We start from the raw sequence: 115343 nt of genomic DNA, 5'->3' as shown, positions 1-115343 counted from the left end.
GCGCCGCAATAGGCCATTCCTATCGCACCCATAGCGACGGCGCAACGCGTGCATGTCCGCGTAAACCATTGAAATATTTCCGCTATGGGGCCCGGAAAGCATTTTGTGCGCCGGTTGGCGCGTGCTAACGAGGCCCCTCCACTCCCGCCACCCGCGAAGAGTTCGGCGCATGAATCGCAAAGGTATCATTCTGGCAGGCGGCCGCGGCACGCGGCTTTATCCGCTAACGCTAGCGACCTCGAAGCAGCTATTGCCGGTCTACGACAAGCCGCTGATCTATTATTCGCTCACAACGCTGATGATGGCGGGCTTGCGCGAGTTCCTGATCATCACCACGCCGGAGGAGATCGACCAGTTCAGGCGCCTGCTCGGTGATGGACGGCAATGGGGCATCGAGCTTTCCTTTGCCGTCCAGGATCATCCCGGCGGTATCGCGGAAGCTTTCCTGATCGGGCGGGATTTTCTGGCCGGCGGATCCTGCGCGCTGATCCTCGGCGATAACATCTTCTACGGCGACAATCTGCGGGCGCTGTTGCGCACCTCCGCGCAGCAGAGCCGCGGCGCGACGGTGTTCGCGTGCTGGGTCGACGATCCCGAGCGCTATGGCGTCATCGAGTTCGATTCCTCTCATCGGCCGTTGCGGATCGTGGAGAAGCCGAAGGCGCCGAAATCCAACTACGCCGTGACGGGGCTTTACTTCTATGACGAACGCGTCGTCGACGTCGTGCGCGAGATGAAGCCGTCGCCGCGTGGGGAACTCGAGATCACCGACGTCAACCAGTGGTATCTGGAACGCGGCGACCTTAACGCCGAACGTTTCGGCCGCGGCTACGCCTGGCTCGACGCCGGCACGCATGAATCGCTGCTCGAAGCCTCGCAGTTCATCCACATCGTGGAGAAGCGTCAGGGCCTGAAGATCGCCTGCCCGGAGGAAATCGCGTTCAGCCAGGGCTTCATCGACACCGAACAACTGCTGCGCCTTGCCGAGCCGATGAAGAATACCGGCTACGGCCAATACCTCATTCGCCAGGCGACGATTCCTCGCTAGCGGGGTATAGCTGCAGTCAGTCTGCTGCGGACCCTCTCGATCGCCAGCGGACTGGCTGCAACTGCGACGACAACCAGCCATAGCCCGCATTCGACGAAGAACCGCAACGGTTCTGCCAGCGGGACGGCAAGCCGGATCGCCGTTCCCAGCGCCCATCCGGCAAGCGTCACGGTGACCATCACCGTGGCCAGGAACAACAAATGCCGCAGCGGATGCTGCAGCGTTTGCCCGATGATGATGCGTCCGAGCACACCGAACTGGATCAGGAGCTCGCTGGCGACGACGGCAATGGCCGCTCCAAGCAGCCCGATCGAAGGAATCAGGATCGCCGACAGAACGAGGAACAGGACCAGTTGCAGCGCCTTGGTCCGCAGCAAAAGCGGCCCCCGATCGCTGTAATTCGCGTAGCCCAGCGCGAGGATCGAGGGGGCCACCGCAGCCGTACCGATCAGCAGCACAAATGTCAGCGGGCCATCGTAAGGGATGGCGCCGTGCGTCCAAAGCGCGAAAAAATCCGGCCAGAACGGCAACAGGCCCGAAACCACGACGCTCGCCAGCAGCGCCACCAGCACGGAGCCGCGCGCGTACAGGCCCTGCAACCGTTCCCGGTGGCCGACGGCATAATCGTGACCGAGCTCGGCGGCCAGCGGAAGGGTCGTCTGGACGCAAAGCACCCGTATCAGCCCGGCAACGACGCGGGTCAGGCCCCATTGTGCCACCGCGACCCGGTCGGACACGAGCGCGCTGACCAGCAGCACCGGCAGATTGAGCAATGCCAGATCGGCGGCGCTTGCGACCGCGAATGGAGCTGCCTTGCGAAACTGGCCGGCGATCCAGCCCAACGAACGCGTTGCACGTACCCCGCGCAGAAACGGAAACAGCCGCGGCGCATCCGACATCAGAAGATAGGCCGCAACCAGCATTTGCGCCGCGACATAGACGATGGTGACGTAAAACAGGCTTTGGGTCAGCGTGACGGCCACAAGTTGCCCGAGCAAGGCTCCAAGCATCCCGAGATTCATGAGCTTGACCGCTCGCCCGTAGAGGCCGCGCGCGCGGTAAAGTGCCGCCGCAATATTGACCGGCAGCGTGAGGAGTGTGCCAACGATCATCGCGCCGAACGCCAGGTCAAATTGCGCGATCGCGCCAAAGCCAAGCATCGCGGAAGGCGGAAGCACATGAATGAGGATCAGCGTGGCGACAGCGAGCGTCCCCGCGAGCCCAAGATAGATCCGCCGCAGTTCGGCATAGAATTGTCCGGTACGACGATCGCTGTCGACGCTGGACTTGAACGCAAAAAAACGGTTGATCGCGCGAAATTGCAGGCCGGCATCAACGATCAGAACGAGATTTCCGGCGGCATAGATCGCCAGCCACGCGGCGAGCACATCGTTCGACCAGTAGTGCAGGAAGATGGGGACCAGCGCGACTTGCTGCGCTGTTCCCAACGCCATTTGCAGGAGATTTGCCGACCAGCCTTGCGAGAGACGGCGCGCGCGGCTTGGGGAACCGGTCATCGACGCCCTCTCCGGAACGGTGCGCTCCAATGGCATGCGGTCAAGACGGCAACGGCCTAGCCATACATTTCGACCGGGGTCTGGGACGCCACAAAATACAGATTGTGCCGGGTAGGATAGATCGTTTCCCACACGCGCACGAACTTGAAGTGCGGCAAGAAGAAGCGCCGCAGATCTTCCTTGTCCTTGAATTCGTACTCGTGCAGGGCATTGCTCTTCTTGCCGGTCTTGTCTTCGGTCAGCGTATAACCGCTGAGGATGCCGTCAGCACCGAGGCGCTCGACGATCGCGCCCATGATGGAATCGATTTCCTTTTCGGTAAAATGCTCGATCGCCGCATCCCACACGATGTTGTCGAACGGCCCGTCCGGAAGCCCGGCGCGGATGTCCTGCTTGATGAATGTGATATTTGGCGCGGAATTGTACCGCTTGGCGTGCGGGATTGCATCCTCGTCGAAATCGAGAGCAATGACCGACCGGGCCCTCGTCGAGTAGAAGTGCCTTGCATTGAACCCGTCGCCGCAGCAGATCTCGAGCATCCTCGAATTCTCTTTGAGGACGAGCCGGGAAAACACGCCGCGCTCGACAAACAGACTGTTGTTCGTTGCGCCCCATTGCCAGTACTGATCGAGAAAATGATCGAACCATTCGGGCCTCGGCTTGATGCCCCATTGCACGGCAAACTGCGCAAAGTGGGTCCAGCCGACCAACAGGCGCATGAACCAGTTGATACCCTTCAGGACGGATACCAGAAGCCGCTTCAAGGAAAATCTCCCATCTTGATCGAAAAGTCCGGGGATTCCGGGGCCGCCACGGCGCGACGAAGCGCTTTTCCGGCCGTCACTAACGTATGCAACAATAATCAGCAAGCCTGCCGGGCGCGGCAGTTTCGGCGTCCCCCGCGCTTTGGCGTCCGCGGCCCGCCAAGGCATCGGCGTCGTTACGACCAGGCAGAGATCGGCCGTTGATTCCCGCGGCGGAAACCGCCAATTTGCGCACTCTCGAACCAGGGGCAAATGCCCCGACAAGCATCAAAGTGAAACCGTGACAGCAGATTACATTCCGTTCAACCGACCCCATGCCACCGGCAATGAGATGGTCTATGCAGCCGAGGCGCAGCGCAACCACCATCTCTCCGGCGACGGGGCCTTCACGAAGCGCTGCCATCAATGGATCGAGGAACGAACCGGCTGCGCCAGGGCGCTGCTGACCCACTCCTGCACCTCGGCGCTGGACATGGCGGCGCTGCTGCTCGACATCAAGAGCGGCGACGAGGTCATCGTGCCCTCCTACACCTTCGTGTCGACCGCCAACGCGTTTGTGTTGCGAGGCGCGGTGCCGGTGTTCGTCGATATCAGGGAGGACACGCTCAATCTGGATGAAAAGCTGATCGAGGACGCGATCACGACGCGGACGCGCGCGATCGTTCCTGTGCATTACGCCGGTGTCTCCTGCGAGATGGATTCTATGATGGCGATCGCCGGGCGCCACGATCTCAAGGTCGTGGAAGATGCCGCGCAGGGAATCATGGCTGGTTACAAGAACCGGGCGCTCGGGGCGATTGGCGACCTCGGCAGCTTCAGCTTTCACGAAACCAAGAACATCATCTCGGGCGAAGGCGGCAGTCTTCTGGTGCGGGACGCGGAGCTCGTGCAACGCGCCGAAATCATGCGCGAGAAGGGAACCGATCGCGGCCGATTCTTCCGCGGCGAGGTCGACAAATACACCTGGCAGGATGTCGGCTCGTCATTTCTGCCTAACGAAATCACCGCCGCCTTCCTGTGGGCACAACTCGAAGAGGCGCAGCAGATCACCAGCGAACGGATGGCGATCTGGCGCCGCTATCATCAAATGCTCGAACCGCTCGAACGACAGGGCTTGCTTCGCCGACCGATCGTGCCGGCGGATTGTCAGCACAACGGGCACATGTACTACGTTCTGCTGGCGCCCGAAATCGATCGCCAGCAGGTACTTAACGGACTGAAACAGAACGGGATCGGCGCGGTATTCCACTATGTCCCGCTGCATTCGTCGCCGGGCGGCCGACGCTATGGACGTGCGCATGGCGAGTTGGCGCTGACAACCTCGCTATCGCAGCGTCTGGTCAGGCTGCCGATGTGGTTTGGCTTGAGCGAGAGCCAGCAGGCGCGAGTGTGCGAGGTGTTGACCGCGCTCCTGAAGAAATAATCCGGAACGATACGCTCCCCGCAAAGATCAAAGTGCGTCCGATTCGTCGGGCGCGGAACGACGCATAGGACGTGTCGAAACCGCATGAGGCGACGACGGCCCCGCTGACGAGATAGGTATCAGCCCGGCACAGATTTGACGGGGTTCCTGTTCGGCCGGGCGATCGGCTTGAAAGTGCCGATATCGACGTACCCAGCATCTCTGCTCGTCGTTCAACAAGATGTCCGCGGTGGACGAAGTCGCAGCCACGCGCTATGTCGGAAAAGGCGCCGCCACCCATAGCTGGTGGCCCTGATTGGATCATCCTGATACGGAAAGCCTTTGATGCGCCTCGCCATTATTCAATCCTGCTATATTCCGTGGAAGGGGTTCTTCGATCTGATTGGCCGCACCGATCTCTATGTCGTGCTCGACGGCGCACAGTATGTGAAGCGGCACTGGCACAACCGCAACCGGATCATGACGCCGAGCGGGCCGATCTGGCTGACAATTCCGGTCGCTACCAAATCGCGGTTCGAGCAATCGATCGACGAAGTTGGTTTCGCGGAGCCATGGGCCGACAAGCACTGGCGATCGATCGAACTGGCCTATCGCAAATCGCCCTACTTCGCGGAGGAAGCGCCGGCGCTGAAAGCCGTCTACGAGACCGCCGAACGCCTCGACCGGCTCACCGACGTCAATACGCTATTTCTGAAAGCGCTGATGAAGCGGCTCGATATCCCGACCGCCATGGTGCGTGACAGCGAATTCTCTCCGCAAGGCGCGCGAACCGGACGCCTGCTCGACATCTGCATGAAGACAGGCGCCACGAAGTATATCTCTGGGCCTTCGGCGCGCGAATATTTCGACGAGCCCTCGTTTGCCGCGGCCGGCATCGCAGTCGAATGGATGAGCTACGGACCGTACCAGCCCTATCCGCAGCGCGGACCTGCGTTTGATCACGCGGTCTCCGTGATCGATCTGCTGTTCTCGACGGGGCCTGCGGCCGCATCCCATTGCCGTCCGATGACGGTCGAGTCGTCCGTGGGGAGCGGCTGATGCAAAACGTCTGGCGGCCGCTCGGAAGGGTGTTCTCACCGATCGCCGGAGAGCCCTGGTCCGTCAGCCATGCCGCGTACCCGACGGCGCTGACGCTTGCCGACGGCAATGTCCGGATCTTCTATTCGACGCGCGACGCGTCCAACCGGTCGTCGGCCGCTTCCGTGGACGTCGCCATCGTTGGTAACCGGTTCGAGGTGCTCGGCGACCCGCGGGGACCGCTGTTGACGCCGGGCGCGCGCGGCTCGTTCGACGCCGATGGCGTAACGGTTTCCTCCGTTATCGCGCATGACGGAAAACTCTATGCCTTCTATCTCGGATGGACTGTGCTGGTGCACGTGCCCTTTACCAACTTTATCGGCGTTGCCGTGAGCGACGACGACGGACAAATCTTTCGCCGCTGCTTGAGTGTGCCGGTGGTCGGCCGCAGCCCGGAAAATCCGTTTACCGTCGGATACCCTTTTGTGCTTCGCGACGGGCCGGGCTGGCGCATGTGGTTCGGCTCTCATCTGCATTGGGGGCAGCAAGGCATGAAAATGCTGCACGTGATCAAGGAAGCGCACTCCGCCGATCTGGTCCGGTGGACGCCATCCGATGCCGTCGTGGTCGATGTCGCAGCAGCCGACCCCCTGGAGTTTGCGATTTCGCGGCCCGTGGTATTGCGCGAGCCGGATAACAGCCTCTCGATGTGGTATGCGCGGCGACGCCCGCATTACGAACTCGGCTTCGCGCGCTCCGCCGATGGCAAGCATTGGGAACGGCGCGATCAGGATCTGCGCTTTGTCGGCACGGCGGAGACCTGGGAAGACAAGGAAAGAACCTATCCGTTCGTTTTCGACCACAGCGGCCGCCGCTACATGCTCTACAACGGCAATGGTTACGGCCGCGAGGGTTTTGGACTAGCCGTTCTCGAGCAATGAACCGTCACTTCGGAAGCTTTGCGCGGCGCATCGCAAAATACTCGGCGTCCGATCTCGGCGTCGTCACCTCGTATCCGAGCAGACGGCGCAGGGTGGGATCGTCGGTGAAATCATCGCCGAGGAACGCCGGCAGATCGATTTGCTGGCGGAGGATCGGCGAGGTGTAGACCTGGTTGACCGCCCGGCGCTCGGTCCCTGAGCGGTTCGGCGCGCCGCTGTGATAGAGCATGCAATCCAGCACGATGTAGCTGCCCGCAGGCGCGCAGACCTGCACGGCCGACGCGTCGACAAAGCGATCGGACGGAAATTCCTCCTGCTTGTGGGTCGCCGGCAGCACCAGCGTTGCGCCGTTCTCGGTCGTAAAGGCGTCCAGGCAGAACAGCGCATTGATCGCCATCGGCCGCGAGAACACGACGTGCTGATACGGCAGATCGCGATGCCACGCGCCCTGATTATAGGTCTTGGCCGGCGGATTGATGACCCCGTTCTGCTGCGACAGGACCTGATAGCCTCTGATCAACCGCTTGCACATTTCCAGGATCGCCGGATTGCGCGCGAGCGCCAGCAGGCTTCTATCGTAGGCGAATGGCGTACGGACGGTATTGTGCTCGTCGATTTGCGCCAGCGCTTCGGTTCCGCCAGCAGCCGCGTGTGCAGCACGGCGCGCAGTGTCGAAACCTTGCGAAAATCCACTGAGGTCTCCGGCAGAGTAGCCACCGTCCACGACCGCATAGCCGAGCGTGCGCAAGCTTTCCACCGCGGCGTCGATGTCGCTATCGGCCGCCGCACGTTCGTTGATGCCGTAAGATCTGGTCATGGCCTCATCTTGGGTTAGTTTTTGATGGCGGCAGGAAGCGTAACGGCGAACCCGCCATCGCCCCGGATCCGCGCCGCGACGGCGTTCTGCGCCGAAGGATGAACTGCCACAAGGGTTGTCCAGCCGTCCAGCGTCATGAACCCATCATAGCGGACCGCGGGACCGAGCGGCCATGCTTCTTCTGGACGATCCAACAAGAATCGCTTGAGCATTGCAAATGTTCGCGGCGCATAGGCGCGCAACAAGGCCGCCATTTGCCCCGCGCCGAACGCCTGCGCCGGATTGCCTGCCGCCGCCAACTGCTGTTCGAGCGAAGCGTCCAGTTCCGTCCAGGCGTCGAGGTAAGCGACCGCATCCGGCGAGACGTCAGCAACGGCAGCTTCCGGTTCGCCGGATGCTGAATGTGCAAACCTGAACAGTTGAAATCCGGCGAGCGGAGCCGCCAACCCCCTGCGGCCGACCATCCGCAACCCGGACCTAGCCGCGAACGAAATCATCGCCGCCGGGCTGATGCTCCAGAAATGGTCGAAGAACAGCAGTTCGTCGTTGGCAAATTCCGTTGTCGGACAAACGACAATCGTCTGTCCGTCCGGGGTCATCAGCGACGCGAGGGTCGCAAGAAATTGCGCGGGATCCGGCGTATGCTCGATCGTGTTGATCGATATCACGGCATCGAACGGACCATGCCCGGCCAGGTCGCGATCGGGAAAACCACGCATCAATGTCAGCCGCTCATTGGCCTGCGCGAGCGCAGGTGGTAGCGCCGGATCGATACCAGTCAACTCATAGGTCGCCGCTTCGTCGCAATCGCCGAGCGCACGCAGCATCGCTCCCGACCCGCAACCAACGTCGATCAACCGCAAGCCGGGTTTGCGCCCGCCGATCGCATCGACGATTGCCGCAGCATAGGCCCTGCCCCGGGCCTCTTCTCCGGTACCGGTCAAGGCCGGCAGTCCATAGGCGCCGGAATAGATCGCGGAGATTTCGGCGGCGGTGGGCGGATGGCGATGGCGAACCAGGCCGCAGCTCGGGCACCATAGCTTGTCGAGCGGCCGCGCGATAACGCGCCCGTCACTCAGCATGGAACGGCCGGCTGCGGGAATCGGCAGACTCACGCCCTCTTGGCGTCCGCAGCTTGGGCATATTTCGGCAGCCTGTCCCAGATCATCTGCGCCGCGGTTGCCGCCGGTCGGGGTAGCCGTCATCGATTTCCTTCATTGCCAAGCACGATCATGGTCCGTCCCGCGCCGCTTTCCTGGGTCGCGTTGGTCTGCGGAACCAACGCACCGATCTGATCGACGAACAGGAATGGCATACCAACCTCAAGGTCGTATAGCAGTTTTTGCAGCGCCGACTGTTCCCATCTCGACTTGTTCGATGGCCTGGCAAAAGGTTAGCATGGCTGCTCTTTTGATCGGCGCTGGGACCGGAGCAACATCAGATGAAAACCCGACGAATCGTGATTTTTGGCTCCGGCCAAATCGCCGAACTCGCCGACTTTTACTTTACCAACGACTCCGCATACGAAGTCGCGGCCTTCACGGTCGATCAGGCTTTTTTTTCGCAGGATCAGTTTCGCGGACGCCCGGTGATCCCCTTCGAGCGTGTCACGGAAGAATTTCCTCCACAGGATTTCGATTTCTTTGTCGCGATCGGCTACACCAATCTCAACCGGCTTCGCCCGGAGAAGGTGTCCGCTGCCCGCGCCAAGGGGTACAGGCTGGTGTCGTATCTGAGCAGCCGCGCAACGGTCTTTGCCGGCTTCGAGCTACAGGAAAACTGTTTTATCCTCGAGGACAACACCATCCAGCCGTTTGCCCGGGTCGGCAGTAACGTCACGCTCTGGAGCGGCAACCACATCGGCCACCATTCGACTGTAGAGGACGACGTGTTCATATCGTCGCACGTCGTTGTTTCCGGAGGGGTCAGGATCGGCCAAGGCAGTTTCATCGGCGTCAACGCCACGTTTCGGGATCACGTCACGATCGGCAAGAATTGCGTGATCGGCGTCGGTGCGCTGGTGCTCGAGGATCAGCCCGACCACGCGGTGGTGGCGCCGCGCGGAACCGAACGCTCGAAGGTACCGAGCAATCGGCTTCGGAGCTTGTGACGCCGGGCGCTTGTTACCCGGCCGCGGTATTATGCCGTACGACGACGGTGAATTCGTAAAGTCCGTAGTCCTGCAGCAGCGCAACCGATCGGCCATAGCGACGCAGGCAATAGGACAGCATCTCGGCTGCATCGGCGTAGTATAATGTTCCGCTCCGCCTTTCCGGATCGCTCGACAGGCTCAAGACATTGAAAGCGAAGCCGCGCCGGCCAGCGCGTGAAAGAATATCGATGATCTGGCGGACGTAGCGCGCCCAAGTCTCGGTCGACACCTCTCCCTTGACGTTGAAGATTCCGCTGGCAACCGCGAAGTCCGCGATTTCCGTCGGCTCGGCTCCGACTCGCCATCGGCAATCCGCGCTCTCGCCGTGCAGCCGCGTCGCCTCCTTGATCATGTCCGGCGCGACGTCGTAGCCGATGAACGGTCCTCGGTGCCCCGCCTCGCGCAAGAAACGCATGAAATCACCGTAGCCGCAGCCGATATCGAGAATCGACGCGTCCGGGGAACCTTCGAGCAGACGAAGAAACTGCCGATGCCGAAGTTCGTGCGATGCGTTCCCGTTCCAGTCGACGCCTTGCGGGATCGGTCCGTGCAGAGCGAGCTTCGAACTGTAGTAAGCAGCAACGGCGCTCACGATCGATGGGTCCGGACCGGCGCTCATCTCAACTTGCTCCGGAGCGACGGGCCTAGAATCATTATGGCGGGTGATATAGCTGCGGTCATCGCTTGCGATCGAGCGCTGCCGTCGAGACGCCGGCACCAGGTGGAACGCGAATCACATTCGATCCTTCCGCCGCTGCGAGCTCCCTGCGATGCACGCGCTGCACAACGGTATAAGGACGCCGCTTGGTTTCAGATACGATATTGGCGACATAGATGCCGATCACGCCGAGAATGCATGTCGTTAGCCCGCCAAAGAACCAGATCGAGACGATCAGCGACGTAAAGCCATCGACGCCGATGCCGGAAGCGAGATAACGGGAGACGTAGAACAGGATGGTCGCCACCGACAGCGCGAAGATCGCGATGCCCGCGTATAGAATGAAATAGAGAAGTTTCGTCGACGTCGTGGTCAGATACTTGACCGCCATCTCGGTGCGCATGCGAAGCGAGTATGTCGTCGGCGAGCCCAATGATTTCCGGAACGGGACCGCCACCTGGCGGAAGCCCGTCAGTTGCCACAATTGCGAAATTACGAACTCGCGGTCGCGATGCCGGACCAGAGCGCGGACGTAATCGCGCGTCATCAGGCGGACGGTCGCCAGGTTCCGCGGAATCCGGTGATCGCTCAATGCATCGACCAGCGAAAAAAACACTGCACCGCTGATGCGTTCGACGAGGCCGCCTCGCCGCGTCTGCTGGATGCCATAGACGACGTCGCAGTCGCCCTTCATGAACCGCTCGTGGAAGCTGGCAAGAAGTTCGGGATCCTCGTCAAGATCGCTGTCGATCAGAAACACCAGATCGCCCGTCGCATGGCCAAGCCCCGTCATCATAGCCTTGTGGTGGCCGAAGTTGCGCGCGAGGTCGACCACAACGACCCGCGGGTCGGCCTGGTGCAGGGCAAGGGCAAGATCGAGGCTGTCGTCGGGGGAGCCATCGTTGACCATCAGCACTTCGATATCATGCGTGATTTGTTCCGCCGCCGCGATGACGCGCCGATAGAATTCGCCGATCGTCGGAGCTGACCGGTAAAGGGTCGTCACAACAGACAATTTCACGCGATAGTCCCCGTCAAATCTCGCCTCGCCTGTGGATCAGATCGAGCCGCGCGGATTGTGTACAACTGGATTCCATTGGCGGCAAGGATTCGGCCAGAAGGCTGCGATTTGGCCAAGCCTTTGGCGCATCTGAGAGTTTAGGCGAACCGGTCGCGGCGAATCAAGTATCGAATCCAGACCCCGGCATATACCGCCAGACACGAGCTATCCACTTAATTTGCCTGCTTGGCAGCAGCCTCGACGCAGGTCGCTCTGAGTATGGTCGTCAACATTGTCGTCTTCATGAAATCCACCAATTTAAGCTGTCCCCCAAAGTGCTCGGCGCAATAGGGGCCTAGCAGTTCCTTCTGTTGCGCATCGGCAACGAGAAGGATGCCTTCATCGGATCGCAATCGCGAGACCAGTCCCCTGCCCGCATTTTCTTCGGCTACGGCCACCGAAAAGGGCGCCCATGTAAAAACGCCCAGGCCAAACATTTTCAGGTTTCGGGAATTGGATTGTCCTGGAAAGAGCGGGAATGAAATTTCAAAAGGAAATGCACCGCCCCAAACAACAACCGGCTCTGTTGGGACTGGGCCGAGGACCGTTGCCACGGCAATATCCCTGCTGTTAGCCCGCGATTCTGCGATCAAGGCTTTAGCGTTGACCAGGCACGCGATCACGAGCACCACCAGCATTGCCGCCTTCCGGACCCCCGACGTCAGACGGCCGGATAGAAAGGGAATGAAAAGCAAGAGCATGAACATCGGTACATAGACGCGCAAAATGCCATGCCGGCCCGCCATCCCCAACGCGAATATCACCGCCATAGAGATCATCCACGACACGATCGCTCGTCGCTCGAATGCCAGCAGCAGGAGCACCATCGCCGCTACCAAAGGGGCAAGAATGCTTGAGTCGAAAATTGAACGAAGCGAGATAATCCCCGATTCAAAACTGTAGGATTTGACCGCTACCGGCGCGAGGTCGGCGAGAACGGCTCTCAGCCGCGCGGGGTCTGCGAGTTGCCTGTCAGCAAAGAAATAATGCTTTACCAATTCGACGTCGTTTTTCGACATGCCATGGCGAGCCATGACTTCCGGCGCCTCAAGCAGCCGGTCGGCCACGCCGAAGTCGGTAAAGGGAGCTCGCGCGAGGTTTAGCTCCCAAAAATAATTCCATTCAGGACCAGAGTATGCGAATTGATCGATCCATGTGGCCGCGACCACGCCTGACACCAGCACCGCAGCAGCGACTTGAAGTTTTCGGTCTTTCCGCAGCATGCCCCAGGGCAGGATCGGAAGCGCAACCAGAGCAACTAGTGCGAACTCCAGATTTCGCACGAGAAATCCCAGAAGCGCCAGGACGGTGCCGGCGACAAGGCTGAACGTAGAACCGGTCCGCTGATAGACGCAAACGCCGAGCACCGCGGCCGCAGTAAGAAGTCCCGCCGTAACAGTGAATTGCGCCTGCAGGACGGGTCGAAGCAGAATAAGGGCAACGACCAATAGACCCACGACATAGCCGGCACCCAGTCGCACCAGAAAATACAGTATCGCGGACGCCGCCAGGGTAATGGCTCCGAGCATCGCAAGCGAATAGCCGAACACTCCCCCGATGCCAGGAACAGTTCTGACAATGACGCCCCAAATGACGTTGGAGAAAATTATGTGAGGGGATCCATAGGCCGCGAGCCCATAACCGTGGGCCACCATCGACATCGCCACGTCGTCGTTGGTTTCCCATCTCGGATCGAAAAGAATGCAAAGCAGGACAACAAACGCGCTGCATGCCGCAAGGCTGATGATTAGCGTTTGGGCCTTTGGATGACGAACATCAGAAGCCCCCAAATTCATCCAACGACCTGTGAGGCAAATAGTGTGAATGCGCTTCGTCGAACTGCCGAGATCGAGGCTGCCTGAGGCGGCCCCGTCTATTAGCTCTTGCTTCCGTCCGCAGATTGGGCACAGATACCGAACCGCTAGCGCTGAATCAAGTATCCGATATGTCGATCGGATACTTGAGAAAAACGCCGACTTTCGGCATGGCGGTGCCCCGCAACGCGGTCAATCGGGCCGGAGTTTTTGAATGGATTATCCGGCGCGCTTCGCAGGCCCGGTCTCGCTCTACCTGCTCCGGGCCGACTTGAGTGCGGCAGCTGGCGGACTGGGGTGCCAATTTCATCAAGATCGATGCGCTCCTCGAGGTGTTCAAGCGGCTCGCGGAAAAGGTCGGCGTGATCGTCGAAAATTTTCGACCCGGCATGAAGACAAAACTCGAGATAAGCAACTTGGCAGCGCTTTTAAGCCGCGGGCGCTGTGTTAGCTCCTCCGCTCATGGACCCAGCACGATCAGAGCGCCTGCATTTTCTGGACGGCCTACGAGGTTGGGCTGCCGTGGCCGTTCTGTTCTGCCACACGTTCATCGAGGTATTTCCATACGATATCGATGTCGCAAAGAGGCTCGCGTTTCTGCTCCCGTTCTCTGGAGCATCCGCCGTCTATGCGTTTTTCGTAATCTCTGGGTTTTCGCTTTCGATAGGCTATGTGCGCACGCAAGATGGACGGGATCTCGCACGAACCGCAGTGAGCCGGTATCCGCGGCTAGCTCTGCCGATTTTGGCAGCCACCACTCTCGTGTACCTTATGATGATCTCTGGAGCCATTCCCGATGCGGCCAAAAGAGTTGCGCCGCTACATCTTGCTCTTCAATTCGAGCCGAGTGTGACGCACGTCCTGCAGTTCTCGCTTTTCGACGTATTCTTCCGTTTCTCGTTCGAGACCGCATACATTTTGCCGCTGTGGTCAATGGAGTTCGAGCTATTAGGCTCTGCCTTGATCATTGGCCTTCTTGTGATCGTTGGTCGCCGAAAGATGCGGGTTTTGGTCTATGGAGTCCTCTATCTCATCTTGGCCGGATTTTCCGTCTTCTATCCGACGGCTGGCCTTTACTCTCTGTTCGTGGCCGGAATGGTGCTCGCGGAATTGTACGTTCGCTGGAGGCCACGTCGTCCGCTCCATTATTTGCTATTGGCCGGCTTGTTTTGTTTTGGATGCTTAGCTCCATACTTGGCGTCTCACCGTCCCGGAATTATTTATCACGCCGGCATCATTGCATTCTGCGCCGCCTCGTTCTGGCTTCCCTGGCTCCGCTCGCTGTTGGAGGTTCGGCTAAGTCGTTACCTAGGTCGGATCAGCTTCCCACTCTACCTTGTGCATGGCCCGATACTCTTCTCCTTCTCCCTCTGGGCGCTTAAGGTCTTGCAGCCACTAGGGTTCGATTCAAGCACGACCAACACGATTGTAGCGCTTTGCACGATCCCGATCGCGATAGGGTGTGCGGCGGCCTTTGAACCCGTCAACAACGTGGCTATTCGCACTTCGCGGCGCTTCGGAGCGGTCCTGGTTGCCCAGGCTGCGAAGTATTTGCGTCGGCGTGAGCCCGCGCTAGGCGCGGTGGTAGATGCGGCCTAAAGCGATCGCACCCATGGAGGGAGAGGGTTCAAGGCTCCTGATAACTCGTGCACACGTCACGGATGCTGTCGGCATTGTTTGCACCTCGGCTGTGTTCGCCCTCGTATTCTGGCGTCGCATTGCGATCAATTCGGTGAGCGATTTGCACGCGCACATCGACTACGCTAGGCGTATTTCGAGTGTGCAAGACATCGAGTCACCGCACTTTCTGTTTCAGCTGATACTTAACGCTGTCGTCGCTGCGTTCCCGGTAAGTTACGAGGGCGGCACTGCGGCTATTCTGGGCGTTTGCTACGGCGCAATGGGACTGCTTATTGTTCGCGAGTTGCGTAAACTCAGGGTCACATCTGGAGAGAGCTGGGGATGGAGCCTGGCGATACTGTTTGCTTCCCACGTGTTCCTTCCGACTCTGGCTGTCCCAAATCTATATTACGGGTACCTGGTTCCAACGGCGTACCACAACCCTACGCAGCAACTGAACAAGCTGTTTGCGCTGGCAATCTGGCTGCTGTGGTCACGACGGTTGGTCGAGGCGCAAGATAGGCGGCCGCGGGTAGTGGCCGGCTTGGCCGCACTGTGTATCGGATCGGCGCTGGCCAAGCCATCGTTCCTCATAGCCTTTCTGCCTGTTAGTGGCCTAGTTGCTTTGCGCGACCTGTTGCGGAGACATTTCGCAGCTGTCATTGCCTGCGCGCTCGCGATCGCTGTTCCGACAGTGCTGGTGCTGCTGGTGCAGGCTGCGGCAACGTACGGAGCGACAGCCAAGTCGGGCGTAATCTTATCGCCATTCGCGGTGTTCACGCGGCCTGGTGAATTCGTTCTCAAGCTGCCTTTGACACTCGCCTTCCCGCTGGTCGTCACCGTCGCTTATGGATTCTCGTTTCGCCTGCGGATGGCTTGGCTCTATGCAGCCTGCGCGATCGCCTATGCGGTCTTGCTCGCGGAAAGCGGCTCGCGTTTGAACCAGGGCAATTTTGCCTGGACCGCCCAGACGGGGATTTTCTTGCTGTACGCCGAGGCGGGGCTGTTGATCGCGTCGCACAGAGACGCTTCAATTCGCTGGAAGATATGCGCAGGCGCATTCGCGGTCCACATCGTGAGTGGGCTGATCTACGCGGGCGCGAACGCAATGTTTCCAGGACCGACCTTTCTCTAGCTAAAGGAAATCTGAAGGCTGCCTGCGGCGGTCGCCGCGATGGCTTAGAGCACGTTCAATCAACGCGCGAACGCCCTAGCGCTATTGCCGATTATCTAGTAGCTGCACCAAAAAATCCTGAACCGGATGCTTGAAGCGTCGGTCCCAGCTCAGGCGATATGCCAGCCACCAGAGACGCTGCCAGGCCCGGAAACCCAATGGGCGCCACTGATTTGCCCATTATCCCAAACCGATACGGTCCCATTGTCATTCTGCCAAAGAATATCGTCATGGGAATTGTTGTCGAAGTCGCCGATGCCAACAATGTGCCAGCTACTCGCCACCACGCCGGCACCAGCAATAATGTGGGCAGCCGCAATCTGGCCGTTGTCCCAGATGGACACCGCGCCATTGTCGTTGCGCCAAAGAATATCGTCACGGCCGTTGCCGTCGAAATCACCCGCGCCGATGATGTGCCAGCTGCTTGCGACCACATTCGGATTAGAAATCCAATGGGCGCCGGTGATCTGGCCGTTATCCCAGACCGATACCGTGCCATTGTCGTTCTGCCATAGGATGTCGGAACGCCCGTTGGCATCAAAGTCGCCGACAGCCGCAATATGCCAGCTGGCGGGGACTACGCCGGCGTTCGAAACGGTGTGGGTGTTGCTGGCTTGGCCATTGTCCCAGATGAACACCGCACCATTGTCATCGCGCCACAGAATATCGTCGCGGCCATTTCCATCGAAATCGCCGGTACCTGCAATGGACGAAGTTGCTGGAACACCAGCCGGGGCGGACACCGTGCGTGCCGTGCTGGAGTTGCCATCGTCCCAGACGAAGACCGCGCCGCCATCGTCGCGCCACACTATGTCGCCTTTGCCATTGCCATCGAAGTCTGCCGCGCCCGCTATATGTGAGCTGTTGGGGACGGCGCCCGAACCGGATATCGAATGGGCGCCGCTGGGCTGGCCGCTGTCCCACACCGACACTGTACCATCATTGTTTTGCAAGAGAACGTCGCTTCGGCCGTCGCCGTTGAAATCGGCAACTGAACCCATTTTCGAAAACGCCAGCCCAAGGAAGTCGTCAGCCGCGAGCACAAGGTTTCCCGAAATATCGATCGCGAAATTGGCGACCCCGTCCCCGTTGGTATCGCCCTGCAGGGTCGTGACGCCGAGAGAACTGTTATAGAAATAGTTGAGTTCGCCGGCCGTGCCGTGGAAGGCGGCGGTGGCGATGAACTTGAACTGATCGTAGCTGCCGGTGCTGCTGATCGCGTCGTATCCGCTGAGATCGATGTCGTCCAGGCCGGAAACGAAATCCGTAATCCGGTCGTGCTGGCCGCTCGCGGCCGAGCTCTCGCCGAGCAGGAACACGAATATGTCGCCGCTGCTGCCGCCGGTCAAATTATCGACGCCGGCGCCGCCGATGAGCTTGTCGTTTCCGGCGCCGCCGATCAGCGTGTCGTTGCCGCCGGCACCCGACAGCGTACCGCCCGTGTCGCTTGCGGTCAGCCTGTCATTGCCGCTGCCGCCAATGGCTTTCTCGATGGTCGCGTTGAGTGCGATTCCGATATTGTTCACGAGGCCGCCGACCGAGGAAAAGGCGCCCGAGTGCAGGTCGATGGTCTGCGCCGCCGAATAGCTGGAGCAATCAAGCGTGTCGGTGCCGCCGCTGTCGTAGATCGTCAGCGCCGGCGCCGAGGTGTAGTTGCCGAAATTGAAGACCGCGCCGGCATTGCTGTTGAAGCCATAGACGGTGTCGCCGGTTCGCGTCGAGGTCGCCGCGCCGTACATCGAAGCCACGGCGTAGATGTCCGCCATCTGCGGCGTCACGACGTAGCGGTATGAGCTCCCGGAATAATTGTGCTCGCCGAAATACGACATGACCGAATACTGCCAGGTGTCGTTGGCGTAGAGCGCGTTAGTCGAATACGACGCGCTGCCATTATACGGCCCCTGGTGGCCCAGGCCGAGCGCATGTCCGATTTCGTGGATGTAGGTCTGGTAGGCGTAGCTATCGATGCCGGTCTTGCCGTCGTTCGCGCCGCCGTCGGTGGTGACCCAATCGGTGCTGATGTTGACGGTCGCATATGCGAACGAGCCCCCAGGCCAGTAGGCGCTGGAATAGGCCTGCATCGTGCCGTTGTGGGTGAACGTGATGTTCGCTGCGCCGGAGGTCTGGACGAAGGCGATGTTGGCGACCTCGGACCACGCCTGCATCGCCGACAGCGCGAGGAACTGCTCCGCCGAATTCAGCCCGGTGATGTTGTAGGTGATGGTGTTGGAAGCCCAGCGATGGGCGATGCTGTTGTTGTATTGCCAAAAGCCGTTGACGAGATAGTCGGCAAGCGTCGCGATCGACGCCACCGGCTTCGCGGCATAGACGTCGAGGCTTGCCACGCTGGCGGCGGCAGCATCCGCCAATTGGAAAGGATCGCCATCATCCCGAAACATCGGGTCGTGCATGCTTTCGGGCTGAAGCGCGGCCGGGCTCGTCCCAAGCTCGAACGGCCGAAAGGTCCAGAACTCATCGGATTGCAGACCGTTCTTCTTCATCGATCAGGCCCGTCAGCAGGTCGTTCGGTTGCAGAGAATCGCACTCGGGAGGCTAGAATCGCCTCATTAACGCTTGTTTACCAGCCGGACTTGTCGCGCTCCTGCTTGACGGTGAATTACAGCGAAAAGCGGAATCCCCTGCAATAGCCCGTAGTCTTGCGGGGCCGGATTTCGGCCGTCCCGCACAGCCGCTTCCGATGCAAAAATGGCGCCCCGCCCTGCCCGCATGGCCGGCCGCCCCTCGCCGGGCGCCGAACAAGGAGTTGGAAATCGGCGCCAGATTGGTTAAGCCAGACGGGTCTGCCCTCCCACGCGAAAATCCAGAAAAACAAAGGTTTCTCAATGCCTTTCCCACGCGCTTCGCAGGCCCTTTCCCGCTTCACCGTACTCGATCTGACCCGCGTTCGCTCCGGGCCCACCTGTGTGCGGCAGCTGGCGGATTGGGGCGCCAACGTCATCAAGATCGACGCACTGCTGGAGGACGGTGGCGGCGAGCAGCCCGGCGGCCCGCGCCAGGGCTCAGATTTCCAGAATTTGCACCGCAACAAGCGGGCCATGACACTGAACCTGAAGGATCCCAAGGGCCTCGACGTGTTCAAGCGCCTCGTCGAGCAGGCAGATGTCGTGGTCGAAAATTTTCGTCCCGACGTGAAAGCAAAACTCGGTATCGACTATGAGAGCTTGCGGAAGATCAATCCCCGCCTCGTCTATGGCAGCATCTCCGGTTTCGGACAGGACGGCCCCTACCACAAGCGGCCGGGCTTCGATCAGATCGCGCAGGGCATGGGCGGGCTGATGTCGATCACCGGCGCGCCCGGTGAGGGTCCGATGCGGGTCGGCATCCCCGTCGCCGACCTCACCGCCGGGCTGTTCTGCGCGCTTGGCATTCTCACCGCGCTGCTGGAGCGCGACGTTTCCGGCGAGGGTCAGTGGGTGCAGACCTCGCTGCTGCAGGCGCAGATCTTCATGCTGGATTTCCAGGCCTCGCGCTGGCTGATGGAAAATGATGTGGCCAAGCAGGCCGGCAACAACCATCCGACCTCGATCCCGACCGGCGTGTTCAAGACCTCCGACGGCTACATCAACATCGCCACGACAGGCGGGCGGATCTGGGAGCGCTGCGCGCAGGCGATCGGTGCGCCCGAACTCGTCACCAACCCCGATTATGCAACCGCGCCTGCGCGCTCGAAGAACCGCGACGCGCTGAACGAAGCAATCGGCAAGCTCACCGAGAAGAAATCCACGGAAACCTGGGTCAAGGAATTGAACGAGGCCGGCGTGCCCTGCGGCCCGATCTATTCGATCGACCAGATGTTCGACGACGCCCAGGTCAAGCACCTCGGCATCGCCCAGCACGTGCCGAACGACGAGAACCGCCACATCCAGCTCGTCGGCCAGCCGGTGACGCTGTCACGCACGCCAAGCAGCATGGCCGCGCGCCCGCCGGAGTTCGGCGAACAGACCGAAGAAGTGCTGGTTGAGTTCGGCTTCGGCAAGGACGAGATCGCAGAGCTGCGCCAGCGCAAGGTGGTGTGAACTACTCTGCCCTACTTCAGCGCCGCCGTTGCGAGCGCGTGCTCCACGCAATTGTTCACATGCGCGCGCAGCGTTTCAGCCGCCGTCGCGGCGTCGCGCTTCAGCGCGGCCTCGAGCAGCGCCCTGTGCTGGGTGGCGGGCTCGTTGCCGCGGTAGCTGAATGCGACCATCTGGTAGCGGAAATATTTGTCGAACACCAAGGCATGCGTCGCCATCAGCATGCTTGAACCGCAATTGGAGATCAGCGCCTGATGGAATTCGCCGTCATAGCGTTTCCACTGCTCGAGCTCGCCGAGGCCGGTTTCCATCAGCCGCTCGGTTGACGCCAGCTTGTGATGGGCGGAAACGACGCGCCCTTCCCACTCGACGTCGGCATTGGCGAACGACACGCCCATCGCATGCTGCTCCAGCAGCAGCCGAAGCTCCGCAAGCTCCCGCAAATTCCCGGCCGAGATCGGCGCCACCTCGAAGCCGCGCCTGCCCTCGGCCAGCACGAAGCCTTCCGCGGCCAGCCGGTTGAGGATTTCGCGCAGCGTAGAGACGCTGACGCCGTAGTCCTCCTTGAGGCCTTCCAGCCGGAGCTTGTGCCCTGGCCGGAGCCGGCCGAACACGATGTCGGTGCGGATGCGGCGATAGCCGTCATCGCCGACCGCTTCCTGCTCTTCCGTTCGCTCGACCAGTGTCATTGCCAAATCCATGCGCAAGGCAGCCAACCGGCAAGTGCCAAGTGCCACCTGCCATGTCAGCCGATTCCGCTCAAGCGTCACTATTCATCCTATATAGCAAGTTTCATATGATAAACTAGAAATTATATTTTGACATTGCTTTCCTCATATGAATACTCCCCCCACCGCGACATCCAGAAGATCGCGAACCAACGGGGAGAAACCGCCATGCGGATCGGATTGCTGTGCGCTGCTGTCAGCCTTTGCGCACTTGTGGGGACATCGGCTTCCGCCCAGGTGCAGGAGCGCACCATTCGCTGGGGTCATCTCAACAACACCGATCACCCGATCAGCTTTGGCGTGAAGAAGTTCGCCGAGGTGCTGGCGGCCAAGAGCGGCGGCAAGCTGAAAATCCGTGAGTTTCCTGCTTCGCAACTCGGCAACGAGCTGCAGCAACAGTCGGCAGTGCGCGGCGGCACGCAGGAAATCCTCTCGGCGTCGACGACATCGCTCGCCGGCGTCGTCAAGGATCTCGGCCTGTTCGACTTCCCCTTCACCGTCAGCACGTTCGAGCAGGCGGAGGCGCTGGCCCAGGGCGCGTTCGGAAAGGCGATGCTTGAGACGCTGCCAGAGAAGGAGCTGATCGGGCTCGGTTACTGGGGACTAGGCTTCCGCAACGCCACCAACAGCAGCCGCCCGATCGCAAAGGTCGAGGATTTCTCCGGGCTGAAGCTGCGCGTGATCCCGAACCCGGTCTATCTCGAAACCTTCAAGGCCTTGAAGGCGAACCCGGTGCCGATGGCGTTCGGCGAATTGTACACCGCGCTGGAAAATAAAACCGTCGACGGCCAGGAAAATCCCTACAGCGTCATCCTGTCAAACAAGTTCTACGAAGTGCAGAAATACGTCTCGGCCACCAACCACACCTTCACGCAGAACGTCATCATCGTCAGCAAGAAGTTCTGGGACGGCCTGTCGCCGGAAGAGCAGAAGATGCTGCGCGACAGCTTTACCGAGACGCGCGAGTACCAGCGCGACCAGACCAAGCTGGCGGCGGAGAAGGCGCTCGGCGAACTGACGGCAAAAGGCATGCAGTTCAACGAGATCGCGCCGGCCGAATACGCCCGCATGCAGGACGCCACCAAATCTGTCGTCGAAAAATTCTCGGCCGAATATGACCCGGCGCGCGTAAAACTCTTCACCGGCGAGCTGGCGCGCATCCGCGGCGCCAAGTAGGCCGCCATGGCCGCCGTCGAACGGCTGATCGATCTCTACTGCCGGCTGCTCAGGGTCGCGATCGCGATCTGCCTCGCGGCGATGGTGGTGCTGGTCTTTACCAACGTGGTGCTGCGCTATCTCTTCAATTCGGGGATAGCGACCTCGGAGGAACTGTCGCGCTGGCTGCTGGTCTGGCTGACGTTCCTCGGCGCCATCGTGGCGTTGCGCCAGCATGCTCATCTCGGCGTCGATACGCTCGTCCGCGCCCTGCCACCGCGCGGCAAGCTCGCCTGCTTGCTTCTGAGCTATGTCCTGATGCTCTACGTCGATGCGCTGCTGACGCTAGGAAGCTGGAAACAGGCGGTGCTGACCTTCGGCGACACCGCACCCGCGTCAGGAATTTCGGTCGGGCTGTTCTTCTATTCCTCCGGGCTCGTCTTCGGCGTTTCGGCCGCCGTGATCCTGCTCGTCGATCTCGTGCGGGTGTTGAGCGGCTCGGCCTCCGAGGAAGACCTGATCCTGGTGAAGGAAAGCGATGAGCACACCTGATCATCTCTTGATGGCGCGGAGCCGGGCGTGACGCTCGCGGTCTTCACCTTCTCGCTGCTCGGCGCGATGGCGCTCGGCATGCCGATTGCCTTCGCGCTGATTGTCTGCGGCGTCGCGCTGATGCACTCGCTCGACATTTTCGACTCGCAGATCGTCGCCCAGAACATCATCAACGGCGCCGACAGTTTTCCCCTGATGGCCGTGCCGTTCTTCATGCTGGCCGGCGAAATCATGAACCGCGGCGGCCTCGCCAAGCGGATCGTCAACGTGGCGCTTGCGCTGGTCGGCCACATCAGGGGCGGCCTCGGCTACGTCACCATCCTCGCCTCCTGCGTGCTGGCGTCGCTGTCGGGCTCTGCGGCGGCGGACGCCGCGGCGCTGGCAGCGCTCCTCGTGCCCATGATGGTCGCGGCCGGTCACCGGAGGATGTATGCGGCGGGCCTGGTTGCCGCCGGCGGCATCATCGCGCCCGTGATTCCGCCGAGCATCGGCTTCGTGCTGTTCGGCGTGGCTGGCGGCGTCTCGATCTCAAAGCTGTTCCTCGCCGGCATCTTCCCCGGCCTGATGCTCGGCGTCGGGCTCTGCTTCGCCTGGTGGTGGGTCGCGCGGCAGGAGAATGTCGAAAGCCCGCCGCGCAAATCGCTGCGCGAGATCGTCTGGGCCTTCGTCGATGGGTTCTGGGCCCTGATGCTGCCCGCGATCATTATCGTGGGCCTGCGGTTCGGCGTGTTCACGCCGACGGAAGCCGCCGTTGTCGTCGCCGTCTACGCGCTGTTTGTCGCGACCTGCATCTACCGCGAGCTGAAGATCGGCGATCTCTACCAGGTCTTCGTTTCGGCCGCCCTCAGCACCAGCGTCGTCATGTTCCTGGTCGCGGCGGCGCTGGTGTCATCCTGGCTCATCACGGTGTCGGAAATCGCCACCCAGATCGTCGACCTCGTTCGCCCCTTCATGGGCAACCAGACGCTGCTGATGCTGGCAATCATGCTGCTGGTCGTCGTCGTCGGCACCGCACTGGACATGGCACCGACCATCTTGATCCTCACGCCGATCCTGATGCCGATCGTCAAGCAGGCCGGCATCGACCCGGTCTATTTCGGCGTGCTCTTCATCATCAACTGCGCGATCGGCCTGATCACCCCGCCCGTCGGCGTCGTCCTCAACGTCGTCTGCGGTGTGTCGCGCATCAGCATGGAGGAGATCATCAAGGGCGTCTGGCCCTTCATGATCGCCCAGTTGGTCGTACTGTTCCTGATGGTGCTGTTTCCGTCCATTGTCACCGTACCGGCGAAATGGTTCGGCGGCTGACATGTTGCCGCGATCGGCTACACTGCAGCATCATTATCCCGTGAAAGGCATGCCATGCGCATCATGATCCTCAATGGCCCGAACCTCAACATGCTCGGCATCCGCGAGCCGCACATCTACGGATCGACCACGCTCGACGCCATCAAGGCCTCCTGCGAGGAGTTTGCCGCCTTTACCGGCACGCAACTGGCGTTTCACCAGTCGAACCACGAGGGCGAGCTGGTCGACCTGATCCAGTCCGCGCGCACGTCGGCGGACGCCCTCATCATCAATCCGGCCGCCTACTCCTTCACCTCGATTGCGATGTTCGATGCCATGAAGATTTTTGACGGCCCGATCTACGAAGTGCATATCTCCAACATCAACGCCCGCGACGAGCTGCACCGGCACTCGAAGCTTTCGGCTGCCGTGAAAGGCGTGATCGCCGGCCTCGGCCCCTACGGCTACATCGTCGCCATGCAGGCCGCGCTGCAGGGAGCCGGCGAGTTACCGGCGTCGCTGCCCGCCGCGGTGCGCGTCGGTCCCAAATGACGGATGGAGCCTGACATGCAGGGAGCTGGTTACCTCGCCATCTGGAGCGATCTGACGCCGCAGGACGAAACCGACTGGGCGCACTGGATCACGCGCGAACATGCCGCCGAGCGCGTCGGCGTCAACGGATTTCTGGCTTGCCGCATCTTCCGTGCGCTGGGCGTCTCGGTGAACCGCTACTTCATCCCCTACGAACTCGAGGACGAACGCGTCGTCGGCGGTGCGGATTATCTGGCGCGGCTGAACGCGCCGACGCCATGGTCGCAGCGCATCATGCCCCGGCTCGGCAATTTCGCACGCGGCGGCGGCCGTATTGCAGCTTCAGCCGGCACCGGCCAAGGCGGCATCGTCGCTCCCCTGCGCCTCGATGCCGCGCCGCCCTGGGACGCCGCCACGGTTGTTGCCGAGCTGGCGCGCCTGGACAGGATCATCGCCGCGCGGGTCCTGCTCACCGACATCGCGCAGACCTCGATCAAGACCCGCGAGAAGGGCATGCGAAGCAATGACGGCTCCTTTGCCGCCCTGCTGCTGATCGAGGGACTGGACGAAGCCGCGGTCCGCGATGCGCTCCATCATCTGCGCAAGACGCTTCCTGCCGAGGATCACGGCGCCATCGACACCCTGCCGCTCTACCGGCTGGCGTTCAGCCTGCCGAAGCGACTTCTGCCGGGCTGACGAGAAGACCGTAGGATGGGTAGAGCGAAGCGATACCCATCAATGCCGCTTTCGAAGATGATGGGTTTCGCTTCGCTCTACCCATCCTACATCTCTACCCACGTCGCGACGGCAGTCGCGTAGGGTGGGCAAAGGAGCGTAGCGACGTGCCCACCATCTATCACCGATCGCGCTTCGAAATGGTGGGCACGCTGTCGCTTTGCCCACCCTACGGCCTGCGGACTGATTTGCCTTGCCGGCAAGCGTAATCTCGATGCTCGGCTGCGACCAATTGGCACGACGGGCAAATCACCAAGAACCTGTCCAGTCCCCTTTGCAAAAATATTCCGCTTAACTTCCAGAGCAAATCATCGGCATAACTCCGCCCGTCTCACGGCAGATGAGGGGCGCTCGCGCGGTGAGATGCGATGGACGCAAATGGCGCGCTGGACGTGCGCGCCTGATGCGTACGGCGAAGTCGTGTGGTCCTGACGCCGCGGTGCTGGCGCTAAGTTCGTGAAAGCAAGCTTTCACGGGCGACGGTGGCAAAAGAGCCGTTCACCGGGGAGAGCTCGAAGTAAGCCGTAAAGCCATTGCGCAGGGAAGGCCGGAATGCTCCGCCTGTACCTGTATGCTCGTGTGCGCGTTCCTTGTGCGCAATTGCACACGAGACCGCGGGTGCAGCAAGCACCCGGTCTTCCCTGCGCCCTCTATTTCTTGGGAGGGCAAACTAAGATGCAAACCTCGGGCGATCAGCGCCGCGAGAATGAGAAGTCATGTGCGTCATTGCGAGGGGCGAAGCGGCGAAGTTCGTAGGGTGGGCAAAGCGCAGCGTGCCCACCATTCAGGATCGCGCTCTTCGAGAAATGGTGGGCACGGCGCAAACGCGCCTTTGCCCACCCTACGAAACTCGCGACGTACGGAGCTACGCCTTCGCCGGTCGCAACATGCGCGTGACGCTGCCGAACGCCCAGTCGATGACGGGCCAGAACAGCAGCACGATCGCAAGCGTCGTGATCGAACCGACGAGACCGTTCGACCAGAACACCTTCAGGTCGCCGCCGGCGCCGATCATCGACAGCCGGAACGCATCCTCGGCGCGGTTGCCGAGCACGAGCGCCAGCGTAAACGGTGCGAGCGGGATGCCGATTTTTTTGAAAACGTAACCGACCACACCGAACCCGAGCATCAGCCAGATGTCGAACATCGCGTTCTGGATCGCATAGGCGCCGATCGCGCAGGACACCACGATCATCGGCGCGACAGCCGCGAACGGCACGCGCAGGATGGATGCAAAGATCGGCACCGTCGTCAGCACCAGCACGAGGCCGACGACATTGCCGAGATACATCGACGCGATCAGGCCCCAGACGAAATCCTTGTGCTCGACGAACAGCAGCGGCCCGGGGTTGAGGCCCCACACCATCAAGCCGCCGAGCAGGATCGCCGCGGTGCCGGAGCCGGGAATGCCGAGCGCGAGCATCGGCAGCAGCGCCGCGGTGCCCGAGGCGTGCGCCGCGGTTTCCGGCGCGAACACGCCTTCGATGCGGCCCTTGCCAAAGCTATCCTGGTCCTTGGAGAAGCGCTTGGCGAGGTTGTAGCCCATGAAGGAGGCCGCGATCGCGCCGCCCGGGGTGATGCCGAGCCAGCAGCCGATGAACGAAGAACGAAACAGCGTCACCCAGTATTTCGGCAGGTCCTTCCAGACCGACAGCACCACGCGCAGGGAGATGCCGGCGGCATGGCCGCGCAGCGCCAGCCGCTCTTCCATGGTCAGCAGGATTTCGCTGATGCCGAACAGGCCGATGACGGCGACCAGGAAGTTGACGCCGCGCAGCAGCTCCGCCGAACCGAAGGTCATGCGCAGTTGGCCGGACACGGTGTCCATGCCAATGCCGGCGAGCAACAAGCCGAGCGACATCGAGATAACCGTCTTATGCTTGGCCTCGCGGCCGAGCCCGACGAAAGAGCAGAAGGTCAAAAGATACACCGCGAAGAATTCCGGCGGCCCGAATTTCAGCGCGAAAGAGGAGATCATCGGCGCCAAGAAGGTGATCAGCATCACCGCGACCAGCGAACCGATGAACGACGAGGTGAAGGCCGCGGTCAGCGCTTCCGCCGCCCTGCCCTGCTGCGCCATCGGATAGCCGTCGAAGGTGGTCGCCACCGACCAGGCCTCACCGGGGATGTTGAACAGGATCGAGGTGATGGCGCCGCCGAACAGCGCGCCCCAATAGATGCAGGACAGCATCACGATTGCCGAAGTCGGATCCATCGTAAACGTCAGCGGCAACAGGATCGCCACGCCGTTCGGACCGCCAAGGCCCGGCAGCACGCCGACGAAAATGCCGAGCACCAGCCCGAGCATCATCAGCAGCAGCGTTTTCCACGTCAGCAGCACGGCGAAGCCGTGCATCAAGAGGCCCAAAGCTTCCATTTACGGGGCTTCCATCAGATCAATCCCACCGGCAGGTTAGCGGCCGAGCGCCGCTTCGAGCGGGCCCTTTGGCATGATGACGTCGAAGGCGATGTCGAAGGTCACGAACATCACGGCGGTAAACACGAAGGCGGTCAGCAAGGACTTCCACAGCGCAATCTTGCCGACCATGCGCATGAAACCGGCGATCAACAGGAAGCTCGCGACGTAGATCCCGAGGAACTGGATGGCGAGGCAGAACAGCACCGTCGGCACGAACACTGCCAGCACGCGGCGAAGCTGCGCCCGCGTCACGAAGGTTTCAGCAGCCTCCCTGCGCGAGAGGAACGCGGCGACCAGGCCATAGAGGCTGGCGCCGGCGAGGATCACCGAGAGATAGAACGGAAAGTACCCCGACTGCGGGCCGGTCGATTCCCAGCCGGCTCCCGTACGCCAATTGTCGTAGCCGAGCGTCAGCGCGAGCGCGAGCAGCAGGAGGCAGACGACGACGTCGGCCGCGCGAACGCTCGTCACCGCAGGCGAATCGGCCTCCGGTGCGGTCGGATCCTCGACGACGATTTCGATGTCGGTATTGGACATGGAGACGGTGACCCCCGATACGACAGACCTCAACGGGGATACGTGCCGACGTTGCCGGCGTCAATGTCCGGCGCTGCGCTCCGGGAATGCGCTCGCAAGTGCAGCACGCTCGGGCCGAAGCAGGCCGCGCTCGGTGATCAATCCCGTCACCAACCGCGCCGGCGTGACGTCGAAGGCGTAGTTGGCTACAGGCGAGCCTTCGGGAACCACGCGCACGGTCTCGACGCGGCCGTCGGCAGTGCGGCCGGTCATGTTCGCCACTTCGTCGGCGCTGCGCTGCTCGATCGGAATCTGCTTGATACCGTCGTCGATACTAAAGTCGATGGTGGGCGACGGCAGTGCAACATAGAACGGCACGCCATTGTCATGGGCGGCGAGCGCCTTCAGGTAAGTCCCGATCTTGTTGCAGACATCGCCATTGGCGGCCACCCGGTCGGTGCCGACGATCGCGAGATCGACCATGCGGTGCTGCATCAAATGGCCGCCGGTGTTATCGGGGATCACCGTGTGCGGCACGCCGTGATGGCCAAGTTCCCAGGCGGTGAGCGAGGCGCCCTGATTGCGCGGCCGGGTCTCGTCGACCCAGACATGAACCTTCAGGCCGCGATCATGCGCCAGATAGATCGGCGCCGTCGCCGTGCCCCAGTCGACCGTCGCAAGCCAGCCGGCATTGCAATGGGTCAGGACGTTGACCGGTTCGCCGGGCCCCTTCCTCGCCGCGATTTGTTCGATCAGCGCCAAGCCATGCCGACCGATCCCCTGGTTGATCGCAACGTCCTCTTCGGCGATTTCGACCGAGCGCCTGTAGGCCGCCGCAGCGCGCTCGGAGGCCGGCAACGGTTGAAGCAATCGCTGCATCTCGTCGAGCGCCCATTTCAAATTGATCGCCGTCGGCCGGGCTGCCAACAGCATGGCATAGGCGCGGTCGAGCGAAGCATCGGAAGCGTCTACCCGCATGGCGAGCGCCATGCCGTAAGCAGCAGTGGCGCCGATCAGCGGCGCGCCGCGCACCAGCATGGAACGGATGGCCTCCGTCGCGTCCTCGGCGTTTGCGATGCGGGCCACCACGAATTCATGCGGCAACCGCCGCTGGTCGATCGCGCCGACCGTCCAGCCGTCGTCCTCGAGCCAGATGCTGCGAAAATGCCGGCCATCGACCTTCATGCGTTCAACACCCTGCCCGCCACCGCATCGAGCTTGGCGAGCAACTTGAGATCGCGCGCTTCGGGCGCGGTGATCAGGGCCGTATCCAGCGCCTTGTCCGATCCAACAGGACACGGCTCATGCTCGCGCGGGAAATCCCTGGCGAGGCGTGCAACGAGCGCCTTGGCCTTGCCGGCATTCGAGTTCAGCACGCGAATGATGTCCTGCACGGTGACGGCGTCGTGATCGGAATGCCAGCAATCGAAATCGGTGACCATCGCCACGCTGGCGTAACAGATCTCGGCCTCGCGGGCGAGCTTTGCCTCGGGCATGTTGGTCATGCCGATCACCGAATAGCCCTGCGCCTTGTAGGTCAGGCTCTCGGCGAGGCTGGAGAATTGCGGACCTTCCATGCAGACATAGGTGCCGCCCTGCACCGCGGCGATGCCTTCGGCCTTGGCGGCGGCGGCGAGATGCACGTGCAGCCGCGGCGAAACCGGATGCGCCATGGATACATGGGCAACGCAGCCCTTGCCGAAGAACGAACTCTCGCGCTTGTAGGTTCGGTCCACGAACTGATCGACCAGCACGAACGTGCCGGGCGGCAGTTCCTCCCTGAACGAACCGCAGGCCGACAGCGAAACCAGGTCGGTAACCCCGGCCCGCTTCAGCACGTCGATATTGGCGCGGTAGTTGATGTCGGAGGGCGACAGTACATGCCCCTTGCCGTGCCGCGGCAGGAACGCGATCGGCAAGCCTCCGATGACGCCGCGCGTCAGCGCTGCGGACGGTTCGCCCCAGGGGCTCTTCATGGTCTCCTCGCGGACGTCCTCCAGCCCCGGCAGGTCGTAGATGCCGGATCCGCCGATGATGCCAAGCACGGCACGCGTCATGACTTCTCCCAGTCAGGATTTCACGCAAGATGTTCGACTATACTGCGGCGCAATAATCAAGCATTGTCGCGCGGTTGCAAGAGGTCTCAAAATGCCGACCACGAAGGACCGGGAAAAGCGTCAGTCGATCATCGATGCCTGCCTGCGCATGAATGTGCTCGGCATCAACCAGGGCACATCGGGGAATATCAGCCTGCGCCATGGCGACGGCATGCTGATCACGCCGACCAGCACGCCCTACGAGGCGATGAAGCCCGAGCAGATCGTCTATATGCATCTCGACGGCAACCACGATCCCGCCCAGCGCCCATCGAGCGAGTGGAGGTTTCACCGCGACATCCTCAAGGCCCGGCCGGAGGTGCAGGCGATTGTCCATACCCATCCACCCTACTGCACCATGCTGGCGATCATGGGCATGGAGATTCCGCCTGTTCATTACATGGTCGCCGTCGCTGGCGGCGATACCATCCGCTGCGCGCCGTATGCGACCTTCGGCACCCAGGAGCTTTCCGAACATGCCGTACGCGCGCTGGAGGGACGGATGGCCTGCCTGCTGGAACACCATGGCATGATCGCGGTCGGGCCGTCGCTGCCGAAGGCGATGTGGCTGGCGGTCGAGGTCGAGACGCTGGCGCGCCAATATCACGGCTGCCTGCAGATCGGCACGCCGCCATTGCTGCCAAAGGAAGAGATCGAAAAAGTCCGCGTCCGCATGGCCGGATACGGCCACGCGGACGAGTGACGGTTGCGGTAGCGTTTTCGAGCGAAGCGGACACAACTTCAGATCAAGAAAACACGTTAAAACAAGAATCTAGAGCTTCAGTCTTAAACCGAAGCTCTAACGCACTACTTCGCGACGAAACCAGCTTCGTTCATCAGCGAGGCGTTGAGCTTGTCGTCCTCCTCGAGGAATTTCAGCATGTCCTTGCCAGTGAGGAAGATCGGCTTGAGCGCCTGCTTCTCCATGTACTCCTTGTACTCCGCCGTCTGCGTCACCTTCTGGAACAGGTCGACATAGAACGCCTGCTGCTCCGGAGTGACCTTGCCGGGCAGGAACATCGCGCGCAGCATCAGATACTGCACGTCGAGCCCCTCCTCCTTGCAGGTCGGGATGTCGTTCCAGGATTGCGTCTCGGTGACCTTGGTCTTGTAGGCGATGCGCTCCTTGTCGAACACGCAGAGCGCGCGGACCTGGCCGGCGCGCCAGACCTCGAGATTTTCGGATGGATTGTTGACGTTGGCTTCGGTGTGCTTGCCGACGAGTTGCGTCGCCGCTTCACCGCCAGACTTGTAGGGCAGATAGGAGAATTTCGCGCCGGTCTTCTGCTCCATGAACACGGTGAGCACGTGGTCTTCGCGCTTGGAGCCGGTGCCGCCCATCTTGAACGGCGAGCCTGCCGCCTTGGCGGCCGCGATGAAGTCCTTCACCGTCTTGGGGCCCTCGGCGTTATCCCACAGCACGAATTGATCCATCGCAACGACCGATACCGGCGTCAGGTCACGCCAGTTGAAGGGGATCTTCGCCGACAGCGGCAGCATGTAGATCAGCGAATAGGCGATCAGCACCTTGTTGGCATCGCCGTCGCTCGACTTCATGTACATCAGCGCCTCGGCGCCCGACGCCCCGCCCTTGAGCGACACAACCATCGGCTGCTTCATCAGATTGTTCTTCTGAATGGCCGCCTGCATCATCCTCGCCATCTGGTCGGACGCACCGCCCGCGCCGGCTGCCACCACGATTTCAACCGGTTTGGTCGGCTCCCAGGCGGCAAGCGCCGGAGTGCTTGCGATCATGGCCGTCAAGGCGGCCGCGGCTTTCAGTATCTGTCCCACGAGTTTCATCCCTATGTATTTGCAAGACTTTGTAAAAATCAGCCTTGGCTGTTGCTTGCCACATCTTGCGAGCGAACCGACGAGAGTTCAAGCTGCAGCGCAATTTGCCGCCTATGACTTTCGCATGAGGCGCAAATCTTTCCCGCAGGAGGCTCGTAGCTACACAGCCGATTCAAGCTCGCCGCTTTTCGGTTGCACGGCTGTGAAAGGACTCATTTAATGCACGCTACAAGGAAAAGCAGGGGGAGAAGCTGAATGAGAAGGATTTTGATGACTGTCCTCATGGGTGCGGCGCTGGCCCTCGCGGGGTGCGGGCGGGATCCTGGACCGAAAGGGGATGCCGGCCCGCAAGGACCAGCCGGGCCGCAGGGCGCGCAGGGATTGCAAGGCGTGCCCGGCCCGCAAGGGCAACAGGGCGCTCAAGGGCCACAGGGTCCCCAAGGGCCACAGGGACCGCAGGGTGCGCCCGGCGCAAAGGGCGATCCCGGACCGGCAGCCGCTTCCATCAGGTCGGTTCAGGCCAACAGCGACGTCAGCTGCGATGCAAATGAAAACCTGGTGTCGGTGTTCTGTCCGTCTGGCGGTGCACCCGACGGCGCCAAGTGCGGCAGCGGTCCGGCCATTGGTCTTTGTCTCAAAAAGTAGCCGTCCTACTGCGCTACGATCCAACGAATGAGGGTCGACGAAAAAGCATGAAGGCGTTCGCGATTGGTTTGCTCCTGGCCTGTCTTGCCACCGCCGCGGACGCCGGTTCCTCAATCATCGGTGCGGGCTCTCAAACCTGCACGGCTTGGACCAACCGCAAAAAGAATGCGGTCGTCAAAGGAAGCTTTGAATCCTGGCTGGTTGGATTCATCAGCGGCCTGAACATCAGCGGCGAACGGGACATGGTTGGTGGTGGCGACTTCGACGCGATCATCGCGTGGATGGATCGCCGCTGCCTCACCACGCCGTCAGACAGAATAGGTATTGCAGCGCTCGATCTGGGCATGGAGCTGGCGAGGAGGGCTGCCAAACCATAGTGGGCGGTAGAGGCCGGCGCGCTGCTTGTGACCCTACTTGCCCTTCCAGTTCGGTGTGCGCTTGTTGAGGAACGCGTCCATGCCCTCGCGGAAATCCTCGCTCATATAGGCGCGCAGGATCAGGTCCTCGCCCTCGTCGCGCGTCAGCGTCCGCCGGATGCGGCGCACCGCTTCCTTGGTGACTTCGAGCGTGATCGGCGCATGGCCGGCAACGAGCTTCGCAGTTTCGTCGGCGCGGCGCTGCAGCGTCGCGACATCAGGCACGACCTCATTGAGCAGCCCGAGCGCCAGTGCTTCCGGCGCCTCGACCAGTCGTGCCTTGAAGATCAGATCCTTGGTTCGCGCCGGGCCGACCAGCGAAACGAGCCTGGAGATATTGGACATCGACAGGCAATTGCCGAGCGTGCGCGCGATCGGAAAGCCCATCCGCGTCGTCTCGGTGCCGATACGGATGTCGCAGCACGCCGCGATCCCCGCGCCGCCGCCGGTGCAGGCGCCGGCAATCGCCGCGATCGTCGGCACCCGGCACGCCTCCAGCGCGCCGAGCACGCGATCGATCCGCGCTTCATAATCGAGCGCATCCTGTGCGGTCTTGAAGGCCCGGAACTGCGAGATGTCGGTGCCCGACGCGAACGCCTTGTCGCCGGCGCCGGTCAGGATCATCGCCTTGATGGAGCGATCATTGTTGATGGTCTCGCAGATAACAGCCATTTGCTCGTACATGGCAAAGGTCAGCGCATTGCGCGCCTGCGGACGGTTGAACGTCAGCCGGGCGATGCCGTCCTCGACGGAATAGATCAGGTCTTCGGTCGCAGCTACCGGAGCGTTCATCGCAGCTCTCTGTTTTTGTTTCGGTCAAACGATCTCAGGCAACGGCAGCCTTCGGCATCGCGACGACGTCGCGTCCCTTGAGCACTTCCATCGCCGCCAGCACGCCGCCGCCGCGATGCGGCACCTTGGCGAGATCGAGACCCATCTCGACGCCCGACAGCGTGCCCATCAGCATCAGGTCGTTGAAGTGTCCGATATGACCGATCCGGAACACCTTGCCCTTGATCTTGTTCAGGCCGGTGCCGAGCGACATATCGAAATTTTCCAGCACGACCTTGCGGAAATGGTCCGCGTCATGGCCTTCCGGCACGACGACGCCGGTCAGCGCGGGCGAGTGCGCGCCCTGCTCCTGGCATTGCGTTTCCAGGCCCCACACCTTGATCGCCGCGCGCGTCGCGGCGCTGTGGCGCTTGTGGCGGGCGAAAACGTTCTCCAGTCCCTCTTCCTCGAGCATCTTGACCGCTTCGCGCAAGCCGAACAGCAAATTGGTCGCGGGTGTGTAGGGCCAGGTGCCTGCCTTGTTAATGGCGATGACTTCCTGCCAATCCCAATAGGAGCGCATCGCGGGGTTCGCCTTCGCCACCGCAAGCGCCTTTTCCGAGACGGCGTTGAAGCCAAGACCCGGCGGCAGCATCAGGCCCTTCTGCGATCCGGCCACCGACACGTCGATGCCCCAGGCATCGTGCTCATATTCCAGCGATCCCAAACCCGAGATGGTGTCGACCATCAGCAGCGCGGGATGGTTGACGCGGTCGAGAATTTTGCGGACTTCCTGCGGATGAGTGACGCAGCCGGTCGAGGTCTCGTTGTGAACCACGCACACGGCCTTGATCTTGTGCGCCTTGTCGGCCGACAGCCGCGCCTCGATCTGCTCGAGATCGGCGCCGTGACGCCAGTCACCGGGCAGGAAATCAACCTCGAGCTTGAACTTTTCGGCGATGCCGCGCCACAGCACGGCGAACTGCCCGGTTTCCCCCATCAGAACCTTGTCGCCGGGCTGCAGCGTATTGACGAGGGCTGCCTCCCAGGCGCCGGTGCCGGACGACGGGTAGATGATCACCGGCTGCTTGGTGCGAAACACCCGCTGCATGGCCGCCAGCGCGGCGTATCCGATCTCGGCAAATTCCGGACCCCGGTGGTCCATGGTCGGCATGTCCATCGCGCGCAGCACCCGGTCCGGCACGTTGGTCGGTCCCGGAATCTGCAGAAAATGCCGTCCAGTATGCACAGTCATGGGCGTCCTTCCCGGTCTGGGCGTTTCGAGCCGCCCGAATATCACCATTTGGCGGGCTTGTCGCCCGCCGGACGCGGCACGTCAATGCATATGGAGGCGGGCTGGAGCGGTGCCCGCGGGCAGGCGCGAGCTGCCGGCTAGCTGCCGACGACCTTGAGATGCGCCGGGGAATTGCCTTGCGGGCGCTGCTCCAGATACTTCATCGCGGCATCGACGCCGCCGGCCCGGTACGGAATCCCGGCGACCGACAATCCCATCTCCACGCCCGTCAGCGCAGCGAGCAAGGTCAGCTCGTTGCATTCGCCGAGATGACCGATGCGGAACACCTTGCCGGCCACCTTCGACAATCCGGACCCGAGCGACATGTTGTAGTTGTCGAGCACTACCTTGCGGAACTGGTCGGCGTCATGCCCCGGCGGCATCAGCACGGCGGTGAGAACAGGGGAAAAGTCCTTTGGCTCCTGGCAGAGCACCTCGAGACCCCAGTGATTGACGGCGGCGCGCGTCGCGGCAGCGAGCCGCTGATGGCGCACGAAGACGTTGTCGAGCCCCTCCTCAAGCAGCATCGCGATGGCCTCGCGCAGGCCGTAAAGCAAATTGGTCGCCGGGGTGTACGGGAAGAAGCCGTTCACATTCGGCTTTAGCATTTCCTCCCAATCCCAATACGACCGCGGCATTCTGTTGGTCTTCGCAGCAGCACGGGCCTTGTCCGAGATCGCGTTGAAGCCCAGACCGGGCGGCAGCATGAATCCCTTCTGTGAGCAGCTGACGCTGACGTCGACCTTCCATTCGTCATGCCGGTAGTCGACCGACCCGAGCGAGGAGATGGTGTCGACCATCAGCAAGGCCGGATGACCGACCCGGTCCATCGCCGCGCGGATTTCGCCGATCCGGCTGGTGGCGCCGGTTGAGGTTTCGTTGTGAACGACCATCACCGCCTTGAGCGCATGCGATGTGTCACGCGCCAGCCTTTCTTCGATGCCCGCCGGGTCTGCGCCACGTCGCCAGTCGCCGGGCAAGAAGTCGACGTCAATTCCCCAGCGCGCGGCCATCTGGCGCCACAGGGTGGCGAAGTGACCGGTCTCCACCATCAACACCTTGTCGCCCGGCGACAGGGTGTTGACGATCGCGGCCTCCCAGGCGCCTGTCCCTGACGACGGGAAGATCATCACCGGTCCAGCAGTCTGGAAAATCCTCTGGCTCCCCTCCAGGACCGCCCGGCCAAGTTCGGCGAACTGGGCGCTGCGGTGATCGATCACCGGCATGTCCATGGCGCGGAGAACCCGGTCCGGGACCGGGCTGGGCCCTGGAATCTGCAGAAAATGCCGTCCTTGCCGCATGATAACCTCCCAAAGCGCCTCGAGACCCATTTTGCATTCATTTTTTGTCTTTTCAACCTATTTTTGGTATTCTATTTAGATCATCGACGCCGCAGATTCCGCAAACTACCCTTATGCAAATGAAATCCACGATTCCCGAAAACGGGATGCCGATCACCCAGTCCGACCGCCAGGAGGCCTCGCTGCACGGCGAAATCCTGCTGCGGCTTCGCGATTACGTGGTCGAAGGCAACATTCCAGAGGGCGCACGCGTTCCCGAACGGCAACTCTGCGAGATGCTTGGAATCTCCAGGACGCCGCTGCGCGAGGCGCTCAAGGTTTTGGCTGCTGAAGGCTTGATCGAACTCCTGCCCAACCGCGGCGCACGCGTACGCCAGCTTAGCGAGCGGGATCTGGAAGAGCTTTTCGACGTCATGGCCGGCCTGGAAAGCCTCGCCGGACGTCTTGCCTGCGAGGCCATCACGGACGAGGAAGTCGCCGCGGTCGAGCGGCTGCATTATGAGATGTACGGCTATTACCTCAATAGCGACATGCACGGTTATTTTCAGGCCAACCAGCGCATCCACGAGAGCATCGTTGCTGCCGCGCGCAACGAGACCCTGCGCGCGGCCTACGCCAATTTTGCCGGCCGGATCCGCCGCGTCCGCTATTCCGCCAATTTCGCGCGCAAGCGGCAGCGCTGGGGCGAAGCCATGCGCGAGCACGAAGCGATCCTGGATGCGCTTCGCCGTCGCGCCGCAAGCGAGCTGAGCGACATCCTGTTCCAGCACTTGCGCAACAAGCGAACCGCCGCCATTGAACATCTGGCCGCGGCTCGTGGTGCCACCGCAGCAACGAGCGCAGGTGGCTAACTTGCCGATTATGAATTCATAATGTAATTCGCCCTATGAAAAGTGCATAATTGAGGGGTTACCACGGCCCTCTTGGATCGCTTTGGATTTGGGATGAAGAACGCCTCAACACTCGAGCGACGCCTGCGGTCAAACATGACCGGCGACGTCCTTTTCGGCGCCTTCGACCGCGGCCGCTACGCCACCGACGCGTCGTTCTACCAGATCATGCCGCTCGGGGTCGTGATCCCGCGTACCATCGATGAGGCGCTAAACGCGCTTGCGATCGCCCGCGACGAGGGCCTGGTCGTCACCCCGCGCGGCGGTGGCACTTCGCAATGCGGCCAGACCGTCAATGAGGGAATCGTCGTCGACTTCTCCAAGCACCTGAACCGCGTCCTCTCGCTCGACGTCGAAAACCGCACTTGCGTGGTCGAACCCGGCATCGTGCTCGACGATCTCAACCGCCAGCTCAAAAAGCACGGACTGTGGTTTCCGGTCGACGTCTCCACCGCCTCGCGCGCCACCATCGGCGGCATGGCCGGCAACAATTCCTGCGGCGGGCGTTCGCTGCGCTACGGCACCATGCGCGACAACACGCTGTCGATGGATGCGGCGCTGGCCGACGGCATGCGCTTGCATTTCGGCGAGGTGCCGCGGGATCTGGCGCGGGTGAACTCGCCCCAGACCGGCCTCGAACTGTTCCGGGACATGCTCGATCTCGGCGAGCGCGAGGCCGCGGAAATATCGGAGCGATTTCCAAAGGTGCAGCGTCGCGTCGGCGGCTACAATCTCGATGCGCTGGTGCCGCGCAATGCGCCGAACAACATGGCGCATCTGCTGGTCGGCTCCGAAGGCACGCTGGCGTTCACCACGCGGGTCGAACTCAAACTGTGGCCTGTGATTCGCAACAAGGTGCTGGGCGTCTGCCATTTCGGCAGTTTTTACGAGGCGATGGATGCGGCGCAGCATCTGGTGAAACTGCGGCCGATCGCGGTGGAATTGGTCGACCGCACCATGATTGCGCTCGGCCGCGACATCGCAATGTTCCAGCCGATCATCGCTACCGCCGTGCGCGGGGATCCCGACGCGGTACTGGTCGTGGAGTTCGCCGAGGAAGACCAGGCCGAAAACCTGCATCGCCTGAAACAGCTCGGAGAGCTGATGGCCGACCTCGGTTTTGGCTGGGACAGGCCGCAACGCAAATGGGGCGGCGTGGTCGAGATCACCGAACCCGCGCTGCAGGCCGGCATTGCCGATTTCCGCGCCGCCGGCCTCAACGTCATGATGTCGATGAAGCAGGAGGGCAAGCCGGTCTCCTTTGTCGAGGATTGCGCCGTGCCGCTGCCGCACCTCGCCGATTATACCGAACGGCTCAACGCCATCTTCGCCAAACACGGCACGCGTGGCACCATGTATGCACACGCGTCCGAAGGCTGTCTGCACGTGCGGCCTGTCCTCAATTTGAAGCTCGAAAAGGACGTCAAGGCGATGCGGGCCATCGCCGAAGAGACGTTCGAGATGGTGCGCGAGTACAAGGGCTCGCACTCCGGCGAACATGGCGACGGCCTGGTTCGTTCCGAGTTTCACGAAGCGATGTTCGGCTCCCGCATCGTTGCCGATTTCCGGGAGGTCAAGCAGCGCTTCGACCCGGACAATCTGCTCAATCCCGGCAAGATCGTCGATCCGCCAAATATGGACGATCGTTCGCTGTTTCGTTATCGGCCGGACTATCGCATAGGCGGGCTGAAGACCGTGCTTGACTGGTCGGCCTATCCCGGCGCCGGCGGCGGTTTTCAGGGCGCGGTCGAGATGTGCAACAACAACGGCGCCTGCCGCAAGCTCGAGGGCGGCGTGATGTGTCCGTCCTACCGCGCGACCCGCAATGAGAAGGACGTAACGCGAGGCCGCGCCAACACGCTGCGGCTCGCGATCTCGGGCCAGATCGGACCGGACGCGCTGGCTTCCGATGAGATGATGGATACGCTCAAGCTTTGCGTATCCTGCAAGGCGTGCCGCCATGAATGCCCAACCGGCGTCGACATGGCCAAGATGAAGATCGAGGTGTTGGCCGCCCGCGCCGAGAAACACGGCCTTTCGCTGCGCGACCGGCTGGTCGGCTATCTGCCGCACTATGCGGAGCTGGCCTCCCGCTTCGCCCCGCTCGCCAATTGGCGCAACAACAATCCGTTGCTGCGTGCACTGTTCGAGAAGTTTGCCGGCATCAGCGCGAAGCGCGCCCTGCCCGCGTTCCGCCGCGACGTGTTCAAGGCTGACGCTGAGGTCTTCGGCCCGGCGGATGGCCGCGAGGTCGTGCTGTTCGCCGACACATTCAACCGCATCTATGAGCGCGAAAATCTCGACGCCGCCTTGCGTGTTTTGCTTGAAGGCGGATATCGCGTGCATATTCCAAGGCCCGTGGGCCGCGACCGTCCGCTGTGCTGCGGGCGGACATTCCTCTCCGCGGGCCTCGTCGAACAGGCGCGCAGAGAACTGGACAGGCTGGTCGCGACCTACGCCCCATTCGCCGCGCGCGGCGTGCCGATCGTCGGGCTGGAGCCGAGCTGTCTCCTGACGCTGCGCGACGAACTGCTCTCGCTGCGCTCGGACAATGATGCCAGGAGCGTCAGCGCGCATGCTTTGCTGTTCGAAGAATTTCTGGTCCGCGAGGCGGAGGCCGGCCGCCTCAAGCTGCCGCTCGGCGCTATCCAGGCACAAGCGCTCGTTCACGGCCACTGCCATCAAAAATCATTCGGCGCGTTCAAGCCGGTCGAAAAGGTACTTCGTCTCATTCCTGATCTTGGCGTCGAAACCATCGAATCCAGTTGCTGCGGGATGGCCGGCGCCTTCGGCTACGGCGCCGACACCTACCAGGCCTCGATGGAAATGGCCGAACTGTCGCTGCTGCCGGCGGTACGCCGCGCCGATGCGGCCACATTGATCGTTGCCGACGGCACTTCATGCCGGCATCAGATCAAGGACGGCAGCGAACGCCCTGCCCTTCATGTCGCGCGCGTGCTCGCAATGAGCCTCGACCGCGCAACAACGAATTCACTCCCATCACCTGCCACAAAGGAAACCATTCATGGCTGAACTCACCCTCGACGTCGCCCGCAAGATTCTCGATGCCGCGCTTGCCAAGGGCGTCGAGAAGAAACTGAAGCCGTTGGTCATCACCATTCTGGATGCCCGCGGCTGCGTGAAGGTCACGGCGGCGCAGGACGGCACCAGCCTGATGCGGGCCGAGATTGCGCATGGCAAGGCCTATGGTGCACTTGCGATGGGCATGGGATCGCGGGCGCTGTTCCAGCGCGCGCAGGAGCAGGCCTACTTCGTCAGTGCGGTGAACACGATGGCGCAAGGCCGCCTCGTGCCGGTGCCCGGCGGCGTGCTGATCCAGGGTGACGGTGGCCTGCTCGGCGCCGTCGGCGTCAGCGGCGACACGTCTGACAATGACGAGATCTGCGCCGTCGCGGGCATCGAAGCCGCCGGACTGAAAGCCAGCACGGGATAGTCAGCGCCCGGGCCAAGACGGTTTGCGCTTCTCACCGAAAGCCTTGAGGCCTTCCTTGGCGTCTTCCGTCATCGCCAGCAACGCGATCTGGCTCTCAGTGTAGGCGATGCTCTCGTCGAACGACATCGAGGCGATCGCCCGCATCGCATATTTGCCGCGCCGGATCGCGGTCGGCGACTTGTCGACGATGCGGCTGACCAGCCAATCGACCTTGGCGTCCAGTTCGGCCGAGGGCACGACGTAGTTCAAGAGGCCCGCTTCCTTGGCTGTCTGCGCATCGAACGGCTCGCCAGTCAGTGACCATTCGCTGACCAGCCGCTTTGGCGCGACCGACTGCAGCAGGCTCAGCACCTGCATCGGGAACACGCCGACCTTCACTTCGGGCAAACCGAAAATCACATGATCGGCGGCGACCGCCATGTCGGTCATGCACAACAACCCCATGCCGCCGGCCATGCAGACGCCACCCACCCGTGCGATTGCGGGCTTGGTGGCGTTCTGCGACAGCCGCAGCAGATCGGCGTAGTCGACATTCGGCCTGGAAAAATCCATCGCAAAGGCCGCGCCACTGTTCTGCAGGTCGGCGCCGGCGCAGAACGCCTTGTCGCCTGCCCCCGTCAGCACGATGACGCGGACATCCTTGTCGTCATGCGCTTCGCGATAGCCGCGGGCGATGCCGGCGACCACATCGGCATTGATGGCGTTGCGCTTGTCCGGCCGGTTGATGGTAATCCAGAACGCCTGCCCGCGCTTTTCGCGTATCACGCTGCTTGTATCGGTCATTGTCGCGCTCGCTTTTTCGTCAAATGCTGGCAAGCATTTGCGGCAGGACGACGGTGGACTGCAAGGGCGTTTTAGCTCTTGCGCGGAGTGGCTGGCGCCGCTTTTTTTGCCCAGACCTTGTTGTCATGGAATGCCGCACCGCCGATGGGAGCAATGGCCTCGGCCCCGGTCAGAATGTTGATGCCGCGGCCGCCGATATGGGCCTTGTTCGGATGGATGGACTCGGCGATCAGCACACCGCGGCGCACACCGTCAAACAGCTTTACGGTCAGCGTGGTTTCGCCTCGCGTATTGCCCAGCGTCACGGCGTCGCCATCCATGATGGAGAGAGCTGCGGCGTCTTCGGGATGCATCATCACCGTCGGCGCGCCCTCGCGAGCCTGCGATCCCGGCGTCTCGTTGAAACTAGTGTTGAGATAGCTGCGCGACGGCGAGGTGGCGAGGCGGAACGGATGTTTCTCGTCCGCTTCCTCGATGATGGTCCAGTGGTCCGGCAGCGACGGCATCTGCGCCCAGGGACCCAGGCCCGGATTGCCGACGGGCGGATTCGCCCAGTCGGCCTTGAAATGGAACTTCTTGTCCGCGTGCGCGAAGCCATCGAGATAATGGGAAGTGCGAAAATCCGGCTGGATATCGCGCCATAGATCCGCTTCGAGCGTTTCGATATCGCCGTGACCGCTCTTTTTCAGCGTCGCGTCGATCAACTCGCGCGGTGTCATCTCAAACCCGGGATGCACCGCGTTGAGGCGGCGGCCGAGGCCCTGCAGCACCTCGTGGTTGGAACGGCATTCGCCGGGCGGATCGATCAGCTTGGCGCCGACCGAAATATGCTGGTGGCCGCCACCGTAATAGACATCGTCATGTTCCATGAACATGGTCGCCGGAAGCACGATGTCGGCCATGACGGCCGTCTCGGTCATGAACTGCTCGTGCACCGCCACGAACAAGTCTTCGCGGGCAAAGCCCTTTCGCACGAATGCCTGTTCGGGCGCCACCGTCACCGGGTTGGTATTCTGGATCAGCATCGCCTTGACCGGCGGTCCACCCTTCAAGGCTTCGGCGTCGCCGGTCAGGATACGCCCGACCTGGGACTGATCGAGCCAGCGGGTCGTGCGGTCGATCGCGTCATGCCCCTCGATGATGGATTCGTCGAACTTCCAGATCGAAGCATTGTTGAAGAAAGCGCCGCCGCCTTCATACTGCCAGGCGCCAGTCACCGCCGGGATGCACAGCGCTGCGTGCATCTGCGCCGCGCCGTTGCGGCTGCGGGTAAAGCCGTAGCCGAGGCGAAAGAACGAACGCTTGGTTTGGCCGACAACGCGCGCGAATGCCTCGATCTCTTCCACCGGCACGCCCGAGATCGCCGAAGCCCATTCCGGTGTGCGGGTCGCGAGGTGCGCCTCGAGTTCGTCAGGACAATCGGTGTAGCGATCCATATAGGCGCGATCCGCGTAACCCTCGCGGAACAACACGTTCATGACGCCGCAAGCGAAGGCGCCATCGGTACCCGGCCGGAGCAGAATCTTGATATCGGCCTGCTTCATCGTGTCGTTGTTGTAGACATCGATCGCCGCGATCTTCGCGCCGCGCTCCTTGCGGGCGCGCGAGGCATGGGTCATCACGTTGACCTGGGTATTCACCGGGTTGGTGCCCCAGATCACAACGAGATCGGAGACCCCCATCTCGCGCGGGTCGACGCCAGCGATCTTGCCAGTGCCGATGGCAAACCCGATGCGGGCGACGGTCGCACAGATGGTGCCGTAGAAACGGGAATACTTCTTCACATGCGCGAGGCGATTGATGCCGTCGCGCATGACGAGCCCCATGGTGCCGGCGTAGTAATAGGGCCAGACAGACTGAGCGCCGAATTCGCGCTCGGCCTGATCGAAGCGCGCGGCGATTTCGTCCAGTGATTCATCCCAGGAAATCCGCGCGAACTGGCCGGAGCCCTTCGGACCGGTGCGGCGCATCGGATGGAGCAGCCGGTCGGGATGATGAATGCGCTCGGCGTAGCGCGCGACCTTGGCGCAGACGACGCCCGCCGTATAGGTCTGAACCTTGGAGCCGCGAACCCGACCGATCGAGCGGCCATCGATCACCTCGATGTCGAGCGCGCAGGCCGACGGGCAATCGTGCGGACAGGTGGAATGGCGGATATCGACCTTGGCATGCTGGTTCATGCGCTTCTAGGTACCATCAAACGCTGCGATCGCCGAGAGGGTTTGTCCGGCAGTGCACCTGCAAAAACGGCCCTTAGCCATGCGTCAGGTGCCCAAATAGGCGCCGCCATTGGTGTGGATGGCCTGCCCGTTGATGTAGCGCGCGCCGGGCCCGCACAGAAAACGCACGGTTGCGGCGACGTCTTCCGGCAGGCCCCGATTGCCGGTGATGGTCTGATGGGCCAGATGATGCGCCGGCTCCGGCTTGTCCCTGGGCCGTGGCGTGCCGATCAGGCCGGGAACCACGCAGTTCACGGTGATGCCGTCATCGGCAAGGTCGTGGGCCAGCGCCCGCGTCAGGCCGATGATGCCCGCCTTCGCCGTCACGACATGCGCGCGATTCTTCGCGCCCGTATGCGCGCTGAGGCCGCCGATATTGACGATCGTTCCCGCACCCGAATTGCGCAGCGCCCGCAGGCAGGCTTTTACGCAAAGGAACGTGCCGTCGAGCGTAACGTCGAGGATTTCGCGCCACGCCGCATAGCTCATCTCGGCGAACGGCTTCTCGCGCCGCAGCGCTGCGTTATTGACGAGGATATCGATACGACCGAATTGCTTGACGGCCGCATCCGCCATGGCCTGCACCGCCACGGCGTCGGCGACGTCGCCGATGTGAACCAGCGCTTTGCCGCCCGCCGCCTCGATCTCACGAGCCACGGCTTCCGCCTCGGTGCGATTGCTGCGCGCATTCACCACCACGGACGCGCCGCCTTCTGCCAGCGTCAGCGCAATCGCGCGGCCGATATTGCGGCCCGCGCCGGTGACGACAGCGACTTCGCCCGCGAGTTCTTTTGTCATGAGCAGCTACCCGCGCAATGAGGAGAGGTCGATGCGGCCATTATACAGCCCCGCCATCAGTTTCAACGCCGTATCGCATTGTGCAGCGCTCCAGCCGCCATGCTCGGCGTTGAGCAAGAACTTGTCGGTCACGTCCTGCCGCGTCAGCGGCTCCTGCGCGCCGCCGCGCAAGTAAGGCTGACGCTCTTCTACCACGCTGCCACCACGGAGGGTGGCGCGGATGTGGCCGGTATAATTGTTGGGATACGGATTATCCGGGTCGATCACGAACGTCACCTTGGCGGCGAGCGCCAACACGCGGTCGTCGCGGATCGCATGTTCCGTGAAGGCGCCGAGCCCGACGCCGCCATGCACGAATCCGGTGGCCAACAGATAAGGCACGGCGAACTTGGCGGCATAGCCGTTGCGCGGACGTTGCTTGTCGGCGAGCGGCTCCCATAGCCGGTGCACCGTTCCCTCCGCCACCTCGCAGACGATCTCGGTGACATCCTCGGGTTTGATGCCACGCGCGGCCAGCCGGCGCGCGCAATCGATATAGGGCTGCGCCATCGTCCCGCATGGATAAGGCTTGAACGCCAGCGTGTCCGTCACCCAGCGCGTGCCGAAATCGCCGGTTAGCGCATCGTAATCGCCCTCCGTGGTGTGCGCGAAACCGTGGAACAGCCCGTGCACCCCCTCGAACACCGTGCGCGGGCCAACGAACCCTGCCCGCGCCAATAGCGCCGCGCCGATACCCGATTGCGCCGCCCATCCGGCATGCAGCCGTTTGGTCCAGGCGCCTTCCGCAAGATATTCGATGATGCCGCCGGCCATGCTGCCGGCGACGCCGAGCGCATCGACGATCTGCCTGGCGTTGAGGCCGAGCGCTGCGCCGACACCGGCAGCCGCGCCCATCGCGCCGAAGACCGCCGTCGGGTGGAAACCGGCCTTGTGGACGGCCTTTGGCACCACGAGGCTCAACCGGCACAGCACTTCGGTGCCGACCGCGATCCCGATCAGCGCCATTCGGCCGTCAGGGTTATGCCGCTCGCAGGCAGCGAGCACGGCCGGCACGATCACGGCGCCGGCATGGACCGGGCCGCCCTCAAAGGTGTCGTCGAAATCCTCACCATGCGCGGCCGTCCCGTTGACGAAGGCGGCGCCCGCCGCATTCAGCGTGCGCCTGTGACCGATCGCGGTGCACGGGCCGTCATCGTCGCAACCTGCCAGCGCGCTGCTGACGTAGTCCTCGTTGCGCGCGGTGACGCATAGCCCGACCACGTCGGTCAGCAGGTCCTCGCATTTGCGCGCGGTTGCAGCCCGCAATGCGCCGGATTGCAGCGCGGCGATCTTTTCGGCAAGCGTTTCGGCGACCGAAATCCTGGGCAATCCGGAGGCCATATCGGTCAAATGCGGAAGATTTTTGTGTAGCGCGCCTTGATCGCCTCGCTCTCCCTCTCTACCGCCGCGGCGTCGTCCTTCATGGTCTTGATGTCCTTGAGCGACTTGCGCCCCGCCTTCTCGACGGTTTGCGAATGCACCGAGCGGAGCCCTCCGACATCGATGATCAGTTGCTGGGCCTCGCGGCTGAGACTGAACGACTGGAACAGCCTTGCCGCATTCGGATTGGGTGCATCCTTGAAGACGCCGTTTGGTCCGATGATCATCGGCGAGCCTTCCGTCGCATAAACCGGTTCAACGGGACGGCCCGCCTCCCTCATCTGGAAGATGTTGTATTCGTTGCCGTCAGCCATCACCGCGCGCTCGCCGAGATCGAGCTTCTTCGGTGGATCGGCCGATGACTGCACCTGCATGATGCTCTGCTTGGCAAGCTGTTCGAAGAAGCTCCAGCCGAGATCGCGCTGCATCTGGTAGGTCGCGGTCATGATGGTGCCGCTGTAGCCTGGATGCGCCTTGACGATTTTGCCCTTCCATTTGGGATCGAGCAGATCGGCAAAGCTCTTCGGCGCGTCCTCCGCCTTCACCAGCTTGGTGTTGTAGGCAATGATACTGAGCCAGACGCGAAAGCTCGCGAACTGGCCGTCGGGGTCCTTGTGCTCGGCCGGATAGAATTTTGCCACGTCTTCCGGCACGTAAGGCGCCAGAATGCCGTCGCGCTTCCAGACGATGAAATGCGCCGCATCGGACGAGTTCACGATATCGACGGCATGGATGTTGCTGGAATATTCCTGGCCGATGCGCTGGAACAGGCGCTCGGCGCCGGTGCGTTCAACGCGCACCGCGATGCCAGGATATTTCGCCTCGAACGCCTTGGCCAGTTTCTCCGCGACCGGCAAATCGGTCGAGGTGTAATAGATGACCTTGCCTTCCTTCTTCGCCGCCTCGATCAACGCCGGCGTCACGGTTTCCGGTGGCGGCGCAGCCGCCATGACGCGCGTGGAGAATGCTGCGCCTGCGAGAGCGGCGCCGGCGCCAGCCAGCACATGGCGGCGGGAAATCCCTGGGTGTTTCATGTTTTCGAATCCCCGCGCTGTTGGCGAAGTTAGGTACCCCTGAGCCCCCTGCATTATTCCTATGGATTGCCCACTGTCCATCGCCCGCAGCGTCTGGCCATGGCAGCTAAGCCTAAATGCTACTGCGCAGGACAGGACGCGCCGGTCTTCACCCAGGCCTCGACCAGGGCTCCGGCTTGCTTCTGCGTGCCGGGCACGGGGCTGCGGCCGGCGCCGGGAGCCCAAGCCCAGCCAACCAGCGTGTCTTCGCCGATATGATGGATGAGTTCCTCGAGCTTGCGCCCGCCATTGCGTGCAGGGTCCTTGAGCTGGGCGCAGATTTCGGCGACGGTCTTGCCCTCCCACGCCATTTCGCGCGGTGCGAGGTGCCATTCCGGATGGCCCGGCATACGGCCGGGTTCGAAGTTCGCATGCTTGTGGCAAGTCGAGCAGCGCATCGCCGGAAGGCCATGGCCGTCCGCGCCACGCGTGACCGGCGGCTGGTGCAGCCGCCCCTCGTCGCCTTGCCTCGGCCGATCGGTTGCGGGATGGCAATTCGTGCAGCGCGGATGGGTCAGCACCTTGCCCAGCTCACTAAACATGGCCGCCGATCGTGCGTCCGTATCCGATATCGACGCAAAGCTTTCCGGGCTCGCAAGCGATTGCGGTGCAGTCTGGGAGACGGCGTAACCGGTAGTCATGCTCGCCGCGACCGCGAGGACGGCGGCCGCAAGCTGAAACCGCAATTCCGATTTCATATCGAATGCCCTTCGCGTCCGCTCACTGGTTGGCCACGAGATAGCGCCTGGAATCTGCAAGGATCACATCCCGCACGGCCTCGTGGTATTTGACGTAGCCGGTGCAGCGGCAGATGTGGCCATCGAGCGCTTCAGCGATGGTGCTTTCGAGATCAGCGCGTTTCACGGGCGCCTTGGCCAGACGCTCCAGCAGAACTTGCCCCTCGTTGAGGAAGCCCGCGGTGCAATAGCCGCACTGGAAGGCAAAGTGCCGGATGAAGGCCTTCTGCAGCTCGGAGAGTTCGCCATCCCTGGCAAGCCCCTCGACGGTGCGGATCGTCTTGCCGTCAAAACTTGCTGCCGAGGCGATGCAGGTCGGGCTGGTGCAGCTGGTGCCGTCGGGATCATCGACGATCACGGCGCAACTCAGGCACTGCGCGGCGCCGCAGCCGAACTTGGTGCCGGTCATGCCGAGATATTCGCGCAGGAAATCGTTCATCGAGAGTTCGTCGCGCACCTCGACCGGTCCGTACGCCCGGCCGTTGATCGTGAGACTCAGTTTGGTCACGCCAAAACTCCCTTGAGCAGGCTGGTCGTCACCGGCAGGGACTGAAACCGGCGGCCGGTCGCGTCGAAAATCGCATTCAGGATGGCGGGCACCACCGGAACCATCACGACCTCAGCCATGCCTTTCGGCGGCTCATCCGGGGTCAGCGGCGGCAGCATTTCGATTTCGAGGTCGTGCAGCGGCAGATCGGATCCGCGCGCGACGAGGTATTGCCCGAGATTCCACTGGCCGTTGCCGGGGCCGCCTTCGAAGGGTGGCAGCGTCTCAAGCAAGGCATAGCCGACGCCCATCGCAAAGCCACCCTGCGCCTGCCCCATCACTACCTCGGGCACCAGCGCCTTGCCGCATTCGAAGACGCTGTAGGCTTTGGCAATGCGCAGCGTGCCGGTGGCGCGCTCGATCTCGATGCGGACCAGCGTGCCGCACATCGAGGTATAGCTGGTGCCGATCCGGTTGTTGTCGGTCGGCGGGAATTTGACGCGGACGCGGTTGATGCGCTCGAACTTGCCGTTGCCCCTGCGCAAGGCCAGCGCGTCGATCTCGGCGCGATACTGTTCGCCAAAAAGAGGAAAACGCGCGCGCGACCATTCCCATCGGGAAAAGCTATGCGCCACTGCCCCGGTCACGAGATTGCGCGCATGCGCTCTTGCGGCGATGGTCGCCAGCGGCAACGGCGCAAGACCGGGCATGACGAGTTGCCCGTCCTTCCATTGCGCCTTCGCCCAGTCCTTGCGCGCGGATCGTTCGCAGCGATGCGCCATAGTTCCAGCGCCGCCGGCCACAGCCCGAAACGGAAGATGACGCGCGCGGCTTCGGCGGCCGAGTGGGTACCGACATGCGCGCCGATCGAGGCACTGGTCGCCGAACTGATCGCCGGCACCCAGCGCAGATTTTTCTCCGCGGCGTCCTGTGTCTTCTGGTCCATCGTATAGGGATCACCCGACGTGACCAATCCGAGCGCGTCATATGTGTCGACACGCGCCACCGAGACCTCGTCCGCGACCGCACCGAGATGAATCGCGACCCGGTTGGCAAGCGCGGTGCCGATGCCGTTGCCCATCTCGGTATGATCGCAATAGATCGTGATTTTGCCGTCGGGAGACAGTTCGACACGTCCCAGCGAACAATCGGCGCCGGTGCCGTAATCCTTGGTGACACACGCAACGCCGGTGCCGACGAGCATGCCCTGCGGCGCGGCCGATTTCTGCCGCGCGCGCTGCTGCCAGATCGGATACTTCTCGAGCTTGTCGAGGATTTCAGTGGTGCGGACCGAAACGCCGTAGGGATTGCCCGTCATGGTCCGGCCCTTGGGCGCGAGCGCATTGCGCCGCCGGAACTCGATCGGATCAAGCGGCAGGGCAGCCGCCACTTCGTCAACCAGCGCTTCCAGTGCAGTCATCGTTTGCAGCGTGCCGTAACCGCGCATCGATCCCGCGGTCACTCCGCGCGAATGAACGGCAACCGTGGTCACGTCGACCTTCAGCACATCATAAATGCCGATCGCGGCGGTCGCGCCGACGGTTGCCACATTGATCGAGAAATTGGCCAGGCCGCCGCCATCGAGGACGTGGTCCGCAGCGAAAGCCTGAATTTTTCCGCTTGCCCGATCGACCCCGATCCGCGAACGCATCTTGAAGGCGTGGCGCTTGATACCGCCCTGAAACTGCTGATAGCGGTCATGCGCCAGCCGCACGGGATGACCGGGGAAGAACATCGCCGCCAGCGCCACATACAGCACAAACGGCGTGTGATCGCGACCGCCGAAGCCGCCGCCCATATAGGTGAACTGCGTATTGATCTGCATCGGCTTAAAGGGAGCGCGGGCCTCGCCAAGCAGATGCGCGATCGACTCCGCCGCCTCATAGGGCGACTGCACGCCAAGCACGAGCTCGAGGCTGCCGCTGTTCCTGCTGTACCACGCGAGGCCGGTCTCCGGTTCGAGGAACATCGGATCGACCGATTGGGTTTCGAACTCGCGATCGAGCACCAGAAGATTCGGATTTTTGGCCGCCAGTTCAGCCCGGATCCGCTCGCCATGGATCGCGGCCTTGGCGTAGGAAGCCTCGGTGTCCTTCGCAGCCGGCGACCATATCGGAAACGGCGCGTTCTGCGACCGTCCCGGGCTGACCCAGCCGGCCAGGATCGGCGAATAGACATCGGGCGCTTCCGGCGTCGGACCCGCCACGCGCGTGAAGCGATAGGCGCCATAGGCCGGCATGGCAACGGGGCCGGTTTCCTCGCCGAACCTCACGAACGTTCCATCGCGCAAGGCGAGGCGCGCCTGATCGAAGGCGTCGAACGTCTCGAAGATCAACAGCCCGACTGGCTGCCCCAGATAGAGCGGTGTCTTGCCGACCGGGCAGAACAAGTCGCCGGTGTAGAATTCGGGAACGCGCGTGCCGATCTTGTCGAGATCGGCTGATGTCACCACGACCGACGGTTTCATCGCGCCGCCAAGCCGCGCAAGATCCATTCCAAGATAAACGTGTGTCGCATCCGGCGCGCGGATGAGCATCGCGTGCGAGGTATTGGCCGGCCAGCCCGGAAGATCGGCGGCACGGAAGTCGGATGCGTAGAGCTTCGCGCCGGTTACCTTGGCCGCGCCGTCGACGCGGCCCGCGCCATTGGCGGCCGGGTTCCAGTTCGCGCGCCCCGGAAGCGACGCGCGCGGCGGCAGGCCAGCGGCTTCCGCCGCACCGAGACGCGCAAGGCTGAGCGCAATGCCGCTCGCCGATACCCAGTTCAGAAACTCGCGCCGCGAAGGCCGCATGCCGTTACCTCACTGCAATCACTTCAAATCAGCGATGGTCGCAGGCCCCGGCCCCGGCGTGACCAATGTCGGCCATTGCTTCGAGCCAAAGGGAACGACGGGCGGCAGGAACGGCGTCATGCCGCGCTTGCCGGTCTCGGCGATGATCGCGGCGCGCGCATCGCCGCCCATCAGCTCGTAATCCATCAGATGGTAATTGCCGAAGAACAGCGCCCCGACCGAGCGGTCGGCTATGATGCGGGTCAGCGATTCCAGCATGTCGGCCGGCGTCGTCGTGAAGGAAATCGTCTCGATCAGCAACAGGCGGGTATTGATGGCGTCGGGACCGAAGAATTGCGCCAGTACGCTGAACAGCACGTTGTTCTGGCGCGCGACATAGATCGTGTTGCTGGCAGCATAGGTCTTGTCCCAATCAGCGCCGAGCTGCGTCTTCCACTCGGCCAGCACCGTCATCCAGTGCGCGACCTGCGTTTGCGCTGCCCAGGCGACATTCTTCGCCAGGTATGGCGCCTGTTTCTTGCCGAACGCTTCGAGCGCGGCGAACGGAATGACGCCCTTGGCAACGCATTCATCCATGAAAGCGATGTTGTTCTGCAGGATGGTGCGGTTGTTGTCGCGCCAGCCCGGCTCCATCGGCGTTGCATCGAGGCCGTCGAGCGCCGATTGCATGCGGCTGCGATAGGCCAGCATCGAGCCGCGCCAGGACTTGTTATCGGGGTTATCGACATAGGGGCCGACGACCTGTACCAGCGCCATCGTGCTGTGGCCGACCGATTTCAGCAACTGATACACGACCGGTACCTGCGGCGCGTCGATCGGCGCAGCTCCCGGCCGGTATAGGATCATCCGCCCGCCGGCGCCGGAGAAGAGAGCGAGGATCACCGGATGCTTGCCCAGGATGTTTTTCTGGAAAATCTTCGCTGCATCGCCATAAAGCTCGAACATGCCGGTGTTGAGCGCCAGCATATCCTTCGTTGCGGTGTCGGAAGCTGTCGTGGCGGCCTTTCCGGCAATGGGCGCCATATAGTCAGGGAGAGTCTGGGCGCTGGCGACGGTGCCGCCCGAAAGCATGATTGCAGCAACGGCCAGACTGGCGGAAATCCTCATATCGCGTCCTTCACCCTGAAATTGTATAGGCCGAGCGCCGACGAATATCTGATTCTGGGGACTAGCGGTCGGTGCACTTATAGCTAGACTTGGCACGAGGCCGGTAAACGGGCCGTTGCAAAAGAAGACAGAGTTGGGGAGGTCGATATGATGCGCTTGAGAACGGCGCTCGCGCTGGCAGCAATTGTTGCGGCGCCGCCTCTTCTGGCTACGCCCGGCCTGGCGCAGGACTATCCCTCCCGGCCGGTGAAGGTGATTGTTCCCTTCGGCGCCGGTGGCCCTGCCGACGTCACCGCCCGCCAGATCGGGAACATTCTGCAGGAAAGTTTTGGCCAGCCCTTCGTCGTCGAGAACCGCACCGGAGCCGGCGGCGTGATCGGTACGCAGGAGGCCGTCAAGTCACCACCCGATGGCTATACGCTGTTGATGATGTCGAATACCCAGACCGCGAATGAATCGCTGGTTCCGCAGCGCAAATATGAACTGATGCGCGATCTCGCACCGATCGCGCCGGTGAACTACTCCGATCTCGTGATCGTGGTTCATCCCTCCGTGCAGGCGAAGACGCTGCCGGAATTCATCGCGCTTGCCAAATCGCAACCTGCGAAACTGAACTACGCGTCATCGGGCCAGGGCACGCCGTACCACATGGCGGGCGAGCTGTTCAAAGCCATGGCCGGCATCGACGTCTTGCACGTGCCCTACCGCAACAGCGGCGAAGCGCGCAGCGGCGTGATCGGCGGCCAGGTGCAGATGATGATCGACGCGGTTCCAGCGATGGCCCCCAACGTCGCCGAAAATCAGGTACGCGCGCTGGCGACGACAGGCAAGACGCGCTCGACCGTGCTGCCCAACGCGCCCACGGTGATCGAGGCCGGCATTCCCGGCTATGAGGCCACCATCTGGCTCGGCCTGATGGCGCCCGCGGGCACGCCAAAGCCGATCATCGACAAACTCAATGCGGCCGTGAAAGCAATTGTGAAACGGCCCGATATCGTCAAGCTCTGGACCCAGCAGGGCGCTGTTCCCATGTCGATGACGCCGGAGGAGTTCGACAAATTCCTGCGCGGCGATATTGTGAAGTGGGCGGAGGTGGTCAAGAAATTCGACAAGCCGCCGCAATAAGAAGCCGTGAGCAAAGGTTCGCCCTCGATGCCGAGCGTTCGATTTCGCCTCAACGGCGCCGAGATGGAAGTCGATGCCGATCCCGACCGGTCATTGCTGGACATTCTGCGCGGGCAACTCCGCGTGACCGGACCACATTTCGGCTGCGGCGCCGGCGAATGCGGCGCCTGCAACGTCATCATTGGCGATCGCGCGGTATCCGCCTGCGATACACCGCTCTGGTCGGTGGCCGACAAAGATATCACGACGATCGAAGGGCTGGGAACGAGCGAGCGACCGCATCCGCTGCAGCGCGCCTTCATCGCCGAACAGGCGCTGCAATGCGGTTATTGCGTCTCCGGCATCCTGATGAGCGCAGCGGCGCTGTTGAAGCGAAATCCGTCGCCGACGAGCCGGGAGGTGAAGGAAGCGCTCGATCGCAATCTCTGCCGCTGCGGATCGCATAATCGTATGGTGCGGGCGGTACTGCGGGCGGCGGAAGAAATGGCGGCAGGATGAATCAGCCCGCGCCCGCTCCCTCCCCGCCCGCACTGCCGGTAAGCCTTGCAGCGAATCCGAAGCTGTCGGCGTGGCTGAAATTCTCAAGCACCGGGCAGGTAGCGATCTCGCCCGGCAAGGTGGAGATCGGGCAAGGCATCGTGACGGCGCTGGCGCAGATCGCCGCGGATGAGCTCGATATCGATCTCTCGCGCGTGCAGATGGTCCGTGCGTCGACCGCCACAAGCCCCAACGAAGGCGTCACATCGGGCAGCCTCTCCATCCAGCAGTCGGGCTGCGCGCTGCGCCATGCGTGCGCCGAGATCCGCCGGATCTTTCTTCAGCAGGCGGCCGAACGGCTGGGGGTTGATATCGATGCGCTCGACATCGAGGACGGCACCATTTCGGGACCGGGCAACGTCAGGACCAGCTATTGGGAACTTGCCGAGGAAGTCTCGCTCGATCGCGACGCCACGCCGGGCGTAACGCCAAAGATCGCATCGCGCCGGGCGTTGGCTGGCAGTTCAATTCAGCGAATCGACATTCCGGACAAGGTTTTGGGCCGGCCGCGATTCATCCACGACCAGGCACTGCCGGGAATGCTGCATGGCCGCGTGCTACGGCCGGAGGACGCGCGCGCGAAGCTTTCGGAATTGAGAGAGGATGGCGCCCGCGCGGTGGCTGGCCTCGTCGCCATCGTGCGCGACGGCAGTTTTGCCGGTGTCGTCAGCGAGACCGAGCATGGCGCGGAGGCGGCTCTCAACGCCTTGCGCAAAGGCGCGTCCTGGTCCGACGGCGAGCCCCTGCCCGACGAAAACGATCTTGCTTCATTCCTGAAAGCTCAGCCATCGGAATCGACGACCATCGACAAGAAAACGGCTGCATCGCCCGGCGCGGCGGTGCGGACCATCAGGCGGCAATATACCCGCCCCTACATTGCGCACGCGTCGATCGCACCGTCCTGCGGGATGGCGCAGTGGAACGGCGACCGTGTCCATGTCTGGACCCACAGCCAGGGCGTCTATCTCCTCCGCGCCGATCTGGCGCTGGTTCTCAAGCTGCCGGTCGAGAACATCACGGTCGAGCACATGGAAGGCGCCGGCTGCTACGGGCATAACGCCGCCGACGACGTCGCGCTTGATGCCGTGCTGCTAGCCAAAACCGCAGGCGGCCGACCGGTGCGCGTCCAGTGGTCACGCCAAAGCGAGATGTCCGATGCGCCCTTTGGGGCGGCGATGGCGATCGAGATCGAGGCTGACCTCGATGCGCAAGGCGAAATCGTGGACTGGCGACACGGTATCTGGGGCAACGGCCACGTAGCACGGCCGGGCCGCGCGGCACTGCCCGCCCTGCTGGCGGGATTCGAGCTGGCAGAACCGTTTCCGCGCATGGTCTCAACCAATCCGCCACAGGCAAACGGCGGCGGCAGTGATCGCAACTCGGTCCCGCTTTATGATTTCCCATCTTGGCACATCGAAAGCCATCGCCTGACAACGATGCCGATCCGCACTTCAGCGCTGCGAACGCTGGGCGCGCAGGGCAATGTGTTTGCGATCGAATCCATCCTCGATGAAATCGCCGCCGAACGCGGCGAGGACCCGGTTGCGTTCCGGCTGCGCCACTTGCGGGATGAGCGGGCAAAAGACGTTATCCGCGCAGTTGCTGCTCGCGCCAAATGGAAGCCCGAGAAGCAGCCGAGCATCGGTCACGGCGTGGCCTTTGCCCGCTACAAGAACACCGGCGCCTATTGCGCCGCGATCGCCGTGATCGAGGGTGCCGAGGATATCCGCGTCAGGAAGCTGACGCTCGCGGTCGATGTCGGCGAAGCGATCAATCCCGACGGCGTCATCAACCAGATCGAGGGCGGCGCCATCCAGGCCACGAGCTGGGTGCTGAAGGAACGGGTCCGCTTCGACCGGCAACGCATCACCAGCACGAGCTGGACGGAATATCCGATCTTGCGTTTCAGCGAAGTGCCCGATGTCGAGGTAGAGGTCATCCAGCGGCCTGATATGGATCCGGTCGGCGCCGGCGAGGCGGCCCACGGCCCTGTTACGGCCGCCATCGCCAACGCCGTGTTCGACGCGCTCGGCGTGCGGATGCGCGATCTTCCGATCACGCGTGACAGGATCATCGCCGCGATGGAATTGACCTCATGAGCAGCCTGAACATCCTGAGCGGCGGTGCGGCGCAGGGTCTGGTCGGAAGCCTGACGCCGGCCTTCAAGGCCCACACAGGAATCGATATCGCAGGCGAATTCGGTGCGGTTGGTGTCATGGCCGACAAATTGCGCCGCGGCACGCCAGCCGACATCGTTATCCTGACCGCGGCGCTCCTCGCCAAACTGGCGGAGGAGAGGCTGGTCGTTGCCGCGACGATTTCCGACGTCGGCTTGGTCGAAACCGCCCTCGCCGTCCGCACCGGCGATCCCGAGGTCACAGTCAGCGATGCTGCGGGCCTGCGCGAGGTCTTGCTGGCCTCCGATGCGATCTTCGTGCCGGACACCAAAGCCTCGACCGCCGGAATTCATGTTGCAAATGTCCTTGATCGGCTCGGCATCGCCGACGAGATTGCCAGCCGGCTCAATATCTTCCCGAACGGTGCGACAGCGATGCGCGAACTGGCCGCGTCCGACGCACGGCGTCCGATCGGGTGCACGCAATCGACCGAGATCATCAGCACCAAAGGCGTAACCTTGTCCGGTTCGCTACCGCCGGGCTGCGAGCTTGCGACCATGTACACGGCGGGCATCACGACCGCCGCCGCCCACCCGCGACAAGCCCAGGCCCTGATCGACCTGTTGACCGGTGCCGAACAACGCGAACAGCGAAAACGCGCGGGCTTCATCGGCGACCGGGACTAGGCGCCAACGCTTCGGTCCAACTCGAGGGTGGGCTTTGACAGTCGCGGCACTGCACCAAACCGGTCGCAGCACGATTTCTGGTTGCCAGAGCCAATTCATATACTAATATATCAATCGAGAAAGCAGCCATGCCCGCTCGCGCATCTAAAAAGACGGATCCAACGATTCGCCGAATGGCCGCCGGCACTCGCCGCAGCGGCAGACCGCGCGCGGCAACGGCAGCGTCCAGGATCTATTCCGACCTTCGCGCCGAATTGGTGTCGCTGCAGCGCCGACCGGGCGAAGCCATCTCGGAAGCGCAGATCGCGCTCTCCTACGGGGTGAGCCGCACCCCCGTTCGCGAGGCGATCCTGAAATTATCGGATGAAGGCCTGCTGGAGATATATCCCCAATCCGGCATCTTCGTCTCACGCATTCCGGTTGCAGCGCTGCCGGAAGCGATCATCATCCGCAAGGCGCTAGAGGAAACCACCGCGCGGCTCGCCGCGGAACGCGCGACATCGAGCCAGATACTGGCGCTGCAGTCGATCCTGGAGCGCCAGCGCGAGGCCAGCGCTGCCGGAGACAGCGATACGTTCCATCAGGCCGATGAAATGTTTCATGCTACAGTCGCCGATGTCGCCGGCTATCCCGGAATCTGGAAATATATCCAGCAGGTGAAGGTCCACGTCGATCGCTATCGCCGGCTAACCCTGCCCCAGCGCGGGCGGATCGCAAAGGTGATCGTCGAACACGAGGCCGTGCTGACTGCGATCGAGGCGCATGACGCGGAAGGCGCAAGGCGGGCGATGGAAATCCACCTCGAAAACCTTCTCGAGAACATCTCGGCGACCCAGCATATCAATCCGGAGTACTTCGACGAGCGACCTTAGAGTTCGAAAAGTCCATAAAACGATAAACAACATCAGGAGGAACACCATGAAACGCCGCGACTTCATCAGGTTGAGCGCAGGGCTCGGGGCCACGATGGCGGCCACGACGCCGCTGTCATCCGCATTCGCTCAAACGAAAATGGTGCTGAAGGCTTCCGACGTTCATCCGCTCGGCTATCCGACGGTCGAAGCCGTCGTCCGGATGGGCAAGAAGCTGGAAGCCGCCACCAACGGCCGGCTGACGATCCAGATGTTCCCCTCGATGCAGCTCGGCGGCGAAAAGGAAATGATCGAGCAGGCCCAGCTCGGCGCGCTGCAGTTCGCCCGTATTTCGGTCGGCGCCGTCGGCCCCGTCGTGGACGACGTCAACGTCTTCAACATGCCGTTCGTCTTCCGTAACTCCAAGCATATGGAGAAAGTCATCGACGGCGAAATCGGCGACGAACTGCTGGCGAAGATTTCCGCGAACGAAAAGACCAACCTGATCGCGCTGTGCTGGATGAACGCCGGCTCGCGCAACGTCTACAACAACAAGCGGCCGATCCGGACCATTGCCGACCTCAAGGGCCTCAAGGTCCGCATGATGGGCAATCCGCTGTTCGTCGACACCATGAACGCGCTGGGCGGCAATGGCGTCGCGCTCGGCTTCGACCAAGTGTTCAGCTCGATGCAAACGGGCGTGGTCGATGGCGCCGAGAACAATCCACCGTCGTTCGTAGCGCAGAACCATAATCAGGTGGCCAAGTATTTCACGATGACCGAGCACCTGATCATTCCGGAGCTTTTGGTGTTCTCGCGCATCTCCTGGCAGAAGCTGTCGCCGGACGATCAGGCGCTGATCAAGAAGCTTTCCAAGGAAGCGCAGGCCGAGCAGCGCGTGCTCTGGTATGAAGCTGAGAACGCAGCCATCGAAAAAATGAAGGCGTCCGGAACCGAAATCATCACCGACATCGACAAGAAGCCGTTCCAGGAAGCCGTCAAACCGGTCTGGGACAAGTACGGCGCGAAGTATGCGGCCATGGTCAAGCGTATCGAGGCGGTCCAGTAGGACGCTATCCGCGATAGAGGCGTGGCCGGATAATGTCCGTTCCGGCCACCGCCTCTCCGAGCCGCCGAAGCGATTTGAAGCGCCGTTATTCCGAGGTCAAAATGTCCAATTCTGCGGCAGGAGTTTTCCGGCGTGTGAGCGATGCGGTTTACTGGACCGGCGCTGCGATCGCGTGCGTGGCGCTCGTGCTGGTCTCGGCGGTCATTCCGTGGGCCGTCTATACCCGCTACGTCCTCAACAGCGCCTCGTCATGGCCCGAGCCGATGGCCGTGCTGCTGACCGTCGGCATCACCTTCATCGGCTCAGCCAACTGCTATCGCCAGCGCATCCACATGAACATGACCGTTGGCACCGACTTGCTGCCGCCGCTGCTGCGCCGCGCTTCGTTGTTCCTCAGCGAAGTCTTGATGGGCGTGATTGCGATCTTCATGGTGGTGTGGGGGCTGCGGCTCGTTCACACCACCTGGGATAATTCGGTTGACGAATTCCCATGGTTGTCGGTCGGCATCACCTACCTTCCGATCGTGGTCAGCGGCGCCATGATGCTTCTATTCGTCGTCGAACGCCTGACCATCGGCCCGCCGCCGCGTGACGGCAGCGACGCTCACATACCGGTCGAGTAATTGCCATGGATATCGCGGTTCTGCTTCTCAGCATGTGCTTGTTCTTCGCGATCGGCATGCCGATCGCCTATGCGCTGGCCTTGTCCTCGCTCGTCGGCGCGCTCTGGATCGACTTGCCGGTCGGCGCGGTCATGCAGCAATTCGCCAGCGGCGTCGGCAAGGTCTCGATGCTGACCATCCCGTTCTTCGTGCTGGCAGGCGCCATCATGGCCGAGGGCGGCATGGCCAGGCGGCTGGTCGACTTCGCCGCCGTCGTCGTCGGGTTCACGCGCATACGGGGCGGCCTCTCGCAGGTCAATATCCTCGCGACCACGATCATGAGCGGCATCTCGGGATCGTCGGTTGCCGATACGTCTGCGATCGGTTCGGTGATGATTCCCCAGATGGCCGCCAAGGGCTATCCGCGGGTGTTCGCAACCAATGTGACCATCAGCGCGTCCCTGCAGGCCATCATCATTCCGCCGAGCCATAACTCGGTGATCTATTCGCTGGCCACCGGCGGCGTGGTTTCGATCACCAGCCTATTCCTGGCCGGCGTGCTCCCCGGCCTGCTGCTCGGCTTTTCGCTGATGGTGCTTTGCCTGTTCTACGCCTATCGCGACAAGCATCCCAAGGGCGAGCCTGTGCCGATCCGACAGGCGGTCAAGATGCTTGGCGACGCCGTGTGGGGAATCGTGACGCTGGTCATCGTTCTGGGCGGCATCCTCACCGGCGTCTTCACGCCGATCGAGGCGGGTGCCGTCGCATGCGTCTGGGCGTTCTTCGTCACGATGTTCATCTATCGCGACTACAAATGGTCCGAACTGCCGCTACTGGTCTACAAGACACTGCAAACGGTTGCGATGGTGCTGACGCTGGTCGCGACGGCATCATGCTTCGGCTATATCGCCGCCCTGATGCAGCTGCCGGCAAAGATGACCGAGTTCTTCGTTGCCATATCGAGCAACAAATACGTGCTGCTGATGTGGTTGAACATCATGCTGCTGGTTCTGGGAACGGCGCTCGATCTCGCGCCCCTGCTGCTGATCTGTACGCCGATCCTGCTGCCTGTCGTGAAGAGCTTCGGCATCGATCCCGTGCATTTCGGCATCGTCATGCTGCTCAATCTCGGCATCGGCCTGCTGACGCCGCCGGTGGGGACGACGCTGTTCGTCGGCTGCGCCATCGGCAAGGTTTCCGTTGACGAGGTGATGCGCGGCATCTGGCCATTCTACTACGTGATGTTTACGGTGCTGATGATCGTGACCTACGTGCCCTGGCTGTCGCTGGCGCTGCCGAGGGCATTCGGGTTCTAGAACAGACGCCGCAGTCCGCGGCGGGGAGACTTTGCGTGAAGATCGTCGACCTCAGCCGCGAGCTCTATCACCGCACGCCGAGCTATCCTGGCCACCCTCCCGTCATGCACGGCGTGTGGAAGACCCACGAAGAATCCTTTGCCGAGTCCGGCAATGTGCACGGGCTGGCGTCGATGTTCATCTCCATGGTGGACCACGCCGGTACCCACATCGACGCGCCCAGGCATTTCGGCAAGAGCGGCATATCCATCGACGAGTATCCACTGGAGAAATGCATCGTGCCGGGCATCTGCATCGACCTGCGCCACATCGCGCCGCGCGCCGAGATTACGCCTGCCGATCTCGAGGCGGCGGTGACGAAGGCCGGCGTGCCCGTTCCGAGGGGTGGTACCGTGCTGCTCTGCACCGGTCACCACGAACGAACATTCCCCCGCAAGGAATATTCGAGCGACAATTCCGGCGTGAACGTCGCCGCCACCGAATGGCTGGCGCAGCAGGGCGTCGTGCATTTCGGTATCGATTCGATGCGGCCGGGACCTGAGGGCAAGGTGAATGCCCTCGTCCACAAGGCCTGCCTCGACCTCGACATCACCCATATCGAGAGCCTGTGCAATCTCGAAGCGCTGCTTGGCCGCGGCCAGTTCACCTTTATCGGCCTACCGATGAAGTGGCGCGGCGGGACGGCTTCGCCGATCCGCGCCGTTGCGGTGTTTGACATGTGAAGCCGGGGAAGGCGCCGAACCGGCGTAACGTCTTCGACAAAGGCGGCATCTAGCCGCTTACCCGACCTTCCCTTTCGGACGAGGCGCGTATGGACGCGCCGTGAAAGCTTGCCTAAACTCATCCCAATAATGGCCGATGCCGGGGCAAAGCGGCGCGGATAATCGTACGGGAACACCCGTCGAATCAGGGGAGGAGAACATGGACCGTCTTCGGCGGACTAATCGCGCTGTCCTATTTGCATCAGTCGCTGCGACGTCGCTTGGGCTGGCGGTACCCGCGTCCGCTCAGGAAACCTTCAAGCTTGGCATCGTGACGTTCCTGTCGGGGCCGGCGGCGGATAGCTTTGGTGTTCCTGCCCGCAATGGCGCGCAATTCGTCATCGATCAGCTGAACAAGGGTTCAGTGCCCTCGCCTTACGAGAAGGTCGGCTTCGGTGGCATGAAGATCGAGCCCGTCATCATTGACGAGAATGGCGGCGCCACCAAGCAGGTGCAGGAACTGCGCAATCTCTATCAGCGCGACAATGTCGACGTCGTGCTTGGCTACATCAGCTCAGGCGACTGCCTGGCGGTAGCACCGATCGCAGAAGAGTTGAAGAAGATGCTGGTGCTGATGGACTGCGGCACACCGCGCATCTTCGAGGAAGCCAAATACAACTACGTGTTCCGTACCGCTGCCCATGCCACGATGGATAACGTCGGCCTCGTCAGATACATGAAGGCCAAGAACATCAAGATGGACTCGCTTTCGGCGATCAACCAGGATTACGCTTGGGGCCAGGACAGCCGGGCCGATTTCGTCGCCGCCGCCCAGCAGCTCTACCCCAACGTCAAGGTTCAGACGGACCTGCTGCCCAAGTTCGGTGCAGGCCAGTACGGCACCGAAATTTCCGCGCTGGTAGGCGCCGGCTCCGATGTGGTCTATTCGAGCCTGTGGGGCGGCGACCTGCAGGCCTTCGTCCTGCAATCTGTTCCCCGCGGGTTGTCGAAGCGTAGCCAGTTGGTGTTCAGCGCCGCCGACCACGTGCTGCCCCCGCTCGGCGACAAGATGCCCGACGGCACCATCCTCGGCGCGCGCGGCGCCTACGGCCTGATGTCGCAGAAGTCGCCGCTGAACGATTGGCTATTCAAGGGATACGAAGCCGCCAACGGCGTCTATCCGGTCCAGGCCGCCTATCGCATTACGCAATCGATTCTTGGATTGAAGGCGGCCGTCGAAAAGGCCATGAGCAAGAACGGCGGCAAGAAGCCTTCGACCGATGAAATGGTCGCGGCAATGACCGGCCTGGAGTGGCCGTCGCCCGGCGGACTCATTCAGATGAAGCTCGCCGACGGCCATCAGGCGATCCAGCCGATCGCCTTCAGCCGCACCAAATACAATCCGGATCTCAAGCGAGTTGATCTGGTCGATATCCAGTACTTCGCCGCCGAATGCGTCAACCCGCCCCCGGGCGTGAAGTCGATCGACTGGATCAAAGGCGGCATGCAGGGCGCCAAGTGCAATTAGGCCGCACTGGCATCCAATGATGCACACATGGCGGCGCGTGATTAAGCTCCGCGCCGCCTTTTTCTGCCACCGACGACCCGCGTGACTCCACCGCCATGAATTTCTTTCTGACGATCGTTCTCGATGGCCTGATTCAGGCCTCGTGGCTGTTCATCGTCGCCCTCGGCCTGACGCTGGTATTCGGCGTATTGAAGATCCTCAACATCGCCCATGGCAGCTTCTACGCCCTCGGCGCCTATATCGCGGCAACCGCAGTAACCATGGTGGCCGCGCGCGGCCTCCCCCCAAGCGTTGGTTTCGTCGCCATGCTGCTCTCGGTGGCGCTGATCGCGTCCGCCGTCGGACTTCTGCTGGAACGCGGCCTCCTGAAAATGTTCTACGGCCGCGACGAAGTGGTGCTGCTGCTGGTGACCTACGCCGTGTTTCTGATCCTTGAAGACGTCACCAAGCTGATCTGGGGCGTCAATCCGATCTATGCGACGCAGCCATATGAGTTGTTCGGCAATCTCGAATTCGCCGGGCTCTATTACGTCGGCTACGATCTGGTGCTGATCCCGATCTCGGCCTTGATCGGCTTTGCGATCTGGTTCGGCCTCAATCGCACCGTGATCGGCAAGATAGTTCTGGCGGTGATCCACAATGAGGAAATGAGCGTCAGCATGGGCGTACGGGTCAACCGCGTCTATGCGATCGCCTTTGCATTTGGCGTCCTGCTCGCCGCCCTCGCCGGCGCGCTGACCGCGCCCAAAATATCGATGCAGCCCGGCCTCAGTTCGGACGTCATCATCCTGAGCTTTGCTATCGTGGTGATCGGCGGGTTGGGCAGCGTCGAGGGCGCGGCCGTCGGCGCCATTCTGGTCGGGCTGGCGCGCGCCGCATCGGTGCACCTGATGCCGCAGGCTGAACTGTTCATGATCTATCTGATCATGGCGGCCGTGCTGATGTTTCGCCCTGAGGGTCTTTTCAAGCGCGAGACGGCAAGGCGGATTTGATGAAGAAGGACCTGCATCCGCTGGCCATGATCGCCGTCATCGCGGGGGTGACCTTGTTCGGCCGCGTGCTGCCGACCTGGACTTTGTCGCTGGCGACGATTGCCGCCTCCAATGCGCTGATCGCCCTTGGCATCGTCGTGCTGGCGCGCACCGGCAACGTCTCGTTCGGTCAGGGCCTGTTCTTTGCCGCCGGCGGCTATGGCGTGGCGCTGATCGCCAACGCCTGGGGTCTCACCGACGCGGTGGCGCAGGTGATCGTCGGCGCGGCCTGCGGCGGCCTGCTCGGCCTGGTCATCGGGCCGTTGATCGCGCGCTACAGCGGAATTTTCTTCGGCATGCTGACATTGGCGCTATCGATGGTGTTTTACGGCGCGCTGGTGAAATCGACCGCGCTTGGCGGCTCCGACGGGTTCAATGTCGGACGACCAAGCCTGTTTGGCATGACCTTCACCGATCCGCGCGAGGCCGACTTCATGCTGTATGCCGTCTCGGTCATCGTTACCGGTCTTGCCGGCATCGGCGCGACCTTCCTGTTCCGGTCCGAATTCGGTCTTGCCAGCCTTGCGGTGCGTGAAAACAACCTGCGCGTCGAATATCTCGGCCTCTCGGCCAACCGGATCATATCGATCAACTTCCTGATCGCCGCGATCTTCGCCGGCGCCAGCGGCGCCTTTGCCCTGATGGCGCAGCGGCATATCGATCCGCAATTCGCATACTGGACCACATCGGGCGAATTCGTCTTCGTGGCGGTGCTTGCCGGCAACCAGAGCGTGGCCGCCGTCTTCGTCGCCTCGATGGCGCTGGAGCTGGTCCGTTCGTTCTCGAACCTCTATTTGCCCAATACCTGGCAGCTCGTGCTCGGCGTCTTCCTCCTGGGCGTCATTCTGTTTCTGCCGCGTGGCATCGGTTCGCTCTGGATCAGGGACCGGCGCAAGCGGCGCATCTCGGCCACGGCTCCCCTCACCGCCGAACGAGGAGCCGCACCGTGAACCCGGTTCTTTCGGTACGCAGGCTCGAGAAGCGCTTTGGCGCGGTGGTTGCGGCCGATGCGCTTACCCTCGATGTTCCGGCCGGTCAGAAGATCAGCCTGATCGGCGCCAACGGCGCCGGTAAAACCACCTTCGTCAACATGGTCACCGGCTACCTCAAGCCCGACAGCGGGACGATCCTGCTCGACGGAATTGACATCGGCAGACGCTCGCCACGAAGCGTTGCCCGGCTTGGCATCTCCCGTTCCTTCCAGATTCCACAACTGTTTGTCGAGCTCACCGCCGCCGAAAATCTCACTGTGGCGATTTCCGGCATCGGCACACGGATGTCGCTCCGGGCGCCGGCGGAGGCCCAAGGCCGCCGCGACAAGGCCGTCGAGTTGCTGGAACGCTTTGGCCTTGCCGATCTGGCCGATCGTCCAATCTCGGAGCTTGCGGGCGGCGTGCGCAAACTGATCGACATCGCCATGGCATTGGTACGCCGTCCAAGACTACTGCTGCTGGATGAGCCGACCTCCGGAGTATCGGCGGAAGAAAAATTCACGACCATGGATCGCGTTATCCACGCCGTCGCGCCCGACGCAGCGACCATCGTATTCGTCGAGCACGACATGGAAATCGTCAGCCGCTATGCCGATCGCGTGGTGGCGTTCTATCAGGGCCGGATTCTGGCCGACGGGGTGCCCGCCGAGGTCCTGAATAATCAGGAAGTCCGCCGCTACGTCACCGGAGGCCTGCGATGAACGGCGCGGCGCCACTGCTTGCAATCGACGATCTTGTCGTCGAGATCCAGTCGATGCCGGCATTGCGTGGCTTTACAATGCACGTCGCGAAAGGCGCCATGGTCAGTCTGGTGGGCCGCAACGGCGCCGGCAAGACAACGCTGATGCGTTCGATCATGGGGCATCTCACACCGGCCAGGGGCATGGTGTGGTTCGAAGGCAACGACCTGTCATCCCGTCCGCGCCATGCGCGCGCGGCACTCGGGATCGGTTATATGCCGGAAGATCGCTGCCTGGTGCCGCAGTTGACGGTCGAGGAAAACATCATGTTGCCGTTGTGGGTTGCGGGGCATCTCGACCGCAAGGCCCGGCTCGACTTCGTCTATGAGGTGATCGGCGAACTCACCGAGATGCGCCAGCGCAAGGCGCTATTGCTGAGCGGCGGACAGCAAAAGCTGGTCGCGCTCGGCCGGGCGCTTGCCATTGGCACCAAATGCCTGCTGCTCGACGAGCCGTTCGAAGGCATCGCGCCGGCGCTGTCGGAACGGCTGTCGGCGGTGCTCGCATCCCTCAAGGGCAAGGATCTGACCTTGCTGATGTCGCAATCGGACCTGAATCACTCGCGTGGGCTGATTGACGTGGAATTCACGATTGAACGTGGCGCCAATCCTGCACCCGTCAGCCAATGAGCCTTGAGCGTCCCGACTTCGCTGGCCGCCTTCGCGAAGCGCATCGCCGGTCATTCGCCGCCGTGCCCTGACCCCGCTTCCGCCATCTCGCGAAGCATCTCGGCATTCAGCACAACGATGGCACCGTGCTCGAGCCGGACCAAATCGCGGCCTGCCCAGGCGCGCAATTGCTTGTTGATGCTCTCCCGGGTCATGCCAACCATCTCGCTGATCTCCTGCTGCGTGATCGCGATGGTTCGACCCTGCGGCGCAGACGTATGCTTTTCGGACAGGCGAAGCAGCGCGCTGGCGAGCCGTCCGGGCAGATTCTGCAGGATAATCTGCTCGACCTGATCACTGGTCACTCGCAACCGCTCACAGAGCAATTCGATAAACTTCATCGCCAGCGCCGGTTGAGCTTTCACAAAGGGGATGAATTCGCGCCGGTCGATGACGAAGAGTTCGCAATTGCTGTTTGCGATGGCGTCGGCGGAGCGGGCTCTTCCGTCGAGCAGCGCGATCTCGCCGAAAATTTCCCCAGGTCCAACGATATTCAGGATCGCGTTGCGGCCATCCGGCGAGGAAATACTCATCTTCACCGTACCCGAAATGACCGCGTACAGGCTGTGGCCGGCGTCCCCTTTTGAAAACAGCGTGGCGCCCCGCTTCAGCGTGGAGTGTTTGGCGTAACGGCAGAGCTGCTCAAAAGCCTCTGGCTCGAGGTCGGCAAAAATCGGGTGCTTGCGCAAGACCGATAGCTTGCTGCTCGAGAATCCGTGAGCTTCACCCGTCCTTTGTTGAGGCACGCCAGTCAAACTCCTGGGAACACGGGATGGCAGCCCTTCCGTAATCAACGCCGGTCAACTTTTCAACCGGAAAGCATCAAAACGCGTCGATTTGGCGACCAGATGGCCAAAACGATGCCCAGCGTTAACGCCCCAATAACCGTGGAACCTGCGACAAGATAGTACAGCCAATCGAGCTGGGGCGCCTGCTGCTGCAGCATCCATCCGCCGACCAATACGATAGCAACCCTCAACAGGCTGGCAAGCAGCGGAGCCGTCGTCCATCCCCAACAGGCGGAAAACAGTATCACAAATGCGGCCAAGAACCCGTAAACCATGCCCGTCGCGTAAAAATAGCCGGATGCCGCAAGGACAACTTCTTCGACGTGTGTAAAAAGACCTGCGATCGATCTTCCCGAAAGCGCAACGCCGAGCCCGATCGCGGCAAAAATAGCCGCCGCCAGCAAACAGGAAACAAGCGTCACACGACGTGCACGTGCCTCCAGGCCAGCGCCAACACAGGTCCCAACCATTGTCGTCGTGCCTACGCCCAGAGCGAGTACCAAGGAAGAAATAAGAAACTCGACGCGAGCAGCCAAGCCATAACTGGCCAGCGCTTCAATACCGAAGTGAGCGACATAAGCCGTTATTGCGATCAGGGCGACGTTGGAAACCAGTATCTGCAACGACGAGAGCAACGCTACTTTCGGAATACGCGAAAAGAGTTGCCACCGCGGCGGAAGTCCGAAGAGTGAGATGGAGTAAGAAAGAGCCTGATTGAGAGAATCACCTCTTGCTCCCAGCAAGCCATATATCTGGGGTCCGAAAAAAATCAGTGCCGCAGCCGAGATCGCGCCGAAAATCAAGGAAAGCAGGATTGCATGCGCGGCAAGCGCTTGCGCTTCCGAAACATTACGAGCGCCCAGAGCCCGAGCCACTGCCGATGAGATCGCACCACACCAAGATTTGCACAAGACTGGCGTCGCAAAACTGCGTAGCACGAGCGGAATAGATCTTTCGAGCGAGCGCTGGACGTCCGCATTCAGCGTACTATCTTGGTCGCGGCGGCCGTCGTTACGCCTGCTATTGATTGCGAGACGGGCTGCCGGCTGCTGACGCCTGTGGCGCCATCCGCCGGCGGCTATTCCTTGGCGATTCCCGTTTCCCTGATCACGCGCTCATACTTCGCGAGCTGATCGCGCGTCATGGCGCGCAGCTCCTCCGCCGAGCTGCCGCGCACGGCGAAACCCAGCTCTTCAAGCTTGCGGCGCACATCGCCATCGCCGACTGCCTTCAGCACCTCGGCGTTCAGGCGGACAATGATATCCTTCGGGGTATTGGCTGGCGCGAGAATCGTGAACCATGAGTTGAAGAAGAAGCCGGGCAGACCGGATTCCGAGACGGTCGGCACATCAGGAAATTGCGACAATCTCTTCTCGGTGGTCACCCCGATCAGCCTGAGTTGTCCGCCGCGCACGAGCGTTGCGACCGTGCCCAGGCCCTGGAAGCCGACGGGAATTTGGCCGGCGGCAATGTCGGTTGCGGCCTGGGTGGCGCCCTTGTAGGGCACATGCGTCAGCGATATGCCGGCAGCCGACGCGAACATCGCCATCGCCAGATGCTGCGGGCTTCCCGGTCCGCCCGAGCCATAATCGACCTTGCCGGGCGCCGCCTTCGCGGCAGCAATCAGATCCGCTGCGCTCCTGAAGCTGGCCTGATTGTTGGCAACCAGCCCCCACTCCACCGTCGCAACCAGCGACACCGGCTCGAAATCCCTGAGGATGTCCCACCGCATCTTGGAATGCAGGTTCGGCACCATCGTCATGATGCTGTCGTTGAACCCGCCAATCGTGTAGCCGTCCGGTTCGGCGCGGGCGACGGCCTCGGCCCCCATCAGCCCCGACGCGCCCGGCTGGTTCAGGATCACAATCTGCTGGCCCATATTGTCGGCCATCTTCTGGGTGACGATCCGCGCGGCGACATCGACCGCACTTGCCGCGGCAAGTGGCACGATCATCTTGATCGGCCGGTCGGGATAACTCCCCTGGGCTATCGCTTGGTGGCTTGAGAACAGCGCGAGCGCCGGAATCAGCAAATGGACCAGACGCATACATTTCCCCCCGATCGGGCTGGCTTTGCGCATCGCAGCCGCCTCTCTTGAGGAAAGATTGCGCTCGAACTCTCCGCTTTGCAATCGGTCCGGAAAATGGGCTGCCCCCCGGGGCAGCGAATGCCGGGTGCGCGCGGTGACTAAAGCAGCTTGCCATCCGGACCAAAAAACGGATGCGGCCCGTCGAAGGTACCTATGGGGACTTGATGGGTCACGACCGTGCCGCACCCCTCGCCTGGAAACCAGCTATGGAGGTGGAAGGCGGGCGGCTCGACCTTGAAGGAGGGTTGGCGCAGTTCGGCCAGATCGAGATCGACCGCATGATTCGGGGCCGGGCAGATCGTGGTCGGTACGCCCGCAAACATGGTCAGCGTCGCGCGATGGATATGCCCCGTTGCGATCAGCTGCACGCGGGGATGACGGCGCACGACGGGTGCGAGATCGCCCGCGTTGAGGAGATTCTGGCGGTCCATGTGCCAAATGCCCGTCTTGAACGGCGGATGGTGCAAAAACAGCAGCGCCGGCCGGTCGGGTGACGAAGCCAGACTAGCATCAAGCCATTGCAGCGTCGGCTCTTCGAGTTCGCCATGCGGCTTTCGATGCACGCTTGAATCCAGCAACAACAGATCGAGCCCGGCGACCTCGATCTTCTGATTGAGCGGCCCGGACACGAAGGCATACGAAGCGGAAGGAAACGCGGCCCGCATCAACTCGCGCGAATCGTGATTGCCGGGAATACCGGCAAACGGGAGCTTGAGCGGCGCCAGCAGCCGCTTGAGATATTGATACTCCTCAGCCGTCGGCGTGTCGGCGAGATCGCCGGAGATGACCACAAAATCGGGCGCCGGATCGAATTCATTCAGCGCCGCGACGCAACGCTCGAGCGCCTTGGCGGTATCGACCCTGCCGTAGGCAAGCGATCCCGGCGGCTTGATATGGAGATCGGAAATCTGGGCAATATGAACCGGCTTTGGCGACATCGGGCTTCTCAATTCTCAGGCGGCAACAGGCGGACGGCGTCCGGCGAAATCGACAGTCCGATCCGTTCGCCAGCCTTGGCTTGAACCGTATTCGGCGCGTCGACGCTGAGCAATCTATTGGATGCACCGCTGATGACCAGCCGTTGCCTATCACCAATGAAGCTCACGCTGTCGATAGTGCCCGAAAGCGACGCACTTCCGGCTGACGTCACGCGAATGGTTTCGGGGCGGATCATTGCAACCGCCGCCGGCATGTCCACGTCGCAGTGAATCGGCTGCCGTCCGCCCGGTAACATGAGATGGCCGCCCTCGATGGTCGCTTCGACGATGTTCGCAGCACCAATGAATTCGGCGACAAAGCGACTTCGCGGCGTGAAGTAGATCTCGCGCGGCGTGCCGATCTGGGCAATCGCTCCCTTCTGCATGACGACGACACGGTCGCCAAGCTCCATGGCCTCGGACTGATCGTGGGTCACGTAAATCGCGGTGATGCCCAACGCACGAAGCAGGCGGTTCAGTTCGCCGCGCAGCCGGTCGCGCAGCGCGGCGTCGAGCGCCGTCAGCGGCTCGTCGAGCAACAGGATGCCCGGTCGGATCGCTACCGCGCGCGCGAGCGCGACGCGTTGACGCTGACCGCCGGAAAGCTGGTCGATGCGGCGGTTCTCAAGCCCGGAAATATTGGTCAGCGCCACCAGTTCGGCGACGCGTGCCGCCCGCTCCTTGGCCGGTATCCCGCGGATCTTCAGGCCGTAGCCGATATTGTCCGATACAGTCATGTTGGGGAAAAGCGCGTAGGACTGGAACACCATGCCGACGTTACGCCGCTCGATCGGCACCGCCGTCATGTCCTTGCCGTCAAACAGCACCCTGCCGCCGGCATCGGGTACTTCGAGCCCCGCGATGATGCGCAGCATGGTGGTTTTGCCGCAGCCGGAGGGGCCGAGCAGCACCAGCGTTTCACCACGGGCGATGTCAAGCGTTGCAGGTTCGAGCGCGAGCGTTCCGTCGGCAAACGTCTTGCCGCAGGCCTCAATATGCACTGAGGCGCCATGTCCGGCCTGCGCACTCATCTTTTCTGTTCCTTCTCGGCAAACAATTGCATGGCAACCAGCAGCGGAATGATCATCACGAAGAAGATCAGCGTATAGGCCGAGGCCACTTCCAGCCGCATCGAGGCATAGCTGTCGGCAAGGCCAATCGGCAGCGTCTTGGTCAACGGCGTATGGAGCATCCAGGTGAGGTTGAACTCACCGAGCGACAACGTCACCACCATCAGGCTGCCCGCCAATATCCCCGGCACCGCGTTGGGCACGATCACGTCGCGGAAACGCCGCCACGGCGATGCGCCGAGCGACGCTGCGCCTTCGTCCAGCGTCTTGATGTCGACGGTCGCGAACACGGCCATGACCGATCGCACCATGAAGGGCATGGTGAAGATGACATGGCCCACGAGAATGAACAGCCAGGAGCGGCGAAAATCGCCGAATCCCCCGTAGGTCAAGAGCAGTGCCAGCGCGATGGCCAGGCCAGGGATCGCCAACGGCAGGGTGATGATCTCCTCGACGATCCGCGACAGGCGCCCTCCCCGCACATGCAAGGCATAGGCGGCTGGAACGCCCACGGCGAGCGTTACTGCAAGCGTCGCAAATGCGACTACGAATGACAGCAGGATGGTGCCGGCATAGAGCTCCCATACCTGCACGACCCACTGCAGGGTCACGCCCGATTGGATGCCACGGAAATAATTCACGGTCACGCCAGCGGAAATCGACAGGATCGCGGGCACCACCAGGAATGCGGCGACCAACAGTGTGAAAATGAGTTGGCCGGTGAAGATCAGGCGATCGCGCATGGCCTCATCCAGCCGCCGCAACGGCGCTTCCGCTGAAGGAGCGGGCAAGCGCAAGAATGAGCCAGGTGATGATGCCGAGCCCGACCGACAGCGCGGCGGAGATGGAGAAATTCGCAGCCAGCGTGAATTCGGTGTAGATCAGCATCGGAAGCACATCGATGTTCGTCGCCAGCGTAAACGCCGTTCCGAACGCTCCCATCGCGGTCGCGAAAGCAATCGCGCCGGAGGCAACGAAGGCCGGCGCCAGCGCCGGCAGCACGACATCGCGCTGTACCGCCCACGGGCCCGCGCCGAGCGAACGCGCGGCTTCTTCCAGGCCAACATCGAGCTTCTGTACCGCAGCCATAATGGTGAGAATGACGCGCGGGATGGAGAAATAGAGATATCCGAGAAACAGGCCGTAGATCGAATAGGCAAAGACCAGCTTCTCGCCGAACAGGCGGTTGGAGAAATCGCCAATCAGGCCCTGTCGCCCGGCGAGGAGAATGATCATGAACCCGACCACCACGCCGGGAAACGCCAGCGGAAAGGTCAGCATCGCAATTAGAACGGCGCGACCGGGGAAACGATGCCGCTGCAGGAACATTCCAGCGATCGTCGCCACGATCAGGGTCACAATGGTGGTCGCGACGGCAAGTAGGACGGTGTTGACAAGCGTCGCACGGTAACGCTGCTCGGTCAGGATCGCGAGATATCCCGCGAGCCCCTGCGGGCCTTCCGCGCCGGTCACGACAAGCCGTGCCATTGGCAGCAGGAAAAATGCCGCCGTCACTACCGCAAGCGGCAGCAGGCATAACCATACAAAAGACCTATGTGACATCAGAAGATAGCGCCCCGGCGAGAGGCGCCATATTGCCTCAGCGGACCTCGGCGAGATAGCGGTCGACAAAGCCTTTTTGCACGTTTTCCATCTGACCCCAGTCGACGTTCTTCGCGCGCGCATAATCGCTGTCAGGCAGGAACTTCTTCTTTACCGCCTCAGGCAGCTCGATCGGCCGCGCCGGTCGGAGATAGGCGTTGGTCCAGATCGCCTGTCCCTTGTCGGACAAAAGATAGTCCAGCACCTTCTTGGCCTTGTCCTTGTCGGGCGCGTTCTTGACGAGGCCGACGACGTAGGGAAACACCACCGATCCCTCGCAGGGGATTACGAACTCAAAATTGCCCTTTTCTGAATACTTCGCGCGATAGGCATTGAAATCATAGTCGAACAGGATCGGCATCTCGCCGGAAACAACGCGGGCGTAGGAAGTCTGCTTGGGAACGATCGGATCGTTCTTCCGCAGGTCCTTGAAGAAATTGATCGCGGGATCGAAATTCGCCTCGGAGCCGCCGAGCGCCAGATTGATCGCGACCGCGCCGACATATCCGACCGCAGCCGACGACGGATCGAGATAACCGACCATGCCCTTGTAGTCGGGCTTCAGGAGATCCTTCCAGCAGGCCGGCACCGGCTTGCCGCCGAGCGCGTCCTTGTTCACGAACAGGCCAAGCGTGCCGGAATGAATCGTGGTCCAATAGCCGTCGGCATCTTTCAGGCCGGCGGGAACCTGGTCCCATTTCGCCGGCTTGTAAGGTTCGAGCGCATCCTGCGCTTTGGCTTTCATACCGAAGGTCACGCCGAAATAACCGATATCGCCCACAGGATTGCTTTTCTCGGCGAGTATCTGAGCCAGCGCCTGGCCGGAATTCTTGTTGTCGTGCGGGATATCGTAGTTGAGATCGGCCTTGATCGCCTTGAGCATCGAAGCCCAGTCCGCCCATTCCGGCGGGCAATTATAGCAGATGACGTCGGCCGCTTTGGCGGACTGCCAGGGCGCAATCAGCGACAGCGCGAGCAAGGCAAGTACAAAACGGACGGTCTTCATGGGTCACTCCGGTTCAGGGCGGCAATTGACGATCTCATCACCAACCGGTGTGCAAGTATAGGCCGCGCATGAAGGTTTTGCGACAGGCATTTTGCTATGCAGCAAATGTCTCGGCAAACGCCACCCGTATTCAGCAATTTTGTCGGCCGGCGATTTCCGGTAGCATCCGGGGCGAGAGGATACGCCCATGTACCAACCCTCAGGCGTGAAGACATCGCCCGCACTTCCCATTCCCGACCGGATGAAGGCCTGGGTGCTGGGCGACCCGGAGCAGCTGTTGCTGCTTGAAAAGCCAGTGCCCGTTCCCGCACGCGCGGAAGTCCTGATCCGGATCGATGCCGTTGCAATCTGCGCCACCGATCTGGAAATCATTCGCTCGGGATCACCGGCCAGCATTGAAGGCGGCCTGCCCTTCAACAAGAACTTCACACCGGGCCACGAGTACATGGGCACGGTCGCCGCGCTCGGGCCCGACGTGGACGAATTCGAGATCGGCGAGCGGATCAGCGTGGAGATCCATGCCGGCTGCGGCCAGTGCAAGCGCTGCCGCCAGGGCATGTATACGTCATGTCTGAACTACGGGAAACCGGAGAAGGGCCATCGCGCGAACGGCTTCACGACGGACGGCGGCTTTGCCGAATACGCGATCAATCATATCAACACGCTGGCGCGGGTGCCCGACACGATGAGCGACGCCGAGGCGACGCTGGTCGTCACCGCGGGGACCTCGATGTATGGATTGACGGAGTTGGGAGGGTTGGTAGCCGGCGAGAGCGTTGTGGTGATCGGCCCCGGGCCGATCGGGCTACTCGCGGTGGCCGTTGCCAAGGCGCTCGGCGCCAGCCCGGTCATCCTGACCGGGACACGCAACAGACGGCTGGCGATCGGCCGGGAGCTCGGCGCCGACCGCGTCGTCAATATCAACGACGAGGATGCGGTTGAGGTGGTCAGGCAACTCACCGGCGGTATCGGCACGGACTATGTGGTCGAGTGCGCCGGCACCGAAGCAACAATCAATCAGGCCATTCACATGACCAATCGCGGCGGGAAAATCTGTCTCGCCGCATTTCCTCACGATCCAGTCACGATGGATCTCGCGCATCTCGTGAAGAACAATATCTATACTTTCGGAATTCGCGGCGAAGGCCGCAGTGCTACTCGGCGCGCCATGGCGCTGATGGCGGAGAAACGCTTCGACGCCACCAAAATCCATACCCACACATTTCCGCTGGCCGATCTGCCGACAGCGCTGCGCTATGCCCGCGAGCGCGTCGACGATGCGATCAAGGTGGTTGTGACCAACCGGCAGGCGGGCGCGATCGCGAGTGCGGCAGCCGAATAGCCGAACGGTAATCAACGCCCTTCGAACTTCGGCTCCCGCTTCTCCATGAACGCCCTGATGCCTTCGTGCATGTCCTGCGTCTTGAACAGCGGCAGGAGCTTATGATCGGCTACGTCATAGAGGACTTCGTTGGACTCGGTTTGGATGGCGCGCTGGGCTTGGTCCATATGGCTTCTCGTTCTGTCTGATCGATCCTGTTGCGTCGTATTATATTCGTCCCAAGGCAGTCAGAATAACCTGAGGCGTCAGCGGAATTTCCGTGATGATTGTCCCAAGCGGCCGGAGCGCGTCGTTGACCGCGTTGGTTACGGCCGCCGCCGCACCTGCCGTGCCGGCCTCGCCGGCGCCCTTCGCCCCCAGTTCCGTTTCCAAGGTTGGTGAGACCACATGCCCGACATCGATGTCCGGCATTTCGCCGGACATCGGAACCAGATAGTCGGCCATATTGGCGTTGGTGAGTTGGCCGCGTTCGTCATACACGCATTTCTCGAACAGCGCGGCACCAAGGCCCTGTACCACGCCTCCCCTGATCTGCTCATCGACCAATTGTGGATTGATGATGGTGCCGCAATCCTCGACCACCCAATGCTTCAGCAGTTTTACAAAGCCGGTATCGGTATCGACCTCTAGCCAGGAGGCCTGAACGCCATTGGTGAAGGCGAAGGGGTATTCGCGCGGGACAAAGTGCCTGGTAGCCATAAACTCGGCCTGAATGCCGGGCGGCAGCGTATCGGGACGAAAATAGACAATGCGCGCGAGCTCGCTCAAATCGATCCGCGGCGTACCATCAATGGCATTCACGACACCGTTGTTGACAATGTCGAGCTCCCCTGGCGTCGATTGCAGGACGGCGGCCGCTACGTCGAGGATGTTCTTGCGCAGCACCTTGGTGGCTTGAAGCGCGGCCTCTCCGCCGATACCAGCGCCGCGCGAGGCCCAGGTGCCTCCGCCATACGGCGTATTGTCAGTATCGCCCAGGATCACGCGGACCCGATCCATCGAGACGCCAAGCACGCTTCCGACAATCTGTGCGGTAAGCGATTCCGATCCCTGTCCCTGCTCTGTGATACTTGTCTGGCAGATCACTGATCCCTGCGCGTCGAGCCGCACCGCGACGCCATCCTGCGAGGATATCTTCGCACCGCCGACGCCATAAAACGCCGCACTGGGATTGGTAACCTCGATGAAGCTGGCGATACCTATGCCACGATGGATATTTTTCGCCCGCAGAGCGGCCTGCTCGGCGCGCAACGCGTCGTAGTCCATCATTTTGACGAGCTTGGCGAGCGCTGCATGGTGCGACAATTGCTCGAAGCGCAAACCTGACGGCGAAGCACAGGGGTAAGCGTCATCGGCAATCAGATTGCGACGGCGGATCTCGATCGGGTCCATGCCGATCTTCATGGCCGCCAGATCGACCAGACCCTCCGTCACCGAACAGGCGATCGGATGGCCGACGGCGCGGTACTGGCACATCACGTTCTTGTTCTGGAACACGACGCGGGCCCGCGCGCGATAATTCCTCGTCACATAGGGACCACCGACGAGATTGACGACTTGATTGGCCTCGATCGCGCTGGTGCGCGGGTACATCGAATAGGGCCCGATCCCTGTAAGATCGTCGATCTCGAATGCCGTGATAGTGCCATCGCGCTTGACGCCAATCTTTCCCTTGCAGCGATGGTCGCGGGCATGAATGTCGGTGTTGAAGCTCTCGACCCGGTCGGCGACGAATTTGACCGGACGCCGCAGCAGCTTCGACAGCGCATAAGTCGCCATCTCGTCGGCATAGATATGGACCTTGATGCCGAAGGAGCCGCCGACGTCCTTGCAGACCACGCGGACCTGCGATTCCTTCAAACCGAGATGGAGCGCCGCGATGTTTTGCACCATATGCGGCGCCTGCGTGCCTTGATAGATGGTCAGCCTTGCTTCCGCGGCGTTCCAGTCCGCTACCACCGCGCGCGGTTCGAGTGTCACGCCTGTGTGCCGTCCGAAAACGAACTCTGCCTCCACCACCTCGTCGGATTCGGCAAAGGCTTGATCGACGGCTCCCGCATCGTGATTGCGCTCAAAAGCTAGGTTGTCGCCGAGCGAGGCATGGATCAAGGCTGTAGTTGGATCAAGTGCGGTGCGCATGTCTGTTACGGCATCGAGTTCCTCATAGTCGACCAAGACGAGCTCCGCGGCGTCCTCGGCCTGAGCGCGACTGCTTGCCACCACAGCCGCGACCGCTTCGCCCTGCCAGCACACGCGGTCAACCGCGATAGCGCTTTGCGGAGCGGATTTGAGGCCCTTCAAATGCGAGAGTACGCCGACCCACGGCGTGATGACGGTCGAGAGTTCACTGCCTGAGACGACGGCGATAACTCCCGGCATCTGCTTGGCCACTGAAGTATCGATGCCATTGATCTTTGCGTGCGCATGCGGCGAGCGCAGGAACACGACATGCGCCATTCGCGGCAGCTCCATGTCGCTGACATAGAGCCCGCGCCCCTGCATCAGCCGGTCGAGGTTCGGCCGCGGCACTGTCTTGCCGATATAGGAGTTCGGACGGTCCAGCGCAGAAAGCGTTTCAGATTTTTCCTGTGCTGATGTCATGGCAAGCGTCCGGCGCGCGCCCGCGCTGTGATCTCGATGGCGTCGACGATGGCTTGGTAGCCGGTACAACGGCAATAGTTGCCGGAAAGATGTTCGCGAATCTGTTCTCGACCCGGACACGGTGATTGTTTCAGCAGATCCTGCGCCGCCATCAGCATTCCCGGCGTACAGAAGCCGCATTGCAGTGCGTTACGTTCTCGGAATGCAGATTGCAAATCGGCAATTTCGCCGCTGTCGGAGACCCCCTCGATCGTCTCAACCGTGGCATTGTGTGTCTGTACTGCAAGCAGCAAACAGGAACGGACAATATCGCCATTGAGGCGGACCGTGCATGCACCGCACACCCCGTGTTCGCAACCGACATGCGTGCCGGTCAGCTCAAGATGCTCGCGAAGAAAATCCGCCAAGTTTAGACGCGGCAGTACATTCGCTTCAACGTGCTCACCATTGACAACAAGCGAAATTGCAACCGCCGTCGTCACGCTGATACTCCCGCGTAGAGATCAGGGCGATCAAGCAGCGAGGATACGCAACGCGCCAACAGGACCTTCGCCAGATGCCGGCGCATAGCGGGTGTCGCCTGTTGATCCTCCAGGGGATCCAGTTCGTCATTCAATGCGGAGGACGCCTCGGCCAATACTGCAGACGTGATGACAACATCAACGAGCTTGCCGGCAGACTTGGCCAGCAGCGGGCGATCGCCGACGGCGAAGAAGCCAAGGCGAAGGTTGGCGAACCGCCCATCCCTGACGAAAGCTTGTGCTGCGAGACCGACGATCGCGTAGTCGCCATGTCGACGGGCGAACTCATGAAAGAAATGCGTTGAATTTTTTGGACTCACCGGCAGTTCAACGGCGACCAACAACTCCTCCGGCTTGAGCGCGGTTTCGTAGATCCCGACGAAAAACTCGCTTGCCGCAATCCGCCGCTCGCCGTTTGGCCCGCGAGCAATGATGGTAGCGCCAAGCGCCAGCATGCAGGCCGGCAGCTCGGAAGCTGGGTCTGCGTGCGCAAGGCTTCCCCCGATGGTGCCACGGGTGCGGATAGCAGGGTGAGCGACATGGGCGACTGCATCCGCCAGCAATGGAGCATGGGTTGCTATTTCCGGAGATTTCAAGAGATCGGCGTGGCGTGTCAACGCACCGATGGTGAGGACGCCTTCCCTCACCACAACTCCACGTAACTCGGCCAACTCGCCGATATCGATAATGAATTCGGGCGCGACCAGGCGCAGGTTCATCGCCGGCAGCAGGCTCTGGCCGCCCGACAACACCTTGGCCCTTTCGCCGTGCGCGGTCAGCAATTCCAGCGCATTTGTGACGCTGGTTGCGCGGGCGTAAGCGAAAGCCGAGGCTTTCATTTTTGACGTGACCTCCCCGGCCAACACTGTCGGCATTTTTGCGGGATTAGACGGCTGGGACCGCCAAAGGTCAAGTTTGTTGTCGGGTGATTATTTCGACTTTGAGCTTGTTTTCATGCGACGAACGACGCACGTTCTGTGCCAACCAAAAAGCCTGCCTTTGGGGAAGAGCAGACCATGAAGCTTGGGTTCTTTACGATGCCGATCCATCCCGTCGACAAGGATTGGCGGCTTTCGCTCAAGGAGGATCGCGAGGCTTTCCTGCTGGCCGATGAACTCGGCTTCACCGAAGCCTATGTCGGCGAGCACGTCACCGACAGAGCCGAGAACATTACGTCCTGCGTAGCTTTCATCGCGTGGCTCGCGGCGGCGACCAGGCAGATCAAGCTTGGCACCGGCACCATCAACATGCCGAACGCTCATCCGGCGGCGATTGCAGCCTCGATCGCGATGCTCGATCATATGCTCGACGGACGTCTGATCTTCGGTATCAGCCCCGGCGGCCTGCTGTCGGACGCCGAAGTATTCGGCAACCTCGAGGCGGACAGGAATGCCATGTTCCTGGAGGCGATCAATCAGGTGCTTCAGATCTGGGCGAGCGAGCCGCCCTATAATCTTCAGGGCAAATTCTGGAACATATCGGTTCAGAAGACCCTGATCGAAGACATCGGCCAGGGCTTCATTCCGCGCCCACTGCAACGGCCGCACCCGCCGATCGTGGTCACGGCGGTGGCGCCGTTCTCAAAAGGCGTGACGGAAGCCGCCGCACGCGGCTGGGAGCCGATCTCGGCAAACTTCCTGATGCCGGCCTGGGTGAAAAGCCACTGGCCGAAATACGTCGAGGGATGCGAACGCGCCGGCCGTCCTGCGGATACAGCAAATTGGCGCGTTGCCAAGAGCGTGTTCGTCGCCAAGGACGCAGCAACGGCAAAGGCCTACGCCACCGATCCGAATGGACCCTATGTTTATTACTATCGCTCACTGTTCACCAAGCTTAAGCGCGGTGGTCGTATCGAATTGTTCAAGACGCACCGCGATCAGCCCGATGACGAGGTGACGCTGGAGTCGATCTGCGACAAGCTGATCATTCATGGCACGCCGGAGAGCGTAGCGGATCAACTGCTGGCTTTTCAGGAAGAAACCGGGCCTTTCGGCACACTGCTCTATGCCGGCAAGGATTGGAAGGATCGCGAACTCGGACGCCAGTCGATGATCCTGATGGCGGAAAAGGTCATACCCCGGGTCAATGCCGCCGTATCCAGCGGCTCCAGGGCCGCCGAATAGTCTATCCACACCTGGAAAGCTTACCGTGCCGCTGAGCGATCGCATCCCCTATCAAGCACAAGTCGACCGACCGAAGCTGACGCTTCCCGGCGGCAAGAAACTCGCGGTATGGGTCATCCTCAATGTCGAGGAATGGCGGATCGAGAACGCCATGCCACGCACAGTGCTGAGCCCGCCGATGGGTCAGCCGCTGTTGCCCGACGTGCCGAACTGGTCCTGGCATGAATACGGCATGCGCGCCGGCTTCTGGCGTCAATTCAAGGCACTGACCGACCGCAAAATGCCGGTGACCCTGGCAATCAATGCCAATGTCTGCAATTCCTATCCGCGTGTCGCGTCAGCGGCGCTCGAAGCGGGATTTGAATTCATGGGGCACGGTTTCGTGCAGGGGCCGATGCACAAGGTTGAGGACCAGGCGGATGCCATCAAGCGCTCGGTCGAGACAATTTCGAAATTTGCAGGAAGGCCGCCACGGTCATGGGAAAGCCCCGGCCTCACGGAGACCGAGGAGACACTCGATCTGCTTCGCCTCAACGGCATCGAGTATGTCGCGGACTGGGTGATCGACGATCTGCCACAGGACATCGCCACGCCTCACGGCATCATAACCACAATCCCCTATTCGGTCGAAACCAACGATATCGTCATCCACGCGCTGCAGCATCTGCCTTCCGAGCAATTCCTGAAGCGCTGCACCGATCAGTTCGACCGGCTATATCTGGAAGGCGCATCGAACGCGCGGATCATGGCAATATCGATTCACCCCTACATCACGGGCGTGCCGCATCGCATCAGGTATCTGGAGGCGCTGCTCGACTATGTCCTCGGTCACGACGGTGTGGCACTGATGACAGCCAGTGAGATTGGCGACTGGTATCGCGCAGAGATGGCAAAGAATTGAATTGTAGTCTACGGCAGGGGCGCGGAAGGTCTGGCGGGATTCGGTGATCCGCTCACGAGGCCTTGTTGCCGTCCCCGGCAATAAACCGGCCGAAGCTGCCACGCGCAAACAGCAGGGGCTCCTGCCGATTATAGGTGTAGGCCTCGACCGCGCCCAGGAAGATGATGTGGTCGCCGCCGTAGTACCGATTGGCCGCGCGGCATTGGAAATTGGCGACGCTGTCGGTCAGCACCGGCGCGTTGCCAAGCCCCGGCGTCCAGCTCACGCCTGCGAACTTGTCGTCCGACGATTTTGCAAACTGAGACGCCAGCGCTTCCTGGGAAGCTCCGAGAACATTGACCGTGAAATGACTGGCATTCTGGAAGATCGTGAGTCCCTGAGAAAACATCCCCAAGCTCCACAATACCAGCGGCGGATTGAGCGACACCGAGGCAAAGGAATTGCAGGTCACGCCATACGGCCTTCCATCCGCCGCCATCGCCGTGACGATGGTGACGCCTGTGGCGAAGGTGCCAAGCGCGTTGCGAAAGTCCCGGGGATCGATCGCCGAGTTGTCGCTGGCAAATTCATTGGCCGGATCGGCTGGATGTTTGGGTGCGTCAGACATCCGCCGAGCCTCAGAGCGTCAGATTTTCGGACGGCAGGCCAAGCGCCACGCGTCCATAATTGGTTCCGGCCGCATCGAAATTGAATGCGAGGTGAGAATTCACCGCGTGAGCGTCGCGGAATTGCCGCTGCAGCGCGCCTGACGTGAACAGGCTACGCGCACCGCTTGCCGCGAACAACAACGAGACCGCCTCGGTGCAAAGCTTCACCGCGAACGCACCATCCCGCCGCAGTCTCGTCTTTGCCACGAGGTCGGGAACGTAGCCCCGCCTTGCGTCGGCCATCGCATCGACGCAGCTCGTGCGCATGACGAGGCGGGCAGCGTCGATCTTGGCGGAGGCCTCTGCGATCTTGATTTGGGTCGTTTGCAGGTCGCTCAGTTTGGCACGATTGTAGGTCGAGGCCCGATGCCGCGCGAATTCGACGTAGTCGTTCAGGCAGGCTTGCGCATTACCCAAGCCAACACCCGACAACACGTAAGGGAAGAGAGAGAATACCGGCAGCGCGTACAGCACGTTTGGGTTGACCATGTTTCCCGGCGTCGGTCCGCCGGTCAGCTCGCTGACCGCGACGGTCATTTTCTCCGCAACAAAGGTATCCTCGACCCATACGTCATTCGAACCAGTACCGCACAGTCCCGTCGCATTCCAGGTGTCGTTGATCCTGTACTGGCTCCTGTTAAGCAAAAATAGGCGGTATTCGATGCCGTCGGCCTCATCGTCCGATGACACTACGCCGGCAAGCATGTTCCAGTCGCAAGACTCCACACCCGAGCAGAACGGCCAGTGACCACGAAGGACATATCCCCCATCCCCCTTTCTTGCGCGGCCGGCTGGAAAGATGAAGGACGACGCGATCAGCGCATCGGCATTCCTGCCCCAGACGGCGTCCTGCGCCTGCCGGTCAAACATACCCAGCATCCAGTGATGGCTGGCAAGATTGGCGAAATTCCATGCCACGGAAGCATCCGCCTGCCCCAGCGCGTCGGCGCAATCGACCAGAGCGACATAGTCGAGCTCGGCACCTCCAACGCGTTTTGGTTGCACGATTCGGAACAAACCAGCGTCATGCAAATCGCGCTCGGTCTCCGGCGGCAAGCGCCGAAGCTCTTCCGTCTTTGAAGCACGATCGCGCAATTCCGGAATCAAGGCCTTGGCACGCGCAACCATGGCGACATAGCTGTCCGTCCCCGGTCCAGCGGGCGAACCTGCGTCCGGCTTTCCACCGTCTCCAGCCATGTGTTTCCTCGCCTGCCCGTTGCTTTGCGCCGCCCGAGCTTTGCCAGTCTACCGGCTGACCGCCAATGATCAAGGCGCACGGGGGGCATGGCCACTCCGCCACAGGGCGCTGGTCCCCAAAACGCAAAAAAGCCCGGTGGCCACAAGGCCACCGGGCGAGGAGAGCAATTTGAGGTACGCAACGGACGAGCCGCTATTTTACGTCCTTGCGCCAATAAAGCGTATTCGGCCAGGCCCAAGGGTGCCTGGGGCTGAACAGGCGATAGCCGGCGCGAATGAAGTTGTTGGCTGAATGCATGTTATCTGTGGTGTCGGAGATGATCGAACACCACCCATTCAGACGCGCGCGCGCCTCCAAGGCTCGCATCAGGCGCAACTGAAGCCGATGCCCGCAATGCTTTCCCAGCACACCAACGCGGCAAAAATAGCCCGCATTGAAAACATGGGTGGACGGAATGATCCCGGCGAAGGCAACCGGCTCGGTTCCGCGAAACGCAAGCCACCAGTGCCCCTGATCAAATTTCGGAACGGGAGCAGCATCAAGGAATGTCAGCTGATGAAGCTCCGCGAGAGAGTCCGCAATGTCATCGTCATTCCCGTCGACCTCACGAATGCGATACATCCGACGCACCTGAATTCGAGCTCATCGTTAGCGTTCGTCACATCAGCAGGTCATTTGCCGAGCGTCACCTTGATGCCGAGCCACACGGCGCCAACGAAGCCGGTTACAATCACCGTGATGACTGCCTTGAATGTGTAGCTCTGTGCCTGCTCGACGCTTCGCCGCCAGCGTCGCAGATGCTGAAAATCCGCGCGCAGCTCTTTGCGATCCTCTTCGTCGATCCCGAACGAGGTCAGCGTCGTCGCAACGGCTTTGAGAACCACTGCATCGATATCGTCATGACGAATCCTCTGCTGTTCGGCTAGCGTCTCGACGACGATAGCCCTGACATCCGCAGCCTGCTGCCCGGTCATCGTTTGATAATCCGAGCCACGTTCTCGAACCCTCGCTTGGCGAAATAGACAATGACGCGCTCGATTCGATGAATGAGTTCGAGCGCTCCGTCGCCGCTGTTCTCCAGCGGTTGCGTCGCCTTACCCCAGCCGCGATCGAGAATGGCGTTGGCGGCTGACACGCGGGCGGCTGGCGTTGCGTCCTTGCATCGCATGATGCCGACGAGAACGCGGATTGCAGTCCGGGTATGGCTGCGTGCGAGAGAGCGAATTTCAACGAGAGTCTTGGCCACGCTAGGTTTCTCGCCTCTCCAGTTCAACAGGCTGGTTTGCGGCAGCATCGGCGTGAGCGACGGCGGGATCCTGCGCCGCAGAGCGGAAAGCAATTGTCGGGAAATCCGTCTGCGCGTCGATGCGTCCGGGCCGCGGGATGAATTGAATGATTTCGGCGCTCACGAGAACTCCTCCGATACAGCGATGACAACGAGGCCGACAAGCGCGAGCGATATCAGGTAGGCGGTCATCGGCATCTCTTCAAAAATAGAAATGTGCGGCATGATCGCGGTGCAGGCGCAGATCATTTGGGGCGCGAACCTTATCCCGTCGGGGGCCGCGTGCGGCGGTGACGATCCGCGCCGCAGGCCGACATGTTCGCGCATGCCGGCCAATTGTGTGATGAAAGGCTCGGACGACGGCACGCTCGCGACGCCCGGGGCGGGGGCGCTGGGAGTTGCGGCGTCGATGTGCGGCCGCGGTCCGATTCGAGAATTCAAACAAAAAGCCCGCGACGGATTTCTCCGTGCGGGCTTTTGCAATTTTCGCGATGATGGCGTTATGCCGGTGATTTGCCCGACATGTCAAACCGTTTTCGAGTGGTCAACAAATTCCGGAAAATTCGACGAAACGGTTTCGACAAATTGAAACCGCCTTGGCCGATTGTCTTGTGAAACGAAAAGCCCGCCACCGTTTCCGGCGCGGGCTTACGATATCGGCGATGATGCCAATGTGCCCCTGATTTGCCCGACGCGTCAAGTGGCCAAAGCAAACCAGATTCAGCGCAGCGACATCGAAATGAAATCGATGGGCCGTGGCCGGCGCAACCTGCGGCCCAACAGAGCGCAAGGAGGCTGTCGGATGTTTTTCGTTGCTGCTGTGCTCACGATTCTGTCGGGCTTGTTCTATGCGGCGAGCCGTGTCGCGATGTGCCAATATGGCAGCCCGTTCTGCGACAATCCGCTGCTCGTGCTGGTGGCTGCAGGGTTGGCTGCGTGCTGGGGCGCATTCGTCAGCGTGCGCTGACGCGTTCGTTCGGAAGCCGGCGAACTTGCGCGACGATGCCGTTATCCCGGTGATTTGCCCGACGTGTCAAACGGCGCGCGTTACTGCGGCGCTGGGTTGACCGGATGAACGGGCTTTGGCACGGGTGGCTCAGGCTCCACCTCCAGCTTCGGTTCGGTGGGCATGACCTTGGCGCCGGCTGCCCGAGCAGCTTCACCGGTGGAGCTGTAACTCGTCATAAAGGCCGGCTGCATCTTCGGCTTGTTCCATGGCCCATGGTCGACGATCAGCATGCCGAGCACGCCGAGAACAGCGACTGCAATCGCAACCTTCAGCGGCGCGCCACCAGGTCGACTCAGACGATCTTCCGTCAAAACCTTCACCATATGAAAGCCCGCGTTGATGTCCTCTGACGAGATTAAATCCCGACGAGCACTAAGGTTCCTCATCGATAGTAACGTGATAGCTTGCGGGAACAAATGTCCTGACTGCGCATTGTCACAACGTCAGCCGTTGCCCGGCAAGTGCCGAGCGACAAGTGAGTTGCAAAACGTGAAAATTGAACCCACAGAGCCATCGCAGCCCGGCATGGCGGAACGCGCCATCGACACCGCGACCGATGTGTCACGCACACTCACGGAAGTGTCCGCCGCGCTGCAGGCCGCGGTCGGGCGTCTCAGCGACGCGATCACGACAGCACGGCAACCGGGAATGCCGCTCTCGACCATCAGTGCGATTACGCGCGAAGCGCCGCTGGCCAGCCTGTGCGTCGCCTTCCTGTTCGGTGTTGCGATCGGACGTCGCCGCTAGTATGCCATCTCAAAACTTGAGTATGCCATCTCAAAACTTGCCTTTCGTCGAATCTTTGGCGGCCGATATGACGCCGCCGGTGATCTGACGCATATGTTCCCCGGCGTTGGTGAACTGGCTGCGCAGGAATTCGGACTGGATCCGCATCGCTTCCTGAAGGTCGGTCGCATGGACCAGCTTTCGGGCATGCTCGAACGCAGCCTTCATATTCTGTTCGGTGAACGATAGCGCCTGCCTGGAAATTTCCGTACCCGCGCCGGGCATCGACGTCATGGACTTTCCGGCGGCATCGAAGAACATGCCGAACGCCTTTTCTGCCTGATCGATGGTTTTCTCGGCCAGATCGCGCAGCTCGGCCGGGACTTCGAGTTTCGGTTCAGTCATGGTCGCTTCTCCAATGTCGACTTTGGGAGGTTAGCACAATTCCCGGCTGCGTCTGCGCCGGAATGGACCGACTTGCGGGCATGGACTTTGGCGGCCGGTGCAATCCCAAGGAATGATTTCCTTCCCGCGCGGTCCGTAGCCGTACGGGTGCAGCGACCGATTCCAATGGTGGCAACAGTGTGGCATAGTGATTCGCGTTAGGGTTCGATTGTCGGTGGCGTTGCGTCTCTGGTTTAAGTCTCTTGGGGACATGGAGATAAAATGCTGCAAACGTTTCGGCCGACGCCAACCTGCACACGGTTTCAAACCAGCATAGAAATGCCCTGCATGAAATGCGGCGCACAAATGCGGCTGGCCATGATCGAGCCGCGCGACCAGAATTATGACGTCTTGACCTACCGCTGCACGCCTTGCGACTCCGGCGAGAGCTTCCTGAAGGCGCGCTGACTACGCTCCGTTCAACACGGCGATTCCAGCCGGCGTCAGCACGAGCCCTTCGTCGCGCACGTCGACCAGGCCGAGGCCCGTCAATGTCCTCAAATCTTCGTCGCTGACCGGGGACATTTTCAGCCGGCGAGCCTGAATATCCCGCAACGTCCAGCGAAGGTCGATTGCCTTCTCGAGGCTGAATTGAGCGAAAGGATTTTCTGCCATCGCCTGCGACTACTTGACCATGGGAGATCAGACTCGTGTTTGGCGGCGCCGTCCTCGGCGCCCCTGATAATGCGGAAATGCCCGCCGGGTTCCCTGACGAGCGACCAACTCCGGAAATGGCAGGGCTAGTTTCAGGCGAAAGACCCGGCGCGGCTGCCCTTCTCAATAGCGATAAGGTTCGATATCCAGCAGTGGAAAGGCGCTGAACACGCTCGGCAGATTCGTCGCGGCCGCCGCATGCAGGTAAGACTTGTCGAGTTCGGCAAGGCTGGTGACGCCGAGCAGCCCGAGGCAGCGGATCACCTCATCTTCCAGCAGATCCAGCATCCGCACGATGCCGGCTTCTCCCTCGGCTGCGAGTGCCCAGCATTGCAGGCGGCCGATGCCAACCAGATCAGCCCCTGCGGCGATCGCCTTCACGATGTCGGTGCCGCGGCAGAACGACCCGTCGACCATGATCTTGGCGCGGCCGGCAACGGCGTCGACGATTTCCGGCAAGACATGCATCGCACCGCGTCCGTGGTCGAGCTGGCGGCCGCCGTGGTTCGACACATAGATCCAATCCACGCCATGATCGAGCGCGATCGCTGCATCTTCCGCGGTCGCAATACCCTTGATCACCAGCGGAATTTTATACTTGTCCTTGATCAGCTTCACCGTGCGCCATTCCAGCCCCTTCTGGAAGTCGCCGCCGGTCGCCCGGATGCGGCTTTCTCGGACATACCGCTTGGCGATATCGCGCTCGCGCCGACTGTAATGCGCCGTGTCGACAGTCAGGCAGAATGCGGCATAACCGTTATCAATGCTGCGGCTGACAACGTCTTCGACAAAGGCGTCGTCGCCGCGGACATAGAGCTGGTAAATGCGCAACGCGTCGGGCGCGGCCTTGGCTGTCGCCTCAAGCCCCGGCTCCGACACCGAGCTCAACATGTGAGCCGCGCCGAACTGACCGGCTCCCCGCGCGACTGCCGCGCCTGAATCGGGATCGAAAATCTCGAGCGCGCCGACGGGCGCAATCATGACCGGCAGGCGCAAGCGGCGGCCGAAGACTTCGGTCGAGGCGTCGACCTCAGCAACATTACGCAGCACCCGGGGCCGGAACGCAATCTCGTCGAGCGCCATCCGGTTGCGGCGCATGGTGGTCTCCGTCTCCGAGGCGCCGACGATATAGTCCCATGCGTTCTGATTGAGCCGGGAGCGGGCTTTTCGGATGAATTCATGGAGATTCTGGAATTCTTCACCGCTGGCGCCGAGTTCGACATTTCGCGCCGGCCGTAGGGGGCTCCCCTCATTCATGTTGCTTCTCTCCCGTTTGGCGGCACATTAGCCGCAGATAAACGGGAAAAGCTACCGCTTTGAAACGGGTTAGGCGTCGTACAAATGCAGGGATGTTATTCGTTTGCGCGAGGGATCGGAGTGGATTGGGAGTTTCCTGCCACCGAAACCAGGGAAGCAACCGGAAACGCCGCCATCGCGGCCAGCACACCGATGAATCGCGATCTCGCATCCAGCATGCCATGGCAGGAGATGTCGATAATGATCAACGGCGGGAGTTTGTGAAGCCGGCGCTGCATGACCGAGGAGCACGCCGGAGATACCTCTTGTCCAGAAACATTCCCTGCCCTTGATGGCGCGGCGTGAACGGCGCGATGAAAAACGGCGACGCCGGGTTATACTCATTCGACCAAACGATTAAGATTGCGTGCGAACGAACGGCCCCGCTCCACCCTTGGGCCGTCTCGCCTGAACCGACGGTTCATTCATCAAAAGCAACGAACGGATGATGCCTCCCAAGGACGTTTGGGTTACGTGGCCGAATTGGGATCGTAGAACGTCCCTCAGGGCGAGCTGAAGAGCGGACCGCCCTCGCTCACCCGGGCTCAATCTATCGTCCGAGGCTGGGATTTTGGGCCCGATGCAGGGAATGGCCGCTCTATTCTCCGCATAATTTGCGGGTAACAGCCTTGCGGATGCGGAGAAAATAGCTGGTATATCCTCCGCAAAAGCGGATAATATTGAATTATATTTCCCAACTACCTGATCGGCCTCACTTTTCGTGGGATTCGAACACCCTGGCAAAGCAGTGCCGCGGTTCGGCTGTGGCAGGGGCAGCCAAATCTCAGTTTTCGCCGCACTGTGTGTGTTTTAAACGTCGCGCCGCTTTCGAGACGATTTGAGTTAACTGCCTCCGCCAACATATCAAAAGGTTCGCGGAAGGTGCCGACCACCTCGCCATCCCCCAGGTGCAGTTCGATAGCAGAAAGTTCAGCAGGCGGCGTTTTTCGCGTGGCGCCTGCGCGGCGAACAAATGCTGAGCGTTGCGGGCGAGGTCGAGCAGCGCGACGCCCTCGTCCTTGTGGGATTTATCGGCGCTCTGGTGTCGCACAATTTCGCGCTGGCAGCGGTTCTATTCCTCGCGCCACTGGATCGACATTCTCTCGCCGAAGGCGGCGCGGCCGGTCTGCTTGGCGGTTTCAACGTCAATGGATTCTTGCGCCACCGCAAAGCCGTCCGCCGAGGCATATTCCTTGAGCAGCTTCAATTGCGCAGGGCTGGAGAAGCCTTCCTTCTCCTGCTCGTTGGAGGAAACGCGGGCATAGATCACGGCCTGCTTGCGGGCGGGATCGGCGGCGAGTGCGGGCCTCGAAACTCTTTTCATTCGTTTAGTGCAACCTTAACAGTACATCAGGCAGCGGTTATCACGATGTTATACCGGCCGCGGCCAGATCGTTGCGCCGCGCCGCCAGCGTCATGGCCTCGCGGGCCGGCGTGCGCGACATGAACTCGGTGATCAGGGTCAACGCCATGAGGATGACGGCGCCGGCCAAGGCGGTGACGCCGATCAGCCAATGGAACGCGAAACAGATCGCGAGATAAAACGGCAGCTACGGCAAGATCGAAGAACGCGCCCGGCCCCATGCTGCCGAGGAACGAGCGCAGGGTGGACGGCCGATTAATACATCCGCTCAAATTGACCTGTGGCGCGATCCGTATTTTTCCGCTAGCGTCGTCCCGTGAACGCGATGGAAGCAGGCAGCGCCCGCAGGCGCCGTTAGCGAATAACTCGCGAACGGGGATACGGGGAAGTGGCCGATATTGGTGAAGCAGCGGTAGTCCGTCGTGCATTGACCAAGGATGCCACGCAAGCGCCTGCGCCGACGGTAAACGCCGGCGAAGCGTTGAGACCGCTCACCGACATATCCGCACTCGGATGGCGCGCGCTCGCTGAACGCGCCGTCGAGCCGAACGGCTTTTTTCTCCCGGATTGGGAACTGGCAGTCAACGCATCCGCACGCGGTCGCACCGGGGTCTCAGCGCTCAGCACGGGGAGCGATACTTCCAGATTGGTCGGTCTCGTGCCCGTCATTTCGATGTGGCGCGCCTACAAGATTCCCCTGCCCGCGCTCGTCAGCGCCGATCCCTATGGCACGCTTTGCACGCCGCTGCTCCACCGCGACACGCCGGAAGAAGCCGTCACGGGTATTCTGCAGCAGGCCCGGCGGGCCGGCGCGCATGCGCTCTTGTTCCGCGCCACCTCGCTCGATGGCGCGGCCATCAAGGCTTTTACCGACGTGCTGCGTCGCGACGGCATGGCGCCGCTCGTGTTGCAATCGCATGTCCGCGCCTGCCTCGACGCGTCAGGTGACGCCGATGACGTGCTGCGCGAGGCACTCGGCGCAAGGAAACTGAAGGAACTGCGCCGCCAGCGCAACCGCCTCGCCGAGCACGGCCCCGTTCATTTCGACGTGGCGCGCACGCCCGCCGAAATTGCTGCCGCGGTGGAAACATTCCTGATGCTGGAAGCCAGCGGCTGGAAGGGCAAGCGAGGCACCGCGCTCAGCCAGGACGACGGCGATGCGGCCTTCGTCCGCCGTGCCACATCAGCGCTGGCCGAGACCGGCCAGTGCGAGATCGTGAGTTTACGCGCGGGCGAGACCGCGGTGGCAGCAGCGATCGTGCTGCGGCATCAGGACCGCGCCTTCTACGTCAAGCTCGGCGTCGACGAGCGCTTTGCGAAGTTTTCGCCCGGTGTGCAGTTGACGCTGGAGCTGACCCGGCACCTCTGCGCCGACCCGGCCATAGCTATGGTCGATTCCACCGCGAACGCCGATCATCCCATGATCAATCCGATCTGGCGCGGGCGCCTTGCGATCGGCGACGTGCTGATCCCGCTGCGAAAGGGCGATCCGGTCGTCCCGCTGATCCGCGCTGCGCTTGCGCTGCGCGGCGCGGCGCGATCCGCGAGCCGGCTTGTACATTTGCAGAGAAAAAGTCAGGAGAAATCCTCATGATACCCTCACATCAGTCGCGCCCATGATCACGGCCGATCGTGATGCGCTCCGGCGCGACTTTCCGCTCAAACCGTTCGCGATCCGTCACAAGCTGGCCGGCCATCCGCTGCTGACGCTGCCGCGTATCGCGCAGTTGGCCTCTGAATTGCCGCGCGACCTGATCGAATATAATTCCGGCAAGGTCGCGATCAGCCAGGATCCGGACGCGATTGCTTCCGTCGACCTCGATCCGGTCGAAGTGGTGAAGAGCATCGAAACCGCCGGCGCCTGGATGGTGCTCAAGCGCGTGGAGAACTCGCCGGAATACCGGACATTGCTGGAGGACACGCTGCTGTCGGTCGCTCGCGCGCGCGGCTTCAGCAGCCTGGCTGACGCCGGCTTCGAGCAGGTCGAGGGCTTTCTGTTCGTGTCCTCGCCGAACTCGACCACGCCATTCCACCTCGACCCCGAAGACAATTTCTTCGTTCACATCCACGGCGAGAAGTTCTTTACGATCTTCGACAATGCCCACCGTTCGATCGTTTCCGACGACGAGATCGAGCGCTCGATGACCAAGCATCGCAACCTGAAATACGACGAGAGCTTTGCGCCGCGTGGCAAGGAATTCCATCTGTTCGCGGGCGATGGCTGCTACGTGCCGTACCAATGGCCGCACTGGGTGCGCACCGCAGGTTCGTTCTCGATCTCGATGGCGATCACCTGGAAGACGCGCGAAGTGCGGCGGCTGAACGACCTGCACTTCTTTAATTCGATGCTGCGCGGCATCGGCCTGCCGCAGCAGCCTCCCGGCAAACAGCCGGCGCTCGATGCGCTGAAGCTGGCGTTCTATCGCACGGTGACGACGGCTATCAAACCGCTGCGCGCCTCGATGGCGATGCGCCGCGTGCTGCGTGTTCCCCGTCAGCACCGATGAGACAAGCTGAGAGTTAGGAAGGTATCCGGCCAGATCCCGCGGCGATTATCAAGGCTACCGAAGCAGGCTTCACGACAAAATCTGCCCCAGGCAATCAGGGCATCAGTCTAGACTACTTGTTGAGCACTGTCGTAGAGTGGAATGGCGGGACCGTATCGTTCTATTCGCTAAGAGCGATTGTAAGGTTTGGCCAAGGCTAGACAGCTTCGAGGGAAAACTTACCTCGAGCAAAGGGCAACGATCGAGAAGTGCTCGCCCGATACGGCCTTGCGCGACAATCGGGATCTCGTTGACCAGAGCATCCTCGCCAAGGACGAAGACGACGGTAGAGCACGAGCTATTCCCTCGTCACCGCTTGAATGTGGCTCCATGACACACTTTGCTTTTCTTTGATGTCAGGCGCACACACCGTGTACATCGCCTTCCAAATCAGAGATATTAACTCGCGGACTTAAGCGGGCCTTGCCAACAAGCTTTCCTGCAGAACAAGCCGCCGCCGGGTGGCCCCACCCTGGTCAACAAGCGCAGATCAGACTGCCTGTAATTCAGTGATGCCCATTCGTGCTGCGAAATTACAATCTCGCTCTACGTTCGTTGCTAAACACGACGCCCCCGAGATGAATCATGTTCCGGGACGAGACCCGCACCGTCATCCTGCGAGATCGCAATGGCTGCGAGTACCGTCCGGTTGCTGATTTCAAGCTTCTGAAAGATGTGATGAAGATGCACCTTGATGGTGCCGTCGGTAATGTTCAGGCGTCGGCCAATTTCCTTGTTCGACAGCCCTTCGGACACCAACCGCATGATCTGGCGCTCCCGGTCTGTCAGCACAGCCAGCGCGTTCCCCGTGATCGTAGTGTGCTCCCGAAGTGCGGCCTGATCGACTGTGGGCAGCGGCAACAACCGCCGGCCTCCCGCCACCTGGCGCAAGGACTGCACGAGAATTTCGGGCGCCACATCCTTTGAAATGAAGCTGTAAGCGTCGGCCGCGGCTGACATGACCAGCTCACGTTCCACTTCAGATGAGGTGAAAAAGACGAACCGCGTGGGAGGATTCTCGGCATTTACGATGGCGAGGATCTCCGGCCCGCTCACGCCAGGCATCGAGCCATCGAGAATAGCAATGTCTGGTGCTAGATTCCGAATTGCATCAACGCAGTCCGGACCATCATTGCAAGATGCAACAATCTTGAAATCGGGGTGGGCCCCCAGCACGTTGCTCAAGCCCTGCAAAACTACGGGATGCCGATCGGCAATCACGACGGTAATACGACGCATTGGGCAGTCCTCAGTCTGTCCCCGCAGTCTTCAGTCTGTCCCCAATGTAAACCCCGCGTCCCCAGCCTTGTTCATCTCCCCCTGCTCGATGCCGCATTAGATCAGCATATATCGACCATGACGGCATGGCTAATGCCGCACCGCAAAAAAAACGAACGCAGCGAGGGGGTTGGCTTCCCTTTGCCGGCGCTTCTCCAAGATACTCTGCCATTCCTGGAAGACGAAGCGCCCATAGAGCTGCTCTCCACCCCTTTAAGCGCTAGCGGATGCAAGTAGTAGCTTCGGTCGAAACTTTGCAATTCTCGATAGACATCGCACTTTTGACTCGCTCAGAGAATGTCGCGAACACCTGAAGAAGGGCGGTTGCTATTATGAACGACATACCTCCGCACATAACGGAAGGCTTATAACCGAAGATATATAGGGATAATGGCAATTTGAATCTAACATTCATAAACGCCTTTTAAATTTTGGGCCTCGAAATGCATCAACTTAATGTTGTGAAAGGAGAATAATTCTACCCGACCACAGCTGCCAAATTCTAGACAAGACGACTAAGAAGAAGATTCAATCGATCGAAAAACCGCTAGTTTCAAGGACCGGAATTACCGCGTCTGCGGAATTGTTGATATTGTCAATTGCGTAATGGCTGGGAGAGTGAAATGGCGAGGCGGCAAACTTTTGCAACGTTCATCGTCGGGAAAAGCGTTCTAATCAGAGAGGGAATTGCTAGAATTTTAAGCGCGGCAAATTTTCGCACCCTGGCATCGGTGTCATGCGCTGATGATTTGTCGCCGAGCAAACTCCAGTCGCACCCATTGCTGGTTCTCATTGTCCATTCGGGCGATGATTTCGAAGGCGCGGTTGAACAAATCGAGCTCTTGCGGGAGCGGAATCCAAAAGCACGCATTGCGGTGGTGGCCGATCACTACCGGCTAGACGAGATGGTTTCGGCATTTCGGGCAGGCGCCAGCGGCTATTTCATAGACGTCATGACGTGCGATGTATTCGTCAAATCCATCGAACTGGTGATGATGGGCGAAACAATCTTCCCGCCGGCATTCATGTTATCCATTCTTCGCTCTGAAAGCAACCACTTCGCCAAGACGGAGCCACGCAACGATAATGATCGGGTGATCGCTTTCACGACAGAGCGCAGCATCAATTCGCAACAATTGTCCCCCCGGGAAAAATCAATCATGCAATGCCTCATCGCGGGCGATTCCAACAAGTGTATAGCGCGCAAAATCGATATCGCGGAGGCGACCGTGAAGGTCCACGTTAAGGCGATCCTTCGCAAGATCCGAGTTCAGAACCGAACCCAAGCGGCAATTTGGGGGATGAACAACGGTTCACTGGTGCGACCGATTAACGCCGGCTGCAATACAAGCGGACAATTTTCGGATTCGCTCCCGATTGTTTCCGATATCAAGCAGATCGAGGGTTTAGTACGACCAGAGTTGATCGATCAACCCACAAATCGCGTGAAGGCTCCCATTGGCCGCCTGATACGCAACGGGCCAGCGCGGCTCGGCAAATAGAGCGGAATTACACCGAAACTGTCGATTGGGACTGGCCAGTCGCAAGCGGCCTTGTGAAGGACAGGATCGACGTCAGCGGCGCTCCAGCCCTCGAGGTTCACCGCGATTTGGATTGATTTGCCCGTTATACGCCGCTCTACTACTTCAGCATCGAGTAACACCTCGTCGATAAATACCTAGATGCCCTCACAAGAGCGTCGATATCAAGCACATGGACGTCATCACGGATGCAAGCTCCGTCAGCGTTCATCGCAAATTCCGCATGACCAGGGTTGCGAGCGCCGCAAGATCGTCGGGCACCGGACGCCGCTACCTGAACACAAGCATAAGCTGTCTGAATATCGCGGGCTCTGGCTGGATTGGTCATGACCGCGCAAGTACCGAATGGAAAGCTCCGACATGATTTTATTGACCGGAGGCGCTGGCTACGTTGGGTCCCATGTCTCTGTCGCGTTGCTTGACGCTGGGCTCAACGTCGTCGCAGTCGACAACCTCTCCAACAGCAGCGAGGCGTCTCTCGAACGTGTACAAACCATCTGCGGACGATCGCTCGTCTTTCGACATGCCGACATCTGCAATGAAGAGGCGATCTACGAGATACTGCGCGCTTACGAAGTGACCGCTGTTATTCACCTCGCGGGGTTAAAGGCGGTAGGCGATTCCAACATTCGGCCCATGACCTATTACGAGAACAACGTCTTGGGAACCATGCGGCTTGTGTCAGCCATGACGAGAGCAAGCGTAAAGACACTCGTTTTTAGCTCGTCCGCGACCGTTTATGGAACTCCCACGTACCTTCCGCTGGACGAAAAGCATCCTGTCGGACCGACAAATCCGTACGGCCGCACAAAGCTTTTTATCGAAGAAATACTAAAGGATCTCTATAGGTCCGACGACGATTGGCGGATTGGTGTTCTGCGCTACTTCAATCCAGTTGGCGCGCATGAAAGCGGGCTCATCGGAGAAGACCCTCTGGGCGTTCCGAACAACCTTTTGCCGTTTGTGGCGCAAGTGGCAATCGGAAAGCGTGAGGAACTACACATTTGGGGAAACGACTATGATACTCCGGATGGCACAGGAATCCGCGACTTCATTCATGTCGTGGATCTTGCATCCGGACATCTAAGTGCTTTGAGCCACCTGAAACAGCCCGGCGTACTGACCGTCAATCTCGGCACAGGAAACGGCAGCAGCGTCCTGGAAGTGGTTCGGGCATTCGAGGTCGTGAGCGGCAGACCAATTCCCTATGTCATAGACGAACGCAGGGTCGGTGATGTCGCAATCTGTTACGCTGATCCGACGCTCGCGAGGAGACTATTGGGTTGGACATCAAGCCGATCATTGACGCAGATGTGTACCGACCATTGGCGTTGGCAGATGAAAAACCCGAATGGCTATTGTGGCGCCTAGGTCTTGACGATTCCAGAACAATCGCAGCCTGTTCATTGAAATCGTCCACGTATAGCGCGGCCTCGCGGCCGCGACAGGCAAGCGTCGAAATACGGTCGTCGAGCGTCTGCCCCAACGTAGCAGGCGCCACTGCTCAATAAGGCTGTCTCGGACACTTTCCGTGTTCGTCCAAATTGGTGCTACCGACGCAGCGCCTCAATCCGCGCTTTCGCCTCCTTGATTCCTGCGGCGTCGGCTTTCGCGTAGAGGTCTTGCGCCCTGACCGCATCGCCGCGCGTTCCAAGAGTTCCCCATTTGGCAAGGATCAACGGATCATAGGTTTCTGCGAGCGAGAAGCTTGCCTGGACGCTACCCATCTCGACGGCGCGCTCCAGCACAATCCGTGCCGCGCCTATGTCTCCCTGCCCGAGCAGCGCGCTCGCACGCGAAAGCAACGCTGCCGCCACCCCGGCTTTCTTGGAATTGGGCTGGGCATCGCTCTGAACGCTCGCCGCCGGTGATCCGTCGGCGACTGACTTCGCATTTTCCGTAGGCTTGTCCCGCGCGATCGCGCCAAGCGTCACTGCACTGGGTGCAAGCTGTTTCGCAAGCGCGAGATCCCGCTTGAGCTGTTCGGCCCGAGCCCGCTCCTGCTGCAATGAGCTGCGCAACGAGGCTGAGTCGCGCTCCGCTGTCTGCCTCGTCCGCGCGACCTCCTCGCTCGCCTTGGCCGCCAAGGCAGCCTGCGTATCGAGATCGCGGCGTGCGGTTACGAGGTCCTGTTCCAGCCGCGTCGTCTGATCGCGCCCGTCCTGTGCGGATTTGCGAAGCGACGGCGCACCGTTGGCAGCCGCCCGTCTGAGTTCGGCCGCCTCGTCTTCAACTTTGCGGGCGTGAGCCTCATATGCATAGAGCGCGCTGCGCGTCATCGAGAGGCCTTGCGCAAGTGCGTCGGCCCTTTCGCGCTCCTTCTGCATCGATTTCCTCAGCTCGGCAGCATCTGCTTCCGCCGCCCGCTTCGCCCGCGGAACTTCTTCGGTTGCCTTTGCTGCCAGTGCCGTCTGGGTTTCGACGTCGCGCCGCGCCGTTGCAAGATCCTGCTGCAGCCGCGCGAACCGCTCGCGCTCCTGTTGCAGAGATTTCTGCAGCTCCGCTTCGCTGCTCTCGCTTGCCTGTTTCAGCCGGGACGCTTCCTCGCTTGCCTTCGCCGCCAGTGCCATCTGGGTCTCGGCGTCGCCCCGCGCCGCCGCAAGGTCCTGCTCCAGCCGCGCGGACCGCTCGCGCCCCTGTTGCAGAGAGTTCTGCAGCTCCGCTTCGTTGCTCTCGCTTGCCTGTTTCAGCCGAGACCCTTCCTCGCTTGCTTTCGCCGCCAGTGCCGTTTGGGTCTCGACGTCGCGCCGCGCCACCGCAAGATGCTGCTCCAGCCGCGCGGATCGCTCGCGCTCCTGTTGCAGAAGCTTCTGCAGCTCCGCTTCGCTGCTCTCGCTTGCTTGTTTCAGCCGGGACGCTTCCTCGCTTGCTTTCGCCGCCAGTGCCGTTTGGGTCTCGATGTCGCGCCGCGCCACCGCAAGATGCTGCTCCAGCCGTTCCGACCGGTCGTGCTCGTCCTCTGCAGATTTGCAAAGCGATGGCGCGCCGTTTGCCACGGCCTGCCTGAGCCCCGCCGCTTGGTCTCCGGCTTTTCGGGCCTGAGCTTCGTACGCATAAATCGCGCTTCGCATCATCGAGAGGTCTTGCGCGAGGGTGTCGGCCCCTTCGCGCTCCTTCTGCATCGATCGCCTCAGCTCGCCGGCACCGACTTCCGCCGCCTGCTTCCGCTGCAGAATTTCCTCGGCCGCCTTCGTAGCCAGCGCGGTCTGGGCCTCGACATCCCGCCGCGCTGCCGCGAGATCCTGCTCCAGCCGCGCGGACCGCTCACGCTCCTGTTGCAAAGACGTTTGCACATCCGCCGTGCCGCTCTTCCCCACCTGTTTCAGCCGGGACGCTTCCTCAACTGCCTTCTCCACCAGCGCGGTCTGCGTTTCGACGTCGCGCCGCGCGGCCGCAAGAGCCTGCTCCAGCCGCTCGGCCCGATCGTGCTCCTGCTCGAGGCGTTGCAGCAGTTCGACGTCGCGCCTTGCAATCGTGAGGTCATCTAACAGTGTCTCCGCCCAGTGGTGTTCCCGTTCCGGAGCGTGTCCTGCATCGCCGGTCGTTGCTTGCGCAACCTGTACCGATTTGTCGTTGCTGTCCCTGCCCGGCGGCAATGGCCCAAATTCGCCATAACCCGCGATTCCATCGGAATCGAAATTGCGGGCAGCCATCGCATGTTGTGCATCCGCCAGGTGCCGCGCGTGATCCGGGGTGGACTGGGTTTCCGACGCCCATGTCATGGCAAGCATGGTCGCGGCTATCCATGCAGTCGCGGATCGACCCTGCGTGGGCAGATGCTTCATTGTCTTCTGCGCAACGGACGCTTCGTCCGCTTCGCTGCGCGAGCCACCCGCGACGTCGCAGGCGGTCTTTACTTTCTGGTTGAGAATGATGGCGCGCACCATAGGAATCCCCGTCGCACGGTGGGTGACAAGGCCTGTTGCGATGCGTCATTATGCGCGTTGGCGATGCGAATCCTATAACTCGCATGGAGGACCCCTCCCTACCCCTTTTGGGGGTTAGGCTGCCGAGCGTTATATCGATCTAAACGGGAACCGCGGGTCTCCTTGAGCAACGCGACGTCGGCGCCTGGCTGAATGATCAAGAACAGCGGGGCCAGTGCCGCGAGACCCTCTTAATCGCGAATTGCGGGACCGGCCGATGCTTGTTCAACCAAGTGTGTCTCAAATGCCGGAAACACGTCCGGAAGTGAATTGACGTCAAACGTAGTGCCGTCGCCCGACTTGTGGTGCCGATTTGGCTCGGCGCCCTCTACCAAGTTGATCGGGCTCGTTCGGCGCCGCCCAATACTCTCGTAAATGAAGCCGAGAGCAGCCATATCGTCGGGTCGATAGATATTGCGCAGGTCGACGATCACAGGTTGCGCCATTTCGCGTTTCAGGCGCTTCAAATCAAGCGCGCGGAACTGCGCCCATTCCGTGATAATCACGAGCGCATCGGCGCCGCGGACGCAAGCGTAGGGATCTTTGCAATACTCGATGTTCAGGCAATTCCTTGCTCGCCTGCTCCATCCCAACCGGATCGTGCGCGCGCACTTTGGCGCCCATATCGAGCAAACCGGTGACGAGCGGGATCGACGGCGCCTCGCGCATGTCGTCGGTATCGGGCTTGAAGGTGATGCCGAGCACCGCAACCGTCTTACCGCGCAGACCGCCGACAACGTTCAACACCTTGCGCGCCATCGCGCGCTTTCTGATGTCATTGACGCCGAGCACGGCTTCGACGATGCGCAGCTGCACGTCATGGTCCTGCGCGATCTTGACCAGCGCGCGGGTATCCTTCGGGAAGCACGAGCCGCCGAAACCCGGGCCGGCATGCAGGAACTTTGGGCCGATGCGGTTGTCGAGTCCGATGCCGCGCGCGACTTCTTGGACGTCGGCGCCGACTTTTTCGGAAAGATCGGCGATCTCGTTGATGAAGGTGATCTTGGTGGCAAGAAATGCGTTCGCCGCGTATTTGATCAGCTCCGCGGTACGCCGCTCGGTGAACATCAGCGGCGCCTGGTTGAGCGACAGCGGCCGGTAGACGTTGCCGAGCACCTTGCGCCCGCGCTCGTCCGAGGTGCCGACCACGATACGATCGGGGAATTTGAAGTCGCGGATTGCGGCGCCCTCGCGCAGGAATTCCGGATTGGAGGCGACCACGACGTCGGCCGACGGATTGGCTTCGCGGATCAGCCGCTCGACCTCGTCGCCGGTGCCGACCGGCACGGTCGATTTTGTCACCACCACGGTGAAGCCGGTCAGCGCAGCCGCGATCTCTCGGGCGGCAGCATGGACATAGCTGAGATCGGCGTGACCATCGCCGCGACGCGACGGTGTACCGACCGCGATAAACACGGCGTCGGCGTCGGCGACCGGCGCGGTCAGGTCCGTAGTGAAGTCGAGCCGCTTGGCCTTGACGTTGGTGGCGACCAGCGCGTCGAGCCCGGGTTCGAAAATCGGAATTTCGCCACGGCGGAGAGCATCGATCTTGCCGGCATCATTGTCCACACAGGTGACCCGGTGGCCGAAATCGGCAAAGCAGGCACCTGACACCAACCCCACATATCCCGTTCCGATCATCGCGATGCGCATGTTAGTACCTGCCTTTGAAATGTGATTTGATCGCTTCGCCACCAAGTCGCGAGGGGCGCCTGCATGGCTTGCGCATTCAGCTAGTGTAACGTCTCAAATTCGGCCGGCCGCTTGGTATCGAACGCTTCCTTGTCCATCTCAGTCTGCAGGTCGTTCGAAGGATACCAATCCATCCTTCAGGCAATCTACAACCAAGCAGCACGCTCGTCTCGACGCGCGCGCTCTGTCGGTGCGCAAACCCTGAGCTGGCCGCCTCTCCATTGATCGATTAATTGCCCCTGCCAGTAGTATGAGAGTAAAGGAGTTTTTCCATTTACGGCACTACCCAATCCGAGTTAATCAAACTTGGCGGGTAGCAGATGATGGCAACGAGGTGCGACGGGCGTTCGGAGCCCGGTTGGCTTACTTGGAAAAATCCGCTGCCTGCGCCGGAACCACCGAATCTGCACGAGAAGCCGCAGGACCGCATTGATAGGAGCGTACGGGCGTTACCGTTGACGCGGCGCCACGGTGACAGGAAGCATCTGCGTTTTGTCGCGCGCCAACACTGCATAGTGTGTGGGCGACAGCCCTGCGATCACACCACCCGCGATTTGCGCAAGCTCGCGAGCTTGGACAAAAAGTCAGCGACGAATTTATGGTCCAGCTATGCCGGGCCCACCATCGCGAACTGCACCGTGCAGACAAGGAAATGAACTGGTGGACAAAGACCCGGCACCACCCCCCGGCTTTGGCACAGTCTCTGTGGCTGCTCAGCCATCCGGCTTCGTCGCCAGTTCGTTGAACATGACAGCTGTGAAGCCCTCAACGGCAGAGAAGCGAAGCTCGCGCCGCGCCGGACCTGCTAGGAGGCTGGGAGCTCCAATATAAGCTAATAAACGTTTTGGGCCGTGTCCTGATAAATCGGCCGGGCTGATCGACGTTCGCTTGCATCCAAGCGGCGTGAAAGCGGACGTTCCCGGACTTCGCATGTGAGCCATGGGCCGACACATCGATATGATTTGATCGGGCATAAAAGTCTCCAAGGATTGGAGAGCGGTGCACGCCGATGAAATTCCGAGGCAATTTTCTGCAATAGTCGCAAAGCCGTTCTCTTTGGAACTTCGTTCGCGTCGCCGCTCCGCCCGAAAGTCGAGATTGAATGACGGCACCGATCCAGAGTGAGCAAGCCAGGACGGTCCGTGAGTCAACGCGCCGCTGGATCATTCCGAGGTAATCACTGCTCGCAGTTGCACAGCAATTGGAATAGCGCGATTGTAATTTCCCTAAGTGCCGCTCTTGTTAGCCATGCGATTGCAGTTGCATTGTGACGACGGTTGACACCAACCGGGGTGCGGTTCAGGGGAGGGAAATTTGCTCCTGCAGAACCGGACGCCGGCTCGCGTGATCAGCTCCAAAGGTGCCTTGTCCGCCCGCGATGCCACAGAGCCTGAAGCCCAATTCACACTCAGCCAAGTCATCGGTCGGACTGCCAACCGGTTCCCACATCAGCCTGCGATCACCTCCGCCACGTTTGCGCCTCTGACTTATCAGGATCTTCAACGCCAGTTGGACGAGATCCGCCGGCAGTTGCGTTTGGCCGGGTTCGATTGCAACGCCCGGATCGGGATACTCATGCCGAACGGCGCGGACGCGATTCTCACCATCGTGGCGGTAGCCTGCTGCAGCGTCGCGGTTCCTCTTGATCCGCGGCTGTCCCGGGCGGAGATCGATCAGCGTCTCGACATGCTGCGCCTGAACGCTCTTCTCGTGCCGCAAGGCAGTACATCTGGAGCTCGCCAGGCCGCTGAGCGGAGAAGGCTCGCCATCATCGAAGCCGCGCCGGTCGGACACGGTCAGCTCGGACTCAATATCGCCGTGCAGGTCTCCGACTCCCCTGCGATCGACGCTGAGCCTGATCCGGGCTCGCCCGCCTTCATCCTGCAGACGTCGGGCACGACCGCGCAGCCAAAGCTCATTCCGTTCAGTCATAGCAATATGCTGGCCGCAGCCGCGCGGCTTCAGGCCTGGTTCGGTCTCACACACCGGGACCGTTGCCTGAGCGTTTCGTCCCCTTATTATTCCCATGGGCTCAAAGTAACTGTCTTCACACCGCTTCTGACGGGCGGCAGCATTGCCGTCCCGGCAAACAGTGCCGTCGTGGCGCTGGATGAATGGCTCGATGTCCTGCGGCCGACCTGGTACTCGGCAGGTCCTACGCTTCACACTGCCGTGCTGGACAAGGCAGAAAACCTTGAGGATGCGCCGGCGGCGCACACTCTGCGGTTCGTTGTATCGGGCGGCGCGCCGCTGCTGAAAGAAGTGCAGGACGACCTGCAGCGCATTTTGGGCGTCCCGGTGCTGGAACATTACGGCTCCAGCGAAGCCGCGCAGATCGCCGCCAACCTGCCGCCGCCCGAGCCGAACAGGCCAGGGACTTGCGGGCAACCTTGGCCTGATACCGTGGTCATTGTTGGTGAGGATGGACATCCCTTGCCAGCGGGCGAGCGGGGTGAGATCTGGGTTCGTGGTCCCACCGTGATATCCGGCTATCTCGATGCGCCGGAACTCAATCAAGCTGCCTTCAGAGAGGGCTGGTTTCGCACGGGCGATATCGGCAGCCTCGACGGCGATGGCTTCCTGTCCCTGCACGGCCGCCTGAGCGAAATAATCAACCGCGGCGGTGAGAAGATCGCCCCTGCTGAGATCGAATCCGCGCTACTACGCCATCCAGCCATAGCCGAAGCTGCTGCTTTCGCAATCGCCCATCCACGACTTGGCGATGACGTCGCAGCCGCCATCATTCCACATCCTGGCGCGCAGACGACGCCTGCGGAGCTACGACAGTTCCTGCAGCGCGAGTTGGCCTCGTTCAAGATTCCGCGGCACATTCTGTTCCTCGACCAGCTGCCAAAGGGGGCGACGGGAAAGGTCCAACGGCGACGGCTGCGCGAGTCGGTTGACGGGCTGTTGGGTCATCAGGGGGCGATGCCCCTGCTTGCTGTGAACAGCGGGCCATTGGATCTGGAAGCTGAATTGCTGACCCTATGGCGAAGGCTGCTCAAGTGCGAGGCTGTGACGGTCGACGACGATTTTTTTGCCAGCGGCGGTGACTCCCTTCTTGCGATGGAAATGCTCATCGAAGTCGAGAGACTCATCGGCCATCCCGTACCGGAAACGATCCTCTTCGGGGCAGAAACAATCCGGCAACTTGCCCCAAAAATCGCCATGCAGACGGGCACGCCGGCGACGCCGGTCTTCCAGTTCCATGCCCGTGGCGATCGACCTCCCCTGCACTTCTTCAATGGGGACCTCGTCAGCGGCCACTCGTCTCTGCGGCGGATGGTCGATCTTCTCGGTCCCGATTACCCAATCATCTCCATCGATCCCCATGGTCTTCGTGGGGAGCCGATTCCACCCTCGATCAAGCAGATGGCCGCCGATCGCCTGCCGCTTATCCTGGCGAGGCAGGCCAGCGGTCCTTTCCTCCTGGGCGGCAAATGCAACGGCGCCATGGTGGCGTTCGAAGCAGCCCGCCTGCTGATGGCAGCCGGCCACAAGGTTGATATGGTTGTGATGATCGACCCCCCGACCGTCAGTGCCCGTCCGGTGCCGCGGGCGATCATCGGGCTGATGAAGCCCCTAGTTTCGCCTTACCTTTCGCGCTGGACGTTTGAAGTGTTGGCCGGGCTGGAGCGGTTCTTCAAGGCGTCGGCGAGCAAGCAGACTGCGATCGCCAAGCTATATGGCGCTTTATCCAATCCCAATAATGAGATTCCGCCCGCGTTATGGGACGCTTATTCCATCGCAATGGCGCAATATCTTCCCGGACCGCTCGAGCTGCCCGTGACCTTTTACGCAGCCGACCACGACGGTCGGGCGTGGCGGCATCTCAGTTCTCAACTCGAAGTGGTCCAGGTGCCTGGGGGACATCGTGGCTCCCTGACGATCGGCGCGGAACTGCTGGTTGATCATCTGCGGCAAAGGATTGACGTTCTGGCTGACGGCGCGCCTCGATCAATGAAACCGCACACGTCGCCTGGCTATGCACCAAGAGTTGTGGAAGGGCACGCTTAGCGTGAGCGGGCAGCCAATTGTCGGCGCCGTGGCATCGAACAACGACCGGGGCCTGTAGATTTTGAAATGACAAAGCGCTGGCACGTTCTGAAATTCGGTTGTGGCGGAGGGACCCTGATCACCGGCGGTCACAGGTCCATGATTGTGCAGGTTGGGATCATGCAGGTTTGCGGAGAAACGGCGCGCGGAGTCAGAAACCAAACCGCAAACTCGCGGATCGGCAATTCGTGCGCGACAGGTCTTGCTGCATCAAACTGCCTGCGCCGTTAGGTGTGCTGAGGGCGACTTCCGGGTCGAAGCTTTCTTCGTGGCTAGTTTGAAGACTTCGCTTGTATGGGGCAGCTGTTCTTGACTGGCAGGAATATCCGGAATGAACGTCTCATAACCAGCCACGACATAGAGAGCAAGTTCATTGGAAACAGTCTCATAGTCACCGACCAGATACGGGCAGAACGTCTTGTAGTTTTTAACGGCAATGTAGTCGACGAAGGAAGTGACATTCCAGTGCGCAACCATGACTCCTTTCGGCGCGCCGGTGCTGCCCGACGTGAAAAGCAGATAATCAATCGCGTTCCCATCCAATGTCGGCTCGCGCCAGGCAGCGTACTCCTCGAGATCCCCGGAGCCCAAAAAAAAAAATATGCCGAGGCCATCGTTCACGATAACACCGTGGGTCCTCGAGATCAGGGGCTACGAGGAGCAGCTTCCCATTATCCCCGTCCAGGAAGGCATCCAGCTGGGGCAAAGACTCTGCGTCTACGATGATTGAGCGACACTGCGAGCGTTGAAACATCAAACGCGTTCTCGTGACCTGAAACCTGCAGTTCAGCGGCACATAACCATTTCCGGCCAGGAGGACCAGACTACCCCCCGTGCACCCTGTTGCGCTACGATACGCTAATACGGCGGTCAGAGGCGTCCATGAATCCTTTTGATGGGCCTGAATGCTAGCGGCTACGGATGGCGGTTTCGCGAAGTTGCCGGGTAAGAAAGCGACGTGCCGTGCACGATAACCGCAGGGCGTTCGGGAAACCGCTCTACTGACCGCATGAATCCCATCCACAATCCCCGTTGCGATACGGCCATGCGCGACTCCACTAAGGATTCTTTGTCGAGGGAATAGTCAAATCCGGGCGCCCAGCCCGTGAAGCACGCTATTCCGGGTTACACCCGTGAGGGCTGGAAGTGCAAGCAAGCTAAAATAGAGGGCTGGAATTGAGGACTAGAAGCTGGGAGACAGCAAGGGTCCTGCTCGACGCAGCGGAGATCGCGCAGCAATGGTTGAGAAAACGGAAGTGAACGGGCGGCAAATCGATAATTTGTCGCAGCAATAATGTGGTCAGTAGCGAGATCGCGTAATGCGCATCCGCTCGCACTCGCAGGGGGTAATCAGAAAGGGTCCACACATGGGATCGAATTCCAGATATAGTTCCATTATCCGCCTCCGCCGAAGCGATGGTCAGAGACACCCAAAAGGGCGTGTCCGCCAGAAGGATACTTGTGTGTGACCAGCCATCCGGACCCATCGTCGGATCTTCCGCGATCATTGCAGCTGGGCCCTTCGGTCTTTCCGTCGCAGCGCGTTTGCGGTCCTCTGGCGTTTGAAGAATAAGCTATGCCTGAGAGGATCATCGATGTCAGCCTGGAGAACCTGAAGAGTATTGCGTGGCTAGAAACCTCGTGGAAGGAGCTCGAAGCGCGGGTGACCCACTCGTTCTTTTTGTCTTGGCTCTGGATCGGCACTTGGCTACGGCATCTCCCGGATGGCACGCAACCGCACGTCCTCGTCGCTCGGTCGTCAAGCAAGATCGTTGGCCTGGCGATTATTTGCCGGCGGAGAGCGTGGAGTCTCGGGCCGCATGCGCGGGCACGTTGGCTGCTCAATGAAACAGGAGATACTCGCTTCGACCGATTGTTCATCGAGTACAATAATATTCTTGCAGAGCAATCCGATGCCGTTATAGCGGCAGGTCTCGATGCGTTGACGTCCCGCTTGCGCCGCGCGGATCAGCTAGTGCTCTCCGGAATTGATCCGGACCTTGAGTTGGCCGCTTGTCGCGCCGCAGGCCGGGTTGGGCTCGTTACCGAGGTGAAGCAGGCTGATGCGGCACTGTGGGTTGATTTCGCCAAAGTCCGCCAGCAAGGGGGGAATTATCGCGCCACATTAGGCCGCAGTACTCGCCAGGCCGTGAGCCGCGCCATGCGGTTGTATGCCGAACGTGGCCCCGTTGAACTCCGGATCATGGAAACGACAACGGAGGCCCTCGCCGCGTTCGATTTGCTGAGCGACTTTCATCGGTCGCGATGGGGACGCAGGGGGGCCTTCGCCAATCCGGGCTTCCGTCCGTTTCACGAGGAGCTAATTGCGCGCGGAGTCCCCATGGGGGCCGTCCGCATCTCACGGACGCTGGCTGGGGACCAGACGATTGGGGTCGTGTACAATTTCGTGCATGATGGCCGTGTCTTGAACTACCAAAGCGGCTTTCTCTATGAGAGCGATGGCCGCCTCAAGCCCGGGCTTGTCAGCCATGTGCTGGCTATTGAGGACAGCATCGCGCGCGGGGAACGCGGCTACGACTTCCTGGCTGGTGGCGCTGGGCACAAGTCCCGTCTAGCCAACAGGGAGCATGCCATGAAGTGGATCGCAATAGGCAGAGACAGTTCAGAGCGCCGCATCGAGGCCAAGCTCCGCGGTGCCAAGCGGATACTAGGAACGATTGCTACGGATCTTCTAGAAAAGAAGCTACGGCTCCGTATTCCGTATTTGGGGGCTAGTTCCTAGGCGATCGGTTTGCCTCCGCTTACGCATTGGTGAAGGACGCGGCACTTTGCCACCGAGTCACTCATCTCAATCGGTACAATCTGGGTCACTGGATGGGAACTGGCAACAAATAGGTAATCAATGGTCCACTGAGCCATGGCAGTGCGGGATTAAAATTTCAATCAGCAATCCGCTCGAGTGCCCACCCATGCCCGTTCCCAATCTACCGGTGGCAATCCGCCAGATCGAGCTTGGGCTAATAGGAAGTAGTTGTGATGGCTGCTCGCATCAGAGCGCCTTCAGACAACGGTGCGAGCCCCGGACGGAGCAGAACCTGGCCGATCATGCTGCGATGGACCGCTTTTCAGTGGAGGAGTTCCGCAGCTTCTGGCGCCTCTTCCTCGAGTGGTGCGGCCTGCCTCGGCAGGGTGCGGTCGAGCCGGTCTGTATCGGCGATGTCTGCGAGACCGCCCGCTTTTCGAGCTGAGGCCCGGATCATAATGCCGGTTTTCGAGAATGATGGTTTGGAGGTCCTGGCATTCATGCTCGATGCGGAGCAGGACGTCATCCGTGAGATAGGCGTTTGCCTCAACGAAGAAGAACGTCGACGCGCCGAGGGGTTGAGACTGGAGCGGGACCGCCGCCGCTTCATCGCTACCCGGGGGCAGCTACGCCGGGTCCTCGCTTCTAAACTGGGAATCTCGCCGTCCGACGTCGAACTAGAATATGGACGCCTCGGCAAACCCCACCTCTCGCACCGCATGGCTGCCCGCGATTTGCGCTTCAGTGTCTCACGATCCGGAGATGTCGCGGTCGTCGCCCTCTCGACCAGGCAAGAGGTCGGGGTGGACATCGAGGCAGTTCTCCCTGTGCCGGAAGCGGACGAGATCGCCGCGCTCTGCTTTTCCGCCTCCGAGTATGGGTCCTATACCGCCCTTGGTCCGGAAGACCGGCTGGAGGGCTTCCTCGGGCGCTGGACCCGGCTGGAGGCTATCTCTAAGGCCCTGGGGTGCGGCTTAGGACAGCCCCCTTCTTGGGATGAAAGGGATTGGGCTGTCCGTAGGTTCGTACCGAAACCTGGGTACATCGGGACGGTGGTAATCCGGAATTGAAGTGCCCGCGATGCCATCATTCACTTACGATGCACCTGCGGATAAACGAGGAGCTCAACCAATTCCATTGGACTGCACGCAAGTTCATGCGAACCGCACTTGTTTCCCGCACTTCGCGGTAGTCGCAGTCGAGAACACGGGACAGCGCTTCACTGACATTTCCCCGAGCGTACGGAGAAAGAGGCGGCAGTTCTTCGATGAAACCGTCGTGCTGAGGAACTGGGCGCGGGAACCACTTCGGCTCCGTCGTGAATCATGAAGAAAGTGATCGGAAGCCCTATGTCGGCGGACGTGACGCAGATCCCGGGGCTTCTCGCAGGCCTCGCGGCCAAGGACATCAAGGTCTGGGTAGAGGGCGACCGGTTGCGGTGTAACGCCCCAGCTGGCGCGCTGACGACGGAGTTTCGCGACCAGTTGCGGTACCGGAAAGGCGAGATCATCGCGTTTCTGAATATGGCCATGGCGGCGGCCCGGCAACAGCCTGCCATCATTCCCCTGCAGTCTCGCGGAACACGCACGCCGATTTACGCCGTACCCGGGCATATCGGGGCGCCCTTCTCATTCTCGGACCTGTCGAAGCACCTGGGCGACGATCAACCGTTTTACGCACTCCAACCGTCTGGCTTCGATGGGCAGAGCGAGCCGATGGACAGCGTCGAAGATATCGCCGAGTACTTCGCCCGTCAGATCGTCGAATACCAGCCCACCGGTCCGTACATCATCGCCGGTTACTGCTCCGGCGCTGCAACCGCTTTCGAACTGGCGAAAATCCTGGGTCAACGCGGAGCGGAGGTGCCATGCATGGCGCTCTTTGGCCCTCTTCACCCCACCACCTATAAGGAATTGCCGCGTCTGCTGTATTTCCTTGCTAGGCGTAGTGTCTATCCGCACCTGCGAGAGATGGCGAAGCTGCCGACATTCGGCGCCCATCTCCGATATTTCGGCGGTCGCCTCCGGAATCTCGGCGAGCGCGTTCGCAAAAGCAAAGAGTCTGTCACTACGGATCCGGTGCTAGCGAGCAGAGCTCGACTCAAATCCACGGCGATCGCGGCTTTCCGGCGGTACATTCCCACTCCGTATTCGGGTCGAGTATGCATTATCCTTCCGAACAAGGCTTGGCTGCGATCGGGTGCAGCACCGTACCGATGGCTTCGAGTGGTGCCCCATGCCGAATTTTATTTCGGGCCCGAGGACTGCAACGGTTCACTTATGCTGGAGGAACCGGATGCACCTGCCATCGCAGAGCTTTATCGCCAAGCAATCCATAAAGCTGAACGATTGACGTGATTTGATTTTTTTATTTCCGCAATGGGAGCGTATCTCATGAATGAAGTCCTACCTATCGCGGCCGACGGCATAGCGCTTCCCCTGTTAAAAGATGCCGATCATCAAGCGCTGGTTGTCGAGTACAACGCCACGGCAGCGCCCTACCCGTCGGACAGGACGATCGTCGATCTCTTTCGCGACCAAGCGACGCGTAGTCCTGACGCTGAAGCGATCCGTTTCGGCGATGCAACACTGACGTACCAGCAGCTCAATGAACGCTCCAACCAGATGGCCGCGCATCTGAGCTCGACCGGCGTGGGGCCGGGTCGGATTGCCGTTGTGTTCATGGAGCACTCCATTGAAGTCGTCGTCGCGATCTTAGGCGTCCTGAAGTCCGGTGCAGCCTATGTGCCGGTGGATGCGGCAACGCCGAAGGGACGTCTCGCAACAATCCTGAAGGACATTGCCAACGGGACCGACGTGCGGGCGCCGGTGGCGATCACTCAGGCGCGCTTGCAATCCGTCATTTCCGAGAACCTTGCCGACATTTTCGTGCTCGACGCCGATTTCGGGTCGATTTTGAATCAGCCGGACTCGGACCGACCGTCCGCTGCCACGCAGGACGGCACCGCCTATATCATCTTCACCTCCGGCTCGACCGGCACGCCCAAGGGCGTCGTGATCGAGCACCGGAATCTGGTGAACTACATCTGGTGGGCCGCTCGGATGTACAGTTCCGGCGAACGTCTCGCATGGCCCCTTTTCTCATCCCTCGCCTTCGACCTGACCGTCACGACGCTCTTCACGCCACTCATCACCGGCGGCCGCATCGTGGTCTATCTTGGTGATCCCGGAGTCCAGAGCATGGTCGTGCTCAAGGTCATCGACGACAATGCCGTCGATATCATGAAGCTGACGCCGGCGCATCTCGCGATGATCCGCGACTGCAATCTTGAGACCACAAGACTGCGTAAGTTCATCGTGGGTGGCGAGGACTTCAAGACCGAGTTGGCTCGCGATATCACGAAAGCCATCCCCCATGCCATCGAGATCTACAACGAGTACGGACCGACCGAAGCCACTGTGGGCTGCATGATTCACCGTTTCGACATCGACCGGGATCAATCCGCATCGGTGCCGATCGGCGTTCCAGCCGCCAATGCGGGCATCTACGTCCTCAACAAGGCACATCAGCCCACCGCCCCCGGCGTCATCGGTGAGATGTTCATTGCCGGCGACGGTCTCGCGAGAGGCTATTTCAATCGCCCTGACCTGACCGACGAGCGTTTCCTCACGGCCACCGATCCCCGAGATGGGTTTTCGAAGCTGCAGCTGTACAAGACGGGCGATCTCGCCCGCTGGAACTCGGAAGGGCGCCTCGACTTTCTCGGCCGTGCCGATCATCAGGTGAAGCTTGGTGGCGCGCGTGTCGAGCTGGGCGAGATCGAAGCGCGGCTTCTGAAGCACCCGCACGTTCAGGAATGCGCTGTCGCTGCCATCGCCACCTCGGTGGCGAAACCAACGACGCAAGTGCGCTATTGCGAACGGTGCGGTGTCGCATCCGACCTGCCCGGCACGACGTTCGATGCGGCAGGCGTCTGCAATCTATGCCGGGCCTTCGACACCTATGTCGACAAGGCGCAGACTTATTTCAAGACATCGGATGACCTCCAGGTTCTCATCGCGGAGATGCAGGCTAACCGGAAAGGACCTTACGATTGCATCGTGCTGTTGAGCGGCGGCAAAGACAGCAGTTTTATGCTGTGCAAGCTCGTCGCCATGGGCGTGAAGCCGCTCACCTTCACCCTCGACAACGGTTTCATTTCGGAAGGAGCCAAAGCCAATATCAGGCGGCTCGTGAACTCCCTCGGCCTGGATCACCACTGGGGAAGCACGCCGCATATGAACGAGATCTTCGTCGACAGCCTGAAACGGTTCGCGAACGTCTGCAACGGCTGCTTCAAAACGATCTACACCCTGGCCACGAACGTCGCTCGCGAACGAGGGATCGGGTACATCGTGACGGGGTTGTCCCGCGGCCAATTCTTTGAGACGCGATTGACGGAGGAAGTCTTCAAGCGGGACGACTACGATCCGGCCCGCCTGGACGCGCTCATCGCCGAGGCGCGCAAGGAGTATCACCGCCGCGAGGATGCTGTGTCGCGCTATCTCAACGTGGATGCCTTCCGGAGCGACTCAGTATTCGAGGAAGTGAAGTTCATCGACTTCTACCGCTACTGGAGCGTCCCTCTGGAGGACATGCTCGACTTCCTGAAGACGCAGGCAGGATGGGACCGGCCTGCGGATACAGGACGCTCCACGAACTGCCTCATCAACGATGTCGGCATCTACGTTCATAAGAAGCAGCGGGGATATCACAACTACGCTCTTCCCTACAGCTGGGATGTACGTCTTGGCCAGAAGACGCGCGACGAAGCCGTTGACGAACTCAACGACGAGCTGGACGTACCCCGCATCAAGGAGATTATGGCCCAGATCGGCTATGTCGAACCGCCAGCGGCCGAAGACGGCATCGCACGACTTGTGGCCTACTATGTCTCGTCGAAACCCCTGACCGTGGCCGACCTGCGCATCCACCTCGCCGAAGAACTCTTCGAGTCCATGATTCCGACGCACTATGTTCGCCTCGAACGGATGCCGCTCACGTCCAACGGCAAGATCGACCGCTCCGCGCTTCCCGAGCCGACGGCGGAAAACATCCAGCCTGCACAAGACTTCGTCGCCCCCTCGACGGAAACCGAGAAGACACTGGCCGCGCTGTGGCGCGATCTCCTGAAGGTTGAGTCGATCGGCCGTCACGACAACTTCTTGGGTCTGGGCGGGCACTCGCTCCTGGTGATGCGGGCGGTGTCGCGCATGCGGGGAACCTTCGGCGTCGACGTGCAGCTTCGCAACCTCTTCGAGCGCCCGACAGTGGCCGGACTGGCGGAAGTGATCGACGGAATGCTCTGGGTGGCCGATTCCAAAGCCCTTTCAGTCTCGGAAGGACCGAGAGAGGAAATCGAACTCTAGCTTACCGGAAGGCCTCCGAACGGCCTTGGGGTAGTACCAATCCGGACGGAGGCTTTTGCGTTGGGCTGCATAGCAGAGTGGATGAATGATGGACAAAGCTTGGTTACCGGCGCGAGGACCGGGGCTGCCTTGGGCGGCCGGGGAGTATGAGCTCTTCCGCGACCAGGTGCGCCGGTTCGTCGAGGAAGAGGTCAAGCCCCGTGCGGATCGCTGGGAGGAGGACGGGTTCATTCCCCGTCCGATCCTGCGCCGCATGGGCGAACTCGGCTTCTTCGGCATCCGCTACCCGGCCGAGTACGGTGGTGCCGAGATGGACGCGACCGCATCCACGATCTTGGCCGAGGAGCTCGGGCGCTCGACCTATGGCGGCGTCGCTATCGCGACGCTGGTCCATACCGACATGGCTTCCGTGCATGTCTTTCACGACGGGACCAAGGCCCAGCGGGCCCGCTGGATGCCGGGCATTATCAGCGGCGAGGTGATCACCGCGGTCGCCATCACGGAGCCGGATGCAGGCTCGGACGTGAAGGCCATTTGCACGCGCGCCCGCCGAGAGGGCGACTCTTACGTCCTCGACGGCACGAAGCTCTACATCACGAACGGCGTCCACGCGGATCTCTACTGCGTCGCCGCCAAGACCGATCCCTCGGCAGGAATCCACGGGATCACGATGTTCCTCGTCGAGAAGGGCACGCCAGGCTTCAGCGTCGCCCGCGAGCTGGACAAGCACGGCTGGCGCTCCTCCGATACGGCGGAGCTCGTCTTCGACGGTTGCCGTATCCCCGCCGAGAACGTGCTCGGCGCTGAGGGACAGGGCTTCTACTCTATCATGCGCAACTTCCAGAACGAGCGCCTTGTCCTCGCCGGCATGGCGATAGGGGCGGCCGAGGCGGCGATCGATATGACCCTCGCCTGGGTGAAAGCTCGCCGCGCATTCGGGGGCGTCCTATGGGACATGCAGGCGATCCGTGAACGTCTCGCGATGCTCTCTGCGAAGGTGGAGGCAGGCCGCCAGTTTCTCTATGCCACCGCTTGGCGCATGGCGGCGGACGAAGATTGCCTGCGCGAGGTCTCGATGGTGAAGGCCATCTGCGGCGAACTCGTCAACGAGGTTATGTATACGTGCGTGCAGTTCCATGGCGCCATGGGCTTCATGTGCGAGAGCCCGATCGAGCGCATGGCGCGTGACGCCCGCGTCCTATCCATCGGCGGCGGCGCGACGGAGGTGATGCTGGAGGTGGTCGCGTCGATGTCGTGAGCCTAATGCGGCAGTAAGGACATCGCTCTGGCGTTGATTGTAGGAGGCTCCGTGAAGGGTCTTCGAACGGCGGATAGGGTTGGCTGAGAGGGTCCTTCGGCTGTTCGCCCCCCTGCCTGGGGAGACTGAGTTTGGATTGTAGAAGTATCGGAACGGCCCCCCTATCACGACGGCAGCAGGCAACAACTTAGCGCGCGCGCCATATGCCGCGTCGGCGCTGCGACCGGCCCGGATGGTGATTCCATCGACCTCAATCTCGATACCCCCGAGATCCGGCTTGGCCTTAGCATCGCAGTGCCTTGCGCTCCGGGCCTATAGCCGCCGCCGGTGCGTCCACCACCTTCTCCGTGATTCCAGCCGGCGCGTCGTCACTTCCGACTTGAGCGTATGATCAAGCATAGATACAAACCGATCCCTTCAAGAGATCGCGAACCTCGCCGATTACAAACGTCAAAAGAAGGTGGGATCGGAGCCTTCTGAGTCACGCGAGCGCTGCGGATAACAGCTTCAGTTGCCTGTCCAATAACCTCGTCGATTTCAGGGGCAGACCCAGCGTAAAAGCGCGTAGTTGCCGCCGTCGATCCTGGTCCAGCCGTTTGCAGCAGTTTACGCAAGCCGCAGGCTGTGTCGCGATCATATCCGGAGGAAGGGAACTCAACGAATTGCCGGGGTTGCCAACTGATCAAACGTTATCAATGGCCTGAATATGTATCCCCTTCACTGCCCTTCCAGATGGGTCATCCATGCTCGCAAATTGGTGAGACCAGAGAAACGCGGCCGGCGTGGAGCACGCGATCGAGGGACCGACGGGGACGGTTAGACAGGCGGTCGGATTCTTGAAAATGCTATCAAAGATGCTCCTGTAGAAGTATCCTTCTTTGGAAGTCGGCGTTTGCTGCGGAAAGTGCCTGCTAGCCTCTGCGAGCATCTGATCCGAGACTTTATTCTCGGCATGATGCCTCAAGCCCTCAATCCAGCTGTACCCCACTCCGTCGGAAAACTGCTCCTTTTGACGCCACACGATCTCCTGCGGCAACAGATCGGTAAATGCTTCCCGCAATATGCCCTTCTCGATTTTCGCGCCAGGGCACATTTTCTCGGCGGGATCTATCGACATCGCGTAATCCAAGAATTCCTTGTCCAGGAAGGGAACGCGGGCTTCGACCCCCCAAGCAGCTGTTGCCTTGTTCGCACGACAGCAATCATACCTGCTGAGTGCAAAGAGCTTTCGAACAGTCTCCTCGTGGAATTCTTCTGCTGATGGCGCCATG

At 61.3% G+C, this 115343-nt stretch carries 101 protein-coding genes and 4 pseudogenes (1 of these 105 only partly in view); 49 read left to right on the top strand and 56 right to left on the bottom strand.

Features of this window, described 5'->3' with window-relative positions; genetic code table 11:
• Positions 1–169: 169 nt before the first annotated feature.
• Positions 170–1048 (top strand): glucose-1-phosphate thymidylyltransferase RfbA, encoded by an 879-nt coding sequence (gene rfbA / locus IVB22_RS04605; protein ID WP_247516128.1) that lies wholly within the window; start codon positions 170–172, stop codon positions 1046–1048.
• On the opposite strand, the gene IVB22_RS04600 is transcribed toward rfbA, so the two are convergent.
• Together IVB22_RS04600 and IVB22_RS04595 are read right to left on the bottom strand one after the other, a co-directional pair.
• Positions 1045–2565 (bottom strand): lipopolysaccharide biosynthesis protein, encoded by a 1521-nt coding sequence (locus tag IVB22_RS04600; RefSeq protein ID WP_247516127.1) that lies wholly within the window; start codon positions 2563–2565, stop codon positions 1045–1047. The two genes, rfbA and IVB22_RS04600, sit on opposite strands and share 4 nt — an antisense overlap.
• Before the next feature lie 56 nt (positions 2566–2621).
• Positions 2622–3329: a class I SAM-dependent methyltransferase gene (locus tag IVB22_RS04595; protein WP_247516126.1), complete on the bottom strand. Its 708-nt coding sequence runs from the start codon at positions 3327–3329 to the stop codon at positions 2622–2624.
• A 280-nt stretch (positions 3330–3609) separates the two neighbouring features.
• On the opposite strand from IVB22_RS04595, the gene rffA reads away from it, so the two are divergent.
• The 3 genes from rffA (at position 3610) to IVB22_RS04580 (ending at position 6710) form a co-directional block, all read left to right on the top strand.
• Positions 3610–4752 carry a dTDP-4-amino-4,6-dideoxygalactose transaminase gene (rffA, locus tag IVB22_RS04590; RefSeq protein ID WP_247516125.1) on the top strand — a complete coding sequence of 381 codons (1143 nt, stop codon included), beginning with the start codon at positions 3610–3612 and terminating at the stop codon, positions 4750–4752.
• Between the two features lie 324 nt (positions 4753–5076).
• The gene (locus IVB22_RS04585) at positions 5077–5790 is read left to right on the top strand and encodes a WbqC family protein (RefSeq protein WP_247516124.1); all 714 of its coding nucleotides are present in this window, start codon (positions 5077–5079) and stop codon (positions 5788–5790) included.
• Positions 5790–6710 carry a hypothetical protein gene (locus IVB22_RS04580; protein WP_247516123.1) on the top strand — a complete coding sequence of 307 codons (921 nt, stop codon included), beginning with the start codon at positions 5790–5792 and terminating at the stop codon, positions 6708–6710. Before IVB22_RS04585 ends, IVB22_RS04580 begins: the two co-directional genes overlap by 1 nt.
• A 4-nt stretch (positions 6711–6714) precedes the next feature.
• Here IVB22_RS04580 and IVB22_RS04575 read toward each other — a convergent pair whose 3' ends face one another.
• From IVB22_RS04575 to IVB22_RS04565, 3 genes and pseudogenes are all read right to left on the bottom strand, one after another.
• Positions 6715–7527 (bottom strand): phytanoyl-CoA dioxygenase family protein, encoded by an 813-nt coding sequence (locus IVB22_RS04575; protein ID WP_247516122.1) that lies wholly within the window; start codon positions 7525–7527, stop codon positions 6715–6717.
• Positions 7528–7541: 14 nt separating this feature from the next.
• A complete protein-coding gene (locus IVB22_RS04570) occupies positions 7542–8732 on the bottom strand; it encodes a bifunctional 2-polyprenyl-6-hydroxyphenol methylase/3-demethylubiquinol 3-O-methyltransferase UbiG (protein ID WP_247516121.1) in 1191 nt (396 codons plus the stop codon).
• Positions 8729–8878: pseudogene (locus tag IVB22_RS04565) on the bottom strand (GspMb/PilO family protein); the annotation flags it as partial. The gene IVB22_RS04570 and the pseudogene IVB22_RS04565, both read right to left, overlap by 4 nt.
• Positions 8879–8968: 90 nt before the next feature.
• Between IVB22_RS04565 and IVB22_RS04560 the strand changes: the two are divergent.
• Positions 8969–9637, top strand: a complete 669-nt coding sequence (locus IVB22_RS04560; RefSeq protein WP_247516119.1) for an acetyltransferase — start codon at positions 8969–8971, stop codon at positions 9635–9637.
• 13 nt (positions 9638–9650) lie between these two features.
• Here IVB22_RS04560 and IVB22_RS04555 read toward each other — a convergent pair whose 3' ends face one another.
• The 3 genes from IVB22_RS04555 to IVB22_RS04545 all read right to left on the bottom strand — a co-directional run bounded on the left by IVB22_RS04555 (position 9651) and on the right by IVB22_RS04545 (position 13193).
• On the bottom strand, positions 9651–10298 hold the full coding sequence (locus tag IVB22_RS04555) for a class I SAM-dependent methyltransferase (protein ID WP_247516118.1): 648 nt from the start codon (positions 10296–10298) through the stop codon (positions 9651–9653).
• 58 nt (positions 10299–10356) lie between these two features.
• The gene (locus IVB22_RS04550) at positions 10357–11358 is read right to left on the bottom strand and encodes a glycosyltransferase family 2 protein (protein WP_247516117.1); all 1002 of its coding nucleotides are present in this window, start codon (positions 11356–11358) and stop codon (positions 10357–10359) included.
• 212 nt (positions 11359–11570) lie between these two features.
• On the bottom strand, positions 11571–13193 hold the full coding sequence (locus IVB22_RS04545; RefSeq protein WP_247516116.1) for a hypothetical protein: 1623 nt from the start codon (positions 13191–13193) through the stop codon (positions 11571–11573).
• 480 nt (positions 13194–13673) lie between these two features.
• On the opposite strand from IVB22_RS04545, the gene IVB22_RS04540 reads away from it, so the two are divergent.
• Positions 13674–14810 carry an acyltransferase gene (locus IVB22_RS04540; protein WP_256467374.1) on the top strand — a complete coding sequence of 379 codons (1137 nt, stop codon included), beginning with the start codon at positions 13674–13676 and terminating at the stop codon, positions 14808–14810.
• A gap of 133 nt (positions 14811–14943) precedes the next feature.
• Entirely contained in the window at positions 14944–15966 is a 1023-nt protein-coding gene (locus IVB22_RS04535; RefSeq protein ID WP_247516114.1) for a hypothetical protein, read from the top strand.
• 149 nt (positions 15967–16115) lie between these two features.
• Here IVB22_RS04535 and IVB22_RS41510 read toward each other — a convergent pair whose 3' ends face one another.
• Positions 16116–18506, bottom strand: coding sequence for a M10 family metallopeptidase C-terminal domain-containing protein (locus IVB22_RS41510; RefSeq protein WP_276576902.1), 2391 nt, complete (start codon positions 18504–18506; stop codon positions 16116–16118).
• Positions 18507–18848: 342 nt separating this feature from the next.
• Between IVB22_RS41510 and IVB22_RS04520 the strand changes: the two genes are divergently transcribed.
• On the top strand, positions 18849–20042 hold the full coding sequence (locus IVB22_RS04520; RefSeq protein WP_247516113.1) for a CaiB/BaiF CoA-transferase family protein: 1194 nt from the start codon (positions 18849–18851) through the stop codon (positions 20040–20042).
• Positions 20043–20053: 11 nt separating this feature from the next.
• On the opposite strand, the gene IVB22_RS04515 is transcribed toward IVB22_RS04520, so the two are convergent.
• Positions 20054–20728: a GntR family transcriptional regulator gene (locus IVB22_RS04515; protein WP_247516112.1), complete on the bottom strand. Its 675-nt coding sequence runs from the start codon at positions 20726–20728 to the stop codon at positions 20054–20056.
• 207 nt (positions 20729–20935) lie between these two features.
• On the opposite strand from IVB22_RS04515, the gene IVB22_RS04510 reads away from it, so the two are divergent.
• Genes IVB22_RS04510 through IVB22_RS04490 form a run of 5 tightly spaced genes read left to right on the top strand, consistent with a single transcriptional unit; the run spans position 20936 to position 24988 of the window.
• Entirely contained in the window at positions 20936–21943 is a 1008-nt protein-coding gene (locus IVB22_RS04510; RefSeq protein ID WP_247516111.1) for a TRAP transporter substrate-binding protein, read from the top strand.
• A gap of 6 nt (positions 21944–21949) precedes the next feature.
• Entirely contained in the window at positions 21950–22474 is a 525-nt protein-coding gene (locus tag IVB22_RS04505) for a TRAP transporter small permease (RefSeq protein WP_247516110.1), read from the top strand.
• Between the two features lie 27 nt (positions 22475–22501).
• On the top strand, positions 22502–23782 hold the full coding sequence (locus tag IVB22_RS04500) for a TRAP transporter large permease subunit (RefSeq protein WP_247516109.1): 1281 nt from the start codon (positions 22502–22504) through the stop codon (positions 23780–23782).
• A gap of 54 nt (positions 23783–23836) precedes the next feature.
• Positions 23837–24313 carry a type II 3-dehydroquinate dehydratase gene (locus tag IVB22_RS04495; RefSeq protein ID WP_247516108.1) on the top strand — a complete coding sequence of 159 codons (477 nt, stop codon included), beginning with the start codon at positions 23837–23839 and terminating at the stop codon, positions 24311–24313.
• Positions 24314–24328: 15 nt separating this feature from the next.
• A complete protein-coding gene (locus IVB22_RS04490) occupies positions 24329–24988 on the top strand; it encodes a hypothetical protein (protein WP_247516107.1) in 660 nt (219 codons plus the stop codon).
• Between the two features lie 904 nt (positions 24989–25892).
• Here IVB22_RS04490 and IVB22_RS04485 read toward each other — a convergent pair.
• The 4 genes from IVB22_RS04485 to IVB22_RS04470 are packed head-to-tail and all read right to left on the bottom strand — an operon-like array spanning position 25893 to position 30019.
• Positions 25893–27404 (bottom strand): tripartite tricarboxylate transporter permease, encoded by a 1512-nt coding sequence (locus tag IVB22_RS04485; protein ID WP_247516106.1) that lies wholly within the window; start codon positions 27402–27404, stop codon positions 25893–25895.
• 36 nt (positions 27405–27440) lie between these two features.
• On the bottom strand, positions 27441–27983 hold the full coding sequence (locus tag IVB22_RS04480; protein ID WP_247516105.1) for a tripartite tricarboxylate transporter TctB family protein: 543 nt from the start codon (positions 27981–27983) through the stop codon (positions 27441–27443).
• A gap of 60 nt (positions 27984–28043) precedes the next feature.
• Entirely contained in the window at positions 28044–29147 is a 1104-nt protein-coding gene (gene mtnA, locus IVB22_RS04475) for an S-methyl-5-thioribose-1-phosphate isomerase (RefSeq protein WP_247516104.1), read from the bottom strand.
• Positions 29144–30019 (bottom strand): S-methyl-5'-thioadenosine phosphorylase, encoded by an 876-nt coding sequence (locus IVB22_RS04470; RefSeq protein WP_247516103.1) that lies wholly within the window; start codon positions 30017–30019, stop codon positions 29144–29146. The genes mtnA and IVB22_RS04470 overlap by 4 nt, the downstream gene beginning before the upstream one ends.
• Positions 30020–30110: 91 nt before the next feature.
• On the opposite strand from IVB22_RS04470, the gene IVB22_RS04465 reads away from it, so the two are divergent.
• A complete protein-coding gene (locus IVB22_RS04465; protein ID WP_247516102.1) occupies positions 30111–30761 on the top strand; it encodes a class II aldolase/adducin family protein in 651 nt (216 codons plus the stop codon).
• A gap of 104 nt (positions 30762–30865) precedes the next feature.
• Here IVB22_RS04465 and IVB22_RS04460 read toward each other — a convergent pair whose 3' ends face one another.
• Positions 30866–31813 (bottom strand): tripartite tricarboxylate transporter substrate-binding protein, encoded by a 948-nt coding sequence (locus tag IVB22_RS04460; RefSeq protein WP_249805000.1) that lies wholly within the window; start codon positions 31811–31813, stop codon positions 30866–30868.
• A gap of 731 nt (positions 31814–32544) precedes the next feature.
• Between IVB22_RS04460 and IVB22_RS04455 the strand changes: the two genes are divergently transcribed.
• Positions 32545–32874 (top strand): hypothetical protein, encoded by a 330-nt coding sequence (locus tag IVB22_RS04455; RefSeq protein ID WP_247516100.1) that lies wholly within the window; start codon positions 32545–32547, stop codon positions 32872–32874.
• A 33-nt stretch (positions 32875–32907) separates the two neighbouring features.
• On the opposite strand, the gene IVB22_RS04450 is transcribed toward IVB22_RS04455, so the two are convergent.
• The 3 genes from IVB22_RS04450 to IVB22_RS04440 form a co-directional block, all read right to left on the bottom strand.
• Positions 32908–33705, bottom strand: coding sequence for an enoyl-CoA hydratase/isomerase family protein (locus IVB22_RS04450; protein WP_247516099.1), 798 nt, complete (start codon positions 33703–33705; stop codon positions 32908–32910).
• A gap of 34 nt (positions 33706–33739) precedes the next feature.
• Positions 33740–34939: an alanine--glyoxylate aminotransferase family protein gene (locus tag IVB22_RS04445; RefSeq protein ID WP_247516098.1), complete on the bottom strand. Its 1200-nt coding sequence runs from the start codon at positions 34937–34939 to the stop codon at positions 33740–33742.
• Between the two features lie 137 nt (positions 34940–35076).
• A complete protein-coding gene (locus IVB22_RS04440) occupies positions 35077–36279 on the bottom strand; it encodes an alanine--glyoxylate aminotransferase family protein (protein ID WP_247516097.1) in 1203 nt (400 codons plus the stop codon).
• A 119-nt stretch (positions 36280–36398) separates the two neighbouring features.
• Here IVB22_RS04440 and IVB22_RS04435 point away from each other — a divergent pair, with 119 nt between their 5' ends.
• From IVB22_RS04435 to IVB22_RS04425, 3 genes are all read left to right on the top strand, one after another.
• Positions 36399–37130: a GntR family transcriptional regulator gene (locus IVB22_RS04435; protein WP_247516939.1), complete on the top strand. Its 732-nt coding sequence runs from the start codon at positions 36399–36401 to the stop codon at positions 37128–37130.
• A 93-nt stretch (positions 37131–37223) separates the two neighbouring features.
• Complete coding sequence (locus IVB22_RS04430) at positions 37224–40202, top strand: FAD-binding and (Fe-S)-binding domain-containing protein (protein ID WP_247516096.1); 2979 nt, start codon at positions 37224–37226, stop codon at positions 40200–40202.
• Complete coding sequence (locus tag IVB22_RS04425) at positions 40195–40623, top strand: heme-binding protein (protein WP_247516095.1); 429 nt, start codon at positions 40195–40197, stop codon at positions 40621–40623. Before IVB22_RS04430 ends, IVB22_RS04425 begins: the two co-directional genes overlap by 8 nt.
• On the opposite strand, the gene IVB22_RS04420 is transcribed toward IVB22_RS04425, so the two are convergent.
• From IVB22_RS04420 to IVB22_RS04380, 9 genes and pseudogenes are all read right to left on the bottom strand, one after another.
• Positions 40624–41406, bottom strand: a complete 783-nt coding sequence (locus tag IVB22_RS04420) for an enoyl-CoA hydratase/isomerase family protein (RefSeq protein WP_247516094.1) — start codon at positions 41404–41406, stop codon at positions 40624–40626. It lies immediately after the preceding gene.
• Between the two features lie 71 nt (positions 41407–41477).
• Complete coding sequence (locus tag IVB22_RS04415) at positions 41478–43586, bottom strand: molybdopterin oxidoreductase family protein (RefSeq protein ID WP_247516093.1); 2109 nt, start codon at positions 43584–43586, stop codon at positions 41478–41480.
• Positions 43587–43670: 84 nt separating this feature from the next.
• Positions 43671–44423 (bottom strand): 3-oxoacyl-ACP reductase family protein, encoded by a 753-nt coding sequence (locus tag IVB22_RS04410; RefSeq protein ID WP_247516092.1) that lies wholly within the window; start codon positions 44421–44423, stop codon positions 43671–43673.
• Positions 44424–44429: 6 nt separating this feature from the next.
• Entirely contained in the window at positions 44430–45803 is a 1374-nt protein-coding gene (locus IVB22_RS04405) for an MmgE/PrpD family protein (RefSeq protein ID WP_247516091.1), read from the bottom strand.
• 5 nt (positions 45804–45808) lie between these two features.
• On the bottom strand, positions 45809–46876 hold the full coding sequence (locus IVB22_RS04400) for an ABC transporter substrate-binding protein (RefSeq protein WP_247516090.1): 1068 nt from the start codon (positions 46874–46876) through the stop codon (positions 45809–45811).
• A 119-nt stretch (positions 46877–46995) separates the two neighbouring features.
• Complete coding sequence (locus IVB22_RS04395; RefSeq protein WP_247516089.1) at positions 46996–47613, bottom strand: Isoquinoline 1-oxidoreductase subunit; 618 nt, start codon at positions 47611–47613, stop codon at positions 46996–46998.
• Positions 47614–47635: 22 nt separating this feature from the next.
• Positions 47636–48160, bottom strand: a complete 525-nt coding sequence (locus tag IVB22_RS04390) for a (2Fe-2S)-binding protein (protein ID WP_247516088.1) — start codon at positions 48158–48160, stop codon at positions 47636–47638.
• Positions 48157–50930: pseudogene (locus tag IVB22_RS04385) on the bottom strand (xanthine dehydrogenase family protein molybdopterin-binding subunit). The gene IVB22_RS04390 and the pseudogene IVB22_RS04385 overlap by 4 nt, the downstream one beginning before the upstream one ends.
• Positions 50931–50948: 18 nt before the next feature.
• On the bottom strand, positions 50949–52037 hold the full coding sequence (locus IVB22_RS04380; RefSeq protein ID WP_247516087.1) for a hypothetical protein: 1089 nt from the start codon (positions 52035–52037) through the stop codon (positions 50949–50951).
• 150 nt (positions 52038–52187) lie between these two features.
• Between IVB22_RS04380 and IVB22_RS04375 the strand changes: the two genes are divergently transcribed.
• The 14 genes from IVB22_RS04375 (at position 52188) to IVB22_RS04310 (ending at position 65961) form a co-directional block, all read left to right on the top strand.
• Positions 52188–53162 (top strand): Bug family tripartite tricarboxylate transporter substrate binding protein, encoded by a 975-nt coding sequence (locus IVB22_RS04375; RefSeq protein WP_374207490.1) that lies wholly within the window; start codon positions 52188–52190, stop codon positions 53160–53162.
• A 27-nt stretch (positions 53163–53189) separates the two neighbouring features.
• A complete protein-coding gene (locus IVB22_RS04370; protein ID WP_247516938.1) occupies positions 53190–53660 on the top strand; it encodes a (2Fe-2S)-binding protein in 471 nt (156 codons plus the stop codon).
• Positions 53657–55798 (top strand): molybdopterin cofactor-binding domain-containing protein, encoded by a 2142-nt coding sequence (locus IVB22_RS04365; protein ID WP_247516085.1) that lies wholly within the window; start codon positions 53657–53659, stop codon positions 55796–55798. Before IVB22_RS04370 ends, IVB22_RS04365 begins: the two co-directional genes overlap by 4 nt.
• Entirely contained in the window at positions 55795–56502 is a 708-nt protein-coding gene (locus tag IVB22_RS04360; RefSeq protein ID WP_247516084.1) for a substrate-binding domain-containing protein, read from the top strand. Before IVB22_RS04365 ends, IVB22_RS04360 begins: the two co-directional genes overlap by 4 nt.
• Positions 56503–56675: 173 nt before the next feature.
• Positions 56676–57374 (top strand): GntR family transcriptional regulator, encoded by a 699-nt coding sequence (locus tag IVB22_RS04355; protein WP_247516083.1) that lies wholly within the window; start codon positions 56676–56678, stop codon positions 57372–57374.
• Positions 57375–57420: 46 nt separating this feature from the next.
• Positions 57421–58422 (top strand): TRAP transporter substrate-binding protein, encoded by a 1002-nt coding sequence (locus IVB22_RS04350; protein ID WP_247516082.1) that lies wholly within the window; start codon positions 57421–57423, stop codon positions 58420–58422.
• Between the two features lie 134 nt (positions 58423–58556).
• Positions 58557–59045 carry a TRAP transporter small permease gene (locus tag IVB22_RS04345; RefSeq protein WP_247516081.1) on the top strand — a complete coding sequence of 163 codons (489 nt, stop codon included), beginning with the start codon at positions 58557–58559 and terminating at the stop codon, positions 59043–59045.
• Between the two features lie 5 nt (positions 59046–59050).
• Positions 59051–60340, top strand: coding sequence for a TRAP transporter large permease (locus tag IVB22_RS04340; protein ID WP_247516080.1), 1290 nt, complete (start codon positions 59051–59053; stop codon positions 60338–60340).
• A 35-nt stretch (positions 60341–60375) separates the two neighbouring features.
• The gene (locus IVB22_RS04335) at positions 60376–61062 is read left to right on the top strand and encodes a cyclase family protein (protein ID WP_214490002.1); all 687 of its coding nucleotides are present in this window, start codon (positions 60376–60378) and stop codon (positions 61060–61062) included.
• Between the two features lie 199 nt (positions 61063–61261).
• Positions 61262–62569: an ABC transporter substrate-binding protein gene (locus tag IVB22_RS04330; RefSeq protein ID WP_247516079.1), complete on the top strand. Its 1308-nt coding sequence runs from the start codon at positions 61262–61264 to the stop codon at positions 62567–62569.
• 95 nt (positions 62570–62664) lie between these two features.
• Positions 62665–63561, top strand: coding sequence for a branched-chain amino acid ABC transporter permease (locus IVB22_RS04325; RefSeq protein ID WP_247516078.1), 897 nt, complete (start codon positions 62665–62667; stop codon positions 63559–63561).
• The gene (locus IVB22_RS04320; protein WP_247516077.1) at positions 63561–64550 is read left to right on the top strand and encodes a branched-chain amino acid ABC transporter permease; all 990 of its coding nucleotides are present in this window, start codon (positions 63561–63563) and stop codon (positions 64548–64550) included. The genes IVB22_RS04325 and IVB22_RS04320 overlap by 1 nt, the downstream gene beginning before the upstream one ends.
• Positions 64547–65293 (top strand): ABC transporter ATP-binding protein, encoded by a 747-nt coding sequence (locus IVB22_RS04315; RefSeq protein WP_247516076.1) that lies wholly within the window; start codon positions 64547–64549, stop codon positions 65291–65293. Before IVB22_RS04320 ends, IVB22_RS04315 begins: the two co-directional genes overlap by 4 nt.
• Positions 65290–65961 (top strand): ATP-binding cassette domain-containing protein, encoded by a 672-nt coding sequence (locus IVB22_RS04310; RefSeq protein ID WP_247516075.1) that lies wholly within the window; start codon positions 65290–65292, stop codon positions 65959–65961. Before IVB22_RS04315 ends, IVB22_RS04310 begins: the two co-directional genes overlap by 4 nt.
• Before the next feature lie 50 nt (positions 65962–66011).
• Here the strand turns inward: IVB22_RS04310 and IVB22_RS04305 are convergent, their stop codons facing one another.
• The 8 genes from IVB22_RS04305 to IVB22_RS04270 form a co-directional block, all read right to left on the bottom strand.
• Positions 66012–66746: a Crp/Fnr family transcriptional regulator gene (locus IVB22_RS04305; RefSeq protein WP_247516937.1), complete on the bottom strand. Its 735-nt coding sequence runs from the start codon at positions 66744–66746 to the stop codon at positions 66012–66014.
• A gap of 62 nt (positions 66747–66808) precedes the next feature.
• Positions 66809–67726 carry an MATE family efflux transporter gene (locus IVB22_RS04300; RefSeq protein WP_308200354.1) on the bottom strand — a complete coding sequence of 306 codons (918 nt, stop codon included), beginning with the start codon at positions 67724–67726 and terminating at the stop codon, positions 66809–66811.
• A 140-nt stretch (positions 67727–67866) separates the two neighbouring features.
• Positions 67867–68835: a tripartite tricarboxylate transporter substrate binding protein gene (locus IVB22_RS04295; RefSeq protein ID WP_247516073.1), complete on the bottom strand. Its 969-nt coding sequence runs from the start codon at positions 68833–68835 to the stop codon at positions 67867–67869.
• Positions 68836–68975: 140 nt separating this feature from the next.
• Positions 68976–69815: a phosphodiesterase gene (locus IVB22_RS04290; RefSeq protein WP_247516072.1), complete on the bottom strand. Its 840-nt coding sequence runs from the start codon at positions 69813–69815 to the stop codon at positions 68976–68978.
• A gap of 8 nt (positions 69816–69823) precedes the next feature.
• Complete coding sequence (locus IVB22_RS04285) at positions 69824–70885, bottom strand: ABC transporter ATP-binding protein (RefSeq protein ID WP_247516071.1); 1062 nt, start codon at positions 70883–70885, stop codon at positions 69824–69826.
• Positions 70882–71667, bottom strand: a complete 786-nt coding sequence (locus IVB22_RS04280) for an ABC transporter permease (protein ID WP_247516070.1) — start codon at positions 71665–71667, stop codon at positions 70882–70884. The genes IVB22_RS04285 and IVB22_RS04280 overlap by 4 nt, the downstream gene beginning before the upstream one ends.
• A 4-nt stretch (positions 71668–71671) precedes the next feature.
• Entirely contained in the window at positions 71672–72487 is an 816-nt protein-coding gene (locus tag IVB22_RS04275) for an ABC transporter permease (RefSeq protein WP_247516069.1), read from the bottom strand.
• Between the two features lie 37 nt (positions 72488–72524).
• Positions 72525–73532 carry an ABC transporter substrate-binding protein gene (locus tag IVB22_RS04270; protein ID WP_247516068.1) on the bottom strand — a complete coding sequence of 336 codons (1008 nt, stop codon included), beginning with the start codon at positions 73530–73532 and terminating at the stop codon, positions 72525–72527.
• A 187-nt stretch (positions 73533–73719) separates the two neighbouring features.
• On the opposite strand from IVB22_RS04270, the gene IVB22_RS04265 reads away from it, so the two are divergent.
• Positions 73720–74874: a zinc-binding dehydrogenase gene (locus tag IVB22_RS04265; RefSeq protein ID WP_247516067.1), complete on the top strand. Its 1155-nt coding sequence runs from the start codon at positions 73720–73722 to the stop codon at positions 74872–74874.
• 11 nt (positions 74875–74885) lie between these two features.
• On the opposite strand, the gene IVB22_RS41855 is transcribed toward IVB22_RS04265, so the two are convergent.
• From IVB22_RS41855 to IVB22_RS04245, 4 genes are read right to left on the bottom strand one after another with little or no spacing between them, the layout of a single operon-like run.
• Entirely contained in the window at positions 74886–75041 is a 156-nt protein-coding gene (locus IVB22_RS41855; protein WP_247516066.1) for a hypothetical protein, read from the bottom strand.
• Positions 75042–75081: 40 nt separating this feature from the next.
• Positions 75082–77475: a xanthine dehydrogenase family protein molybdopterin-binding subunit gene (locus IVB22_RS04255; RefSeq protein ID WP_247516065.1), complete on the bottom strand. Its 2394-nt coding sequence runs from the start codon at positions 77473–77475 to the stop codon at positions 75082–75084.
• A complete protein-coding gene (locus IVB22_RS04250) occupies positions 77472–77957 on the bottom strand; it encodes a (2Fe-2S)-binding protein (protein ID WP_247516064.1) in 486 nt (161 codons plus the stop codon). Before IVB22_RS04250 ends, IVB22_RS04255 begins: the two co-directional genes overlap by 4 nt.
• Positions 77954–78835, bottom strand: a complete 882-nt coding sequence (locus IVB22_RS04245) for a xanthine dehydrogenase family protein subunit M (RefSeq protein ID WP_247516936.1) — start codon at positions 78833–78835, stop codon at positions 77954–77956. The genes IVB22_RS04250 and IVB22_RS04245 overlap by 4 nt, the downstream gene beginning before the upstream one ends.
• Before the next feature lie 177 nt (positions 78836–79012).
• Here IVB22_RS04245 and IVB22_RS04240 point away from each other — a divergent pair, with 177 nt between their 5' ends.
• Positions 79013–80119, top strand: coding sequence for an LLM class flavin-dependent oxidoreductase (locus tag IVB22_RS04240; protein ID WP_247516063.1), 1107 nt, complete (start codon positions 79013–79015; stop codon positions 80117–80119).
• A gap of 25 nt (positions 80120–80144) precedes the next feature.
• The gene (locus IVB22_RS04235) at positions 80145–81020 is read left to right on the top strand and encodes a polysaccharide deacetylase family protein (RefSeq protein ID WP_247516062.1); all 876 of its coding nucleotides are present in this window, start codon (positions 80145–80147) and stop codon (positions 81018–81020) included.
• Positions 81021–81072: 52 nt separating this feature from the next.
• On the opposite strand, the gene IVB22_RS04230 is transcribed toward IVB22_RS04235, so the two are convergent.
• From IVB22_RS04230 to IVB22_RS04205, 6 genes are all read right to left on the bottom strand, one after another.
• Positions 81073–81627 carry a flavin reductase family protein gene (locus IVB22_RS04230; protein ID WP_247516061.1) on the bottom strand — a complete coding sequence of 185 codons (555 nt, stop codon included), beginning with the start codon at positions 81625–81627 and terminating at the stop codon, positions 81073–81075.
• Positions 81628–81637: 10 nt separating this feature from the next.
• A complete protein-coding gene (locus IVB22_RS04225; RefSeq protein ID WP_247516060.1) occupies positions 81638–82864 on the bottom strand; it encodes an acyl-CoA dehydrogenase family protein in 1227 nt (408 codons plus the stop codon).
• 193 nt (positions 82865–83057) lie between these two features.
• A complete protein-coding gene (locus IVB22_RS04220; protein WP_247516059.1) occupies positions 83058–83486 on the bottom strand; it encodes a GNAT family N-acetyltransferase in 429 nt (142 codons plus the stop codon).
• A gap of 50 nt (positions 83487–83536) precedes the next feature.
• Entirely contained in the window at positions 83537–83839 is a 303-nt protein-coding gene (locus IVB22_RS04215) for a hypothetical protein (RefSeq protein WP_247516058.1), read from the bottom strand.
• Positions 83836–84111 (bottom strand): hypothetical protein, encoded by a 276-nt coding sequence (locus IVB22_RS04210; RefSeq protein ID WP_247516057.1) that lies wholly within the window; start codon positions 84109–84111, stop codon positions 83836–83838. The genes IVB22_RS04215 and IVB22_RS04210 overlap by 4 nt, the downstream gene beginning before the upstream one ends.
• Before the next feature lies 1 nt (position 84112).
• Positions 84113–84274 (bottom strand): hypothetical protein, encoded by a 162-nt coding sequence (locus tag IVB22_RS04205; RefSeq protein WP_247516056.1) that lies wholly within the window; start codon positions 84272–84274, stop codon positions 84113–84115.
• Positions 84275–84373: 99 nt separating this feature from the next.
• Here IVB22_RS04205 and IVB22_RS04200 point away from each other — a divergent pair, with 99 nt between their 5' ends.
• A complete protein-coding gene (locus IVB22_RS04200; protein WP_247516055.1) occupies positions 84374–84739 on the top strand; it encodes a hypothetical protein in 366 nt (121 codons plus the stop codon).
• A 213-nt stretch (positions 84740–84952) separates the two neighbouring features.
• Positions 84953–85117 carry a hypothetical protein gene (locus IVB22_RS04195; RefSeq protein ID WP_247516054.1) on the top strand — a complete coding sequence of 55 codons (165 nt, stop codon included), beginning with the start codon at positions 84953–84955 and terminating at the stop codon, positions 85115–85117.
• Positions 85118–85197: 80 nt separating this feature from the next.
• Here the strand turns inward: IVB22_RS04195 and IVB22_RS04190 are convergent, their stop codons facing one another.
• On the bottom strand, positions 85198–85479 hold the full coding sequence (locus IVB22_RS04190; protein ID WP_374207489.1) for a hypothetical protein: 282 nt from the start codon (positions 85477–85479) through the stop codon (positions 85198–85200).
• A 205-nt stretch (positions 85480–85684) separates the two neighbouring features.
• On the opposite strand from IVB22_RS04190, the gene IVB22_RS04185 reads away from it, so the two are divergent.
• Positions 85685–85906, top strand: a complete 222-nt coding sequence (locus tag IVB22_RS04185; protein ID WP_247516935.1) for a hypothetical protein — start codon at positions 85685–85687, stop codon at positions 85904–85906.
• A gap of 30 nt (positions 85907–85936) precedes the next feature.
• Here the strand turns inward: IVB22_RS04185 and IVB22_RS04180 are convergent, their stop codons facing one another.
• Positions 85937–86290, bottom strand: a complete 354-nt coding sequence (locus tag IVB22_RS04180; protein ID WP_161856013.1) for a phasin — start codon at positions 86288–86290, stop codon at positions 85937–85939.
• Positions 86291–86551: 261 nt separating this feature from the next.
• On the opposite strand from IVB22_RS04180, the gene IVB22_RS04175 reads away from it, so the two are divergent.
• A complete protein-coding gene (locus tag IVB22_RS04175) occupies positions 86552–86737 on the top strand; it encodes a hypothetical protein (RefSeq protein ID WP_247516052.1) in 186 nt (61 codons plus the stop codon).
• Here the strand turns inward: IVB22_RS04175 and IVB22_RS04170 are convergent, their stop codons facing one another.
• From IVB22_RS04170 to IVB22_RS04155, 4 genes and pseudogenes are all read right to left on the bottom strand, one after another.
• Complete coding sequence (locus IVB22_RS04170) at positions 86738–86944, bottom strand: hypothetical protein (RefSeq protein WP_247516051.1); 207 nt, start codon at positions 86942–86944, stop codon at positions 86738–86740. It lies immediately after the preceding gene.
• A 162-nt stretch (positions 86945–87106) separates the two neighbouring features.
• Positions 87107–88240, bottom strand: coding sequence for an alpha-hydroxy acid oxidase (locus IVB22_RS04165; protein WP_247516050.1), 1134 nt, complete (start codon positions 88238–88240; stop codon positions 87107–87109).
• A 1111-nt stretch (positions 88241–89351) separates the two neighbouring features.
• Positions 89352–89603: a recombinase family protein gene (locus IVB22_RS04160; RefSeq protein ID WP_247516049.1), complete on the bottom strand. Its 252-nt coding sequence runs from the start codon at positions 89601–89603 to the stop codon at positions 89352–89354.
• Between the two features lie 55 nt (positions 89604–89658).
• A pseudogene (locus IVB22_RS04155) lies at positions 89659–89884 on the bottom strand (type I secretion system permease/ATPase); the annotation flags it as partial.
• Between the two features lie 146 nt (positions 89885–90030).
• Here IVB22_RS04155 and IVB22_RS04150 point away from each other — a divergent pair.
• Complete coding sequence (locus IVB22_RS04150) at positions 90031–91236, top strand: GNAT family N-acetyltransferase (protein ID WP_374207463.1); 1206 nt, start codon at positions 90031–90033, stop codon at positions 91234–91236.
• Between the two features lie 22 nt (positions 91237–91258).
• Positions 91259–92149, top strand: coding sequence for a cupin-like domain-containing protein (locus IVB22_RS04145; protein WP_247516048.1), 891 nt, complete (start codon positions 91259–91261; stop codon positions 92147–92149).
• A 597-nt stretch (positions 92150–92746) separates the two neighbouring features.
• On the opposite strand, the gene IVB22_RS04140 is transcribed toward IVB22_RS04145, so the two are convergent.
• Positions 92747–93427, bottom strand: a complete 681-nt coding sequence (locus IVB22_RS04140) for a response regulator transcription factor (RefSeq protein WP_247516047.1) — start codon at positions 93425–93427, stop codon at positions 92747–92749.
• A gap of 662 nt (positions 93428–94089) precedes the next feature.
• Here IVB22_RS04140 and IVB22_RS04135 point away from each other — a divergent pair.
• Positions 94090–94968: a response regulator transcription factor gene (locus IVB22_RS04135; RefSeq protein ID WP_247516046.1), complete on the top strand. Its 879-nt coding sequence runs from the start codon at positions 94090–94092 to the stop codon at positions 94966–94968.
• Positions 94969–95367: 399 nt separating this feature from the next.
• Positions 95368–96378, top strand: coding sequence for a UDP-glucose 4-epimerase GalE (gene galE / locus IVB22_RS04130; RefSeq protein WP_247516045.1), 1011 nt, complete (start codon positions 95368–95370; stop codon positions 96376–96378).
• A 179-nt stretch (positions 96379–96557) separates the two neighbouring features.
• Here galE and IVB22_RS04125 read toward each other — a convergent pair whose 3' ends face one another.
• Positions 96558–98894 carry a hypothetical protein gene (locus IVB22_RS04125; protein WP_247516044.1) on the bottom strand — a complete coding sequence of 779 codons (2337 nt, stop codon included), beginning with the start codon at positions 98892–98894 and terminating at the stop codon, positions 96558–96560.
• Positions 98895–99289: 395 nt separating this feature from the next.
• Positions 99290–100586 (bottom strand): annotated as a pseudogene (locus IVB22_RS04120) (UDP-glucose/GDP-mannose dehydrogenase family protein); the annotation flags it as partial.
• 1353 nt (positions 100587–101939) lie between these two features.
• On the opposite strand from IVB22_RS04120, the gene IVB22_RS04110 reads away from it, so the two are divergent.
• Positions 101940–104642: an AMP-binding protein gene (locus tag IVB22_RS04110; RefSeq protein ID WP_247516043.1), complete on the top strand. Its 2703-nt coding sequence runs from the start codon at positions 101940–101942 to the stop codon at positions 104640–104642.
• A gap of 249 nt (positions 104643–104891) precedes the next feature.
• Here the strand turns inward: IVB22_RS04110 and IVB22_RS04105 are convergent, their stop codons facing one another.
• Positions 104892–105302, bottom strand: a complete 411-nt coding sequence (locus tag IVB22_RS04105) for an AMP-binding protein (protein ID WP_247516042.1) — start codon at positions 105300–105302, stop codon at positions 104892–104894.
• Positions 105303–106257: 955 nt separating this feature from the next.
• Here IVB22_RS04105 and IVB22_RS04100 point away from each other — a divergent pair.
• The 5 genes from IVB22_RS04100 to IVB22_RS04080 all read left to right on the top strand — a co-directional run bounded on the left by IVB22_RS04100 (position 106258) and on the right by IVB22_RS04080 (position 114072).
• Positions 106258–107424 carry a GNAT family N-acetyltransferase gene (locus IVB22_RS04100; RefSeq protein WP_247516041.1) on the top strand — a complete coding sequence of 389 codons (1167 nt, stop codon included), beginning with the start codon at positions 106258–106260 and terminating at the stop codon, positions 107422–107424.
• Positions 107425–107903: 479 nt separating this feature from the next.
• Complete coding sequence (locus IVB22_RS04095) at positions 107904–108515, top strand: 4'-phosphopantetheinyl transferase superfamily protein (RefSeq protein WP_247516040.1); 612 nt, start codon at positions 107904–107906, stop codon at positions 108513–108515.
• A 255-nt stretch (positions 108516–108770) separates the two neighbouring features.
• Entirely contained in the window at positions 108771–109802 is a 1032-nt protein-coding gene (locus IVB22_RS04090; protein ID WP_247516039.1) for a thioesterase domain-containing protein, read from the top strand.
• 36 nt (positions 109803–109838) lie between these two features.
• Positions 109839–112814, top strand: a complete 2976-nt coding sequence (locus IVB22_RS04085; protein ID WP_247516038.1) for an amino acid adenylation domain-containing protein — start codon at positions 109839–109841, stop codon at positions 112812–112814.
• 85 nt (positions 112815–112899) lie between these two features.
• Positions 112900–114072 carry an acyl-CoA dehydrogenase family protein gene (locus IVB22_RS04080; protein ID WP_247516037.1) on the top strand — a complete coding sequence of 391 codons (1173 nt, stop codon included), beginning with the start codon at positions 112900–112902 and terminating at the stop codon, positions 114070–114072.
• A gap of 682 nt (positions 114073–114754) precedes the next feature.
• Here IVB22_RS04080 and asnB read toward each other — a convergent pair.
• Positions 114755–115343, bottom strand: partial view of an asparagine synthase B gene (gene asnB / locus IVB22_RS04075; RefSeq protein WP_247516036.1) — the 3' end only. 1079 nt of this gene lie beyond the right edge of the window; only the last 589 of its 1668 coding nucleotides appear in the window; its start codon lies off the right edge, out of view; the stop codon is at positions 114755–114757.

Origin of the sequence: Bradyrhizobium sp. 190 (genome assembly GCF_023073415.1) — a bacterium.
In the GTDB taxonomy this organism is placed as follows: domain Bacteria; phylum Pseudomonadota; class Alphaproteobacteria; order Rhizobiales; family Xanthobacteraceae; genus Bradyrhizobium.
Note: the sequence above shows the minus strand (reverse complement) of the source record. Positions and strands in the feature narration are given on the sequence as shown.

Bases quoted from the DNA above. Each gene is read 5' to 3' on its own strand.
- rfbA (WP_247516128.1), top strand. From the start codon at position 170: ATGAATCGCAAAGGTATCATTCTGGCAGGCGGCCGCGGCACGCGGCTT.
- IVB22_RS04600 (WP_247516127.1), bottom strand. From the start codon at position 2,565: ATGACCGGTTCCCCAAGCCGCGCGCGCCGTCTCTCGCAAGGCTGGTCG.
- IVB22_RS04585 (WP_247516124.1), top strand. From the start codon at position 5,077: ATGCGCCTCGCCATTATTCAATCCTGCTATATTCCGTGGAAGGGGTTC.
- IVB22_RS04580 (WP_247516123.1), top strand. From the start codon at position 5,790: ATGCAAAACGTCTGGCGGCCGCTCGGAAGGGTGTTCTCACCGATCGCC.
- IVB22_RS04575 (WP_247516122.1), bottom strand. From the start codon at position 7,527: ATGACCAGATCTTACGGCATCAACGAACGTGCGGCGGCCGATAGCGAC.
- IVB22_RS04570 (WP_247516121.1), bottom strand. From the start codon at position 8,732: ATGACGGCTACCCCGACCGGCGGCAACCGCGGCGCAGATGATCTGGGA.
- IVB22_RS04560 (WP_247516119.1), top strand. From the start codon at position 8,969: ATGAAAACCCGACGAATCGTGATTTTTGGCTCCGGCCAAATCGCCGAA.
- IVB22_RS04555 (WP_247516118.1), bottom strand. From the start codon at position 10,298: ATGAGCGCCGGTCCGGACCCATCGATCGTGAGCGCCGTTGCTGCTTAC.
- IVB22_RS04545 (WP_247516116.1), bottom strand. From the start codon at position 13,193: ATGAATTTGGGGGCTTCTGATGTTCGTCATCCAAAGGCCCAAACGCTA.
- IVB22_RS04540 (WP_256467374.1), top strand. From the start codon at position 13,674: ATGGACCCAGCACGATCAGAGCGCCTGCATTTTCTGGACGGCCTACGA.
- IVB22_RS41510 (WP_276576902.1), bottom strand. From the start codon at position 18,506: ATGAAGAAGAACGGTCTGCAATCCGATGAGTTCTGGACCTTTCGGCCG.
- IVB22_RS04520 (WP_247516113.1), top strand. From the start codon at position 18,849: ATGCCTTTCCCACGCGCTTCGCAGGCCCTTTCCCGCTTCACCGTACTC.
- IVB22_RS04515 (WP_247516112.1), bottom strand. From the start codon at position 20,728: ATGACACTGGTCGAGCGAACGGAAGAGCAGGAAGCGGTCGGCGATGAC.
- IVB22_RS04510 (WP_247516111.1), top strand. From the start codon at position 20,936: ATGCGGATCGGATTGCTGTGCGCTGCTGTCAGCCTTTGCGCACTTGTG.
- IVB22_RS04505 (WP_247516110.1), top strand. From the start codon at position 21,950: ATGGCCGCCGTCGAACGGCTGATCGATCTCTACTGCCGGCTGCTCAGG.
- IVB22_RS04495 (WP_247516108.1), top strand. From the start codon at position 23,837: ATGCGCATCATGATCCTCAATGGCCCGAACCTCAACATGCTCGGCATC.
- IVB22_RS04490 (WP_247516107.1), top strand. From the start codon at position 24,329: ATGCAGGGAGCTGGTTACCTCGCCATCTGGAGCGATCTGACGCCGCAG.
- IVB22_RS04485 (WP_247516106.1), bottom strand. From the start codon at position 27,404: ATGGAAGCTTTGGGCCTCTTGATGCACGGCTTCGCCGTGCTGCTGACG.
- IVB22_RS04480 (WP_247516105.1), bottom strand. From the start codon at position 27,983: ATGTCCAATACCGACATCGAAATCGTCGTCGAGGATCCGACCGCACCG.
- mtnA (WP_247516104.1), bottom strand. From the start codon at position 29,147: ATGAAGGTCGATGGCCGGCATTTTCGCAGCATCTGGCTCGAGGACGAC.
- IVB22_RS04470 (WP_247516103.1), bottom strand. From the start codon at position 30,019: ATGACGCGTGCCGTGCTTGGCATCATCGGCGGATCCGGCATCTACGAC.
- IVB22_RS04465 (WP_247516102.1), top strand. From the start codon at position 30,111: ATGCCGACCACGAAGGACCGGGAAAAGCGTCAGTCGATCATCGATGCC.
- IVB22_RS04460 (WP_249805000.1), bottom strand. From the start codon at position 31,813: ATGATCGCAAGCACTCCGGCGCTTGCCGCCTGGGAGCCGACCAAACCG.
- IVB22_RS04455 (WP_247516100.1), top strand. From the start codon at position 32,545: ATGAAGGCGTTCGCGATTGGTTTGCTCCTGGCCTGTCTTGCCACCGCC.
- IVB22_RS04450 (WP_247516099.1), bottom strand. From the start codon at position 33,705: ATGAACGCTCCGGTAGCTGCGACCGAAGACCTGATCTATTCCGTCGAG.
- IVB22_RS04445 (WP_247516098.1), bottom strand. From the start codon at position 34,939: ATGACTGTGCATACTGGACGGCATTTTCTGCAGATTCCGGGACCGACC.
- IVB22_RS04440 (WP_247516097.1), bottom strand. From the start codon at position 36,279: ATGCGGCAAGGACGGCATTTTCTGCAGATTCCAGGGCCCAGCCCGGTC.
- IVB22_RS04435 (WP_247516939.1), top strand. From the start codon at position 36,399: ATGAAATCCACGATTCCCGAAAACGGGATGCCGATCACCCAGTCCGAC.
- IVB22_RS04430 (WP_247516096.1), top strand. From the start codon at position 37,224: ATGAAGAACGCCTCAACACTCGAGCGACGCCTGCGGTCAAACATGACC.
- IVB22_RS04425 (WP_247516095.1), top strand. From the start codon at position 40,195: ATGGCTGAACTCACCCTCGACGTCGCCCGCAAGATTCTCGATGCCGCG.
- IVB22_RS04420 (WP_247516094.1), bottom strand. From the start codon at position 41,406: ATGACCGATACAAGCAGCGTGATACGCGAAAAGCGCGGGCAGGCGTTC.
- IVB22_RS04415 (WP_247516093.1), bottom strand. From the start codon at position 43,586: ATGAACCAGCATGCCAAGGTCGATATCCGCCATTCCACCTGTCCGCAC.
- IVB22_RS04410 (WP_247516092.1), bottom strand. From the start codon at position 44,423: ATGACAAAAGAACTCGCGGGCGAAGTCGCTGTCGTCACCGGCGCGGGC.
- IVB22_RS04405 (WP_247516091.1), bottom strand. From the start codon at position 45,803: ATGGCCTCCGGATTGCCCAGGATTTCGGTCGCCGAAACGCTTGCCGAA.
- IVB22_RS04400 (WP_247516090.1), bottom strand. From the start codon at position 46,876: ATGAAACACCCAGGGATTTCCCGCCGCCATGTGCTGGCTGGCGCCGGC.
- IVB22_RS04395 (WP_247516089.1), bottom strand. From the start codon at position 47,613: ATGAAATCGGAATTGCGGTTTCAGCTTGCGGCCGCCGTCCTCGCGGTC.
- IVB22_RS04380 (WP_247516087.1), bottom strand. From the start codon at position 52,037: ATGAGGATTTCCGCCAGTCTGGCCGTTGCTGCAATCATGCTTTCGGGC.
- IVB22_RS04375 (WP_374207490.1), top strand. From the start codon at position 52,188: ATGCGCTTGAGAACGGCGCTCGCGCTGGCAGCAATTGTTGCGGCGCCG.
- IVB22_RS04370 (WP_247516938.1), top strand. From the start codon at position 53,190: ATGCCGAGCGTTCGATTTCGCCTCAACGGCGCCGAGATGGAAGTCGAT.
- IVB22_RS04365 (WP_247516085.1), top strand. From the start codon at position 53,657: ATGAATCAGCCCGCGCCCGCTCCCTCCCCGCCCGCACTGCCGGTAAGC.
- IVB22_RS04360 (WP_247516084.1), top strand. From the start codon at position 55,795: ATGAGCAGCCTGAACATCCTGAGCGGCGGTGCGGCGCAGGGTCTGGTC.
- IVB22_RS04355 (WP_247516083.1), top strand. From the start codon at position 56,676: ATGGCCGCCGGCACTCGCCGCAGCGGCAGACCGCGCGCGGCAACGGCA.
- IVB22_RS04350 (WP_247516082.1), top strand. From the start codon at position 57,421: ATGAAACGCCGCGACTTCATCAGGTTGAGCGCAGGGCTCGGGGCCACG.
- IVB22_RS04340 (WP_247516080.1), top strand. From the start codon at position 59,051: ATGGATATCGCGGTTCTGCTTCTCAGCATGTGCTTGTTCTTCGCGATC.
- IVB22_RS04330 (WP_247516079.1), top strand. From the start codon at position 61,262: ATGGACCGTCTTCGGCGGACTAATCGCGCTGTCCTATTTGCATCAGTC.
- IVB22_RS04325 (WP_247516078.1), top strand. From the start codon at position 62,665: ATGAATTTCTTTCTGACGATCGTTCTCGATGGCCTGATTCAGGCCTCG.
- IVB22_RS04320 (WP_247516077.1), top strand. From the start codon at position 63,561: ATGAAGAAGGACCTGCATCCGCTGGCCATGATCGCCGTCATCGCGGGG.
- IVB22_RS04310 (WP_247516075.1), top strand. From the start codon at position 65,290: ATGAACGGCGCGGCGCCACTGCTTGCAATCGACGATCTTGTCGTCGAG.
- IVB22_RS04295 (WP_247516073.1), bottom strand. From the start codon at position 68,835: ATGCGTCTGGTCCATTTGCTGATTCCGGCGCTCGCGCTGTTCTCAAGC.
- IVB22_RS04290 (WP_247516072.1), bottom strand. From the start codon at position 69,815: ATGTCGCCAAAGCCGGTTCATATTGCCCAGATTTCCGATCTCCATATC.
- IVB22_RS04285 (WP_247516071.1), bottom strand. From the start codon at position 70,885: ATGAGTGCGCAGGCCGGACATGGCGCCTCAGTGCATATTGAGGCCTGC.
- IVB22_RS04280 (WP_247516070.1), bottom strand. From the start codon at position 71,667: ATGCGCGATCGCCTGATCTTCACCGGCCAACTCATTTTCACACTGTTG.
- IVB22_RS04275 (WP_247516069.1), bottom strand. From the start codon at position 72,487: ATGTCACATAGGTCTTTTGTATGGTTATGCCTGCTGCCGCTTGCGGTA.
- IVB22_RS04270 (WP_247516068.1), bottom strand. From the start codon at position 73,532: ATGAAGACCGTCCGTTTTGTACTTGCCTTGCTCGCGCTGTCGCTGATT.
- IVB22_RS04265 (WP_247516067.1), top strand. From the start codon at position 73,720: ATGTACCAACCCTCAGGCGTGAAGACATCGCCCGCACTTCCCATTCCC.
- IVB22_RS41855 (WP_247516066.1), bottom strand. From the start codon at position 75,041: ATGGACCAAGCCCAGCGCGCCATCCAAACCGAGTCCAACGAAGTCCTC.
- IVB22_RS04255 (WP_247516065.1), bottom strand. From the start codon at position 77,475: ATGACATCAGCACAGGAAAAATCTGAAACGCTTTCTGCGCTGGACCGT.
- IVB22_RS04245 (WP_247516936.1), bottom strand. From the start codon at position 78,835: ATGAAAGCCTCGGCTTTCGCTTACGCCCGCGCAACCAGCGTCACAAAT.
- IVB22_RS04240 (WP_247516063.1), top strand. From the start codon at position 79,013: ATGAAGCTTGGGTTCTTTACGATGCCGATCCATCCCGTCGACAAGGAT.
- IVB22_RS04230 (WP_247516061.1), bottom strand. From the start codon at position 81,627: ATGTCTGACGCACCCAAACATCCAGCCGATCCGGCCAATGAATTTGCC.
- IVB22_RS04225 (WP_247516060.1), bottom strand. From the start codon at position 82,864: ATGGCTGGAGACGGTGGAAAGCCGGACGCAGGTTCGCCCGCTGGACCG.
- IVB22_RS04220 (WP_247516059.1), bottom strand. From the start codon at position 83,486: ATGTATCGCATTCGTGAGGTCGACGGGAATGACGATGACATTGCGGAC.
- IVB22_RS04215 (WP_247516058.1), bottom strand. From the start codon at position 83,839: ATGACCGGGCAGCAGGCTGCGGATGTCAGGGCTATCGTCGTCGAGACG.
- IVB22_RS04200 (WP_247516055.1), top strand. From the start codon at position 84,374: ATGATCGCGGTGCAGGCGCAGATCATTTGGGGCGCGAACCTTATCCCG.
- IVB22_RS04195 (WP_247516054.1), top strand. From the start codon at position 84,953: ATGTTTTTCGTTGCTGCTGTGCTCACGATTCTGTCGGGCTTGTTCTAT.
- IVB22_RS04185 (WP_247516935.1), top strand. From the start codon at position 85,685: ATGGCGGAACGCGCCATCGACACCGCGACCGATGTGTCACGCACACTC.
- IVB22_RS04180 (WP_161856013.1), bottom strand. From the start codon at position 86,290: ATGACTGAACCGAAACTCGAAGTCCCGGCCGAGCTGCGCGATCTGGCC.
- IVB22_RS04175 (WP_247516052.1), top strand. From the start codon at position 86,552: ATGCTGCAAACGTTTCGGCCGACGCCAACCTGCACACGGTTTCAAACC.
- IVB22_RS04170 (WP_247516051.1), bottom strand. From the start codon at position 86,944: ATGGCAGAAAATCCTTTCGCTCAATTCAGCCTCGAGAAGGCAATCGAC.
- IVB22_RS04165 (WP_247516050.1), bottom strand. From the start codon at position 88,240: ATGAATGAGGGGAGCCCCCTACGGCCGGCGCGAAATGTCGAACTCGGC.
- IVB22_RS04160 (WP_247516049.1), bottom strand. From the start codon at position 89,603: ATGAAAAGAGTTTCGAGGCCCGCACTCGCCGCCGATCCCGCCCGCAAG.
- IVB22_RS04145 (WP_247516048.1), top strand. From the start codon at position 91,259: ATGATCACGGCCGATCGTGATGCGCTCCGGCGCGACTTTCCGCTCAAA.
- IVB22_RS04140 (WP_247516047.1), bottom strand. From the start codon at position 93,427: ATGCGTCGTATTACCGTCGTGATTGCCGATCGGCATCCCGTAGTTTTG.
- IVB22_RS04135 (WP_247516046.1), top strand. From the start codon at position 94,090: ATGGCGAGGCGGCAAACTTTTGCAACGTTCATCGTCGGGAAAAGCGTT.
- galE (WP_247516045.1), top strand. From the start codon at position 95,368: ATGATTTTATTGACCGGAGGCGCTGGCTACGTTGGGTCCCATGTCTCT.
- IVB22_RS04125 (WP_247516044.1), bottom strand. From the start codon at position 98,894: ATGGTGCGCGCCATCATTCTCAACCAGAAAGTAAAGACCGCCTGCGAC.
- IVB22_RS04100 (WP_247516041.1), top strand. From the start codon at position 106,258: ATGCCTGAGAGGATCATCGATGTCAGCCTGGAGAACCTGAAGAGTATT.
- IVB22_RS04095 (WP_247516040.1), top strand. From the start codon at position 107,904: ATGCCGGTTTTCGAGAATGATGGTTTGGAGGTCCTGGCATTCATGCTC.
- IVB22_RS04090 (WP_247516039.1), top strand. From the start codon at position 108,771: ATGAAGAAAGTGATCGGAAGCCCTATGTCGGCGGACGTGACGCAGATC.
- IVB22_RS04085 (WP_247516038.1), top strand. From the start codon at position 109,839: ATGAATGAAGTCCTACCTATCGCGGCCGACGGCATAGCGCTTCCCCTG.
- IVB22_RS04080 (WP_247516037.1), top strand. From the start codon at position 112,900: ATGATGGACAAAGCTTGGTTACCGGCGCGAGGACCGGGGCTGCCTTGG.